Below are 115,343 nucleotides of genomic sequence, written 5' to 3'. Positions count from 1 at the left end.
CGGGATCACAGGCCTGCTGCGCGCGCGCCTGCTGTCCTTCGGGCTCATCCTCGGCGTGGCGTTCCTGCTGATGGTGTCACTGGTGGTCAGCGCCACGCTGGCGGCCTTCGGCAGCTGGGCCAGCGGCCTGCTGCCGGGCTGGGAGGTGCTGCTGCAGGTGCTGAACCTGGTGGTGTCGCTCGGCATCCTCACCGTGCTGTTCGCGCTGATCTTCAAGTTCATGCCGTCCACCCAGGTCGCCTGGCGCGACGTCTGGGTGGGCGCGATCGCCACCGCCGTGCTGTTCGAGATCGGCAAGCTGGGCATCGGCCTGTACATCGGCAAGAGCGGCATGGACGAGACGTTCCAGGCCGCCGGCGCGCTGGTGGTGCTGCTGGTCTGGGTGTACTACGCCGCGCAGATCTTCCTGCTCGGGGCCGAGTTCACCAAGAGCTATGCCGACGAGCACGGCTCGCTGTCCGCAGGCGCGCGCCGCGCGCCGGAGAACCCGACCAAGCGCTGAGGCGGCGCCCTCCCCGGTCGGCGTCTGCCACCGGGGCGGCTGGTTCACCAGCGCCGCCGCGGCTGGTGCTGCTGGTCGCGTTCCCGCGTCAGAAGCCCGCGGCCAGGCCGTCGCGCCGCGAATCGGAGGCGGCGACGTAGCCCTCCACCTTCGGGTCGCCCGCGCGCCAGATGAACTGGCCGGCGCCGAAGTCCTGGTAGTTGTCGTTGATGACCTCCATCCGGTGCCCGCGGTGGGCCAGCTCCTGCACGGTGGCCGGGTCCATCTGCTGCTCGACGTTGATCTCCAGGCCGGCGTTGAAGCGCCAGCGGGGTGCATCGCAGGCGGCCTGCGGGCTCTGCTTGTAGTCGAGCATGCGCACCAGGGTCTGCATGTGGCCCTGCGGCTGCATGTTGGCGCCCATCACGCCGTACGACATCACCGGCTGCCCGTCCTTGGTGAGGAAGGCGGGAATGATGGTGTGGAACGGCCGCTTGCCGGGCGCCACCTGGTTGACGCCGGGACGCAGGCTGAATGCATGCCCGCGGTTCTGCAGGCTGATGCCGAAGGTCGGCTCCACGCAACCGGAGCCGAAGCCCATGTAGTTGCTCTGGATGAAGCTGACCATCATGCCGTTCTCGTCGGCCGCGGTCAGGTAGATGGTGCCGCCCTTGGCCAGGTTGCCGGCGCCGAAATCCTGGGCCTTCTTCATGTCGATCAGCCTGGCGCGGCTGGCCAGGTACGCGTCGTCGAGCATCTGCTCGGGCGTGACCTCCATGTGCGAGAGCTCCGCGCAATGCTTGTAGACGTCGGCGAAGGCCAGCTTCATCGCCTCGATCTGCAGGTGCTGCGAGTCGGGCCCGTCCACCGGCAGGCTGGCGAGGTCGAACTTGTCCAGGATGCCCACCGCCATCAGTGCCGCGATGCCCTGGCCGTTCGGCGGGATCTCGTGCAGCGTGTAGCCGCGGTAGTCCTTGGCGATCGGCTTGACCCACTCGGGCTTGTAGGCCGCGAAGTCGGCCGCCGTGAGCGAGCCGCCGTTCTCGCGCGCGAAGCGCTCGATGGCCTGGGCGATCTCGCCGCCGTAGTACGCCGCTCCCTTGGTCTCGGCGATGCGGCGCAGGCCGCGGCCGGCCGCCTTGAACTGGAACAGCTCGCCCACCTGCGGGGCCCGTCCCCAGGGCAGGAAGCTCTGCGCGAAGCCCGGCAGCTGGCCCAGTTCGGGCGTGGCGGCGGCCCATTTCTGCTGCACCACCACCGGCAGCAGGTAGCCCCGCTCGGCGATCTCGATGGCCGGCTCCATCAGGTCGGCGAACGGCAGCTTGCCGAAGCGCTCGGACATCGCCACCCACGCCGCCACCGCGCCCGGCACCGACACCGAGTCGAAGCCGCGCTTGGGCGGGTTGGCCGCCTCGCCGTACTTCCTGCTGAAGTACTCGGGCGTCCAGCTGGCGGGGGCCCGGCCGGAACCGTTCAACCCGTGCAGTTCCTTGCCGTCCCACAGGATGGCGAAGGCGTCGCTGCCCAGCCCGTTGCTGACCGGCTCGACGATGGTCATGGCGGCCGCCGCGGCGATGGCCGCATCGACCGCGTTGCCGCCCTTCCACAGCATGCGCAGCCCGGCCTGTGCCGCCAGCGGGTGCGAGGTCGAGACGACATTGCGGGCGAAGACCGGAATGCGCGTGGTGGGGTACGGGTTGTGGAAATCGAAATGCATGGTGGTGGTCTCGGATCAGGCCGCGCGCCCGCCGTGGCGGGAAGCGGGCCAGGTGTCACTCGGCGGTCAGCTTGCGCTCCAGGATGATCTTGCGCCACTTGGCGCGATCGGCAGTGGCCATGGCGGCAAACTGCTGCGGCGTCCCGCCCACCGGCTCGATGCCCAGGCGGGCCAGCCGGTCCTTGACGTCGGCGTCGTGCAGCGCCTGGTTCAGTGCCGTGTTCAGGCGCGTGACGAGGTCCGCCGGCAGGTTCTTCGGTCCGTACAGGCCGAACCAGGTCATGGTCTCGTACCCCGGCACGGCCTCGGCGATGGCCGGTAGCTCGGGGAACAGCGGCGAGCGCTTGCGGCTGCTGATGCCCAGCGCCTTCACCCGGCCGTCCTTGATGTGCGGCAGCGCGCTGGCCACCGAATCGAACAGCACGTCGACCTTGCCGCTCACCAGGTCGGGCATGGCCAGTGCGGTGCCCCGATAGGGGATGTGCACCAGGTACGTGCCGGTCTGCGCCTTGAAGTACTCGGCGCTCAGGTGGACGATGGTGCCGTTGCCGCTGCTGGCGTAGTTGAGCTTGCCCGGGTTGCGGCGGGCGTACTCGATCCAGTCCTTGACCGTCTTCGCTGGTGAGGTGTTCGGCACGACCATGATGTTGGGCGCATCGCCCACGTGGGCCACCGGCGTGAAGTCGGCCACCGCGTCGTAGGGCAGCTTGCCGCCGAAGCTCGGGCCGATGCTGTGGGTGCTGCTCGTGGCCAGCAGCAGGGTGTAGCCGTCGGGCGCGGCCTTGGCCACGATGTCCGACCCGATCGAGCCGCCGGCGCCCGGCTTGTTGTCGACGACGACCGACGCGCCCAGCCGCTCGCCCAGCTTCTGCGACACGGCGCGAGCGAAGATGTCGGTGGCGCCGCCGGCCGGGAACGGCACGACGAGGCGGATCGGCTTGGTCGGGTAGGCCTGGGCCCAGGCCGGCGCGGCGGCGGCGGCGGCCCCGGCCAGCAACAGGTGGCGGCGGGTGGTCATCGGCCGATTATCGGCACGGCCATCCTCAAGCCAAAGCCAATTCGTCTTTAGTCTCCCGAAAGTTCTGCTTTAGCATCGGCCCGTGTCCAGCCTCCGCCTCCTGCGCACCTTCCTGGCCGTGGCCAGCGAAGGATCGTTCGCCGCGGCCGCGCCGCGCGTGGCGCTCACCCAGGCCGCCGTCGGCCAGCAGATGCGCACGCTCGAGGCCGAGCTGCGCCGGCCGCTGTTCGAGCGCCAGGGCAAGTCGGTGGTGCTGTCCGAGGCCGGGCGCGCGGTGCTGCCGCAAGTGCACCAGCTGGTGGCGCTCTACGACCAGCTGCTGGCGGCACCGTCGGCGCAGCCCATGGCGGGCACGGTGCACCTGGGCGCCATCGTCTCGGCGGTGCGGCCGCTGATCGAGTCCACGCTGGCGCTGAAGGCACGGCATCCGGCGCTGGACCTGCATGTCAGCGCGGCCAAGTCCGGCGACCTGATCGCGCGCGTGGCGGCCGGCGAGCTCGACGCGGCAGTCGTGGTGCGCGATGGCCGCGACACCGCGCCGCTGCTGGCCTGGACCGCGCTGTACGACGAGCCCATGGTGCTGCTGGTGCCGGGCACGCTGCCCGACGCGCCGGTGCGCACCCTGCTGCAGCGCCACCCGTTCATCCGGTTCGACCGTGGCGAGCACACCGGCGGGCTGGTCGACCGCGCCCTGAAGCAGCTGCGGGTGCGGCCCGAGGAGTTCCTGGAGCTGAACGCGCTGGAGGGCATCGTGGACCTGGTGCGCTCGGGCCTGGGCACGGCCATCGTGCCGCTGCTGCGGGAGGCGCGCTGGCAGCACGATGCGCGGCTGCGCGTGGTCGAACTCGACCGGGCCGAGGCGCGGCACGTCGCGCTGGTGCGCCGCCGCGACGGCGGCAATGCCGAAGCCATCGGCGCCGTGGTGCGCGAGTTCAAGGCCGGGTGGCCGGCTGAGCCGGCCGTCCTTCACTCGGCCTTGATCGAGGCCTGGGCCACCAGCTGGGCCCAGCGCTGGCGCTCCTGCGCAAAGAAGCGGTCCTGCTCGGCCGGCGTCATGGTGACCACCTCGGCGCCCTGCCCGGCCAGGCGCGCGCGCACTTCCGGATCGCGGATGGCACGCACCAGCTCGGCGTTCAGCCGTTGCACGATCGCCTCCGGCGTGCCCTTGGGCACCAGCACGCCCTGCCAGGTGCCCGATTCGAAGCCGGGCACCCCCTGCTCGGCGATCGTGGGGACGTCGCCGATCAGCGGCATGCGGGTCTTCTTCGACACGCCCAGCAGCTTGAGCTTGCCGCTCTGCACGTGCGGCAGCGTGGCCAGCATGCCATTCATCAGCACCTGGGTCTGGCCGCCCACCGTGTCCTGGATCGCCTGGATGCCACCCTTGTAGGGCACGTACTGCCAGCGCGCGCCGCTGGCGCGTTCCACCGCGACACCGGCCAGGTGCGGCGCGCTACCGGTGGCCGTGACGGCGAAGTTCAGGTCCTTCTGCTTCGACAGCGCCACCAGTTCCTGCAGGTTGCTGGCGGGGACCGAGGGATGGACCACCAGCAGGTGCGGCGAATAGGCCAGCATCGTCACGCCACGCAGGTCCCTGGACGGGTCGAACGGCAGCCGGGTGTAGACCGACGGCGTGATCGCCAGCGCCCCGACGTCGCACAGCAGCAGCGTGTGGCCGTCCGGCGCCGACTTGGCGACGAAGTCCGAGCCGAGGTTGCCATTCGCCCCGGCCTTGTTCTCCACCACCACCGAGGTCTTGAGCGCCTCGGCCAGCAGGTTGCCGATCGAGCGCGCGATGATGTCCGAGGAGCCGCCCGGCGGGTACGGCACCACCAGCCGGATCGGCTTGCTGGGAAAGGCGGGCGTCTGGGCGAAGCCCGCGGGGGCCGCGAGCGCGGCGGCGCCGGCCGCGAGGGCCTGGCGGCGGTTGAAGGTCATGCTTGTCTCCTTGTCGTGTCGGGGTCTGGGTCGGATCGTGGCGGGTGCCGGCGTCGGCCCGGCGACCCGGCTGCGCGACGGCCGCCCCAGCCGCGCGAGCCGCTCACTTGAGCAGGTTCGGCAGCCACAGCGAGAACGCCGGGACGTACGTCACTGCCAGCAGCGTGGCCCCCAGCGCAGCATAGAACGGCGCGATGGTGCGCATCACCTGTCCCACCGAGATGCCGCCGATGGCGCAGCCGACGAACTGGACCGTGCCGACCGGCGGCGTGTTCAGCCCCAGCGCGCAATTGATCAGCATGAGGATGCCGAACTGCAGCGGGTCCATGCCGTACTGCATGGCGATGGGCATGAAGATGGGCGTGCACACCAGGATGGTGGCGGCCATGTCCAGGAAGGTGCCCAGCACGAACAGCAGCAGGTTGATCATGAGGAAGATCACCCACGGGCTGTCGCTGACCAGCTTCATCAGCTCGCCGGTCTTCTGCGGCACCTCGTACAGCGCCAGGAAGTAGCCGAACGCGTTGGAGATGCCGATCAGCAGCAGCACCACCCCGGTGGTCTTGCAGGCCTTGGCGCAGGCGCGCAGGAAGTTCTCGCGCGACAGCGACCGGTAGACCAGCGTGGTGATCAGCAGCGCCCAGGCCACCGCGATGGAGGCCGACTCGGTCGCCGTGAACGCGCCCGAGAGGATGCCGCCCAGGATGATCGCCACCACCAGCAGCCCCGGCAGGGCCGCCAGGAACGACGACAGCACGATGCCCCAGCCCGGGAACGCGCCGTGCACCGGATAGCCGCGCCGCACCGCGACCCAGTACGCCGCCGCCAGGTTGCACAGCGTCAGGATCACCGCGGGCACCAGCCCGGCCAGGATCAGGCCCAGCACGCTGACCGACGCGATCCCCGCGGTGGCCAGGGTGAAGATGATCATGTTGTGCGAGGTGGGCATCAGCGCGCCCACCAGCGCTGCGTGGGTGGTGACGTTGACCGCGTAGTCGGTGTCGTACCCCTGCTTCTTCATCAGGGGGATCATCACCGAGCCGATCGCCGAGACGTCGGCCATCGGCGAGCCGGCGACGCCGCCGAAAATCGTGCAGCCCAGCACGTTGCTCATGCCCAGGCCGCCGCGCACATGGCCCACCAGGCTGTTGGCGAAGCGGATGATGCGCTCGGCGATGCCGCCGTACAGCATCAGCTCGCCGGCGAACACGAAGAACGGGATGGCCAGGAACGAGAACACCTGCATCCCGCCCACCATCTTCTGGAACACCACCGGCACCGGCAGGCCGGCGGCCACGATGGTGGCCACCGACGCCAGGCCGATGGCGAAGGCCACCGGCATGCCCAGCAGCAACAGCACGGTGAAGCTCACCGCCAGCACGGTCAGTTCCATGCCGCCTCCACCTCGATGCCGCGCAGCAGGGCGACGATGTGCTCGATCGAGAACAGCACGATCAGCGCGCCGGCCAGGATGATCGGCACGTAGTCGATGCCGTCGGGCACCGGCAGCATGGGCTTCTTCTCGCCCCACTTGGCCGCCGCCCAGACCCAGCCGCCGTAGACCATGAGCCCGCCGAACACGGCCACCAGCGCATGCACCAGCAGCGCGATGCGGCGTTGCCAGGCCACGGGCAGCAGCACGACGAGCGACTCCAGGCCCAGGTGGCCGGCATCGCGCACGCCGACGGCCAGGCCGAAGGCCGTGACGAACAGCACCAGCAGCATCGCCAGGTTCTCCGCCCAGGTGGGCGTGTCGTTCAGGAGGTAGCGCCCCACCACCTGCCATTGGACGCAGAGCACGACCGCGATGAGCAGCAGCACGGCTGCGAACAGGCTCGCGCGCGCCAGCCCCGCGCACAGGCGGGTGAACGGGCCCACCGCGCCTGCGCGTGGCGGCGCCGGCTGCTGCACCGGCACCGCGGCCGGCTGCTCCACCGGCGCGGCCGCCGGCACGGTCGTGCCCGCAGCCATCACTTGGTGTCCTGGATGGCCTTGACCAGGCGCTTCATGTCGGCGGTGGTCATGAACTTGTCGTACACCGGCCCCATGACGGCCTGGAACGAGGCCTTGTCGACGTCGACGATCTGCGCGCCGGCGGCCTTGACGTTGGCCAGCGACTTGGCCTCCTGGGCGTCCCACGCGGCGCGCTCGACCTTGACCGAGTCCTTGGCCGCGGCGCGGATCAGGTCCTGGTCGGCCTTGGGCAGCTTGTCCCACGCCACCTTGGAGAACAGCAGGATCTCGGGCGCCATCGAGTGCTCGGTGCGGCTGTAGTACTTGACGGCCTCGACGTGCTTGGCGGTGTCGAACGAGGGGGTGTTGTTCTCGGCCGCGTCGATCAGGCCGGTCTTGAGGCCGGTGTAGACCTCGCCGAACGGCATCGGCGTGGCGTTGGCCCCCATCGCCGACACCAGGGCGACCCACAGGTCGGACTGCTGCACGCGGATCTTCATGCCCTTGACGTCGGCCACGGTCTTGATCGGCTTCTTGGCGTAGATCGAGCGGGCGCCGCTGTCGTAGAACGCCAGGCCGACCATGCCGGCCGACTCGCAGGACTTGAGGATCTCGTCGCCCACCGGACCGTCCAGCGACTTGCGCATGTGCTCGACCGAGCGGAACAGGAAGGGCATGGTCGGCACCATCGTCATGGGGCAGACGCTGTTCATCGCGCCGACGTTCACGCGCGTCATCTCCAGCGCGCCCAGGCGCACCTGGTCGATGGTTTCCTTCTCGGTCCCCAGCGCACCCTTGTTGAACACCTTGATCTTCAGCCGGCCCTGGGTGGCCTTGTCCAGCTGCGCGCCCATCGCCTTGACGGCGACCACGGTGGGGTAGTCGTCGGCATTGTGGATGTCGGCCGAGCGCAGGTCGGCGCGGGCCGGCGTGGCCAGCAGGGCCAGTGCCGCCGCGGACGCGGCGGCCAGCAGGGTGAGGTGTTTCATGGCGTCTCCTTGGTGTTGGTGTTGGTGTTGGTGTCGGTGTCTGTGAGCGTGGATTCAGTCGAGGCAGGGCGTTTCCGGCAGGCCGGTCACCCCCGGGCGCAGGGCCAGCAGCGCCCCGTCGAGCGCGGCGTCGAAGCCGTCGACGGGCCGCGCGGGGCGGATGCTGGTGACGAACAGCCAGTCCAGGCCGGGGCCGCCGAAGGCGCACATGGCGGGCTTGGACACCGGCAGCCGGATGCTGCGGTCCAGCCGGCCGTCCGGGGTGAAGCGGTGCAGCACGCCGGCATCGTTGGCGCAGGTCCAGTAGCAGCCTTCGGCATCGATGGCGGCGCCGTCGGGCCGGCCGGGGTGCTGCCGCATGTCGACGAATTCGCGGCGGTCGAGCGGGGTGCCGTCGTCGTCCAGCGTCCAGCGCCAGATGCGGCGCACGTCGGGGTGCGAATCCGAGAGGTACAGGATGCGGTTGTCGGGGCTGAACGCCAGCCCGTTGCCGGTGACCAGGCCGGTGACCAGGGGCGCGGACAGGCCCCGCGCGTCGTAGCGGTAGAGGCTCCCCAGCGGCGAGCCCAGGCCCATGTCGCGCACCATGGTGCTGGCCCAGAAGCGGCCCGCGCGGTCGCAGCGGCCATCGTTGAAGCGCATGTCGGGCCGCGGATGCGCCACTGCGGCGCGCAGCGTGGGGGCCGCGTCGGCCTCCTGCGGCGGCAGCGCCAGCGCGTACACCCCGTCTTCCAGCCCGGCGACCAGCCCCCCGGCCGCACGCGGCGCGATGCAGCCCACCCGCTGGGGCAGCTGCCAGCTGCTCACCGCGCGGCTCGCCCAGTCGAGCCGGCGCACGCAGCGGCCCTCGATGTCCACCCAGTGCAGCGCGCCCGCGCCAGGCGACCAGACCGGGCTCTCGCCGACCTGGTCGCGCGTGGCGGCCGCGACCTCGATGCCGGGAAAGGCGCTCATTCGATGGGCCCGGTGCGCACGAAGGCGCCACCCTGGTAGATGGTCGCCGGATCGTTCGGGTCCAGCACCGGCTGCCGCGCCTCGATGCGGTCGCGGAACACGTCGGCGCTGTCGCGGGGCCGGTAGCCCAGGTGCCGCGCCAGCCGGTTGTCGTAGAAGGCGGCGCTGTTGTCCGAGATGCCGTAGACGACGCTCCAGCCGACCACGGGGGCGGACAGGCTGGCGACGACCAGCCGCTCGAGGTCGTCGTAGCTCAGCCAGGTCTTGAGCATGCGCCGGTCGCGCGGTTCGGGGAACGACGAGCCGATGCGCAGCGCCACCGTTTCGATGCCGTGCTTGTCCCAGTACAGCCGCGCGAGGTCTTCGCCGAAGGCCTTGCTCAGGCCGTACAGGCCGTCGGGTCGGGGCAGCGACTGCGCGTCGACCACCTCGTCCTGCCGCCAGAAGCCCATCACGTGGTTGGAGCTCGCGAACACGATGCGCCGCACGCCCTGGCGCCGCGCCGCCTCGTACAGGTTGTAGGCGCCCACGATGTTGGCGCCGAGGATGGCGGCCCAGGGCTGCTCGGTGGAGACGCCGCCCAGGTGCACCACGGCATCGACGCCGGTCAGCAGGCTGCGCACGCCATCGGCATCGGCCAGGTCGAGCTGCACCACCTCTTCACCCTCGCCGGCCGGCTCGAGCACGGCGATGTCGGACAGGCGCAGCACGTCGCAGTAGCGACGCAGGCGTGGGCGCAGTTCGCGCCCGAGGCCGCCGGCCGCACCGGTCAACAGCAGGCGCGGCCAGCGCAAGGCGGTGGCGGGTTGAGCAAGCATGCTTTGTTGTCAGTTGTCGTACAACAAATGTCGCTGCACAGGCCGGCCGCTGTCAACGCCGCCGCGTCGGGGTTTGCCCGGAGACGACCGCCCTGCGAGACACGGCCATCCTCGGCGACACTGACCTGGCGGCTTCCGGGCGACGGCATCCCGGCCTGCCCGGCCGGCCGGCCGCCGGGCGGACGCGCCTCGTGCGCCCGGACCGACGAACTCGACTTGTACGATGACGCACCCTGCCCCACTCGATCCCGCGGCCTTCGCCGGCCCCGGGCAGGGCCGGCCGATCCGGCTGCTGATGCTGCAAAGCCCCGGCGGGCTGCGCGCGGCGGTCTGCACGCACGGCGCACGGCTGCTGCAACTGGTGGTGCCCGGGCGCGGTGGCGACTGGCACGACGTCGTGCTGGGCCATGACAGCCTGGCGCAGCTGCGCGCCGGCCTGCCCAGCATGGGCGCGATCGTCGGCCGCTACGCCAACCGCATCGCCCACGCGCGTTTCGTGCTCGACGGGCGGACCTGGACGCTGCCGCCCAACGACGGGCCGCACTGCCTGCACGGGGGCCCGGCCGGCAGCCGGCACCAGGTGTTCGAGGTGCTGTCGCAGTCGGCCGAGCACGCGCTGCTGCGCTGGACCTTCCATCCCGAGGAGGACGGTTTTCCCGGGACGCTGCGGCTCGACGTCTCGTACCGCCTGCGCGACCCCGGCGAGCTGGCGATCGGCTGGCGCGCCCAGGCGCTGGACGCGCCGACCGTCCTGAACGTCACCGCGCACCCGTACTTCAACCTGGAGGGCCAGTCCTCCCCGCACGCGCGCGGGCACTGCATCGCGATCGCCTGCGACCACGTGCTGCCCGTCGACCCGGGCCGCATTCCCACCGGCGAGCTGCTGCCGGTCGACGGCACCCCGTGGGACCTGCGCGAGGGTCCGGACCTGGCCTCGGCGCTGGCGCGGCTGGCGAGGGGGGCGCCGGACACCCGCGGCTTCGACCATTGCTGGGTGGCGACATTGCAGCCCCGGCCAGGCGTGCTGCGGCGGCTGGCGCGGGCGGTGGCGCCTGCCACCGGAATCGTGCTGGAGGCCTGGAGCGATGCGCCAGGGCTGCAGTTCTTCACGGCCAGCGGCCTGGACGGCAGCGCCCCGCGCCACTGCGGCAAGGGCGGCCGGCGCTACGGGCCGGAGGCGGGCTTCTGCCTGGAGCCGCAGCAGTTGCCCGACGCGCCCAACCAGCCGGCCTTCCCGCCCACCCGGCTGGAAGCGGGCGAGCAGCGCCAGGGCGAGATCGCGTACCGCTTTTCGGTCGAGGGGCCGGCGGCGGCCTGAGCGCGGACGCCGGATGTGCGGCGACGCTGCTGCCGGCCGCCGCGTTCAGCGCACCAGACAGGGCCGCTTGGGATCGAACTTCCAGCCGGGGACCAGGAACTGCATCGCGACCGCGTCGTCCCGCGCGCCCAGGCCGTGCTGCCGGTACAGCGCGTGGGCCTTTTCGACCTCGGCCATGTCCAGCTCGATGCCCAGGCCGGGCTTCTTGGGCACCTGGACGTAGCCGCCCTCGATGCGCAGCGGCTCCTTGGTGAGGCGCTGGCCGTCCTGCCAGATCCAGTGCGTGTCGATCGCCGTCACCTTGCCGGGCGCGGCCGCGCCGACGTGGGTGAACATCGCCAGCGACACGTCGAAGTGGTTGTTGGAATGCGAGCCCCAGGTCAGGCCCCAGTCGCGGCAGGTCTGCGCCACCCGCACCGAGCCGGCCATGGTCCAGAAGTGCGGATCGGCCAGCGGGATGTCGACCGCCTGCAGCGAGAGCGCATGCGCAAGCTGGCGCCAGTCGGTGGCCACCATGTTGGTGGCGGTGGGCAGGCCGGTGGCGCGGCGGAATTCCGCCATCACCTCGCGGCCCGAGAAGCCCTCCTCCGCCCCGCAGGGATCCTCGGCGTAGGCGACGATGCCCTGCATCCTGCGGCCGAGGCGGATCGCGTCCTTGAGCAGCCAGCCGCCATTGGGGTCGAGCGTGACGCGGGCCTGCGGGAAGCGTTCGTGGAGCGCCGTGACCGCATCGACTTCGGCATCGCCGCTCAGCACGCCCCCCTTGAGCTTGAAATCCTGGAAGCCGTAGCGCTGGTGCGCCGCTTCGGCCAGTCGCACGATGGCTTCCGGCGTGAGGGCTTCCTCGTGGCGCAGGCGCGCCCAGTCGTCGGCCGCATCGGGCTCGCTGGCGTACGGCAGGTCGGTCTTGCGGCGGTCGCCGACGAAGAACAGGTAGCCCAGCATCTGCACGGCATCACGCTGCTGGCCTTCGCCGAGCAGCGCCGCGACCGGCACGCCCAGGTGCTGGCCCTGCAGGTCGAGCAGCGCGGACTCCACCGCCGTCACGGCATGGATGGTGGTGCGCAGGTCGAAGGTCTGCAGCCCGCGGCCGCCAGCGTCGCGGTCGGCGAACATGGTGCGGATGCGGTTCAGGATCGACTGCAGCTCGCCGAGCGGGCGCCCTTCCACCAGCGGCCGCGCGTCCTCCAGCGTCTGGCGGATCTTCTCGCCGCCGGGCACCTCGCCCACGCCGGTCTGGCCGGCGCTGTCGGTGACGATGACGAGGTTGCGGGTGAAGAAGGGCGCGTGCGCGCCCGAGAGGTTCAGCAGCATGCCGTCGCGTCCCGCCACGGGGACGACGCGCATGGTCTTGACGACGGGAGAGGACATGGGGTGCGAAGGAAAGGTCAGGTCACGGGGGCGGGGTTGAACAGCACGAGCTGGTTGCGCAGCTTCCACTGCTCGGCCCAGGTCTTCTTGCGGCCGCTGGCGACGTCGAGCATCAGGCGGAACAGCTCCCAGCCGACGTCCTCGACGCTGGCCTCGCCGTCGGCGATGCGGCCGGCGTTCACGTCCATCAGGTCGTGCCACCGGCGCGCCAGGTCGGTGCGGGTGGCCACCTTGATGACCGGCACTTCGGCCAGGCCGTAGGGCGTGCCGCGGCCGGTGGTGAACACGTGCAGGTTCATGCCGGCGGCCAGCTGCAGGGTGCCGCAGATGAAGTCGCTGGCCGGCGTGGCGGCGTAGAACAGGCCCTTGTGCGGCAGCTTCTCGCCGGGCGACAGCACGCCGGAGATGGCCGAGGTGCCGGACTTGATGATCGAGCCCATCGCCTTCTCGACGATGTTCGACAGGCCGCCGGCCTTGTTGCCCGGCGTGGTGTTGGCGCTGCGGTCGACGCTGCCGCGCTGCAGGTAGTCGTCGTACCAGGCCATCTCGCGCACGATCGCCTGCGCCACCTCGGGCGTGGCGGCGCGCGAGGTGAGCTGGGCGACGCCGTCGCGCACCTCGGTGGTCTCCGAGAACATCACGGTGGCGCCGGCCCGCACCAGCAGGTCGGTGCAGAAGCCCACCGCGGGGTTGGCCGTGACGCCCGAGAAGGCGTCGCTGCCGCCGCACTGCACGCCCACCACCAGCTCGCTGGCCGGCACCGTCTCGCGGCGCCGCGCGTCCAGGCGCCGCAGGTGCACCTCGGCCTGCCGCACGATCGAATCGACCATCGACATGAAACCGACGTGGGCGTTGTCCTGCAGGCAGACCACGTCGAGGGCGGCCTGCGCCTGCCCGTCGCGCTGGTCGACCAGGGGGATGCTGCCGGGCGGCAGCAGGCGCTCGGGCTGCAGCTTCTCGCAGCCCAGGCTCACCACCATCACCTCGCCGCCGAAGTTCGGGTTCAGGCTGATGTTGCGCAGGGTGCGGATCGGGATCTTCGCATCGGGCGCGTCGATGGCGACGCCGCAGCCGTAGCCGTGCTCGAGCGCCACCACGTCGTCGACGTTGGGGTAGCGCGGCAGCAGCTCCTTCTTGATCCGGTCCACCGCGAACTCGGTGACGCCGGCCACGCACTGCACGGTCTGGGTGATCGCCAACACGTTGCGCGTGCCGACGGTGCCGTCGGCGTTGCGGTAGCCCTCGAAGGTGTAGCCCTCCAGCGGCGCCGACGGCGCGCGGGCACGGGTGGCCATGGGCAGGTCGTCCAGCCCGCGGGCCTCGGGCATGTGCAGCAGGCGCTCGTGCACCCAGCTGCCGGCGGGGATGTCCTTCAACGCACGGCCGATCACCACGTCGTAGCGGCGCACCGCGCCGCCGGCCGGGATGTCCACCAGCGCCACCTTGTGGCCCTGGGGCACCCGCTCGCGCAGCACCAGGCCGTCGTCGAAGGCCGCGCCGGACGCCAGCCCGCCGTCGTTGGCGACGATGGCCACGTTGTCGGCGGGATGCATCCGGATGCGGCGGGGAGTCGATGTCATGGAGAAGGCATTCCTTGCGTGTTCACGGCCGTCGATCAGGCCCGGCCCGGGCCCGCCACGGCGGCCGCCGGCCGCGCCGGCGCCGGTGGCGCCTCCGGGCGCAGCCGGGCACGCCGGGACTGCTTAGTCTGCCGTGATCTTGCGCGTTTCGATCAGCTGCTTCCAGCGACCGTACTCGACGGCCTGGAATTTGCCGAACTGTTCCGGCGTGTTGGCCACGATCTCGAAGCCCTGCGCCAGCAGCTTGGGCTTGACGTCCGGATCGTTCAGCGCCGCGACGATGGCGCCGTGCAGCCTGGCGCGGACGTCCGCCGGCAGCCCCTTGGGCGCGGCGACCGCCTGCCACGACTGCACCTCGGCACCCTTGACGCCCTGTTCGTCGAGCGTGGCGACCTCGGGCAGCAGCGGCGAGCGCTGCTGCGACGAGATGCCCAGCGCGCGCACCTTGCCAGCCTTGATGTGCTGGATGATGCTGTTGATGTTGACGAAGGCCGCATCCACCTGGCCGCCCAGCAGGTCGTTGATGGCGGGGCCGCCGCCCTTGTACGGCACGTGCAGGCCTTCGGTGCCGGTCTGCTGCCAGAACAGCTCGGCCGAGAGGTGGTCGGACGAGCCGTTGCCGGAGGAGGCGAAGCTGACCTTGCGCGGGTCGCGCTTGAGGCTGGCCAGCAGCTCGGCCACCGTCTTGTTGGGCGAGTTCACGGGCACCACCAGCACGTTGGGCGCCTGCACCGCCACCGTGATCGGGTCGAAATCCTTCAGCGCCTCGTATTGCACGCCCTTGATCAGGTGCGGCGCGATCACGAACGGACCGAGCGACGACACCAGCAGCGTGTAGCCGTCGGCCGGGGCGCGCTTGACGAACGCCGCGCCGATGGTGCCGGTCGCACCGGGCTTGTTGTCGATGATGAAGCTGCCGCCCAGCTTCTCCTGCAGCTTCTGCGAGAGCACCCGGGCGATGGCGTCGGTGGAGCCGCCCGGGGGGAACGGCACCACCAGCGTGACGGGCTTGTCGGGGTAGGCGGCGAACGCGGGGGCGGCGGCGGCCAGCGCCAGCACGGCGCCGAGCAGGATCTTCTTCATGCTTGTCTCCTTGGTTGGACGGAACGTCGCGCCGGGTCTATTGGCTGCCCAGCTTGCGGATCAGGGTGGTCAGCTGCTCGACCTCGGCCGGCTTCAGGTCCGACAGCGGCGGGCGGACCGGGCCGGCGCTGTGGCCGGCGACAGTGGCGCCCGCCTTGACGATGCTGACCGCATAGCCCTCGCCCTTGTTGCGGATCTCGAGGTAGGGCAGGAAGAACTCGTTGAGCAGGCGGCTCGTGGTGGCGGTGTCGCCGCTGGCGTAGGCGTTGTAGAACTCGATCGCCGTGCGCGGGATGAAGTTGAACACCGCCGACGAATAGGTCGGCACGCCCAGCGCCTTGTAGGCGTTGGCATAGACCTCGTGGGTCGGCATGCCGCCGATGTAGACGAAGCGGTCGCCCAGCTTCTGGCGGATGGAGACGATGCGTTCGATGTCGCCCAGGCCGTCCTTGAAGCCGATCAGGTTGGGGCAGCGCTCGGCCAGGCGGGCCAGCGAGTCGGCAGTCAGCCGCGTGGCACCGCGGTTGTAGACGATGACGCCGATCTTCACGCTGCGGCACACCGCCTCGACGTGCGCGACCAGGCCGTCCTGGCTGGCCTCGGTCAGGTAATGCGGCAGCAGCAGCACGCCCTGGGCGCCGTTGCGCTCGGCTTCCTGCGCGTAGCGGATGGCCAGCGTGGTGCCGCCGCCGGCGCCGGCGACGATCGGCACCCGGCCGCGGCAGGTGTCGGCGGCCGTGCGGACCACCTGCGAGAACTCCGACGGCTCGAGCGAGAAGAACTCGCCGGTGCCGCCCGCGGCGAACAGCACGGTGGCGCCATAGGGCATGAGCCACTCCAGCCGGGCCGCGTAGCCGCGCGGTTCGAAGCGCAGCTGCGCGTCGAAGTCCGTCAGGGGAAAGGACAGCAGGCCGCTGGACAGCGCCAGCTTCAGTTCGTTCGGCGTCATGGTCGCTCCGGGTTGAGGTAAGACATCGTACAACTGATGTCGCGGTCCGACATCAGGGGAAGCACGGACGCTGTCAGCGGATGTTGCCGGGGCTGGCCGCGGCGGCGCGTTGCCGCCGCTCCCGGCTGTTGGCCAGGTGGGTGCGCATGGCGGCGCGCGCCGCCTCGGGGTCCTGGCGCTCGATCGCGGCCAGGATGCTCTCGTGCTCGACGTTCACCCGCCGCAGGTAGTCCTCGCGCTCGGGCGTGAGCGGCTCGGCCTTCTCCAGGCGCGCGCGGGGGATCATCGAGCCGCCCAGCGTGGCCATCAGGTCGGCGTAGTGGGCGTTCTGGGTGGCGCGGGCGATCTCGAGGTGGAACTGGTAGTCGGGCCCGACGGCGTCGCGGCCCTGCGCCACCGCGGCCAGGAAAGCCTCGAGTGCTGAGCGCAGCGACGCCACGTTCTCGGGCGTGCGCCGCGCCGCAGCGAGCGCGGCACTCTCGGTCTCCACGCCGATGCGCAGCTCCAGCACGCCGATCACGTCCTGCAGGGTCGCGAGCTGGGTGGGCGCGATGCGGAAGCTGCTGGCATCGCCGTGGCCGAGCACGAAGGTGCCGATGCCGTGCCGGGTCTCGACCATGCCGGCCGCCTGCAGCCGGGAGATGGCCTCGCGCACGACGGTCCGGCTCACGCCGAATTCCTCCATGATCGCGCCCTCGGGCGGCAGCTTGGTGCCGGCCTGCAGGCGGCCATCGCGGACCCGGTCGCCCAGTGCCTGGACCAGGTCGCTGGTCAGGGAGCGGGATCTGCGGAGGGTCGCCGGTTGCACGGTCGTATTATGTCGGACGACCTTCGGGCACACCAGCACACGGCGCAGGACCAGGCGTGGGCTGCCGCCGTCGCACCACAGTGGCTGCGGCTGCCGCGCCGTCCAGCGTCAGTCGGCGTAGACGCCGGCCTTGCGGATCACCGGGCCCCACTTGTTGATCTCCGCTTCCAGGTGGCTGCGCAGCGCTGCCGGCGTGACCTTGTCCATCGGCACGATGTCGGAGCTCAGCTCGGCCAGGCGCTTGTTGACCTCGGGATCCTGCAGGGCGACGCGCAACGCGGCGTTGAGCTTGTCGATCACCGGCTGCGGCGTGCCCTTGGGGGCGTACATCCCATGCCAGACCTTGACTTCGAAGCCCTTGAGGCCCTGTTCGTCGAGCGTGGGCACATTGGGCAGCGCATCCAGGCGCTTGGCCGTGGTGACGCCGAACACCTTGATCCGGCCGTCCTTGATCAGCGGCACCGTCTGGGTGGTCTGGTCGCACAGCAGGTCGACCTGGCTGCCCAGCAGCGCGTTCATCGCCGGCCCGGTGCCGCTGAACGGCACCGTCGTCAGCTCCACCCCCATCTGGCTCTGGAACAGCAGCCCGCACAGGTGCGACACCGCACCGAGGCCGGCGTTGGCGAGCGACACCTTGTTCCCCTCGCGCTTGAGGTGAGCCTGCAGTTCCTGGAAGGTGTTCGCCGGGAAGTCCTTGCGCGCCAGCAGGGTCATCGGCACGTCGACCACCTGGCCGATGTACTCGAAGTCCTTCATCGGATCGAACTGCAGCTTCTTGTACAGGGCCGGCGCCGTCGAAATGCCCATGTGGTGCAGGAAGATGGTGTAGCCGTTGGGCTGGGCGCGGGCCACCTTGGTCGCGGCGATGGTCCCGCCCGCCCCCACCGCGTTCTCGACCGTCACGGTCTGTCCGAGCTGGCGGGTCATCGGGATGGCGATCATGCGCGCCACCACGTCGGTGGGCCCGCCGGCCGCGAACGGCACCACCAGGGCGATCGGCCGGTCGGGGAAGCCGGCCTGGGCAGCGGCTGCAAACGAGAGGACGGCGAGCGAAGCGGCCAGCAGCGGCCGGAAGTTGCGGATCACAGGCATTCCCCCGAAAGGACAAGGACGCATGACCTTACCCCCGGCATCCGGGCGCCGCACTCCGCACTTTCCTTGAGGTCGACCCCGGCGGATGAGCTAGGGGCTGGCGAGCAGCGCGCCCACCCGCGGCTGCTGCGCGATGGTCCAGAGCCGGTCGAGCACCTGCTGCATCCCGGCCTCGCCGGGTGCGCCGTACTGCGCCAGCCGCAGCGCCTTGTCCGAGATCTCGGGGCGGCTGAGCGTGTTGCCGGGATCGCCCTTGGGCTCGTCGACCCGTCCATGCAGCACCCGGCCGTCGGTGGTGTGCACCGTCACCTTGCCGATCCAGCGGCGCGGATACGCGCTGTCGACCTCCGGATCGAGCTCCATCCGCACGCGATCGCGCAGGCCGGTGATGGCGGCGTCGCGGTAGTGCGCGTCGAACTCGCCGAGCCCGGCGTGCGCATGGTGGGCCACCAGCGCGAGCACCGTGCCCATCGAGAACTTGCTCTGGTGCACGGTGCGCGGATCGACCACCGGCCCGAGCACGTCGATCGCGCCCTGGTGCACGTGCGCGACCACCTGGCCGATGTCGTGCGGCGCCAGCCGGTGCTGCCGCACCACCTGCAGCAGCGCGTCGGCGGCCGGATGCGTGTGGCGGCAGGACGCGTGGTACTTGAACGAGGTCTCCTCGGTGGCCCAGCGGCTGCCCAGCCCGTCGACCAGCCGGGCCGGGTCGGCATCGCGGGACATGCCCGCCGCCAGGCCCTGCGGCCCGTCGAAGATGCGCTCGGCACCGGTGAAGCCGTCGCGGGCCAGCCACGCGGCCATCCAGCCGGCCCCGGCGGCGTGCGCGGTGTGCAGCTGCTTGGAATCGGCCGCCGTGCGCAGGAACTCCCACAGGCCGGCGGCCTGGGTCCCGGCCGAGCCGAAGGCGTGACGCATCTGGCCCGCATCCAGGCCGAGCAGGTTGCCCGCCGCGGCCGCAGCCGCCACCGTGCCGGCGGTGCCGGTGGTGTGGAACACCTTGTAGTGCGAGCGGCCCAGGAACTCGCCCACCCGGATGCCGACCTCGTAGCCGGCCACGGCAGCCGCCAGCAACTGGCGCCCGCTGGCACCCAGCGCCTGCGCGCCGGCCAGGGCCACCGGGAACACCACGGTGGCCGGATGGAACACCGAGCCGTTGTGCACGTCGTCCTGCTCGGCCACGTGCGAGGCGGCGGCGTTCGCCATCGCCGCCAGGTACGGGCTGTTGCGGGTGCGGTCGGCCAGCACTTCGCTCGGACCGGCCGGGTTGCCCATGGCGGCGGTGAAGCGCAGGATCGCCTGCACCGGCCGCGCGCCGCGCCCGGCCAGCGCCGAGCCGACCCAGTCGACGAACAGGTCTTCGATCTTGCGCACGGTGCTGGCAGGCAATGCCTCGAAGCGCAGGCCGGCGGCAAAGGCGGCCAGTTCGCCGCGGTCTTGCGACATGGCGGTCTCCTTCAGAACGAACGCGGCAGGCCCAGCAGGTGCTCCGCCACGTACGAATAGATCAGGTTGGTGGAAATCGGCGCCACCTGGTACAGGCGCGTCTCGCGGAACTTGCGTTCGACGTCGTATTCGTGCGCGAAGCCGAAGCCGCCGTGCGTCTGCAGGCAGACGTTCGCCGCCTCCCAGGAGGCCTTGGCCGCCAGGTACTTGGCCATGTTGGCCTCGGCGCCGCAGGGCTTGCCGGCGTCGAACAGCCCGCAGGCCCGCCAGCGCATCAGGTTCGCCGCCTCGGTCTCGATGTAGGCATCGGCGATCGGGAACTGCACGCCCTGGTTCTGCCCGATCGGGCGGTTGAACACCACCCGCTCGCTGGCGTACCGACGGGCCTTGTCGACGAACCAGTACGCATCGCCGATGCATTCGGCCGCGATCAGGGTGCGCTCGGCGTTCAGCCCGTCGAGGATGTAGCGGAAGCCCTGTCCTTCCTCGCCGATCAGGTTCTCGGCCGGGATCTCCAGGTTGTCGAAGAACACCTCGTTGGTCTCGTGGTTCACCATGTTCGGGATCGGCCGCACCGCCATGCCCTGTCCGATCGCCTGGTGCAGGTCGACGATGAAGATGCTCATGCCCTCGCTCTTGCGCCGGACCTCGGCCAGCGGCGTGGTGCGCGCCAGCAGGACCATCAGGTCGGAGTGCTGGATGCGCGAGATCCAGACCTTCTGGCCGTTGACCACGTAGCGGTCGCCCTTGCGCACGGCGGTGGTCTTGAGCTGCGTGGTGTCGGTGCCGGTGGTCGGCTCGGTCACCGCCATCGACTGCAGCCGCAGCCGGCCGCTGGCAATGCCGGGCAGGTACTGCCGCTTCTGCTCGGGCGAGCCGTGCCGCAGCAGCGTGCCCATGTTGTACATCTGGCCGTGGCAGGCGCCCGCGTTGCCGCCGGAGAAGTTGATCTCCTCCATGATCACCGAAGCCTCGGCCAGGCCCAGGCCCGAGCCGCCGTACTCCTGCGGGATCAGCGCGGCCAGCCAGCCGGCCTCGGTCAGCGCGTTCACGAAGGCCTCGGGGTAGCCGCGCTCGGTGTCGACCTTCTGCCAGTAGACGGCGTCGAAGCCGCGGCACAGGCTGCGCAGCGCCTCGCGCAGGTCCTGGTGCGCGTCGGGGGTGGGGATCTGGGTCTTCATCGGGTTGCTCGCATCGGGAACGTTGTCGTCGGGACGTGGATGGGAGAGTGGCACGGGCGACGGACGCTGCCTGGCACCCGCACCGGAATCAGGCCAACTCGGCCTCGCCTTCCATCGTCAGCCAGCCGTCGTGGTCGCTGGCCCACAGCGCCACCGTGCGGCCATCCGCCGAGGGCCGCCCCTGGACGCGGAACGGATGCAGGTCGAACGTCGGCCGCACGGCCTTGAAGCGGAACGCCGCGATGCGCGCGCCCGGCTGCTGCCGGCGCACCAGGTCGACCAGCAGCGTGGCGATCAGCGGGCCGTGCACGACCAGGCCCGGATAGCCCTCGACCTCGGTCACGTAGCGGCGGTCGTAGTGGATGCGGTGGCCGTTGAAGGTGAGCGCCGAGTAGCGGAACAGCAGCACGTCGTCGGGCACGATCTCGCGCAGCCACGGCGCCTCGCGCTGTGCCGCCTGCGGCGCCGGCGCGGCGTCGCCCGCGCGTGGCGCGCCGCGGTAGACGATGTCGTGCTCCTCCGTCAGCGCCAGCCCGCGCGGGCCGTGCACCTCGTGCTTCACCAGCACGAACAGCAGGTCGCCGCTGCGACCTGCCTTGTGCGTCACCGACGCGATCGTGGAGACCCGGCGCACGGCGTCGCCCACCCGCAGCGGCTCGTGCCACCGCAGCCGACCGCCCGCCCACATCCGGCGCGGCAGCGGCACCGGCGGCAGGAAGCCGCCGCGCCGGGCATGGCCGTCCGGGCCGATCTCGCGCTGCCGGTGCTGGGGCAGGAAGTACAGCCAGTGCGCGAGCGGCGGCACCTCGTCCCCCGCGGCAGGCGGCGGATCGTCACGGTCGAGCGTGGCCGACAAGCCACGCACCGGCGCCGCGGTGACCTCGTCGTGCAGGGTCTCGCTGCGGCCCTGCCAGGCCTGCAGCTGCGCCAGCGTGTCGGGCGAGAGGCTGTCGGCGGCCATGGTCAGCGGTCCATCTCCTGGAACACTTCCTTCGCGACCCGGAAGCTGTCGATCGCCGCCGGCACGCCGCAGTAGATCGCGGCCTGCAGGAAGACCTCCTTGATCTCGTCCTTGCTGACGCCGTTGTGGAGCGCGCCGCGCACGTGCAGCTTGAGCTCGTGCGGCCGGTTCAGCGCCGTGATCATCGCCAGGTTGAGCAGGCTGCGGGTGCGGCGCTCGAGCCCCGGGCGGTTCCAGATCTCGTGCCAGCAGTACTGGGTCACCAGCTCCTGCATCTCGCGGTTGAAGTCGTCGGCGTTGCGGATCGCGTTGTCCACGTATTCCGCACCGAGCACCTCGCGCCGGGTGGCGAGGCCTTTGTCGAAGAGGTCCTTGTCCATGTCGTCTCCTGGTGGCAGTGCCCGGCCGGCGAGCCGGTGCCTGGCACGATTGTGAGGGACCGTGCGGTGGCTGCGTTGCCGCGGCCGGCGGATGGACCTTGTCCTGCCACGCCGAGATAGCTCAAGCAGCTTGCCGCAGAGGCTGGCCAGCGTCCTTGAGGTCCCAGCAGTGGAGAACCCAGCCGGCCCGCCAGCCAGCCAGCAGTTCTCCACCGAACGTCAATGCCAATTGGCTGCAAGCACGGATTGCAGCCCGGACCGGTCGTCCGTCAGCGCGGTCATTGCGCTCGCAGGCGGCGGAGCGAAACTAGCCATCGCCTGGACGAGGCTCTGGACATCGGCTTCGGTCAATGACTTTCCGTCGCCGGCAGAGAACACCTCGATGCGGTGCTGGGCACCAAGGTACCACCCCGCCACAGTCAGCACATCGCCATCATTGCCAACGACCGTAATGGCAAGATCATCTCCGGAGCGCTGAAACCACAACTGGTCACTGCCGACGTCCGCGCCGAACTGCACAAGGTCGAGGGCCCCAGGGGCAAGATCGTCCTCTTCGATACGATCTTGCCCGCTCCAATGACCGAAGAAGTAGACGTCCGAGCCGCGCCCGCCGGCAAGCTGGTCATTGCCAGCCTCTCCGGCAAGGATGTCAGCTCCAACTCCGCCGATCAGCTGGTTGTCCAAGCCGTTCCCCGTGAGACTCACGCCCGCGATCGTGTTCCAAACGCGGCCGTTCTCGATCTCCGCGCCAAGCACGAGGTCTGCGCTGGTGTTCACAGTGTCAAGGCCCTCCCCGCCCCATTCCACGATCACGTCACCATCGCCGGACACGAAATAGGTGTCATCACCGGTCCCGCCGTACAGGGTGTCGAGACCACTGCCTCCATCCAGATGGTCGTTCCCGGCCCCCCCCAGCAAGAGATCGTCGCCCCCACCGCCCTCCAGTGCGTCGTCACCCGCCCTTCCATGAAGAACGTCCGCGAGTTCGCCTCCGGAGATCGAGTCAGGCCCATCGGTCCCAAGCTGCGCCGTTGGCAGTACTGGTTGCGGAGCAGACCCGAAATCAGGCGATGCCAGCACCGACTGGATCTCCGCCGCTGTCAGCGCTCCAGTGGTTCCGCTGCGAGCGTATTCGTATGCCAGAGCGCCTCCGAAGGCTAAACCCGGAGCCACAGCAATCTGGTGAGTCAGAAGGCTGGCCGATGGGTTCCACTGGCCAAGGCTCGGGTCCGCTTGCTTGGCCTGCAGATACTCCCTTGTTGCGGCCAACAGGTCAAAGACCTGAGCCGACTCATCGCCAACCACTTGCAGCGTCCAGATCCGCGCCTCTTCTGAGGCTGCAAGAGAGAGCAAACCTTCAAACACGAGCGAGTCGCCACCGCCCAATTCGATCGTCAGACTTCCCATTTCCAGATCGGCAGAAAGCCTCAGGTCGTTCATCGACAGACCGCCGCCCAGCGACAGCACACCGACTTCACCGGTTGTTCGAACCACGTCCCGTCCATCGCCCCGGTTGAAGGCGATGACATTGCCCCCGCCTTGCTGCCCTCGCCACCAAGCTTGGTCGACGACATCCTCGCCTTCTCCGCCGACAAGAAACTGGTGCCCAATCCCCGCAATGAGGATGTCCGTCCCCGACTGACCGTCGGCAAGGCTCATCCCGCCGCTAAGGTCGATGTAATCACCGCCCGAGCCACCTTTGAGGATGTTCAATCCGCCCCCGCCGTAGATCTCGTCGTCTCCCCCTCCTGCATCAACGACGTCGTTACCCCCATTGGCCGCAATGCGATCGCTCCCCGCGAGTGACGAGATGATGTCGTCATCACCGGTGCCCCAAACCATGTCGTTTCCGGTCGACACCTCGGCAAGCTTGACATTCGCCTGGAGTTCCTCCGTGCTCCAGCGCTCGCCGGTTCCAAACGTCACAGCGAGTTCGGGTAACGGCGCGTCGAACCAGTCGACCACCTCGAGACGGTTCGTGGTCCCGATTTCGGTGATGTACAGGCTGGAGAAAAACCGGGTGAACGCAAGCTGCGAAGACGACAGAGTCTGGAAGGAGAGAACGTTGCTCCCTTCCAAATCGGAGATGAACACTTGACCGATGTCCTGGCCGATGACGAAGGTATCGTCACCCTCGCCGCCGTAGAGCTCCGCCCCGCCGGTGCCCGCCACCAGCACGTCGTTCCCAGTGCCCCCCTCGAGCATCGAATACCCGGTCCCTGCAATCAGATGATCGTTGCCGTCCTCCCCTGAAAGACGATCGTTTCCAGCGCCTCCCTCCAGCGTGTCATCGCCCGCTCCACCCCACAGGATGTCGTCTCCATCTCCGCCAGAGAGATAGTCGTTTCCTGCTTCTCCCCACGCCTGGTCGTTTCCGCCCAACGTGAGGATGGTGTCGTCACTCGCACTTCCCCACACGATGTCATCCGTAGCCGAGATTGCCACTTCAAGATGTGCGCTCACTTCGCCGGAACCCCACCGCTCGTCGTCGCTGAACACCATGGTGAACCCTGGTGCCACAGCCTCGAACCAACCCACTATTTCGACGCGGTGCCCTGTTTCCGCTTCCGTGACATATAGGCTGGAGAAAAAGCGGGTGAAAGCAAGCTGCGAAGACGTGAAGTGCTCAAACGAGAGGACGTTTCGTCCTTCTCCATCAAAGATGGACACATCGCCGAACCCGTGACCGATGATGAAGGTATCGTCGCCGTCGCCTCCGTAGAGCTCCCCACCGCCATCTCCTACTTCCAGGAGGTCGTTTCCGCTACCCCCGTCAAGCACGGAGTAGCCATCCCCGGCAACCAGATGATCGTCACCTTCCTCTCCTGACAAGTGGTCGTTTCCGGCACCTCCTTCCAGAAGGTCGTTCCCCGCACCGCCCATGAGCGTGTCATCGCCGTCTTCACCGACGAGTTGGTCATTGCCGGCATCGCCCTGTAGTTGATCGTTTCCCGCGCCGCCGTTCAGCAGATCATGCCCATCTCCCCCGGTCAGGACGTCTATGCCATCCCCGCCGGCGAGCCGATCGTTTCCTGCGTCACCCCACAACCAATCATTCCCGCCGCGGCCGTCCAGGTCATCGTCGCCCAGCCAGCCGAACTTCCCCTCGTCAGCGTCCGTCCCACGCCAAACCACCGAGGGTGCTTGGGTGACGCGCAACTCGACTTGGATCGGGAGGCTCACGGCGCCCACCTGATCAATGGCCGTTACGAGCAACTGCAATGGGGCCCAGTCCCCGGAAGGCGCATTGGCAGTCAGTGTCCCCGAGGCCGTGTCGAAGTCCAGCCAGTCGGGCAAGGCATTGCCCGTCGCTGAAGAAACGGAATAGCGCAACGTATCACCTGGATCATCATCAGTCCAAGTGCCAGCCGGCACTTGCCAGACGACTTCCTGGTTCGTGAACGAGCTGATGGCGAACGTGGCGGGCTGCGTCAGGACAGGTGCGCTGTTACTCCGCGTCACCGTGAGATCGAGAACCGAGTCCGCAGACATCCCATCGGCATCCGTCGCCACCACGCGGATCACGTAAGTACCGACGTCCGCGTGAGCTGTCTGTCCCGAGATCAACCCGGTCATGGGATCGGCGACGAGGAACGATGGGAGTTCAGAGCCGTCCAGCAGCATCGCGGTGAACGTTAGCGTAGTCCCGTCGGGGTCGGAGAAGCTAGATCCGGCTGCGATGGAGAAGCTTGAGCCGCTGCTAATCGACTGACTTACCAGCGGCGCCACGACCTCCGGCGGAGATGGCGGCGAGAAGGGGCTGATGGTACTCAGGAGTCCGTCCAGCCCCGTCGTCAGCCCGTCACTAAACCGAAACTCCTCGATCCCCGAAAGGCCATGCTGATCGACATAGGAATCGAGATAGTCGATGTCAAGGAAGTGCTGACCTCCCGAGAACAATTGGAGGGTACGCACCGAGCCCGCAGGCGCATCCGCCGCCTCCAGTGCCGACCTCGTCCAGCGGTACGTCAAGGAGGAGACGTCGACCGTGTCATCGAACTCGACGACGTCGCGGTTGGGTTCGCCAAATGCCGCGTCGTCGCCTATCCAGAAGCCTTGGTAAGCCAGATCCGAGATACGGTCGAGATCTCCTGGCGCGAACCCGACGTAGTACGTATCCGCCCCGGCCTGTCCGTCCATGTAGTCGCTGCCGGTGCCACCGATGATGAAATCGTCTCCGTCGGTGCCGGTGGCGATGTCATCGCCGGCGCCAAGATCCAGCCAGGCGCCGAGCCCTCGATCGTAGTCAGACGGCGCACCTTCTTGCCCTCGGGACTCACTGGCACGCCAGTCCTGGAAGCGGCTCCAAGACCACCCGGCAGCCCCGCTCTGAAGGAGAACCTGATCGTTCCCGTTTCCAGTGCTGATCGTGCCGCGGAACAGCACCGGCTGAGCACCGTTGCCAGTCCCGGGAACGATCAAGTCATCGCCACTGGTGCCCAGGACGGAGCTCTGTCTCGCTGAGTCGTCGGCAACGGTTACGGTCTTTTGATAGGGATACGACTGGTAGCCAACCAGCTGAGTGACCTCGACGAATCTTTCCGGCGCCGGGTACTGGTACCCGACGACCCGGCCGTAGTAACGGATGGTTCCGTTCTCCCAGAACATGCTGCCACCCTCCACCTCCCCGGGCTCCATAGGCCCGTCTGCAACACGGTATTCGTAGACAGGTGTTGCCCCCGGCGGCACAGAACCGTTGGAGGGGATCACGGGTCCCAGCCCCGCTGGAATATGTTGGGTGAACGTCGTGTAGATCGGCAGCGTGACATAGCCGGTCTTCCGTTCGACATGGTCCTTCTGCTCGAGATAGGTTCCGTGAACGAAGACGTTGCCGTCCATCTGGTACTCGATCTGTTGGAACGAAGTCGGCACTGCGACAGCTGTCCAGCCAAGAGCGGCACCCGCAACCCGTTGCGGCATGGTCATCAGCTGGGACTGCTGTCTCGCGACAAACTGCGACCGGCGATCAGCCAGTAACAGGGGTTCTTCCGGCTGCTCCGGACTCGGCAATGACAACAACGACGTTTCCTGCCCTTCTTTGTCGCGGACGATCCACTCCCCCTGCGAGTCCCAGATCTTGTTGCCGGCATCCCTGATTCGCACGAACGAGCCCGACTGCTGCCGCACCACGATGTCGTTCCGGTCGAGAAACCACTCGAGCTCCGAGAGCAGTGCGCCGGTAAAGACAAGAGTGTCGTGCTCGGCGCCGTCTTGCTGCTCACCTTGGATCACATCCGCGCCGTCGTTGGCGCCGAACACGTATGTGTTCTGCCCCCAATTCCCGTCGAGCACATCGTTCCCTGCCCCCCCGACGAGAACGTCTTCTCCAGAGGAGCCGATCAGGATGTCGGCGCCGCTGCCACCGACGATGAGCCCTGAGGCTTCGTCTTCCTCTATCAAGATCCGGCGGCCGCTGGGCGCATCCGGCGTGGACGCATGGAGGATGCGGGCAAACACCTCGTCCCGCCCCATCGTCGTGCCATCGGAGAACTGCAGCTTCTCGATCAAAGCAAACGCGCCGGGCGACAGAGTGACAGAGTCGCCATTTCCATACGCGATCGTGAACTCACCGAAGCTGCTGCTAGCGTCGCTGCCACCCCGGATGAACTGCATCGAATCGGCCGTGATCCCTGCGCCAAACTGGATCACATCCCGGGGGTCGCCCGCGTCGGCGTCGACTGGTGCAGTGATGATGTCGTGCCCGTCTCCCACATTGAACAGGTAGACGTCAGTGCCTTCCTCGTCGGTCACGCTCGACATGTCGCCGGAGAGCACGTCATCGCCCGCACCACCCACGATCAGGTCGTTCCCTCCGCCGCCAAAGATCACATCGTTACCGGCCCCCCCATCGAGGATGTCGTCGCCGCCGGCTCCATCGAGGCTGTCTGCCGCACTCCCACCGTCAAGAGCATCAGCCATGCCGCTCCCCAGAAGGACTTGGCTCGTGCTGATCCCGGCAGTGCTGACCAGCCTGCCGCCGACCATCTCCTTGCTGTGAACACGGCCCGAGGCATCCTCCGCTTCGGCCATTTGCTGCAATGAAACCCCGCCACCGAAGCCATCTGAGACGGACAAGCCCTCCAGGCCGGTTCCAGCAGTCAATGTCACAAGCGGCTTGCCGTTTGCACCGACAAAAACAGTCCCGTTCCGCACGAAAAGCGTGACATCCGCGGCCCCCTCGCCCTCAAAGACCAAGCGGTTGTGGCCGTCTTGATCGTCAATCACGGACGGAGCAGTGCCCTCGTCTCGGATTGACAGGACGTACGTGTCGTCACCTTCGCCACCCGCCAGGGTGTCGCCTCCGTCGGAGATCAGGATGTCGTCGCCGCCCCCGCCGATCAGGATCTCAGTCCCGGCGCCACCGTCCAGCGTGTCGTTGCCTGCACCGCCTACCAGGTAATCGTTGCCATCACCCCCATGAAGCTCGTCGTCGCCGCCACTTCCGAAGAGCTGGTCGTCCCCTGCGCCGCCGTCCAGGTAGTCGGCACCTTCTGCCTCCGCGTCGATGGCACCAGCGACGTCGTCGCCGATCAGGATGTCGTTTCCAACGCCGCCCAGCAGGTGGTCGTCACCGCCGCCGCCGGCCAGAAGATCATCTCCCGCTCCACCGTCGAGCTGATCGTCCCCGTGGAAGGTTGATTGCAGCCGGGTTTGACTATCGTCACCCAGCAGCACATCATCACCTTCACCGCCCACGAGAATGTCGGAACGACCGCCGCCCACCAGCTGGTCATTGCCGACACCGCCGTCGAGCATGTCATCGCCGTGGAATGCGCCAGACAGGACGGATTCGCGGTCGTCGCCCCACAGAACGTCGTTCCCATCACCGCCGCGGAGAGCGTCATTCCGCCCGCCGCCGTAGAGACGATCATTCCCTGTGCCGCCGTCCAGCCAGTCACTGCCGCTGACGGCTCCAGCAAATGTGGCCTCACTTTGGTCACCCATCAGAACGTCATCCCCCGCCCCACCTGACAGCCTGTCATCGCCTCCGCCGCCGACGAGAGCATCGTTGCCTGTCCCGCCATCCAAGGTGTCGGCACCCCACGCTGCCGACTCGGAAATCAGGGTGGGAGAAAGCTTCAGGACATCGGTGTCCCCCCACAACGTGTCGTCACCTGTACCGCCGTATAGAGCGTCATCGCCTCCATTGCCTTCGACGTAGTCATTGCCGTTGCCAGCGTCGATGAAGTCCCCACCGTGGTGTCCAAAGGAGAGAAACTCGGCATCGTCGCTCCTGGCGGCGGCGGTGTCGCCCCAGATGCTGTCGTCGCCGTCCCCACCAAACAGCCGGTCTCCTTGACCGCCCCCACGGATGCGGTCAGCGCCCGCGCCTCCATCGATGAAGTCCGATCCGTGAGAGTTTCCTGGAGTACTGTCCAACAATCCTGCGGCCAACTTCCCGTCGCCCCAAAGATCGTCGTCTCCGTCTCCGCCGTTGATGGTGTCGTCACCCGCAAGCCCGGCAACCGTGTCCTTCCCGAGACCACCGACGACTCGATCGTTGCCCCAGCTCGCGATGATGTGGTCGTCCCCCGCACCGCCATCGATGAAGTCGCTCTGGGCCAATGTGGAAGTGGAACTCATGCCACTCCAATGCGTTGCTCCACCTTGGTTGAAGACCCCCCATCCACTTCCATGGGCAAGCACGGTCGATCCCACCGGTAGCCCCCAGGACAGCCAGTCGTCGAACGGCCCGAACTGCTGCACAGCGTCGTACACGACGGCTGAGCTGCTGATGTAGTCGTCACCATCGCCCCCGTCGATGATGTCGTCGCCGGAGCCGCCGGCGATCATGTCATCGTCGGCCCCGCCGAGGATGCGGTCGTTCCCGGCGCCGCCGGAGAGCGCGTCGTTGCCGATCCCACCTTCGATCCGGTCGTTCTCGGCCGTGCCGAATATGGTGTTGCTGGTGACCAGGATGTCGCCACCGGCGACCAGGTTCCCATACGAATCGCGCATGAAGATCGATTCGCCCTGCCGGACCACAGCGAGGCGCCGACCTTCGGTGTCAAAGCGGAACACGTCATTGCTGGCCAGGGTGGTCCTGGCCAAGATGTCCCCTTTCAGCACAGCAGAATTGCCACCGGAGTCCCGAAGCGTCAGGTCCCACGTATTCGATTCGGCCGTCCCTGCCGCACCGTTGAACACCACCTTCAGCGAGCCGGCAGCGTCAGCGTCAAGCTGGCCGTCGTGGATCAGAGAAAAACCCAACAGAACCTGGCCTTCCATAAGCGCGAGGGTGACCGTTTCCCCTTTCCTTTCTTCACCGTTGACGAGAATGCTCACGCCCTTATCACTGAGCCCTTGCAACTGCAGGGAGACGGTATCGCCTGCCTTCGCTGCCTGGCTCAAGCTGACAGTGAAAGGCGCGGATCCGTTCTCCTGAATGGTTCGACTCTTCCCGGCAAGCGAAGTAAGTTGTGCTCCAGGATTGCCCCAGAAGTTCTCGTTCTGCGTCAGAAGCGCGACTTTGTTCGTGGCCTCCAGCTTCAGGCCAAGATAGCCGGTAACGCCCTGCGCTTTCGCCAGATCGAAATTCTTGATAGTGACACTGCCGCCGCCCTGCGGTGCGATGGTCAGGGCATAGCCCGCTCCGCCCGCCAGCTCGGACAGTGTGAGCTGCGCATAGTTGCCGGCACCCACCATCGCCCGCCAGCTGTTCCAACGTCCAGTACCCTCCGCCTCGCCAATCGAATCACCGTTGATTTGGATGAGGCCTAGGCCGTCGGCGTCGAACACGACATCGTTCCCGAAGCTGTCAGCAAACAGGTACGTGTCCGCGCCAACCCCGCCTTCAAGGTAGTCATCGCCGCCCATGCCTTGGAGGATGTCGGCGCCGGAGCCGCCGTACAGCTTGTCGTTCTCGCCCTCTCCAGCGATGGAATCGACTTCCTCGGTGCCGAAAACGACCAAGCGCGTCGGAAGGGTTGTCGGCGTGGGTCGGTTCGCGAAGATCTCAATCCTCGACTTAGAAAGTTCGTCCTCATAGCGGATGTTGAACGATTCCCGCCCTTGGCGGCTGAACGATCCGTTCGAGTTCAGTGGCAGATCGTCGGTGCGAAATCCCGCCAGCTCTGTCATGAAATAGGAGCGGTCGCGCAGCCATTCTTCCGTCAGCGCTCCTTGCCCCGTCGCCGAATTGAACAGCGTGGTCGCCTCCGGCGCGAGTGGGCGCGCCAACGCACCGATGATGTAGAACGGCGCACCAAGGACCATGGCCGTTCGCACATCCGCGCTGTCCTTCGCCATCTCGTAAAGTGTGTTCGCCTGCGTTGGCCAAGCCTGGATGGTGTATTGCCCGAGCTTGTTCTGCGTTTGAAGGGCGTCGTAGGTATCGACCAGGGCCGACATGTACGCCTCGGCGGTCAGCGTCGTGACTACGTACTCATTCGTGATCAGGCGCCGAATGGCATTCAGGGCCGTGAACGCCTCGCGCAAATCGACCCGTGTGTCGCTGCTGTCCAGGATTCTTACGGCGTCGGCGACGCTCAACGTCGGCGCGAGGAAGTGCAGCATCTCCACCATCGGGTAGAGCAAGGGCTGCTCCTCCTTCAAGAGCTCGCTTGCCCGCTTGTCGTCCGCGACCCATCGAAACTGAGAGAACTTGTTCAGCTGCTCCAGTGCACCGGCGGCCGCCGAGACAATGTCGGCCTCTAGCGCCTTGCTGGCCACGCCCTGGGTCGTAGCCAGCACGCCGCTATAGATGCTAGCGCCGGCGAGGAGTACGCCGACTGCTACGAAAGCGGGCGCCGCGAAAGGCGCCACGGCACCTGCGGCGACGAAGCCGAGTCCGGACGCCAGGCTGAAGAGCGCCCCCGTCGCCTGCTCACGCGTGGCCGCCGTGACGTAGCCGTGGGATTTGCGTTCTTGCGTCACCTTGGCCGCAATCACGGCGAACTCCCCCACAACCACGGTGGTGCCTATGACCGGAATCTTCAGCAGAACTTCCTGCAGCGCGTTTAACGACTTGACCATGGCGACCGATGCGTCGGCGATGTCGAGAAAGCTCGTCCCGGTCTGAAAGCCCTGCACGGCCGCGTGCATGTCCGCGGGGCTGGCCGCCAGTGCCATGATCTGTTTCGCCTTTTCGGCAGCGACATTACCGGTAGCAGCAGTCATGAGCTTCTCCTCTTTCGATTGACGTTGGATTCGGACCTAATATCAGGTCATCGGGACCTTGGGCAAACCGGCGAGGGAAATGGGCCCGCCGGCTTGCGCCGCTCGATCCCCCTGAAGGCAATAGCAATCAATAACAGATAGGCCGACAGCAGTGCGGCGAACCCGGCCGCGGCGCGACGATGCTTTCGCAGGTAACTGACGCGGCGGTTCTGCACGAATCCGTGCTCGCTGCCATCGTCCTGGTGTGCGTATCGGAGGGGATGCTTGACGTAGTCGATTCCCCAGTACCAATGGAATCCGATCTCGTAGACCTCATCCGGCTCGGGTGCAACGCCCAGCATGTTTGTGAACCAGCACTCCCACGGCGCAGGCAGGAACCCGCAGTGCACCTGGACATCCCCAGTATTCGTCCGCACGAAGTACGCAGGCGGTAGGGAGCCGTTGGACCCGCGTCGGTACTGACCCTCGTAACGGATAGGACCGGTGTAGCGCGGCGCCGTGCCGGGCAGCGGCGGTTTGAAGATGTACACCATCACGTACGGACTCGCATTCCACCCGTGGTACCCCAGGAGCAACCACAGCGCGACCACGTGAAACCAGCGGAGCTTCCACAGGCCTTGCAGCAAGAGCGCGCGTCCGAGCTGGTGCACGAGCATCTTCACCTCATCGCTCCCGCAAGCTCTCGCTGCCCGCCTTCTGGATCGGCGACAGCAGATACTCGATAACCCGCCGCTGACCCGTCTTGATTTCGGCCGTCAGGTTCATTCCCGGCGCCAGCCGGATCGGCTTGCCGTCCACGTCGATGACGTTCTTGCCCAGAGAGAGCGTCACCGGGAAGATCGCCCCGCGCTTCTCGTCGTTCACTGCATCGGCCGTAACCAACGCCACTTTGGCGGGCACAGTGCCGTAGCGAATGAACAGGAAGGTCTCCAGCTTGATCTCGGCGGTCTGGCCCACTTCGACGAAGCCGATGTCCTTGTTCTCGAGCGTGACTTCGGCCGTCACTTGCGCGCCCTCGGGCACCACGATCATCAGCACCTGGGCCTCGGTGACCACTCCACCTTCGGTGTGCACGGCCAGCTGCTGCACCACGCCATCGACCGGCGCCGTCAGTGTCGTGAGCCGTTCGCGGTGGGCGGCCTTGGCCTCCTCCTGGGTGGCGCCCTGGCGCTTCAGGTCGGCCTGGGCTTCCCGGTCGTACAGCGTGCGGCGCGTTTCAGCCAGGTAGGCGGCTCGGGCGTTCTCGCTTTCACGGAGGCCAGCCAGGGTCTCGGCCAGTCTGGCGCGCTGAGTGGCTAGGTCGCGCTCCAGCTCGATGCGCTCGCGCATGCGGTCCTGACCGGCGTGCTCGGCCATGAAACCCTGGGCGGCTAACGCCTTGAAGTCTTCCTCGCGTTTGCGCGCGAGCGGCACCATGGTTTCGAGCTTGACGACCATCTCGCGCACGGTGGCCACCTCGGCGTGGCGGCGCTGCAGTTCGGCACTCAGCTTGGCGACCTTGGCGGCGATGTCGCTCCACTCGGCGGCGAGCTGGGTCTGCGCCGAATTGCGTTCGGCTTCGGACCACTGGGCGGGCAGCTGCATTGCCGGGCGCCGCTGCAAATCCCCGCCGACCGCGCCGGTCGCTGTCAGCACCTGCAGCAGGGCGCGCGAACGCAACACCTCCGACTGGCTCGCCTTGAGCTGCTCGGAGATATTGGCTCGGTCGGCACTGGCGGTGGTCGGGTCAAGTTCTACCAGCGGCTCTCCCGCCTTGACATGCTGCCCGTCCTTCACCAGCACGCGCCGCACCACGCTGCGCTCCAGCGGCTGAATGAGCTTCGTTCGCTCACTGACGACGATGCGGCCGGGTGCCACCGCCACGATGTCCACCTCACCGAAGGTGGCCCACACCAGCGCCAAAGTGAACAGAGCCATCAGCGCATAGGCCAGGCGGCGTGGCGCCGGGTGAACTGGTGTGTCGGCGAGGCTCAAAGCCGCCGGCAAGAAGGCAGCCTCGTCGGCGAGGCGTCTGGGGCCGGCCAACTCGTGCCGAACCGCCCAGGCAGCCCGGAATACTGCGCGGTACCGAGCCAGTAGCTCCACTGCCGGATGGCGCGCCGCTTCGGCCGTCATGCCGGAGCTCCTTCCGCCGGCTGGCGTCCGTCCTGCATCTTCCACAGATGCGCATAGAGGCCACCTTCCTTCTGGATCAGAGCGCCGTGCGGCCCAGCCTCGACGATGCGCCCCTTGTCCATCACGATGATCCGGTTGGCGTTGCGCACGGCCGAGAGCCGGTGCGCAATGATCAACACCGTACGCCCACGGCAGATCGCCGTCATGTTGCGCTGGATGATGGCCTCGCTCTCGTAGTCCAAAGCGCTGGTGGCTTCGTCCAGGATCAGGATGCGCGGGTTCGTGAACAGGGCGCGGGCAATGGCGATGCGCTGGCGCTGTCCGCCCGATAGGGACGATCCCTGCTCGCCCACCACGGTGTCATAGCCTTCGGGCAAGTCGCTGATGAACTCGTGCGCGCCGGCGAGTTGCGCAACGCGTACGACCGCCTCGATTGGCGCGGCCGGATCAGCAATGGCGATGTTCTCGCGCACGCTGCGGTTGAATAGCAGGTTTTCCTGCAGCACCACGCCCACTTGCCGGCGTAGCTGTGCGGCGTCCACCAGGCTGATGTCGATGCCGTCCACCAGCACGCGGCCCTGTTCCGGTGAGTACAGGCGCTGCACCAGCTTGGTGAGCGTGCTCTTGCCCGAGCCAGAGCGGCCGACGATGCCGATCACTTCACCAGGACGGATGTCCAGGCTGACACCTTGGAGCACGGGCGCCGCCTCCGGCCGGTAGCGGAACACGATGTTATCGAGCGTCACGCGCCCGCGCAGGGGCGGCAGTTGCGCGGCGCTGCTTGGTGGCACCTCGGTGCGCGTGTTCAGGATGTCACCCAGCCGCGCCATGGAAATGCCGGTCTGCTGGAAGTCAGTCCACAGTTGTGCCATCCGCATGATCGGCTGCGCCACGCGTTGGGCGAACATGTTGAACGCGACGAACTGGCCCACCGTGAGTTCGTTATTCATCACCAGGTGCGCGCCGTACCAGAGCGTCGCGGCGTTCACCAGCTTCCCGATCAGGTTGATGCCCTCGTGCGCCCATGAGGCCAGGTTCTGCGTGCGGAAACTTGCGGACACATAGGCGGCCAGCTGGTTGTCCCAGCGGCGGCCGAAGCTCGGCTCCAGCGCGCTAGCCTTGACCGTCTGGATCCCGGTCACCGTCTCGACCAACATGGCCTGGTTCTCTGCACCACGGGCGAACTTGACGTCCAGCCGCTTGCGCAGGACGGGCACAACCGCCAGCGTGAGGCCGGCGTACAGGGGCAGGCTCACCAGCACGATGAGTGTCAACGGCACGCTATAGAACAGCATGACGGCAATGAACACGATGGAGAACACCAGGTCCAGCACCACCGTCATCGCATTGCCAGTCAGGAAGCTGCGGATGTTCTCCAGCTCTCGGACGCGCGCGACGGAGTCTCCAACGCGCCGGGCCTGGAAGTAGGCCAGCGGCAGTTGCACCAGATGCCGGAAGAGCCTGGCGCCCAGCTCCACGTCGATGCGGCTCGTGGTGTGGCTGAAGACGTAGGAGCGCAGGCCATTCAGAACGCTCTCGAACAGCACGACCACGACCAGGCCGATCACCAGCACGTCCAGCGTCGTGACGCCGCGGTGGACCAGGACCTTGTCCATCACGACCTGAAAGAACAAGGGGCTGACCAGCGCGAACAACTGCAGAAAGAAGGAGATCAGCAGCACCTCGCCCAGCAGACGTCGGTACTTGACGAGGCTTGGGACGAACCAGGAGAAGTCGAACTTCGCAAGCTCACCCGCAAGGGTGGCCCGGCTGGTGGCCAGCAGGAGCTCGCCCGTCCACGTGGCGGCGAATTCCGCGAGCGGCGAGATGACCGGACGGGGTTGCGGAGCGCCGGGGTCCTGCACCAGGACGCGGGTGCCGTCGCATTGGGCAAGCACCACGTGTCGCAGTCCGCCTTCCGGGTCGCGGACCACCGCGATTGCCGGTAGCGGTGCGAACTGCAGCCGATCGCTGCTACTGCGGGAGATCTTGGCTTGCAGACCCAGGTGCCGCGCAGCGCGCACGAGTTCGTCATTCGGCAGGGCTTCGGTTCCCGACAAACCCAGGGAGTGGGCAAGCGTTGCAGGATCCGCCGACACCTGGTGCAGCCTGGCAACCATGCTGATGGCGCGAAGACTGGCGTTCCGCCGCGTCAGTGGTTGATCACCAAGCCTTTGCTCGATCGCTGGAGGTTGTTGGGCCTGCCCAGAGGAGACGGATGACGGTAGCGGACTGCTTGCGGGCTCCTCGGCGGAAGCCGCACCCAGCATGTTGTGTGACATGGTTATGGCTGAGTTGGAGAGCAGGTTCTAACAGCGGTCGGCGCCGCCTTGAATGACAACCCCTGGCAAGATTGACAGGGGGTAGCCCCGCGTCCAGCGCCAACGTCCCCAGACCGATCTGTCGTTCGAACCCACGTGCGACGGATGCAGCAGGTGTTCGCTGGCCTCGTAGACTCCACCCGCCATGCAAGACCAGGACGTCGAACCCTTCTTCGCCACCCTGAAGGCGGCCAACCCGTCGCCCGAGACCGAGCTGGAATACACCAGCGTGTTCGAGCTGCTGGCAGCGGTGCTGCTGTCGGCGCAGGCCACCGACGCCGGCGTGAACAAGGCGACGCGCCGGTTGTTCCCGGTGGCCGGCACGCCGCAGGCGATCCTCGAGCTGGGCCTGCCGCGGCTGGAGGACTACATCCGCACGGTCGGCCTGTACCGCACCAAGGCGCGCAACCTGATGGAGACCTGCCGCATCCTGGTGGAGCGGCACGGCGGCCAGGTGCCGCGCACGCGCGAGGCGCTGGAAGCCCTGCCGGGCGTGGGCCGCAAGACGGCCAACGTGGTCCTGAACGTGGCGTTCGGCGAACCCACCATGGCAGTCGACACCCACATCTTCCGCGTGAGCAACCGCACCGGGCTGGCACCGGGCAAGGACCCGCTGCAGGTCGAGATGAAGCTGCTGCAGCGGGTGCCGCCGGCCTACCTGCCGGACGCCCACCACTGGCTGATCCTGCACGGCCGCTACGTCTGCGTCGCCCGGCTGCCCCAGTGCTGGCGCTGCGCGGTGCGCGCTTACTGCGACTTCGAGCCAAAAACCACACCACCTGTCGCCGGCGGCGCCTCCCGGGCCTGACACGCTGGGCAAGAAGCGAGCCAGGTGGTATGGTCCGGCCCCATGCCGGGACCGATGAGCCTGTACGACATTCTCCAGCTGGGCCGTGACGCGTCCGGAGAGGAGGTGCGCCGGGCCTACCACCGCCTGGCGCGCGCCCACCACCCCGACCAGGGCGGCAGCAGCGAGCAGATGGCGCTGGTCAACCAGGCCTACGAGATCCTGTCCGATTCGCACCGCCGCACCCAGTACGACCTCTCGCTGCGTCCGGCCACCGCGCCGCGCCGCATCCGCCGCGGCAACCCGGTGCTGGCCGTGTTGCGCGATCCCCGCTCCTGGATGCTGCTGCTGGCCGTGTGCGCCACGGCGGCAGCCGCCGGCTGGGCAGTCGTGCGCAAGCCCTGGAGCGAGCGCACTGGCCCGGCCGCGGCCCCCTCGACGCTGCTGCCCTCGGGCGGGCTGGTCGACGATCCGCTGCACCTGGTGCCCTCGCGCCGCCTCGACTCCTGGAGCCAGCGGCCCGCCGGCTCCGCCCCCCAGGCGCCGGTGCAGGCCGGCCCCGCCAGGCCCCCGGCCCCGGGCGAGATCGCCTCGGCGCGCTGAGCGCCAGCCGGCTGCTACATTGGCCGGATGGACGACAAGGACGTGCAGGAACAACTGGCCGAGCACAGCCAGAACATCAACGCGCTGAAGGACAACCAGTTCTCGCTGGTCGCCCAGGTGCAGGTGCTGCAGGCGGCGCTGGCCAGCGCCCTGCTCCACCAGCCCGACCGTCAGGCGGTGCTCAACACCTTCGAGCAGTACATGCGGGTGGCCAAGGAATCGGCCCCCGGCATGGCCGCGCGCATGGAGGCGCTGCAGGTCGGCATCGCCTCGCTGCTGGGGAAGCACCAGGCCTGATGCTGCCGGTGGCCCTGCTCTGCGTCGGCGCGTCCTGCGGCGCCGTGGCGCGCTGGCAGCTGTCGCTCTGGTTGAACAACGGTTCGCACTGGCTGCCGGCCGGCACGCTGGGCGCCAACCTCCTGGGGGGCTGGCTGATCGGGCTGCTGGTGGCCGTGTTCCAGGCGCACCCGCAGATCGATCCGGTCTGGCGCCTGGCCCTGGTCACCGGCTTCCTCGGCGCCCTCACCACCTTCTCGACCTTCTCGATGGAAACCGTGCAGCTGCTGCAGGGCGGCCGCTTCGGCCAGGCGCTGGCGCTGGCCGCGCTGCACCTGGCCGGCTCGCTGTCGCTGACCTGGGTTGGACTGCGCTGCGGGGAGCTGCTGGTGGCGCGCTAGCGCGCCGCGGCGGCCGTGCCCGCATCCAGCCCGGGCCAGCCGCCGCCCAGCGCCTGGATCAGCGACACCGCCGCCACCTGGCGGTCGGCCTGCAGCTGCACCAGGGCCCGGCGCGCGTTCTGCGCAGTCTGCTGCGCCGTGATGACCTCGGTGAACGCCACCTGGCCGGCCTGGTACCGGTTCAGCACCTGCTGTTCCACCAGGTCGGCGGAACGGCTGGCTTCCTCGCGCAGGGCGAGCTGCTCGGCCAGGATGCGGGTGGCGGCCAGCTGGTCCTCCACCGACTGGAACGCGGCGAGCACGGCCTGTCGGTAGCGGGCCGCCGCTTGTTCGAAGGCGGCCCGGGCGCCCTCGACCTGCGCCCCCGTCGCACCGGCGTTGAACACCGTCTGCGCCGCCGACAGGCCGAGCGACCAGACCAGCGCGGAGGCGCTGAACAGGTCGCCGACCGTCGCCGCGCTGGAGCCGGCCGAGCCGGTCAGCCGCAGGCTCGGGAAGTAGGCGGCGCGCGCCACCCCGATCTCCTCGTTGGCCTGCGCGACCCGGCGCTCGGCGGCCGCGATGTCGGGGCGCCGCTGCAGCAGCGTCGACGGCAGCGCCGCCGGGACAGCGGGCACCTGCAGGCGCCAGGTCGGTTCGGCCTTCAGGCTGAAGCTGGCCGGCGCCTGACCCACCAGCACCGCGATCGCGTGTTCGAGCTGGGCGCGCTGCTGCTCCAGCCCGAGCAGGTCGGCGCGGGCATTGGCCAGCTGGGTCTGGGCCTGCAGCAGGTCGGTGCGCGCCGCGATGCCGGCGGTGTAGCGGTTGTTGGTGATGGTGACGTTGCGCTCGTAGCCGGTCACGGTGCGCGCCAGCAGGTCGCGCTGCAGGTCCAGGCTGCGCAGGTTGAAGTAGTTCACCGCCAGCTCGCCCTGCGCTGACAGGCGCGCCGACGCCAGATCGGCGAAGCTGGCCTGCTCGCTGGCGCGGGCGCCCGCGAGGGCGCCCGAGAGGCGGCCCCAGACGTCCGGCTCCCAGCTGCCGCCGATGTTGAACTGGAAGGTGTTGCGCTCGCTGCCGCCGGCCGAGACCACCGTGCCGGTGGTGCTGTTGACCGTGGTGCCGCCGCCGCCCCCGCCACGGCTGCCGCTGCGGTTGCCGCTGCCGTTCAGGGTGACCGTGGGGAATAGCGCGGCGCGCTGCTGCGCGACCAGCGCACGGGCCTGGGCATAGGCGGCCACCGAGGCGGCGACGTTCTGGTTGGACACCTCCACCCGCACCGCCAGGTCGTTCAGCACGGGGTCGTCGAAGGCCTGCCACCACGGCCCGCGCTCGGCGGCGTCGGCCGGAGTGGCCCGCACCCATTCCCCCTGCCCTTCCTTGAAGGCCACCGGCGTCTCGATGGCGGGCGGGGCGTCGTAGCGCGGCGCGAGGGCGCAGCCGCCGAGGGCGAGCGCCAGGGCCAGGCACAGCAGGCGGAGGGCAGGCTTGTTCTCTCGTGTGGTCATCTCTTGCACGGTGGGGTGGTCACGCGGGCTCGGGCTGCTGCACGCGGCTGAACTCGGCCTCGTGCGGGCTGCGCCGGCGCAGCTTGTCCAGCAGCAGGTAGACCACCGGCGTCGTCAGCAGCGTGAGCACCTGGCTGGCGATCAGGCCGCCGATGATGGTGATGCCCAGCGGCCGGCGCAGCTCGGCGCCTTCGCCGAAGCCGATCGCGAGTGGCAGCGCGCCGAGGGCGGCCGCCAGCGTGGTCATCAGGATCGGGCGGAAGCGCAGCAGGCAGGCCTCGCGCACGGCTTCCACCGGCGACAACCCGCGCGAGCGCTCGGCATCCAGCGCGAAGTCGATGATCAGGATGGCGTTCTTCTTCACGATCCCGATCAGCAGGAACACGCCGATCAGGGCCATGATGGAAAAGTCGAGCTTGAAGATCAGCAGGGCCAGCACGGCGCCGACGCCGGCCGAGGGCAGCGTCGACAGCACGGTGATGGGGTGCACCAGGCTCTCGTACAGGATGCCCAGCACGATGTAGATCACCACCAGGGCCGCCAGGATCAGCAGCGGCTGCTGGCCCTGCGATTCCTGGGCGGCGCGTGCCGTGCCCTGGAAGCTGCCGCGCACGTTGGCCGGCAGCGCGATCTCGGCTTCGGCGGCCCGCACCGCCGCCTGGCCGTCGGCCAGCGTGCGCCCCTCGGCCAGGTTGTACGAGATCGTGGTGGCCAGCTCGGCGTCCTGGTGGCTGACCGAGGCCGCCGCCGGCCGCTCGGAGAACCGCGCCAGGGCCGCCAGTGGCACCATGGTCTGCACCGTGCTGCTCAGCGCCTGCCCGCTGGAGGCGTCGCGCAGCGCCGGGTTGACCGAGGTGGACGCCGTCGCCGTGCCGGTGGCCGTGCTGCCGGTCGCCGACGCGGTGCCGGTGGCGGCCGTCGTCGCGCCCGGCACCGCCGCCGCCGCTGCATTGCGGGCCGGCACGTAGATGTCGCGCAGCGACTCGGGGCTGCGGGCGAAGCTGGGCGCCACGCCCAGGATCACCTTGTACTGGTTCAGCTCGCCGTAGATGGTCGACACCTGTCGCTGGCCGAAGGCGTTGTACAGCGCGTTGTCGATGTCGCGCGCCGACACGCCCAGGCGGGCGGCGGTGTCGCGGTCGACTTCGACATAGCTCTCGACGCCGTTCTCCTGCTGGTCGGTGTCGACGTCGACCAGCGCTTCCTGGTGCTTCATCGCCTCGGCCAGCCGCAGCGCCCAGCGCTTGAGGTCGGCCACGTTGTCGCTCTTGAGCGTGTACTGGTAGGTCGAGTTGCTCGAGCGCGCGCCCATGCGCAGGTCCTGCACCGGGCTGAGAAACAGCGTGATGCCGGCGATGCGCGCCAGCTGCGGCCGCAGGCGCGCAATGACGGCCTGGCCGCGCTCGCCCGGCGGCCGCTCGGAGGCCGGCTTCAGGTTCACGAACACGAAGCCGCCGCCGGCCCGGCCGCCGCCGGTGAAGCCCACCACCGTGTCGACCGCCGGATCGGCCCGGATGATGTTCACCAGCTCACGCAGCTTCTCCTGCATGGCCTGGAACGAGATGCTCTGGTCGGCCCGCAGGCCGCCGTTGATCTGGCCGGTGTCCTGCTGCGGGAAGAAGCCCTTGGGGATCTTCACCAGCAGCCAGGCGTTGATGCCCACCACCGCCACCAGGATCAGCAGGACCAGCCAGCGGGCCTGCAGCGCCCAGTCGAGGCTGAGCGCATAGGCCCGGTGCACGAACGAGAACGCCCCCTCCAGCGCGCGGCCCACGCGGCCGGCGGGCCGGCGCAGCGTGCCCGGCCGCAGCAGCCAGGCGCACAGCATCGGCGTGGTGGTCAGCGAGATGACCAGCGAGATCATCACGGCGGCCGACAGCGTGACGGCGAACTCGCGGAACAGCCGGCCGACCTGGCCGCCCATGAACAGCAGCGGGATGAACACGGCCACCAGCGACACGCTGATCGACAGCACGGTGAAGCCGACCTCGCGTGCGCCCAGCAGCGCGGCACGGAAGCGGTCCATGCCCTGCTCCATGTGGCGCGCGGTGTTCTCCAGCACCACGATCGCGTCGTCGACCACGAAGCCGGTGGCCACCGTCAGCGCCATCAGCGACAGGTTGTTCAGCGAGAAGCCGAGCAGGTACATCACCGCGAAGGTGCCCAGCAGCGACACCACGGTCGCGATCGCCGGGATGACCGTCGCCCGCACGCTGCGCAGGAAGCCGCTCACGACGACCACGACCAGCAGCACGGCGATGACCAGCGTCAGCTCGACCTCGTGCAGCGCCGAGCGGATCGAGGTGGTGCGGTCCGAAGCCACCGCCACCCTGACGTCGCTGGGCAGCTGCGCCTGCAGCTCGGGCAGCAGCGCCCGCACGCCGTCGACCGTGGTGATGACGTTGGCGCCGGGCTGCAGGGTCACCAGCACGATCACCGCCGGCTCGCCGTTGAACAGGCCCAGCGTGTAGATGTTCTCCACGCCATCAGTGACCTGGCCGACGTCGCCCAGTCGCACGGCCGCGCCGTTGCGCCAGGCGACCACCAGCCCGCGGTAGTCGGCCGCCGTGCGGCCGCCGCCGGCGCTGTTGCGCGTGTAGATCTGCAGCCGCCGGCCCTCGACCTGGACCTCGCCCTTGGGCCGGTTGGCACTGCTGGCCTGGATGGCGGCACGCACGTCCTCGGTGGAGATGCCCCACTGGTTGAGCGCATGCGGCGACAGCTCCACGCGCACGGCCGGCTGCGAACCGCCGCCGATCTCGACGTCGCCGACGCCCTGCACCTGGGCGATCTTCTGCTGGACGACGTTGGACACCTCGTCGTAGATCTGCCCCGGGCTGCGGGTCGGCGAGGTCAGCGCCAGGATGATGACCGGCGCCGCCGAGGGGTTGGCCTTGCGGTAGGTCGGGTTGCTGCGCAGCGTCGCCGGCAGGTCGGCGCGCGAGGCGTTGATCGCGGCCTGCACCTCGCGCGCCGCGGCGTCGATGTTGCGGTTCAGGTCGAACTGCAGGCTGATGCGCGTCGAGCCGGTGCCGCTGCTCGAGGTCATCTCGTTGACGCCGGCGATCGTGCCCAGTCGCCGCTCCAGCGGCGTGGCCACGCTGCTGGCCATGGTGTCCGGGCTGGCACCGGGCAGGCTGGCGCTGACGCTGATGACGGGATAGTCGACCTGTGGCAGCGGCGCGACCGGCAGCACGAAGAACGCCGCGATGCCGGCCAGCGCGATCCACAGCGTCAGCAGCACCGTGGCGACAGGCCGCCGCACGAAGGGTGCCGAGAGGTTCATGCGCCCTCCCCGGCCGCTACCGGCGCCGGCGAGCGCCAGCGCTGGCCGAGCCGGTCGAACGCCAGGTAGATCACCGGCGTGGTGAACAGGGTGAGGACCTGGCTGACGATCAGGCCGCCGAAGATGGCCAGGCCGAGCGGGCGGCGCAATTCGGCGCCCTCGCCCCAGCCCAGCATCAGCGGCACGGCCGCGAACAGCGCCGCCAGGGTGGTCATCAGGATCGGCCGGAAGCGCAGCAGCGCCGCCTGGTGGATCGCCTCGCGCGGCGACCGGCCCTGCTCGCGCTGCGCGTCGAGCGCGAAGTCGATCATCATGATCGCGTTCTTCTTGACGATGCCGATCAGCAGGATGATGCCGATGATCCCGATCACGCCCAGGTCGTTGCCGGTGAGCATGAGCATCAGCAGCGCGCCGACCCCGGCCGAGGGCAGCGTCGACAGGATCGTGACGGGATGCACGTAGCTCTCGTACAGCACGCCCAGCACGATGTACACGCACACCACCGCCGCCAGGATCAGCCACAGCTGGTTGGTCAGCGAGGCCTCGTAGGCGCCCGAGGCGCCCAGGAAGGTGAGCGTCACGCCGCCCGGCAGGCCGATCTCCCGGGCCGCCGCACGGATCGCATCCACCGCACGGCCCAGCGAGACGTCCTGCGCGGTGTCGAAGCCGATGGTGGTGGCCGGGTACTGCGCCACGTGCGTGATCTGCAGCGGCGCGCGCTGCTCGACCAGCCGCGCGACGGCCGACAACGGCACCGGCTGGCCCGAGCCGCTGCGTAGCAGCACGTTGCCCAGCGCCTGCGGGCTGGGCTGGGCGTCGGGCCGCGCCTCCAGGATGACGCGGTACTGGTTGGTCTCGGTGAAGATGGTCGAGACGATGCGCTGGCCGAAGGCGTTGTAGAGCGCATCGTCGATCGTGGCGGCCGAGATGTTCAGCCGCGCGGCGCTGTCGCGGTCGATGTCCACCAGCATGGCCGCGCCGGTCACGCCGGCATCGGAGACCACGTTGCGCACCTGCGGCACCGCCTGCAGCTTCTGCGTGAGGCGGTCGGCCCAGGTGGTGACCGTCGCCGTGTCGGCCGCTTCCAGCGAGAAGCGGTACTGGGTGGGCCCGGATTCGGCGTCGATGGTCAGGTCCTGCACCGGCTGCACCCGCACGGTGGTGCCGGGCACCTGCTCGCCCACCCGGCGCAACCGGTCGATCACCGGCTGCAGGTCGCCGCGCGAGCTGCGCAGGTTCACCAGCAGGCGACCCTGGTTCAGCATGGTGTTGTTGGCGGCGTCCACCCCCACCACGCTGCTCAGCGTCGCGACCGCGGGATCCTGCAGGATGGCCTGCGCCACCTGCTGCTGCAGCTGCGCCATCCGCTGGAACGACACCGACTGCGCCGCCTCCACCCGCACCTGCAGCTGGCCGGTGTTCTGGGTCGGGAACAGCCCCTTGGGGATCCACAGGTACAGCAGCACCGTGAGCGCGAGGGTCAGCAGCGCCACCACCAGCGTCGCCCCCTGGCGGGCCAGCACCCAGACCAGCGCCCGGTCGTAGTGGCCGACCAGGCGGTCGAAGCCGCGCCCGAAGCGCGCGCCCCAGCCCGCGCCGGCCTTCTCGCCGCCCGGGTGCGCGCGCAGCCAGCGCGCCGACATCATCGGCACCAGCGTGAGCGACACCACGGCCGAGATCAGGATGGTGATGGCCAGCGTGACCGCGAACTCGCGGAACAGCCGGCCGACCACGTCGCCCATGAACAGCAGCGGGATCAGCACGGCCACCAGCGAGACCGTCAGCGAGATGATCGTGAAGCCGATCTCGCCGGCGCCGCGCAGCGCAGCCTGCATCGGCGGCTCGCCCTCCTCGATGTGGCGCGAGATGTTCTCGATCATGACGATGGCGTCGTCGACCACGAAGCCGGTGGCGATGGTCAGCGCCATCAGCGAGAGGTTGTTCAGGCTGTAGCCCAGCAGCAGCATCACACCGCAGGTGCCGATCAGCGAGACCGGCACGGCCAGGCTGGCGATGATGGTGGCCCGCGGGCTGTGCAGGAAGGCGAAGATCACCAGCACGACCAGCACCACCGCCAGCACCAGCTCCAGCTGCACGTGGTGCACCGACGCCCGGATGCCGCTGGTGCGGTCCGACAGCACCTGCAGCTGCAGCCCCGCCGGCAGGCTGGCGGTCAGTTCCGGCAGGCGCTGCTTGATCCCGTCGACGGTGGCGATGACGTTGGCGCCGGGCTGGCGCTGCACGTCCAGCACGATGGCCTGCGTGAGGCGGCCGCCGTCCTGGCCCGCCTCGGCCCCGCCGACGCCCGCCCAGGCGCCCAGCCGCACGTTCTCGGCGCTGCTGACCACCTGGGCCACGTCGGACAGGCGCACCGGCGCGCTGTTGCGGTAGGCGATCACGAGGTTGGCGTAGTCCTCGGTGCGCAGCAGCTGGTCGTTCGCATTGATGCTCCACATGCGCGTGGGCCCGTCGATGCTGCCCTTGGCGGCGTTGGCGTTGGCGGCCGTGATCGCCGTGCGGATGCTGTCCAGCCCGAGGCCGAACGAGGCCAGCGCGCGGGTGTCGGCCTGGATCCGCACGGCCGGCCGCTGGCCCCCCGACAGCGTGACCAGGCCCACGCCGGACACCTGGCTGATCTTGAGCGCCAGCCGGGTGTTGACGATGTTCTGCACCTCCGTCAGCGGCAGCGTGTCGGAGGTGATCGCCAGCGTGAGCACCGGCGCGTCGGCCGGATTCACCTTGGCATAGACAGGCGGCGCCGGCAGGTCGGCCGGCAGCAGCGAGGCGCCGGCATTGATCGCCGCCTGCACCTGCTGCTCGGCCACGTCCAGCGCGAGCCCGAGGCCGAACTGCAGCGTGACGATCGACACGCCGGCAGCGCTAGTGGAGCTCATGCGCGAGAGGCCCGGCATCTGGCCGAACTGCCGCTCCATCGGCGCGGTGACGGTCTGCGCCATCACCTCCGGGCTGGCGCCCGGGTAGAGCGTCTGCACCTGGATGGTCGGGTAGTCGACCTGCGGCAGGGCCGACAGCGGCAGCAGCCGCAGGCCCACCAGGCCAGCCAGCACGATGGCCAGCATCAGCAGCGAGGTGGCGACCGGCCGCAGGATGAAGGGACGGGACGGGCTCATCGCGCGCGCGGCCCTACTGCCCGCCGCCGGCCAGGCCGACCTCGCGGCGCCGCTGCTGCATCTGCTGCCAGCGGGCCAGCGCCTCGGGCTCGCGGCGGTCCAGGGCTTCCAGGAACTGCCTGCGGCGCGCGACCTGGTCGGCGTCGCCCTGCACGGCCTGCAGCAGGCGTTCGCGCTGCTCGGGTGTCGGGCCCGCGACGGCGGGGGGCGGCGGTGCCGCGCGCGGCGGGGCAACCGTGCCCGCCGTGCCCGCCGTACCCGCCGTGCCCGCCTGCGCCCGCGCCTCGCCGCTGGCGGCGGCCGTGCCGTCGGGCAACGTCCGGCGGGCCGCCGGTGCGCTGCCGGGGCCGGCCTGCGCCGGGCTTTCGGGTCCGGCGCCGGCCCCGGAGGCACCGCCGCGGGGTGCCGAGGCACCCGGCCGGCGCGCCCCGGCGGCTCCGGGGGCCTCGCCGGGCAGGGTGACGCGCGCACCGTCGCGCAGCCGGTCGGCGCCTTCGGTGATGACGCGCTCGCCCGGCTGCAGCCCCTTGACGATCTGCACCCGGTCGGCAGTCGACTGGCCGCGCTGCACCGGCCGGACGGACACGGTGCGGTCGGCGTTGAGCACGAACACCTGGTCGCCGTTGGGGCCGTTGCGCACCGCGGCGATCGGCACCACCGTCGCGCCTTCCAGGGTGCGCAGCTGCAGCTGCACGTTGACGAACTGGCTGGGGAACAGCGTGCCCTTCGCGTTGGCGAAGCGGGCCTTGGCCTTGACGGTGCCCGTCTGGGGATCGACCTGGTTGTCCAGCGACGAGAACGCGCCGGTGTCCAGCACCTGGGTGCGGGTGCGGTCGAGCGCCTTGGTGGGCATCGGCGCCGCCCCGCCCTGCTGCACGGCACCCACCTGGTCCTGCGGCACCGCGAACTGCACGTCGATGGGCGACAGCTGCGTGATGACCGCGACGCCGTTGGTGTCGCTGGTGCTCACCATGTTGCCCACGTCCACCGTGCGCAGGCCCACCCGGCCGGCGATCGGCGCCACGATCCGCGTGTACGACAGGTTCAGGCGCGCGGTGCCTTCGTTGGCCTGGTCGACGACGACCGCTGCCTCCAGCTGCTTGACCAGCGCGGCCTGCGTGTCGACTTCCTGGCGCGCGATGGAATCCTGCTGCAGCAGCGTCTGGTAGCGCTTGAGCGTGACGCGCGCGGCATCCAGCTGCGCCTCGTCGCGCAGGCGCTGGCCGGTGGCCTGCTGCAGCGCCATCTCGAACGGACGCGGATCGATGGTCGCCAGCAGGTCCCCCTTGCGGACCATCTGGCCTTCCTGGTAGCGCACCTCCTGCAGCACGCCGGCGACCTGCGGACGGACACGGACGGTGGCCAGCGGCACGACCGTGCCGAGCGCCTCCAGCGTCACGCTGACGTCGCTGCGCTCGGCCACCGCCACGCCGACCGTCGTGGGCGGCCCGCCGCGCGCCGCACCCGGCCCGCCCGGTCCGCCGCCACCACCGCCCGGACCGCCCGCGCCCGCCATCGCGGCGCCGGCCGGCCTGGCATCGGTGCGGGTGTAGTGCCACGCCGCCCAGCCGAGCACGCCGACCAGCAGCAGTGCGACCAGTGATCCGATCCACACCCCGCGGCGGCCGAGGCGTTGCGTGGGCGTCTGGGGGGCGGCGGAACGGGTGGGGTCGGCAGGCGGCATGTGGGTCGGCATTCTTGTCCTTGTTCGGGCGCCCGCGGCGCACGCCGGGCGCGCCTGCCGAGCTTAGCAAGGCGCCCCCGGCGGGGGCATCAGTGCGGCGCGCCAGGACCTGTAGGCGCTTTGCCCTGACCGCGCGGCGCGGCGGTCAGCGCCCGAGGCGAAGCATGCACGGTTGGCATGTCGCCCCGGTCGCCGCCATGTTGCTGCTTCGCAAAGATGCCCGCCCTGGGCGGGCTGCGCCCGTTCAGGGCAGCGGGAGCGGGCGGCCTTCCGCGGCCGGCGGCGGCGGCAGGCCGAGCCAGCCGGCCACCGTCGGCGCGATGTCGACCACCTCCACCCGGCTGTCCACCTGCCCCGGCCGGACCCAGCGCGGGCCATACAGCAGGATCGGCACCTGGGTGTCGTAGGGGTACGGCGAGCCATGCGTCGCGACCGAGGTCGACGAGCCGACCATCCAGTACGGCTTGAGCACGTACTGCACGTCGCCTGACACCTTGGGGTGCCAGGTCTTGCGCACCTGCCGGAAGAACGGTGCGTCCGGCAGGCTGCCGGCCTCCAGTTCGCGGCGGGTGTAGGCCGCCGCGATCGCCGGCTCGCGCAGGAGGGCACGGCGTGCCACCTCGGCCACGCGGTCGAGGTCGAGCCCGCGCTCGGCCAGCCGGCGGCGGTCGACCACCAGCGCCGAGCCCGGGCTGCCCTGCACCAGCGGCGCGACGCCGAACGCCTGCTCGAGCTCGGCATTGACGCGGCCGACCACCTGCGCGATCGGCAGCCGGCCGGCGTCCAGGCCTTGCGCGCGGCTGGTCTCGGGCGCCGGCATGAAGCCATGGTCGGCGGTGAGCACCGCGAGGTACCGGTCGCGCCCGACCAGGGCATCCAGGTCCTGGAAGAACGACTGCAGCAGCCGGTCGAGCTGCAGCAGGTGGTCGTGCGACAGGCGCGACTCGGCGCTGTACGCATGGTTCACGTAGTCGTGGCCCGACAGGCTCACCACCAGGATGTCGGGCACGTCGTCCTGGCCCAGCTGCTCGCCGCGGATCGCGGCGCGGGCGAACTCCAGCGAGAGCTGGTCGGCGAACGGGCTGCGCAGCAGCGCTCCGTAGTACGCCGGTCCGGGCGCCTCGTCGGCTGCCACGCCCATCATCATCGGCAGCTTGCCGCCGCGCGGCCCGAACCAGGGCTGGCTGTCGGGCAGCGAGCGGGCATAGGCGGCCTCGGGTAGCAGCGGCTTCCATTCCTGCTTGAACCAGCGGTCGGCCGGCCGGCCTGCATTGAACGCCTCCACCCACTGGGGATGCTGCTGCATGTAGTAGGTACTGGACGCGAACCGGCCGCTCGACGCCATGTACATGTAGGCAGTGCCCCGGTGCCCCGCCGGCAGGATGGCGCCGCGGTCCTTGCCGGAGATGCCGATCACCTTGGCGCGCGCGTCGGACTGCCGCAGCACGTCGCCGACCGTGTCGATCTGCAGGTTGCGCGGGCTGGTGCCATCGAGCCGGTTGGTCGCATGGCCGATGTAGCGGTGGGCGGTGTCGCCGGTGTTGTAGACCTCGGCGCCCGTGGCCAGGTCGCGCCACTCATTGGCGATGATGCCGGTGCGGTGCGGCGCCGCGCCGGTGAGCACGGTGGCATGGCCGGCCGCGGTGACGGTGAAGGCGTGGCCGTAGTGCGCCTGCGAGTACCAGGCACCACGGTCCAGGAACCGCGCGAAGCCGTCGGGCGCGAGCTGCTCGCGGTAGGCGGTGACCTGCCGCTGGGGCAGGCCGTCCACCACCAGCAGCACCAGCAGCCGGGGCTTGTCCGCCGCCGGGGCGGGCGCGACCGCGGCGCAGGCTGCCAGCAGCAGCGGCAGCAGCAGCGCGCCCAGGCGCGCCGGCACCCCCACCCTCATGGCGTGATGACGCACAGCACGCTGCAGGGCGAGTGCTCGATCAGGGCGCCGGAGATCGAGCCGCGCCACCAGCGCGCGGCCCAGCTGTCGAGGTGCTTGTGGCCGACGACGATCAGGTTGGCGCCGACCTTGCGGGCGCACTTGGTGATCTCGTCGACGGCCTCGCCGGTCACGACCTCGCCATGGGCGGCATAGCCGGCCTGCTCGAGCCGCCGCAGGCCATCGCGCAGGATCGACTGGTACTTGGCGCGCTCGCGCTCCTCGAGCTCGACGTCGTAGACGCCGCCCTCCAGGCCCACAAAGCTCATCGCGGACGGCATCACGGCGATCAGGAACAGTTCGGACTGGCTCCACTGGGCCAGCTCCTGGCAGTCCAGCAGCGCCTTCTGGCCGGCATCGCTGCCGTCGTAGGCCAACAGGATTCGCTTGTACATGCGCTTCTCGCAGGTGGATGGGACGCCGCAGAGCATAGCCCGGCGGGGCGTGGCCACACTCCGGATTCACCCGGCCTGCGAGACCCCCGCCGAGGCGAAGCTGGCCATCTCGCGCAGCAGCGCGCAGGCGGACACCAGCAGCGGCCAGGCCAGTGCCGCGCCCGAGCCCTCGCCCAGGCGCATCCCGAGGTCCAGCAGCGCGCGCGCCGGCGTGGCGGCATCGGGCCCGAGATGCCGCAGCAGCAGGCCATGGCCGCATTCCCCGGACCGGTGCGAGAACACGCAGCGCTGCAGCACGCGCGGTGCGAGGAGCCGGGCGACCAGCACCGCCGCGCCGGTGATGAACCCATCCACGACAACCACCCGCCGCTGCGCCGCGGCCTCCAGCACCGCGCCCACCATCGCGGCGATCTCGAAGCCACCGAACGCGGCCAGCGCTTGCATCGGCGCGTGCGCGTCGGGGTGCCGCTGCAGCACTTGCCGCAGCACCGCGAGCTTGCGCGCGACGCCGGCGGTGTCGAGCCCGGTGCCGGCACCGACGCAGTCCGCGATGTCGCTGCCCGTCAGGCGCGCCAGCAACAGCGACGCCGCCGAGGTGTTGCCGATGCCCATCTCCCCGAGCAGGAGCGCATTGCCCGGCAGCGAGCGGACCACGGCGCGGCCCATCTCGACGGCCTGCAGGCATTGCGCGGACGTCATGGCCGGGCCGTCCAGCGCATCGGCCGTGCCCGGCGCGATCTTGCGCTGCTGCAACCCGGGGCGGGGCGCGAAGTCGTGCCGCACGCCGCAATCGACCACGGTGAGCGCCAGCCCGTGCTGGCGCGCCAGCACGCTCACCGCCGCGCCCCCGGCCAGGAAGTTCTCGACCATCTGCCAGGTCACGTCGCTCGGATAGGCCGAGACGCCCCGCGCGGCCAGCCCGTGGTCGCCGGCGAACACCACGAGTTGCGGTTGCTCGAGGTGCGGCTCGGCCGTGCCGAGCACCAGGCCGATCTGCACGGCCAGCGGCTCCAGCCGGCCGAGCGAGCCCAGCGGCTTGGTCTTGTGGTCCAGCAGATGCTGCAGGCGTGCGGCCAGCACGGGATCTTGGAGGTCTGGCAGGTCGGGAGGGGTCATCGGATGAGAGCCGGCAGCACGCCGGGCGCGAAATGGCGGTCGACGAAGTCGGCGAGGCCGTCGAACACGGCCTCGAGGTCGGGCGCGGCGGCGCCGAACAGGGCGCGCAGCGCAGCGGGGTCCTCGAACAGGCCGTGCAGGTACACGCCCAGCACGTTGCCGGCCGCGTTGCGCCAGCCCAGGCCGCCGTCCATGGCGACGGGGCCGGCTGGCATGGCGGGGTGCTGGGCGGTGCGCCCGTGGTGGATCTCGTAGCCGCGCACCCGCACGCCCGAGAGCGCCGCCCAGGGGCCGGCGAGCTCGCTGAAGGCGGCCTCGGTGCGGCGCACGGTCTTGTCCTGCTCGAACACCGTCACCAGCGGCAGCAGACCCAGCCCCGGCGCGTTGCCGTCGATGCCGTGCGGATCCACCAGGGCTTCGCCCAGCATCTGCAGGCCGCCGCACAGGCCGAGCACAGCGCCCCCGCGTTGCGCATGCGCCGCCACCGCGCGGTCCAGCCCCTGCGCCCGCAGCCAGGCCAGATCGCCGCTGGTGTGCTTGGAGCCGGGCAGGACCACCCAGTCGGCGCCGTCCAGTTCCTGCGGCGTGCGCGCCCAGCGCAGCCGCACGCCGGGCGTGCGCGCGAGCGGCTGGAATTCGTCGAGGTTGCTGATGCGCGGATAGGCCACGACAGCGATCGTCCTGCCGCCCTCCACACCCGGCCCGCCGGTCGTCGGGGCGCCGTACCAGCCGTCCTCCTCCGGCAATCCGTGCCCGCGCCACATCGGCAGCGTCGCCACCGTCGGCACGCCCGTCAGGCCTTCCAGCTGTTGCGGCCCGGGCGCCAGCAGGGCGGCATCGCCGCGGAAACGGTTCAGGACGAAGCCGTCGAGGAGCGCCCGCTCCTGTGGCGCCAGCAAGGCCCAGGTGCCGTACAGGTGGGCGAACGCGCCCCCCCGGTCGATGTCGGTCACCAGCAGGCAGCGTGCGGCGGCGTGCAGCGCGACGCGCATGTTCACCACGTCGGCGTCGCGCAGGTTGATCTCGGCCGGCGAACCGGCACCCTCGATCACGACCACGTCGTTCTCGGCGCGCAGTTCGTCGAGCGCGGCCGCCAGGCGCGGCCAGACCGCGGCACTGCGGCCGCGCCAGCCCTGGCGCGAGAGCGCCTCGTCCACCCGGCCGAACAGCACGACCTGGCTGTGGGTGTCGCGCTCGGGCTTGAGCAGCAGCGGGTTCATGCGCACGTCGGGCTCGGCGCGGGCCGCCAGCGCCTGGAAGTACTGCGCGCTGCCGATCTCGCCGCCGGCCACGACGCGCGCGTTGTTGCTCATGTTCTGGGCCTTGTACGGCGCGACCTTCAGGCCCTGCCGCGCATACCAGCGGCACAGCGCGGTGGCCAGCCAGCTCTTGCCCGCGCCGCTGGTGGTCCCCAGCACCATCACGCAGCGCGCGGTCATGCCACCGCCTCCCAGGCGCGGCGCAGCGCCTGCTGCGCGTCGGGCGGCCGCACGCCGAGGCGCACGTGGCCCGGCAGGCCGAACGACGCGCAGTCGCGCAGCTGCACCCCATGCGCCCGCAGCTGCCCATGCTGCGCCGCCGAGACGGTGGCGCGCGCCACGAAGAAATTGGCGTCGCCCGGCAGCACGGTCCAGCCGAACGACTCGCACAGGGCGACCTGCTCACGCTTCCAGGCGCGCAGCGTGGCCAGGCTGGCGGCCAGCCACTCCTGCGTGGCGGGCTCGCACCAGTCGGCCAGCATGGCCACGCCGTGGGCGCCCAGCAGCCACGAGGGCGCCAGCGCCTCCAGCGCCGCCGCCAGCGCCTGCGCGCCGGCCGGGGCCACGGCATAGGCGCCCCGCACGCCGGTCAGGCCGAGGGCCTTGTTCGGGCTCCACAGCTGCCACCAGCCGTCCGGCGCGGCGCGCGCGGCGCCCGCCAGGCGCAGCGGCTCGTAGGCGCGGTCGAGCACCACCGGGCCCTGGTGGGCGGCGAGCGCGTCCCAGCGCGCTTCACGGCCGCCGCAGGGGCTGGACGGCTCGCAGGCCCACGCGAGGCCAGGCGCCGTGCCGGCTTCGGCTGCCAGTGCCCAGGCGTGCGCGGCCGCCGCATAGTCGCCGTAGCCATGCGGCGGCAGGGCCACCACGCCGAGCCCGGCCCGGGCCGCCCAGCCCGTGCAGCGGAAGATGAACTCGCTGGCGCTGGCGGCCATCACGATGCGCTCGGGCGTCACCCCATGGCGCCGGGCCAGCGCCTCGCGCAGCGCCGAGTGGCTGCCATCGGGATAACGGCCGGCATCGGCCGCCTGCACCGCCGCCAGGGTGCGCGGGCACGGTCCGCAGGCATTCGCGTTGGTGGAGAAATCGTGGGCCACGGCGCCGCGCGCGTCGGGCCCGCCATGCACGCGGGTCGCATGGCTCATGCGGCTCATGCGCCCTGCCCCAGCCAGGCAGCCCCCAGCAGCAGCGCGGCCGAGGCCCCGAGCAGCGCGCCGACGCTCGCGCCGGCCAGCCGCAGCGCGCGGCGCGTGTCCTGCGCCTCGGGCCCGGACGCCTCGCCGTTGAGGGCGTACACGCCCGGCTTGCGCAGGCGCACGCCCAGCGCCAGGGCCATCGCGGCCATCGGCCAGCCGCCGTTGGGCGACGGCGTGCAGCGGGCCTGCAGGCGCAGCTCGCGCAGCGGCAGGCCGCCGGCGAGCAGGCCGAGCAGCAGCGCCGTGAGGCGGGCCGGCAGCCAGGACAGCACGTCGTCGGTGCGCGCGGCCCACTTGCCGGCCCAGGTCCAGTCCAGGCCGGCGCGCAGGCCGCGGTAGCCCCACATCGCGTCGGCCGTGTTCGCGAACCGGTACAGCATGGCGCCGGGCAGTCCGGCCACCAGGAACCAGAAGACGGGTGCCACCACCGAGTCGTTCAGGTTCTCCGCCAGCGACTCGATCGCGCTCTCGCGCACCAGGGACTCGTCCAGCCGCATCACCTCGCGGCTGACCAGGCGGCCGAGCCGCCGGCGGCCGGCGTCGAGCGACTCGGCCAGGGCGTCCTCGACCCCCGCGACCTCGTCGCGCAGCATGCGCCAGGCCAGCATCGTCTTGAGCACGGCACCGGCGAGCAGCGCACCCAGCCAGGGACCCAGCGCGTCGGCTGCGAGCTGCAGGCCGAGCGCCGCGGCGAGCACCAGCAGCGCACCGCCCCACCAGGCGAAGGCGCCGGCGCAGAAGAGGCGCCGTTCGCCCCCCTGCTGCAGCCCGCGTGGCGCGACCCGGTGGCCGATCCAGCCGAGGTAGCGGCCCATCCAGGCCACCGGATGCCAGCGGCTGGGCGGCTCGCCGAACGCGCGGTCGAGCGCAAGGGCGAACACCAGGGCCACGGCGGCGCTCCAGGCAGGCATGCGGCGGTCAGTCCTCGATGCCGCGCTGCGCCGGCACGCCGGCGTTGAAGGCGTGCTTGACCTTGACCATCTCGGTCACGGTGTCGGCCAGCGCCACCAGCTCCGGCGGGCAGCGGCGGCCGGTCAGCACCACGTGCACCTCGCGCGGGCGTTCCCGCAAGGTCTGCAGCACGTCGTCCAGCGGCAGCCAACCGTAGATCAGCGGGTAGGTGATCTCGTCCAGCACCACCAGGAAGAAGGCGCCGCCCAGGATGGCCGCGCGGGCGCGCTGCCACCCGTCCCGGGCCAGTTGCGCGGACCGCTCCAGGTCCTGGCTTTTCCAGGAAAAGCCGTCGCCGAGCCCCTCGATCGGGATGCCGATCTGCTCGAACATGCGGTGCTCGCCGAACCGGGCGGTCGGCACCTTCATGAACTGGAAGATCTTCACGGCCTTGCCCCGGCCGTGGGCGCGCAGGGCCAGGCCGAACGCCGCGGTGCTCTTGCCCTTGCCGTCGCCGGTGTTCACCAGCACCAGGCCGCGGCGCTCGCCGTCGGGCTTCTCGTAGGGCTTGGCGGCGGGCGGGGTTTCGATCTGCATGCGGCGTTCCTCGGGAATTCAGGGGTCGATCGACTCGGGCAGCGCCACCCAGCGGCCGGCCAGCGGATGCACGCGGATGCGGCGCCCGAACACGGCAGCGAGCGCCTCGTGGGTGGCGGGCTCGCCGCAGGCGCCGTGGTGCACCACGCGGCCCCGGTCCATCACCACCAGGTCGTCGGCCTGCAGCGCCATCGTGAGCTCGTGCAGGACGCTCACCGCCGTGCCGCCGCCGGCCACGTGCCGCCGCACGATCGCCATCCAGTCGGCCTGGTGCGGCGGGTCGAGGTTGGCCAGCGGCTCGTCCATCAGCAGCAACGGCGCGCCGACGACGAGGGCCCGCGCGAGCAGCACGCGCTGCCGTTCCCCGCCCGAGAGCTCGCCCAGCGGGCGCTCGCGCCAGTCCCAGCACTGGGTCTCGCGCATGGCGGCCTCGGCCCGCGCCAGGTCGTCGGCGGTGGCGCCGCCCAGCCACGGCTGGTGCGGCAATCGGCCCAGCAGCACGACGTCGCGGGCCCGCAGGTCCTCGGCGCCGGTCTCGTTCTGTCCCAGCCACGCCAGGGCCCTGGCGCGCTCGCGGTGCTTCCACTGCGCGGCCGGTCGGCCCAGCAGGTGCAGCCCGCCCTCGGCCGGCACCAGGTGGGCCAGGGCCTTCAGCAGCGTGGTCTTGCCGGCGCCATTGGGGCCGGCGATCGCGGTCCAGCGGCCGGTCGCGATGCGCAGGTCGATGCCCTGCAGCACCGGCCGGGGGCCCAGCCGTACCTGCAGGCCGATGGCCTCCAGCGCCGGCGTCACAGCGGCCTCCGGTGCATCAGCCACAGCAGGTAGCCGCCCCCCAGCAACGCCGTGAGCACGCCCACGGGCAGCTCCTGCGGGGCCAGCAGCCAGCGCGCCAGCACGTCGGCGGCCAGCAGCAGCACGCCGCCGGCCAGGGCGGCCAGGGGCAGCAGCCAGCGGTGGGTGGGCCTGACCGCGGCGCGCACCAGGTGCGGCGCGACCAGGCCGATGAAGCCGATCAGGCCGACCTGCGCCACCGCCGCACCGGTGGCCAGCGCCATCACCGCGACCAGCCCCACCCGCACGCCGCCCAGCGGAATGCCCAGGCTGCGCGCCGTGGCCTCGCCGAGCGCCAGCGCATCCAGCGCCGGGCTGAGGGCGATGGCCGCGACCAGCCCCAGCACGAACAGCGCCGCCAGCAGGCCGGCCCCGCTCCAGCCGAGGAAGCCGGTGGTGCCGAGCAGGAAGGCCTGCATGGACCGCATGATGTCCGGCACCCAGAACATGACCAGCGCCGACAGTGCCCCGAACACCATGCCCACGATCACGCCGGCCAGCAGCAGCCGCAAGGTCTGCTGCACGCCGCGCGCCAGGGCCAGCGTGAGCAGCACCGCGGCCACGGCACCCGCGAACCCGGCGCCGGTGAGGCCGAGCCGCGCGGCCCACCCGGCCGCAGCGGCGGGCGAGACGCCGATCAGCACCAGCAGCAGGGCCACGCCGAAGGCGGCGCCGGTGGCGCTGCCCAGCAGGTAGGGGTCGGCCAGCGGGTTGCGGAACAGGCCCTGTGCCACCGCCCCGGCCAGGCCGAGCAGCGCCCCGGCCAGCCAGGCCCCGACCGAGCGCGGCAGGCGGATGTCCCAGAGGATGGTGGCGGCGCCGGCCCCGCCCTGCCACAGGGGCTCCCAGCCCAGCGACCCGACCGCGGTGCCCAGCATCACCAGGCCCAGCGACGCCAGCACCAGCAGCCCCGCCAGCCCCGCCGGCGAGCGCCGCGCCGCCGGCACAGCGGCGGACGGCAGCGGCAGCGCGCTGCCGCTCACCGGGGGCGTCCCTTCAGCTCGCCGCGCAGGCAATGCACCATCAGCTGGGCCGCCTCGGCCATGCGCGGCCCGGGCCGCACCAGCACGTCGCCTTGCTGCGCCGTGAACATGCAGACGCGGCCGTCCCGCAGCGCGCGGATGCCGGCCCAGCCGGGACGGTCGCGCATCGCCTGCGCATGGCGGTCCGACACCATGATCACCTGCGGGTCGGCGCGGACCACGAATTCCGGATTGAGCTTGGGGAACGGACCGAGCCGGCCCGGCACGACGTTGGCGGCGCCGACCCGGGCGAGCAGCTCGCCGATGAACGACACCTCGCTGGCCGCGTACGGGGCGCTGTTCACCTCGAAGTACACCGTGGTGCCGCGCAGGGCGGGCGGCAGCTCGCGCGCCGCAGCATCGACGCCCGCCTCGATGCCGGCCATCACGCGTGCGGCCTCGCCGCTGCCCAGCAGCTGTCCGACCTTGCCCATCACGCGCCGGACGTCCGCCAGGGTGCGTGGCTCGAGCGCTGCCACCCGCACGCCCAGGCCTTCCAGTCGTCCGAGCGCCCGCGAGGACGTCGACAGCAGCACCAGGTCGGGCTGCAGGGCCACGATGCGCTCGATGCTGGCGTCTTCCAGCCCGCCGACATGGGGCAGCGGCTGCACCGCGGCCGGCCAGTTCGAGTAGTTGTCCACGCCGACCAGCCGCTCGCAGGCGCCGAGCGCGCACACGGTCTCGGTCAGCGAGGGCAGCAGGCTGACGATGCGCCGCGGGGGCTGGGGCAGGGTCACCAGCGCGCCGCGGTCGTCGTGGATCTCGACCGCGGCCTGGGCACCGCCCAGCGCCAGCAGGAGCGCCAGCAGCCAGGCCTTCTTCATGCGGATTCCTTCAGTGTCAGCGGCAGCCCCGCCGACATCAGCGTGACCCGCTCGCAGGCAGCGGCGGCCTGCTGGTTCAGGGTGCCGAGCGCATCGACGAAGTGCCTGGCATCGCGCCCCATCGGCACCACGCCGAGCCCGATCTCGTTGCTGATCAGCACCAGTGGGCCGGCGCACGCCGCCACCGCGCGCGCCAGCGAGGCCGGCTCGGGTGCCCGCCCCTGGACGGGCACCGCGGGCATGAGCAGCGCGGTCAGCCAGAGGGTGAGGCAGTCGACCACCACCAGCGTGCCGGGCCGGCTGTTCTGGCCGATGGCCTGCGCCAGCGCGAGCGGCTCCTCCACGGTGCGCATGCGCGGCACGCGTTCGGCGCGATCGCGCCGGTGGCGGTCGATGCGCGCGCGCATCTCCTCGTCCCAGGCCTGGGCGGTGGCGATGTAGACCGCCTCGTGCGAGGCCGAGGCTGCCAGCCACGCGGCGGCGAGCGACTCGGCGCGGGCGGTCTTGCCGCTCTTCTGCCCTCCCAGAATGAGCTCGCTGCGGGCGACGGTCAGTTCACGCATGGGCCTGGCTCCATCGGCGCACGATGGCGTGCAGCTGCTCGACGCCGTCGGTCAGGGCCGCCGGGCCGGGCTGCAGGATGTCGGCCGACTTGATCTCGAACAGCTGGCCGTCGCGCACCGCGTTCACCGCCGCCCAGCCCGGGCGCGCGGCCACGCGCTCGGGCCGGAACTTCTTGCCGCACCAGGACCCGATGACGATGTCCGGATTGCGCCGGACGATCTCGGCGGGGTCGGCCACGATGCGGTCCTTGCCCAGCGGCTGGCGCGCCAGCTCCGGGAAGCAGTCGTCGCCGCCGGCAATCCCCACCAGCTCGCTGACCCAGCGGATGGCGCTGATGGGCGGCTCGTCCCACTCCTCGAAGTACACGCGTGGGCGCCGCGGCAGCGCCCGGCCCGCGGACTCGATGGCGAGCAGCCGGTCGCGCATGGACTCCAGCAAGGCCAGGCCGCGGCCGGCCTGGCCGACGATGGCGGCGACCTGGTGGAGCATCGCCAGGATCTCCTCGACGCTGCGCTGGTTGAACACCGTCACCTGCACGCCGCGCCGAACCAGTTCGGCGGCGATGTCGGCCTGCAGGTCGGAGAAGCCGAACACGCAGTCCGGCGCGAGCGCCAGGATGCGGTCGATCTTCGCGGTGAGGAAGGCGCTGACCCGCGGCTTCTCCTCGCGCGCGCGGCGTGGCCGCACCGTGTAGCCTGAAATGCCGACGATGCGGTCCTGCTCGCCCAGCAGGTACAGCCACTCCGTGGTCTCCTCGGTGAGGCAGACGATGCGGGACGGGCCGGAACGGATCTGGAGCATGGGCGAGCCGTGCAGCTTACTTCGGCTGCCAGCGCAGGGTGACGAACGCGCCGCGTCCCGGCTGGTTGTAGCCGTACGCCGTCTCGTAGCGCTTGTCGGCCAGGTTCACCAGCTTGGCCTGGAGCGCGAAGTCGCGCGCGAACTGCCAGTCGGCGTACAGGTCGGCCGTCGTGTAGCCGCCCAGCCGCCGCGCGTTGGCCGCGTCGTCGAAGCGGCTGCCCACCGCCAGCAGCGAGGCGCCCAGGCGCCAGGCCCCCAGCTGGTGGTCGGCGCCCAGCGAGAGCTGCTCGCGCGCGCGGCGCGGCAGCCGCCGGTCGTTCAGCTGGTTGCGCGGGTCCAGCGCCTCCAGGTCGGCGCGCCAGCTGGTGCGGCCCGCCTGGCCGGCGTAGCCGAGCGTCCAGCCTTCGATGCGGGCGCGCGGGATGTTCACCGGCAGCGTGGTGTTGGTCATGAACCCGCGGATGCGGTTGTCGAAGCGCCCCAGCCGCACCTCGTGGCCTTGCTCGCTCCAGGTCACGCCCAGGTCGGTGTTGCGGCCGCGCTCGGGCTGCAGCGCCGGATTGCCGAAGCCGGGGAAGTACAGCTGGTTGAAGGACGGCGCCACGAACGACGTGCCGTACGACCCGTGCACCCGCCAGGCCGGCGCGAGGCGGTAGCCGTAGCCCGCGAAGCCGGTGTCGGCGCTGCCGAACTGGGAGTTGCGGTCCCGGCGCAGGTTGCCCTGCCAGCTGTGCGCGCCCCGGCTGCCGGACAGTCCGGTGAAGAACGAGTCGATGGTGCGCCGGGTGACCGTGTAGGCCGTGCTGGCGCTCACCTGCTGCTCGCGCTGCTCCAGCCCGGCCAGCAGCACCCCGACGGGGGTCTCGACGTCGTTCTGCCAGGTCCACTGCATCTGCTCGGTCTGGAACGCACCGGGTGTGGTGGCCACCAGGCTGTTGGCCGTGTCCTGGCTGCCCGAGAGGCGCAGTTCGGTGCGCCAGCCCGCGGCAACGCGACCCTTCACGCCCGCGTGCAGGGTCGAGGTGCGGATGGCGTTGCGGGCGTCCACCCGCGGGCCGTCGTCGAAGTTGCTGACGCCCTCGGAGTGCAGGAAGCCGCCGCTGAGCGCCCAGTCCGGCGCGATCTGCCAGCCGATGCTGCCGACCGCGGAGTCCTGGCGGAACGGGTCGAGGTCGGGGTTGTAGTTGCCTGCCGAGACGGAGGGACGGGTCGAGTTGATGCCGTCCTCGCGCTCGCGCTGCAGCGACAGCGAATAGGTCAGCGCCCCCGCGCCGCCGGCCACGCCGGCGCCCGCCTGCGCGTAGCCGCGCGAGCCCGCGCCGACCGACGCGTTGGGGTGGAAACCCTCGCGTCCCTTGCGGGTGAAGACCTGCACCACGCCGCCGACGGCATCGCTGCCGTACAGCGCCGAGGCCGGCCCCTGGAGCACCTCGATGCGCTCGATCATCTCGACCGGGATGCTTTCCCAGGTCGGGGTGCCGGCGGTGGCCGAACCCACCCGCACGCCGTCGACCAGCAGCAGCGTGTGGCGGCTCTCGGTGCCGCGGATGAAGACGCTGCTGGTCTTGCCGCGGCCGCCGTTGGCGGACATCTGCACGCCGGCGCGCCGGGCGAGCAGCTCCGGCAGCGTGCGGGCCGCGGAGGCCTCGATGGCGGCGCGGTCGATCACCCGCACGTCGCTGACGAGCTCGTCGGCGCGGGTGGCCAGCCGGGTGGCGGTCACCACCGTCTCCGGCAGCGGCGACTGGGCGTGGATGGAAGAACAGAAGGCGAGCGCCAGCGGAGCCGCAAGGGCCCGGGACGCCGCCGGGAGGCGAAACGCGAGAACGGTCATGGAACGAAAGGCATGCGCACCCGTGCCGGCTTCCCCGCCGGCGTGGGCGAAATCGGCCGCGCGAGCGCGACCACCTTGTTGGCCGGTATCCGGGCTGGCGGGTTCGATTCCATCGCCTTCCCAGCGCGCCGTTGCGGGCGGTGCCAGTGGCTTTCGAGGATGGAACGGGGCACCCTGTCGGGGTGTCCACCGCTGACCGTTGCGGGGGCAGCGCAGGTCGGGCGTTGCGCTGGCGCGCGTGGCCTTCCTGCTTCCCGTTGAACTGCGGCATGCGAACCACACCGCGAGCACCAACGCCGCGATTCTAGGTGCAATCGCAGGCCGCAACCCTACAATCCGTCACCTATGGCCAGTGCCTCGCAGGTCGATCAGATTGCCGAACGCGTCGAGCGCCTGCTCGTGCGGTACGAGGAACTGCAGCGCACCAACGCACTGCTCGTGCAGCAGGTGGAGGCGCTCACGCAGGAGCGCGACTCGCTCAGGTCACGCCTGTCCGCCGCCCGCACCCGCGTCGACGCGCTGCTGGAGCGGCTGCCCGACATCAGCTCCGCGGCCTGACATCGCATGAGCGGCACCAAGCAGATCGAAGTCCAGATCATGGGCCAGAGCTACCTGCTCGGCTGCCCGGAAGGCGGCGAGGGACGGCTGCTCGAAGCCGTCGAGAAGGTCGACACGGCCATGTGCCGCATCCGGGACGCCGGCAAGGTCAAGGCACGCGACCGGATCGCGGTGCTCGCGGCGCTGAACCTCGCATTCGACATCGCCGATCGCCCGGTGCCGGCGACGCGCACGCCGACCTCCGGCGCGGCGCCGGCCGAGGAGGCCCCCGACGCGCGCCTGGACACCCTGATTGCGCGCCTCGACCGCGCGCTGGGCGACGACGGTCGTCTGATCTGATCCCACCCGGACGCCGCCCGCGGCGGGCGGTGGGCGCTTGCATCCGCGGTGCCGGCGCCCGGCGCCACGCAGCGGCTGCAACGTGCCCTGCGCACCGGTGACGGCCCATCCTGTCAAGCTCGTCCGCAGAAGCCGCCAAGGTCCATGTGTTTTTACGCTTTCGGGCGCCCCATGCCGGCAACCGAGCACCTACAATGACCCGTGTCTGCAGTGCGTGCCGGGCTTTATATGTCCTTGAACCAATGCTCTCTGAGCAAGGGCTTGGAACAAACCTGGCGAGCGTGATCGTCTCGCGTCAGATGAACCCAACGCCAGGTTGACCTCGCCCACCTGAACCCCTGGTTCAGGCTGCCGGTCCGGTGGCACTTGCAGACGCCTTTTTCCACGGGCTGCCCACGGGCAGCCCGTTTCCTTTGCAGCGTCGTCACGCGAGGCACGGCCCCGCGGCGCCAGGGTCCTTGCTGCGACAATGCCGAGCTTCGCCCCCGCGCTGCCCTAGCCCTCCACGATGTCCCTGCTGGACCCGCAACTCGTCCTCGAACTGGCCCTGATCGGCACCTGCACCGGTTTCCTGGCGGGCCTTCTGGGCATCGGTGGCGGCATGCTGATGGTGCCCTTCGTCACCTTCATCCTGACCACCAAGGGCTACCCCGCCGAGTACACGGTGAAGATGGCCGTGGCCACGTCGCTGGCCACGATCTGCTTCACGTCGCTGTCGTCCGTGCGCGCGCACCACCTGCGCGGCGCGGTCCTGTGGCCCGTCGTGCGCGTGCTGGCGCCGGGCATCCTGGTCGGCTCGGCCCTGGGTGCGCAGCTGGCGGTGGCCCTGCCCGGCAAGCTGCTGGGCATCCTGTTCGCGATCTTCGTGGCGTTCTCGGCCACCCAGATGTTCCTCAATCGCAAGCCCAAGCCGAGTCGCACCCTGCCCGGGCCGGCCGGCACCATCTCGATGGGCGTCGTCATCGGCTCGCTCTCGGCGCTGGTCGGTGCCGGCGGTGCTTTCGTGTCGGTGCCGTTCATGACCTGGTGCAACATCAGGATCCACGATGCGGTGGGCACCTCGTCCGCGCTCGGCTTCCCGATCGCGCTGGCCGGCACCGCCGGCTACATCTGGGCGGGCCAGGGCCTGCCCCAGATGCCGCCGGGATCGTTCGGCTTCCTCTACCTGCCCGGCCTGGTCATCATCTCGATGGCCAGCATGCTGATGGCCCCGCTGGGCGCGCGCACCGCGCACCGCATGGACATCCAGCCCCTCAAGAAGGTGTTCGCCATCGTGCTGTACTGCCTGGCGGCCTATTTCCTCTTCCGCTGACACAGGAGACCCCATGGCGCGCATCGCCTTCATCGGCCAACAGGATTTCGGAAAGGCCGTGATGGAAGCCTTCATCGCCCGCGGCGACGTGATCGCCGGCGTGTTCTGCGCGCCCGACAAGCCCGGCGCCAAACCGGATGCGCTGCGCGCCGGCGCCGAACGCCTGGGCCTGCAGGTCTTCAGCTTTCCGAGCCTGCGCAGCGAGGAGGCAGCGCGCACCATGCGCGCGCTGGATGCCGACTTGGGCATCATGGCCTACGTCCTGCAGTTCGCGCCGCAATCGTTCGTGAACCTGCCGCGCCACGGCACGATCCAGTTCCACCCGTCCCTGCTGCCGCGGCACCGCGGCCCGTCCTCCATCAGCTGGCCCGTCGCCCTTGGCGCGGCCGAGACCGGCGTGACGGTCTTCCGCCCCACCGACGGCCTGGACGAAGGCCCGGTGGTGCTGCAGAAGGCGTGCCCGATCGGCGCCGACGAGACCGTCGGCGAGCTGTACTTCAACAAGCTGTTCCCGATGGGCGTGCAGGCGCTGCTGGAGGCCGCCGACCTGGTGCTCGCCGGCCGCCACCAGGAGCGCGTGCAGGACGAGAGCCAGGCCACCTACGAAGGCTGGATGCACGACGAGGAGGCCCGCATCCACTGGGGCGCACCGGTCGACCACGTCTACAACCTGATCCGCGCCTGCAACCCCGCGCCGGGCGCCTGGACGATGCTGGGCGACACGCGGCTGCGCCTGTACGACGCCCGCAAGCATGTGGTCGGGCGGTTCGCGCCGGGCGGCCACAAGCCCGGCGACATCGCTGGCGTCACCCCGCACTCGATCGTGTTCTGGTCGCAGGGCGGGCTGGTCGAAGTGCTGAAGGTCCGGCCTGAGGGCGGCGGCAAGATGGATGCGGGCGAGTTCGCGCGGCAGCGCGGGCTCGCTATCTCGGACGCCTGGCGCGCGTGGGTGCGGCCGGCGGCATCCCCAGCGCCTGGTCGACCAGACGAGCGCCGTCCTTCAGCAGGAAGGCCTTGAACGCCTGCGCCACCGGCGGCAGGCGCTTGGACCGGCGGTGCACCACGTACCAGTGGAGCATCAGCGGGAAGTTCTGCACGTCGAGCACCGCAAGGCTGCCGGCGCGCCGCTCGCGGCTGATCGTGTGCGCTGACAGGAAGCTCACGCCCATGCCGGCCATCACGGCCTGCTTGATGGTCTCGGTGCTGCGGATCTCCATCGCGATGTTGACGTTGGGCAGCTGGTCGCCGAAGCCATCCTCCATCGAGTTCCAGGTGTCCGAGCCCTGCTCGCGCACCACGAAGGGCTCGCGCGCGACGCGCGCCACCGGAATGCGGCGCGCACCGGCCAGCGGGTGCCCCGGCGGCGCCACGATCACGTAGGGGTGCGGCGCGAACGGCTCGGCGAGCGTGTCGGGGTCGGTCGGGGGGCGCACCATCACCGCCAGGTCGGTCAGGTTGTCTTTCAGCTGCGCCAGCAGTTCCTCGCGGTTGCAGACCCCGAAGTTGAGGGTCACGCCCGCGTGGCGCTGCGCGAACGCCACCAGCAGGCTCGGGAAGAAGTAGTCGCCCGCGCTGATCACCGACACGTTCAGGCGTCCGCCGGAGACGCCCTTGAACTGGGCCATCGCCTCCTCGGCTTCCTGGAACTTCTGGATGATCTCGCGGCAGGACTGCAGCATCTGCGCGCCGGCGGGCGTGAGGTGCACCTTCTTGCCCAGCTGCTCCAGCAGCGGCACGCCGGCGTGCTCCTGCAGCTTGCGCACCTGGGTCGAGACCGCCGGCTGCGTGAGGTGCAGCTCGTCCGCGGCGCGCGAGAAGCTGCGGTGCCGCGCCACCGCCTCGAAGACCTTGAGCTGCCGCAGGGTCGCGTTCTTCATGCCGCCCCATCATAACGTCGAGGTGATGCAAACCATCAAATACTTTCACTATCCATGATCGTTCCCGGCGCCTAGAGTGACCTTCGACAACGCACTTCAGGAGACACACGATGGCCCAGCAGAGCAATGACACGATGCAAGCCGACATCCACGCCTACAGCGCCGTGATCGACGCACTCGACCTCGGCTGGGACTGGGATCCGGCCACCCACGGTGCCGGCCCGCAGGGCCTGCGGGCCTGGCTCGAGAAGGAGCGGCCGCACCTGCTGCGCGCCTACGACTGCGACTTCCTCATCAGTGCGATGGAGAGCACACGCGCCCGCATGCTGCCCGGCCGCTGACGACCCGCGCCCGGGCACCGGGCCGCCGGGCCACAGGTGCCGCGGGCGCAGGCGCCAGGAGCTGACCGCCAACTGCCTCGCCGAGCGGGGCCGACGGTCTTGCACCGGTGCGGCACGTCCGCGTCGACGTCGGCTCGCCGTTCACCACCAACAACGCCACTCGCCACTCGCCACTCGCCACTCGCCACTCGCCGCTCTGACAGCGCGGGCACCGTCGCATGCCAGCCGGCCGCGCAGCGCAGGGCCCGGGCCGGTGCCTTTGGACGCCCTCCACCGGTCCGCGCCCTGCGGTCCGCCACACGACAGATGCGCATGCGACGCACCGCGCATCGGCCGGCGCCAGCAATGCGCGCTCGCCCGCGCCGGACTCTCCTTCTTCCCACGTTGCCAGGGCTGCATGCGCCTGCATTTCCACGGTCCGGTTCACTCGCGGCGAGCGCTCCGGATAAACCCTAGAGGGCCTTCCTGAATCTCGCAATCTTGACCGCCGTCAAGAGTTTCCGGCGCGCGTTGGAGGGACCATGAACGGCGCCTTGCACTGGCGACGTCGTGAAGCGATGGGCCGGCCGCGAGGATCGAAGACCAACGTAGGAGACAACGCGATGACGAGACCAGCAACTGCCCGGACCTGGGTGTCCGCGGCGACTGCGACCTTTCTGGCGGCCGCCGCCTGCCTGGCGGCCCCCCTGGCCCACGCGGCCTGGGAGCCGACCAAGCCGGTGGAATTCGTGGTGCCCGCGGGCACCGGTGGCGGAGCCGACCAGATGGCGCGTCTGATTCAGGGGGTGGTGGTCAAGCACAACCTCATGAAGCAACCCCTGGTGGTGGTGAACAAGTCCGGCGGCGCCGGCGCCGAGGGGTTCCTCGACGTCAAGAACGCCAAGGGCGAGCCTCACAAGATCGTGGTGACGCTGTCCAACCTGTTCACCACGCCGCTGGCCACCGGCGTCCCGTTCAACTGGCGCGACATGACGCCGGTGTCGATGATGGCGCTCGACAACTTCGTGCTGTGGGTCAACGCCGAGTCGCCGCACAAGACCGCCAAGGACTACCTGGCCGCGGTCAAGTCCGCCGGCCCGAGCAAGATGAAGATGGGCGGCACCGGCTCCAAGCAGGAGGACCAGATCCTCACGGTCGGCATCGAGCAGGCCACCGGCACCAAGTTCATCTACGTTCCGTTCAAGGGCGGCGGCGAAGTGGCGGTGCAGCTGGTGGGCAAGCACATCGACTCGTCGGTCAACAACCCGATCGAGGCCGTGGCCCAGTGGCGCGCCGGCCAGCTGCGCGCGCTGTGCGTCTTCGACGAGAAGCGCATGCCGTACAACACCAAGATCACCGAGAGCCAGTCGTGGGGCGACGTGCCCACCTGCAAGGAAGCGGGCGTGCCCACCTCCTACACCATGCTGCGCGGCATCTTCATGGCGCCCGGCGTCACGAAGGAGCAGACCGAGTTCTACGTGAACCTGCTCAAGAAGGTCCGCGAGACGCCCGAGTGGAAGGACTACATGGAAAAGGGCGCCTTCAACCAGACCGCCATGGAAGGCGAGAACTTCGTCAAGTGGCTCGGGGCCGCCGAACAGCGGCACCGCGAGCTGATGAAGGAAGCCGGCTTCCTCGCCAAGTGAACCCCGCGCCCCCGCCCCGAGCGGGGGCGCGCGCTTTCGACCCTCCACTGTTCGCGTCACCCCAGGAGAACCCGGCATGAACACCGGAACGGACAACGCCGCCCACGATCGCCGCGGCGCCCCCACCTTCGCCGTCGAGGCAGTCGTCGCGCTGCTCGTGCTGGCGCTCGGCCTCACGGTCATCTTCGGCAGCCGCAAGCTCGGCTCGGGCTGGACCACCGACGGTCCTGGGGCGGGCTACTTCCCCTTCTACATCGGCCTGATCCTGTGCATCTCGGCGCTCGGCACGCTGTACCAGTCGCTGCTCGGCAAGAAGCGCGACAGCGGCATCTTCGTCGACAGCGAGCAGCTGCGGCGCGTTCTGATGGTGCTGGTGCCGGCCCTGGTCTACGTGGCGGCCATCCAGCTGATCGGCCTGTACGTGGCGTCGGCGGTCTACATCGCGGGCTTCATGATCATCCTGGGCAAGTTCTCCAAGGCCAAGAGCATCGCCACCGCGGTGGTCGTCAGCGCCCTGTTCTTCGCCCTGTTCGAGGTCTGGTTCAAGGTGCCGCTGCACAAGGGCATGTTCAACCCGCTCGAATTCCTCGGCTACTGATCCGCCGACGGCCCTTCCTCCACCCGAGCCATCCGAACCGCGTCATGAACGAACTAGCTGCCCTGTTCCACGGCTTCAGCGTGATCCTCACGCCAACCAACCTGCTCCTGATGGTCGTGGGCATCGTGCTCGGCGTCCTCATCGGGGTGCTGCCCGGCCTGGGCGGCGCCAACGGCGTCGCCATCCTGCTGCCGCTGACCTTCTCGATGTCGCCGACCTCGGCCATCATCATGCTGTCGTGCATCTACTGGGGCGCCCTGTTCGGGGGCGCGATCACGTCGGTGCTGTTCAACATCCCGGGCGAGCCATGGTCAGTGGCCACCACCTTCGACGGCTACCCGATGGCGCAGAACGGCCAGGCGGGGCAGGCGCTGACGGCGGCCTTCACCTCCTCGTTCGTCGGCGCCTTCATCGCGGTGCTGATGATCACGTTCCTGGCACCGCTGGTGGCCAAGTTCGCGCTGCGCTTCGGCCCGCCGGAATTCTTCGCCGTCTACCTGCTCACCTTCTGCAGCTTCGTCGGCATGGGCAAGGGGTCGCCGTTCAAGATCCTGTCGTCCATGGGCATCGGCTTCGCGCTCGCCGCGGTCGGCATGGACACCGTCACCGGCCAGCTGCGCCTGACCTTCGGCATCGAGGAGCTGATGCGCGGCTTCGACTTCCTGATCGCCGTCATCGGCCTGTTCGGCATCGGCGAGATCCTGCTGTCGATGGAGGAAGGGCTGGCCTTCTCGGGCAAGAGCGCCAAGATCAGCCCGCGCGTGGTGCTGGACACCTGGAAGCAGCTGCCGCGCTACTGGATGACCTCGCTGCGCAGCTCGCTCGTGGGCATCTGGATGGGCATCACGCCCGGCGGCGCCACGCCCGCCTCCTTCATGAGCTACGGGCTGGCCAAGAAGATGTCGCGCGACGGGGCCAAGTTCGGCACCGGCCAGATGGAAGGCGTGGTCGCGCCCGAGACCGCGGCGCACGCCGCCGGCACCAGCGCCCTGCTGCCGATGCTGGCCCTGGGCATCCCCGGCTCCCCGACGGCCGCCGTGCTGCTGGGCGGCCTGCTGATCTGGGGCCTGCAGCCCGGACCGCTGCTGTTCGTCGAGCAGAAGGACTTCGTCTGGGGCCTGATCGCCAGCATGTACCTCGGCAACCTGGCCGGCCTGATCGTGGTGCTGACCACCGTGCCGCTGTTCGCCTCGATCCTGCGCATCCCGTTCTCGATCATCGCCCCGATCATCGTGGTGGTCTGCGCGATCGGCGCCTACACCGTGCACAACGCGATGCTGGACGTGTGGCTGATGCTGCTGTTCGGCGTGATCGGCTACGTCTTCAAGAAGCTCGACTATCCGCTGGCGCCGCTGGTGCTCGCCCTGGTCCTGGGCGACAAGGCCGAGGACTCGTTCCGCCAGGCCATGCTGGTGTCGCAGGGCGACCTGCGCATCCTGGTGTCCAACCCGCTGGTCGGCTCGATCACCGGGCTGGCCCTGCTGCTGCTGCTGTGGCCGCTGATCTCCCGCGTGGTGGCCGTGGTGCGCAAGCCCAAGGCCAGCAGCTTCGCCGCCGAACAGCCGGTCGACTGAAAGGAATCCGCCATGCCCGTCATCGCACTCACCCAGGAGATGGGATCGCTGGCCAGGGACGTGGCCACGCGCCTCGCGGAGGCCGCGGGCTTGTCCGTGATGCGCAACGAGGTGGTCGAGAACGTCGCCGGCCGCATGCAGGTGGCGCCCAGCCTGATCCGGCGGCTGCGCGAAGGCAAGGCCGGCCTGGTGGAGCGCCTGTCCACCGACAAGGAGCAGCTGGCGCTCTACACCGCCGAGGAAGTGTTCGCGCAGGCGGAGCGGGGCAACGTGGTGCTGCGCGGCTGGGGCGCCACCTGCCTGCTGCGGCCGGTGCGGCACGTGGTGCGCGTGCGCGTCACCCGCCCTTTCGCCCAGCGCGTCGACTGGGTCATGCAGCACCTGGGCACAGAGGACCGCGAGACCGCGGAGAGCGAAGTGCGCCGCAGCGACGCCGCCCACGCCGCCCGCATGAACGCGCAGTTCGGCGTCACCTGGGGCGACCCGCTGCTCTACGACCTGGTGCTCAACACCGAGCGGGTGACCGTGGACAGCTGCGTGGAGCAGATCCGCCAGCTCGCCTCGTGCGCGGAGTTCCAGGAGACCGCCGACTCGCGCGCCGTGCTCGCGGGCCTGGCGCTCAGCGCCCGGGTGCGTGCCGCGCTCAAGGCGAATCCGTCGACGGCCGACGTCGACGTCCACGTCGAGGGCCGCGACGGGCGCGTGCTGCTGTCCGGGATCGTGGTCAACGACGCCGAGAAGGCCGAAGCCGAACGCGTCGCGTCCGCCGTGGCCGGCGTCGGCAAGGTGGACAGCGCGCTGCGCCTGATGGCGATCACGCGCAAGTTCACCTACGCCAAGACCTAGGCCCGCCCGCCGTCCCCCTCAGATCTTGCCGCGCTGCTTCAACCGGCTGAGCGTCTCGGCCGACAGGTTCAGGTAGGCGGCCAGTTCCTTCTTCGGAATCCGATCGAACAGCTCGTTGTGCTTGCGAAGGAAACGCTTCACCCGCCCCGGAGCATCGAGCAGATGCAGGGTGATCGTGTGCGCCATGACGTCGCTCATCAGGTGCATCACCTCGTACTCGAACACCTGCTTGACGCCGGCGTGCCGCTCGATGAAGGCGACCCAGTCGCGCAGCGCCAGCTTGGCCACCCGGGCGCGGGTGACGCAGACGATGCTGTAAGGCGCCGGCGTGCCCAGGCGCCAGGCGGCGTAGCTGGTCTCCATCTGCCCTTCGTCGGCGAAGCGCAGGATCATCTCCTTGGCCTCCTGGTTGCTCACCACGCGCTTGAGGATGCCTTCGAGGATGAAGTACTGCTCCATCTCGTGGACCCCCTGCTGCAGCAGGGCCTCGCCCTTCTGGCAGTCCACCACCACCAGGTGCGATTCCAGTTCCTCCATCTGCGCCGCCGTGATGCCCTTGAGCACGAGGTTGTGCGCCAGCTGCACGCGGATCACGTTGCGCTCGGGATGGTTCTGGATCGACGACATGGGTGGGGGCAGCTCTCCGCTCGGGACGCACCGCAAATTTCCGAAAATTGACCGGAGTCAAGAGGGAAATGAGACGTCGATTCCTATCATAGCTTGCACATCCAACAGGACCTTCCCCACCCTATGAGCACCGAAACGCAGGGTCGCGACACGACCGACGGCTTCCACCTCGTCATCGACGCGCTGAAGCTGAACGACATCCAGACGATCTATGCACTGCCCGGCATCCCCATCACCGACTTCCTGCGCATGGCGCAGGCCGACGGCATGAAGGTGATCTCGTTCCGCCACGAGCAGCACGCCGGCAATGCCGCCGCCGCCGCGGGGTTCCTCACGCAGAAGCCGGGGGTGTGCTTCACGGTGTCGGCACCGGGCTTCCTCAATGGCCTCACCGCGCTGGCCAACGCCACCACCAACTGCTTCCCGATGATCCTGATCTCCGGCTCCAGCGAGCGCGAGATCGTCGACCTGCAGCAGGGCGACTACGAGGAGATGGACCAGCTCGCCATCGCCAAACCCCTGTGCAAGGCCGCCTTCCGCGTGCTGCATGCCGAGGACATCGGCGTGGGCATCGCGCGCGCCATCCGCGCCGCGGTGTCCGGGCGCCCCGGTGGCGTCTACCTCGACCTGCCGGCCAAGCTGTTCGCCCAGGAGATCGCGGCCGACGTCGGGCGCAAGTCGCTGATCAAGGTGGTCGACCCGGCCCCCCGGCAGCTCCCCGCGCCCGAGTCCGTGCAGCGCGCGATCGACATGCTCAAGGGCGCGAAGAAGCCGCTGGTCATCCTGGGCAAGGGCGCCGCCTACGCGCAGGCCGACGCGGCCATCCGCAGCTTCGTCGAGAAGTCGGGCATCCCCTACCTTCCGATGTCGATGGCCAAGGGCCTGCTGCCCGACAACCATGCCCAGTCGGCCGCCGCCGCGCGCTCGTACGTGCTGGCCGAAGCCGACGTGGTCATGCTGGTGGGCGCGCGCCTGAACTGGCTCCTGTCGCACGGCAAGGGCAAGACCTGGGGCGGCAGCGGCTCCAAGGACCCGGGCCGGCAGCAGTTCATCCAGGTCGACATCTCCCCGACCGAGGCCGACAGCAACGTGGCGATCGCCGCGCCGGTGATCGGTGACATCGGCTCGTGCATCGCCGCCATGAACGACGCCATGGGCGCGGGCTGGCAGAAGCCGCCCGCCGAGTGGACGGGCGCGATTGCCGAGCGGAAGGACAAGAACCTCACCAAGATGGCCGAGACGCTGGCGAAGAACCCGTCTCCCATGAACTTCCACAGCGCTCTGAACGTGATCCGCAACGCGATCAAGGAGCGGCCCGACGCGATGCTGGTCAACGAAGGCGCGAACACGCTGGACTTCGCCCGCTCGATCGTCGACATGTACGAGCCGCGCAAGCGCCTGGACGTGGGCACCTGGGGCATCATGGGCATCGGCATGGGCTTCGCGGTGGCTGCCGCGGTCGAGACCGGCAAGCCGGTCATCGCGGTGTGCGGCGACAGCGCCTTCGGCTTCTCCGGCATGGAGGTCGAGACCATCTGCCGCTACAACCTGCCGGTCTGCGTGGTCGTCTTCAACAACAACGGCATCTACAAGGGCACCGACGTCAACCCGCGTGGCGGCGAGGCGGCCCCCACGGTGTTCGTCAAGGACGCCAAGTACGAGATGCTGATGCAGGCCTTCGGCGGCGCCGGCGTGCGGGCCGACACCCCCGAGCAGCTGAAGAAGGCGCTCGACGAGGCCGTCAGCACGGGCCGGCCCACGCTGATCAACGCCATCATCGACGAGACGGCCGGTACCGAGAGCGGGCGCATCACCAGCCTCAACCCGGCGGCCGCCAAGAAGAAGGCTTGAGACCGCCGGCCGGGTGCGCCCCGGCCGCCGGGCGACGAATTTTGAAACTCTGACAGGAACAAGACATGGGAAAAGCACTCGACGGCGTCAAGATCCTCGACTTCACGCACGTGCAGTCGGGACCCACCTGCACGCAGCTGCTGGCGTGGTTCGGCGCCGACGTGATCAAGGTGGAGAAGGCCGGTGAAGGCGATGCCACGCGCGGCCAGCTGCGCGACATCGAAGGCGTCGACAGCCTCTACTTCACGATGCTCAACCACAACAAGCGCTCGATCACGCTGGACACCAAGAACCCCAAGGGCAAGGAAGTCCTGGTCACGCTGATCAAGCAGTGCGACGTGCTGGTCGAGAACTTCGCGCCCGGCGCGCTCGACCGGATGGGCTTCTCATGGGAGAAGATCCAGCAGATCAACCCGCGCATGATCGTCGCCTCGGTCAAGGGCTTCGGGCCCGGCCCGTACGAGGACTGCAAGGTCTACGAGAACGTGGCGCAGTGCGCCGGCGGCGCGGCCTCCACCACCGGCTTCGACGACGGCCCCCCGCTGGTCACCGGCGCCCAGATCGGCGACTCGGGCACCGGCCTGCACCTGGCGCTGGGCATCGTCGCGGCGCTCTACCAGCGCAACACCACCGGCCGTGGCCAGCGCGTGCTGGCTGCCATGCAGGACGCGGTGCTCAACCTGTGCCGGGTCAAGCTGCGCGACCAGCAGCGCCTGGACCGCACGGGCGTGCTGCAGGAGTACCCCCAGTTCCCCGACACCGAGTTCGGCGACGCGGTGCCGCGCGCTGGCAACGCGTCGGGCGGCGGCCAGCCCGGCTGGATCCTGAAGTGCAAGGGCTGGCAGCACGACCCCAACGCCTACATCTACTTCATCACCCAGGCGCCGGTGTGGGGCGCCATCTGCAAGGTGATCGGCGAGGAGAGCTGGATCACCGATCCCAACTACGCCACGCCCAAGGCGCGGCTGCCGCACCTGAAGACCATCTTCTCGCGTATCGAGGAATGGACCATGACCAAGACCAAGTTCGAGGCCATGGACATCCTGAACAAGTACGACATCCCCTGCGGGCCGATCCTGTCGATGAAGGAGATCGCCGAGGAGAAGTCGCTGCGCGAGACCGGCACGGTGGTCGAGGTCGACCATCCCAAGCGCGGCAAGTACCTGAGCGTGGGCAATCCGATCAAGCTCTCGGACAGCCCGACCGAGGTCACGCGCTCGCCCCTGCTGGGCGAGCACACCGACGAGATCCTGGCGCAACTGGGCTACACGAAGGACCAGATCGCCGAGCTGCGCGAGGCCAAGGTCGTCTGACCTGCCAAGGGTTCCCGGGGGCGGGACGGGCGTCCCGCCATCCCCAGCAACATTCATCAAGGAGACAACCATGGGCAATTTCCAGGGCGACAAGGCCAAGGTCCGCCAGATCCTCGACGCCGTGCGCAAGGACGGACGAGATGCGCTGACCGCACCCGAGGGCAAGCTGGTCTGCGATGCCTACGGCATCAACGTGCCGAAGGAAGGCGTGGCCGGCAGTGCCGCCGAGGCCTCGAAGATGGCCGCGTCCATGGGCTTTCCCGTGGTGATGAAGATCGTCTCGCCGGACATCCTGCACAAGACCGAGGCCGGCGGCGTCATCGTCGGCGTCAAGAGCGCCGACGAGGCCGCCACGGCCTACGAGCAGATCATCGCCAACGCCAAGAAGTACAAGGCCGACGCGAAGATCGTCGGCATCCAGGTGCAGCAGATGATCAAGGGCGGCCAGGAGGTGATCGTCGGTGCCACCACCGACGACAGCTTCGGCAAGCTGGTCGCCTTCGGCATGGGCGGCGTGCTGGTGGAGGTGCTCAAGGACGTCACCTTCCGCCTGGCACCCGCCACGCGCGAGGACGCGGCGTCGATGCTCGACGGCATCCAGGCGGCCGAGATGCTGCGCGGCGTGCGGGGCGGCAAGCCCGTCAGCCGCGAGGCCCTGCAGGACGTGATCGTGCGCGTGTCGCAGCTGGTCTCGGACTTCCCCGAGATCTCCGAGATGGACCTGAACCCGATCTTCGCCAGCGAAGACGGCGCCATCGCGGCCGACGTGCGCATCGTGGTGAACTTCGAGCAGAAGGAAGCCCGCTACCGTCCGGACGAGAAGGCCGTGGTGACGGCGATGAACCGCATCATGAAGCCCAAGGCCGTGGCCGTGATCGGGGCCTCGAACGAGGCCGGCAAGATCGGCAACTCGGTGATGAAGAACCTGATCAACGGGGGCTACCAGGGCAAGATCTACCCGATCCACCCGAAGGAAACCGAGATCATGGGGATCCAGGCCTTCAAGAGCGTCAAGGACATCCCGGGCGAGGTCGACACCGCGGTGTTCGCCATCCCTGCCAAGCTGGTGGCCGGCGCGCTCAAGGAATGTGGCGAGAAGAAGATCGCCGGCGCCATCCTGATTCCCTCCGGCTTCGGCGAGACCGGCAACATCGAGGGCCAGGAAGAGCTGCAGCGCATCGGACGCGAGTACAACATCCGCCTGATGGGGCCGAACATCTACGGCTTCTACTACACCCCGGCCAACCTCTGCGCGACCTTCTGCACGGCCTACGACGTCAAGGGTTCCACCGCCCTCAGCTCGCAGTCCGGCGGCATCGGCATGGCCATCATCGGCTTCTCGCGCAGCACCAAGATGGGCGTGTCCGCCATCGTCGGCCTGGGCAACAAGTCCGACATCGACGAGGACGACCTGCTGCTGTTCTTCGAGCAGGACGACAACACCAAGGTGATCGCCCAGCACTGCGAGGACCTGAAGGATGGCCGCGCGTTCGCCGAGGTCGCCAAGCGCGTCTCGAAGAAGAAGCCGGTGATCATGCTCAAGGCGGGCCGCACCGCGATGGGCGCCGCGGCCGCCGCCTCGCACACCGGCGCCGTGGCCGGCACCGACAAGATCTACGAGGACGTCCTGAAGCAGTCCGGCGTGATCCGGGCCCGCAGCCTGCGCCAGATGCTCGAGCTGTCGCGCGGCGTGCCCATCCTGCCGACGCCCAAGGGCGAGAACGTGGTCATCATCACGGGCGCCGGCGGCTCCGGCGTGCTGCTGTCCGACGCCTGCGTCGACAACGGCCTGAAGCTGCTCAAGCCGATGCCCGACGACCTGGATGCCGCCTTCCGCAAGTTCATCCCGCCGTTCGGCGCGGCCGGCAACCCGGTCGACATCACGGGGGGCGAGCCGCCGATCACGTACGTCAACACGGTCAAGCTGGGCCTCGAAGACGACCGCGTCCACGCGCTCATCCTGGGCTACTGGCACACCATCGTGACGCCGCCCATGGTGTTCGCCAGGAACATGGTGCAGGTCGTCAACGAGATGAAGGCCAAGGGCAAGGTCAAGCCCGTGGTCGCCTCCCTCGCCGGCGACGTCGAGGTCGAGGAAGCCGCGCAGTACCTCTACGAGAACGGCATCCCGGCCTATGCCTACTCCACCGAACTGCCGGTCGAGGTGCTGGGCGCGAAGTACCAGTGGGCGCGGGCCGCCGGCCTGCTGTGAGCTGAATGCGGCGACGTGGGCACCCGCGCCCGTCCGGTCGCCGCGCCTGACCTCCCGTCCGCGCAGCGCAAGCGGTCCCTTCCCCGGGACCGCTTGCCCGCACGGCAGGCCGCGGCGCAGGTCCGCGCGCTGCTGGCCGACGCGCCGCGCCGGCGCGACCTGTTGATCGAGCACCTGCACGCGCTGCAGGACCGCTTCGGCCACCTCACCCCCGAGCACCTGGCCGCCCTGGCCGACGAGATGCAACTCGCGACCGACGAGGTCGTCGCGATCGCGTCGTCCTGGCCGCACTTCGAGCAGTTGGCCACTGGCGTCGCCGGGCCGTCGGCCCTGGCCGTGCGCGTGTGCCGGGGCCTGTCGTGCGAGCTCGCCGGCGGCCTGCGCCTGCGGCAGGACCTGGCCAGGCGGCTCGGCCCTGACGCGCGGGTCACGTCGGCCCCCTGCATGGGCCGCTGCGAGCAGGCACCGGCCGTCCTGGTCGGGCGCCACCCCGTGCCCTGCGCCACGGCAGCCCGCGTCGCCGACGCCGTCGCCGAGGGCGCGGTGGACCACGAACCCGAAGGCTATGTCGGCTTCTCGCAGTACCGCGCCGCCGGGGGCTACCGCCTCCTGGCCGCCTGCATGCAGGGCGAACGTGCCGTCGGCGCGGTGGTGGACGCGCTCGACAGCTGCGGCCCGGGCAGCGACGGGTCCCGGGCCGCCCGCCGCTGGCGCAGCGTGCGGGAAGCGCCGGCGCCACGGCTCGTGGCGGTGGACGCCGGCGGCGGCGAGGCCGGCGATTTCCGCGACCGGCTGTATCTCGAGCGCGATCCGCACCGCCTGCTCGAGGGCATGCTGGTTGCGGCCTGGGCGGTCGGCGCGCAGGCGGCCTACCTCCACCTGCGCGCCGACTGGCATGGCTGCCGCAAGCTGCTGGAGCAGGAGCTCGCACGGTTGCGGGCCGATCCGCCCGCGGCCGGACTGCCGCACATCGAGCTGCGCCGCAGCGCCGGACGCCCCGGCGCCGGCGCTGCCGACGCGATGATCGCCGCCCTCCAGGGGGGCGCCCGCGGCAGCGGCGGGTCGGACCTGTTCGGCCGGCCGACCCTTGCCCACGACGTCGAAACCCTGTACTGGCTGCGGCAGCTGCTGGAAGACGGCACCGACTGGTTCCGGCACAAGGGCGTCAACGGCCGGCAGGGGCTGCGCTCCCATGCGGTCTCGGGCCGGGTGCAGCTGCCCGGCCTCAAGCTGGCGCCGGTGGCCAGCACCGCCCAGGAACTGGTCGACGAGCATTGCGGCGGCATGGCCGACGGTCACGCGCTCTATGCGGTCGTGCGGCCAGGCGCCGCAGCCCCCCTCCTGCCCGCCGACCTGGTGGACACCCCGCTGGCCGAAGGCCGCCTCCCGCACGCCCCGGCGCTGGTCGTGCTGTCGGGCCACGACCGTGCCGCGGTTGCGGCACGGCACCTCCTGCAACAGCGGGCGGATGGCCAGGAGCTGTGCCCGGCCTGTCGCGCAGGCGCCGCCGAGGCGGTCCTGCTGCTGCAGGGAACCCGACCGCCGCGGGCCCGCCTGGCGGCGCTCGCCGAACAGATCGGGGCCGACTGCCGCTGCGGGGAGGGGCCTGCCCTGGCCGAACCGCTGGCGTCCCTGCTCCGGCACTTCCCGCACGAGCTGCGCTAGCGCAGCGACCGCCCGCCAAGCTCGGCCGCAGCGGGCGGCGCCAGCATGGCCGCGGTCGCCTCGAACTGGGCTCAGCTCGCGGCGATCCTGCTGCGCCGGGTCGGGCACGCGCCGCGCGCAGGGGGCTCGCGAGGCCGTGCAGCAGGCCTTCGGTGCAGGTGAGCGGTGGTTCACGGGGCCAGTGCGCTGCTGGCGCTGCTCGGTGCAGGCAGCGCCGCCCTGTGCAGCCGCGGCGAGCGGCCGACGGTGCGACCCGCACGGCGCCGACCTGAGGCGCACGAGGGGTCCCGGCGGATTCCGACGTCCGCACGCGCCCGGCGCGCCCCGACGGCGGCGGCGGTCCCGCTAGAGTGACGCATCGATCCGACGGGAGCCCCGCGTGAACCCTTCCCTGCTCTGGGTGCTGAGCACCCTCCTCATCGTGGCCGGCCTGGCCGGCATCGTGCTGCCCGCCCTGCCCGGCACGATCCTGGTGCTGGCCGGCATCGTGCTGGGCGCCTGGATCGACGGGTTCGCGCGGGTGGGCTGGTTCGCCCTGTCGGCGGTGGCGGTGCTGGCGGTGCTGGCCTGGCTGATGGACTACGTGGCAGCGGCGCTCGGCGCCAAACGCGCGGGTGCCAGCCGTCAAGCCATCGTCGGCGCGGCCCTGGGCACCGTCGCGGGCATCTTCATGGGATTGGTGGGCGTGCTGTTCATGCCACTGGTGGGCGCCGCGATCGGCGAATTCATGGCCCGGCGCAACCACCAGCAGGCGCTGCGGGTGGGCATCGCCACCTGGCTCGGCCTGCTCGCCGGGATGCTGGCCAAGTTCGTGCTCGCCTTCATGATGATCGGCATCTACGTGGTGGCGCTGCTGGTCTGAGCGCGCGCCCGTCGCCGCGCCGGTGTCAGGCCTCCGTGGTGGCCTGCGCGCGGGCCCGCGCTGCCAGCTCGCGCAGCACGTCCAGCACCAGCTCGGGCTGGGTGAGCTGGGGGAAGTGCCCGCTGCGCCGGGCCACCACATGCCGGCCCCGCGGCGACAGCCGCGCCAGCTCCTGCTGGTGGACGCGCCGCAGCCGCAGCACCTCGGGCGCCACCAGCCAGGTCGGCGGGTCGTTGCCGCCACTGACGACCGTCAGGGGGACGTCGGGGAACGGGCCCGCCGCCTCGACCTCGCGGCACAGGGCGTCGATCCAGTCCAGCTCCGAATGCAGGTTCGCGCGGAACAGCTTCTGCGGGGCCTGCAGCAGCTTGCCCAGCACCGACGCCAGCCGCCCCTCGTGGCCCTTGAGCTGCTCGCGGTCGCGCGGGTGCGTCGCCTCGACCAGCAGCACGCCCGCCACCTCCTGCGGGTGCCGACGCGCGAACAGGTTGGCATGCAGCCCGCCCAGCGAGTGCCCCACCAGCAGGTAGGGTGGCGGCAGCTGCAGTTGGGCGAGCAGCGCGCGCAGTGCGTCGACCACCACGGTGCCGGTCTGGGGCAGCAGGGGCGCACTGCTGGCGCCGACACCGAAGCGGTTCCAGGCCAGCACGCGGCCGATGCGTTCGATGGCCGGATAGAGCCGGTTCCAGCCCTCCAGCGTGACGCCGGCGCCATTGAGCAGCACCAGCACGGGTTCGCCCTCGCCGGACAGCACGTACTCGATGCTGCCCGCGTGCGTGTGCAGCCGTTGCCGGCGCGGCAGCTTGCCCAGGATCACGGAGGGTTCAGGCGCCCCCGATGCCGACGTTCACCTTGCCCGTGCCCTCGCATTCCGGGCAGGCACCGCCATTGAGCATGCCGCTGCCACCGCAGGCGCGGCAGACGTCCTCGCCGGTGCCCGGCGTGCCCACCGGGGCCTCGTCACCGGGGGCCATCGGCGGCGTGGGCGCACCGGGCCGGGCACCCTCGCTGCCGGCCGGCTGGTCGGAGGCGCCGGGCGACCGGGCGGCCGCCACCGCGAGGTCGACCGACGCACCGGGGTCTTCCTCGCCGGCCACGGATTCGCTCAGGTCCAGGGGATCGTCAAAGGTGGTGCGGTCGTCGGCCATGGCTGTCTCGCGATGCGTTCAGGCCATCGTAGGCAGCAGCCCGGCGGCCGCTCGTAGGACAGGGCCGCCGGTGGCCGGCTCAGCGGCCCGACCAGGCCGGCGGACGCTTGCCGACGAACGCCGCCACGCCTTCGCGGAAGTCGGCGCTGCCGTAGCAGGCGCGGATCAGGTCCTCGCCCTCGGGCAGCCCGGCATGCAGCAGCCGGTTGAGCGCCTGCTTGCTCACCCGCTGCGTCACCGGCGCCAGGCCCGCCAGCCGGCCGCACAGCTTGTCGCTGGCGGCAGCGATCGCGTCCGGCGGGGCGATCTCTAGCAGGTAACCCGCCGCGAGCGCCTCCTCGGCGGTGATCAGCTCGGCCAGCAGCAGCACGCGTTCGGCGCGCGGGCGGCCGAGCGCCGCCACCAGCCGCGCCATATTGGCCATCGACAGGCAGTTGCCCAGCGTGCGCGCGATCGGCACGCCCAGCCGGGTGCCGGGCGTGGCCAGGCGGAAATCACAGGCCGTGGCAATGGCCAGCCCGCCGCCGATGGCCCAGCCCTCCAGCACCGCGACCGTGGGCATCGGGAGCGATTCCAGCAGCGCCATGCAGCCGTCGATGCGCCGCTCGTAGGCCACGCCGTCCTCGCCGCTGCGGAAATCCTGGAACTGCGCGATGTCGGTGCCGGCCACGAAGGCCTGGCCGCCGGCACCGCGGAACCGGACGACCCGCACCGAGGCGTCGTCGCGCAGCTGCTCGCAGATGCGCACCAGCGATTCGTACATCGCCCAGGTCATCGCGTTGCGCGCTTCCGGGCGGTCGAACACCACCGAGGCGATGCCGTCCTCGATGCGCAGGTGGACCTGGCCGTCGGGGGTGCTCATGCGCCGAACGCGCCTTCACGGCGCAGCCGTTCGCGTTCGGCCTCGTCGAGGCCGAGCTCGGCCAGCACTTCCTCGGTGTGCTCGCCCAGCAGCGGCGGATGGCGCCGCACCTGCTGCGGCGTGCCCGAGAGCTTGACCGCGAAGCCGATGTTGGGCACCTTGCCCTCGACCGGGTGGTCGATCTCCATGCGCATGTTGCGCACCTTCGCGTGCTCGCTGCCGAACGCCTCGGGGTAGCTCAGGATCGGGCCGGCGGGGATGCCGTTGGCCAGCAGGGTCTCGACCCAGTAGTCCTTGCCCTGCGTGCGGAACGTCTTCTCCAGCTCCTCCTGCAGCGCGGGCCGGTTCGCCAGCCGCTGCGAGATGGTGGTGAAGCGCGGATCCTCGATCAGCTCCTCGCGCTGCATCAGCCGGCACAGCTGCACCCAGAGCTTCTGGTTGTTCGCGCCCATCACGAAGTGCCCGTCGGCGCAAGCCATCGCCTGGTAGGGCGCCGTCATCTTGTTGGAGGTGCCCAGGGGCTGCGGCGGCTTGCCCGTGCCCCACCAGTCGCAGGTGTCCCAGACCGAGAACGCCATCGCCGTGTCGAACAGCGCGGCGTCGATGTACTGGCCCTGCCCGGAGTTGCGGGCCCCGATGTAGGCCGCCAGGGTCGCGTAGATCGCGAAGAGGGCGCAGCCGATGTCGGCCACCGGCACGCCGGCCTTGACCGGGGGACTGTCGGGATAGCCGGTCACGCTCATCACGCCCGACATGGCCTGGGCCATCAGGTCGAAGCCCGGCCGGTCGGCCCAGGGGCCGGTCTGGCCGAATCCCGAGATGCTGGTGTAGACCAGCCGGGGGTTGATCTCCTTGAGCACGTCGTACCCGAGGCCCAGGCGCCGCATGGCACCGGGCCGGTAGTTCTCGATCAGGATGTCGGCGTCCCGGGCCAGCTGCAGCAGCACCGACTTGCCGGCCTCGCTCTTGAGGTCGAGCGCGATGCTGCGCTTGTTGCGGTTCATGTTGAGGAAGCCGAGGCTGTCGGCGCCCTTCATCTTGAATCCCATCGAGCCGCGCGTCTGGTCGCCGGTGCCGGGCGGCTCGATCTTGATGACGTCGGCGCCCAGGTCGCCCAGCAGCATGCAGGCGTACGGGCCCGCCATCACCTGGCTGATGTCGAGCACCCGCACCCCCTGCAGGGGCAGCGGGCGCTGGTTCTCCTGCGCCGCCTGGGTCACGCGTCCGCCTTCACGCCGCCGTCCTTGATGATCTTGGCCCACTTCTTGATCTCGACCTGGGTGAACTCGGCGAACTTCTCGGTGGAACCGCCGCCGTCCTCGGCGCCCGAGGCCTGCAGCTTCTCGACCACGTCGGGCATCAACATGACCTTGTTGATGTCCTCGTTCATCCGCTTGGCCATGGCCGTCGGCATCTTGGCCGGGCCCACCAGGCCGTACCAGGTGGTCGCCTCGAAGCCGGGGAAACCCGACTCGGCCATCGTCGGCACGTTCGGGTAGGCGCCGGCGCGCTTGAGCCGCGTCTGGGCGATCGCGATGGCCTTGCCGCTCTTCACGTGCGGCGTGGCCGCCGTCATCGTGTCGAAGCTGTAGTTGATCTGTCCGCCGATCAGGTCGGTCAGCATCGGGCCCGATCCCTTGTACGGCACGTGGATCGCCTTGACCTTGGCCGCGAGCATGAACATCTCGAGCGCCAGGTGCTGGGCCGAGCCGGTGCCGGCCGAGCCGAAGCTGACCGAGCCGGGCTTCTTGCGGCACAGCTCGACCAGGTCCTTCACCGTCTTGGCCGGCTGCTGCTCGTTGCAGATCAGCAGGTTGGGCGTCACGCCCACCAGCACGATCGGCTGGAAGTCGGTCTCGGAGTTGTAGCCCAGCTTCTGCAGCGCCGGGGTGATGGCCTGGCTGTTGATGTGCGCCATCAGCAGCGTGTTGCCGTCGCCCGGCTGCTTGGAGACGTAGTCGGCGGCGATGGTGCCCGAGGCGCCCGCCTTGTTCTCGACGATCACCTGGGTCTTCCACAGGTCGCCCAGCTTCTGGCCGATCACGCGGGCCAGGATGTCGGTGCCGCCACCCGGGGCGAAGCCGACGATGATGCGCACCGGGCCGGCCGGCAGGTTGCTGCCCTGCGCGCGCAGCGTGGGAACGGCGAGGGACGCGGCGGCGCCGGCGACGAAGGTTCTGCGTTGCATGTGCTTGTCTCCTGGAAATGCAATGAGTGTGACGTTCCAGGTCGGCACGGGCGGGGCCCGGCCCCGCCGCCGCGGGCCGGGCCCGCGTCGCAGGAGCGATGACGACCTGGCGGGCTGTGGTTACGCGGCCTTCTGCAGGGCCACCGGCGCCGGGTGTCCGGCGAAGTACTCCATCGCGGGGTGCACGCCGGAGCCGGCGAGCTTGACGCCGGCGAGCTTCAGGCCCATCTCGCACCCGGACAGGGCGGCCATGAGGGTCAGGTCGTTGCAGTCGCCCAGGTGGCCGATGCGGAACATGCGGCCCTTGACCTTGCCCAGGCCGGTGCCCAGCGACAGGTCGAAGCGCTCGTAGATGATCTTGCGCACGGTGTCGGCGTCGATGCCCTCCGGCGTCATCACGCCGGTCAGGACGGGCGAATAGACCGCCGGATCGGCGCACTGGATCTCCAGGCCCCAGGCCCGGACCGCGGCGCGCACGCCTTCGGCCCAGCGCAGGTGGCGGGCGAACACCGCGTCCAGCCCGCCCTGCTGCGGGTCGAGCAGCATGTCGCAGGCCTCGGCCAGCCCGTACAGCAGGTTGGTGTTCGGCGTGTACGGGAAGTAGCCGGTCTTGTTCATCTCGACCATCTCGTCCCAGGCCCAGAAGGCCTTGGGCAGCCGGGCAGTCTTGCTGGCCTCCAGCGCCTTGGGCGACAGCGCGTTGAAGCTGATGCCGGGCGGAAGCATCAGGCCCTTCTGCGAACCGGAGACGGTGACGTCCACGCCCCAGGCGTCGTGCTTGTACTCGGCCGAGGCCAGGCCGGAGATGCTGTCGACCAGCAGCAGCGCCGGGTGCTTGGCCGCGTCGATCGCCTTGCGCACGGCCTTGATGTCGCTGGTGACGCCGGTGGACGTCTCGTTGTGCACCACGCACACCGCCTTGATCTGGTGCTGGGTGTCGGCCTTCAGGCGCTTTTCGATCTGGTCGGCCTGGACACCGCGGCGCCAGCCCTCGATGCCCGGCAGCCCGAGGAACTCGGTCTTCAGGCCCAGGCGCGTTGCCATCTTCTGCCACAGCGAGGCGAAGTGGCCGGTCTCGTACATCACCACGGTGTCGCCGGGCGACAGCACGTTGCACAGCGCAGCTTCCCAGGCGCCGGTGCCGGACGCCGGATAGATCACCACCGGATGCCGGGTCTGGAAGATCTGCTGGATGCCGGACAGCACCCGCTTGCCGAGCACCGCGAACTCGGGGCCGCGGTGGTCGATGGTCGGCAGGCTCATCGCGCGCAGGATCCGGTCGGGCACCGGCGACGGACCGGGGATCTGCAGGAAGTGGCGGCCGGTGGGATGGAAGTCGAGCGTCAGCATGCAAGGTCGGCTGGTGGAGGGATGGGCGATTTTTTGCATACAAAATTCTCTTGTCAATCCTCCGCCACCCGCGGATTTACGTTTGCATACAAAGAAAAGTGCATACAAAATAGCGCCCCATGAGTGCCGAAGTGATCTCCATCCCCCGCGCCGCCCTGCACCAGCAGGTTGCCCACCGGTTGCGGCAGATGCTGGTCGAGGGTGCCATTCCGCCCGGCGCCAAGCTCAACGAGCGGGAGCTGTCGGAACTGCTGAACGTCTCGCGCACGCCGCTGCGCGAGGCGATCAAGATGCTGGCGGCCGAGGGCCTGGTCGAGCTGCTGCCGCACCGTGGCGCGATCGCGGTGGCCCTGGACGAGGAAGCGGTGCGCAACACCTTCGAGGTGATGGGCGGGCTGGAGGCGCTGTCGGGCGAGCTCGCGGCCCAGCGCGTGACCGACGAGGAACTGGCCGAGATCCGCGCCATGCAGTACGAGATGCTCGCGGCGTACACGCGCCGCGACCTCTCGGGCTACTACCGCCTGAACGCGCAGATCCACCGCGCGATCAACGCCGCCGCCAAGAACCCGGTGCTCAGCGCCACCTACGACCGCATCAACGCACGTCTGCAGGCGCTGCGCTTCCGCTCCAACCAGGACGAGCAGAAGTGGAAGGTCGCCGTGCGCGAGCACGAGCAGATGGTCGAGGCGCTGGCCGCGCGCGACCCGGCCGCCATGCGCCAGGTGCTGGCCACGCACCTGAAGAACAAGCTCGATGTCGTGCTGGAGCAGCTGCAGGCAGCGGCCTCCGGCCAGAAGAAAGTCACCCGATGAACGCTCCCCTGCCCATGTCGGTCGCCCGCGACGCCGCCGGCGCCTACGACCGCGTGGCCTTCGCCACCAACGAGGTGGCCGGCCGCCTCGCCCAGCACCTGGCCACGCAGACCCAGGGCGAGGTCCTGTTCTCGCCGGCGGACCGCGGCCGCTACGCGACCGACGCCTCGATCTACCAGGAGATGCCGGTCGGCGTGTTCGTCCCCCGGCGCGCGGAGGACGTGCAGCTGGCCATCGACATCTGCCGCGACCTGGGCGTGCCGGTCGTGTCGCGCGGCGGCGGCACCAGCCAGTGCGGCCAGACCGTCGGCGCCGGCCTCGTGATCGACAACACCAAGCACGTGCGCAACGTGCTGGAGCTCGACGTGGCCGGCCGCACCGCCGTGGTCGAGCCCGGCATCGTGCTGGACCACCTGAACGCGCAGCTGAAGAAGCACGGCCTCTGGTACCCGGTCGACGTGTCGACCAGCGCCCAGGCCACGCTGGGCGGCATGGCGGGCAACAACTCGTGCGGCAGCCGCAGCATCGCCTGGGGCAACATGGTCCACAACGTGCGCGGCATCGACGCCTGGACGGCGGACGGCCAGCTTCACCGCTTCGGCCGTTTCGACGACAGCACCGGCTGGGTGCGCGCCATGGGCGAGCAGGTGCGCGCCATGGCCGCCGAACTGGCGCCCGAGATCGACGCCCGCTGGCCCAAGGTGCTGCGCCGCGTCGCCGGCTACAACCTGGACGTGTTCCGCAACCAGAACCCGCGGCCCTACACCGCTGACGGCTCGGTCAACCTGGCGCACCTGCTGGTGGGCAGCGAAGGCACCCTGGCCGTCACGCGCAGCCTCACGCTGCAGCTGTCGGAGCTGCCGAAGGCCAAGGTGCTGGGCGTGGTGAACTTCCCGACCTTCTACAAGGCGATGGACACGGCCCAGCACATCGTCAAGCTGGGTGGCGGCACGCTCACCGCCGTGGAACTGGTGGACCGCACGATGATCGAGCTGTCGCTGCAGAACCCGGCCTTCGCGCCGGTGGTGCGCAGCGCGGTGATCGGCCAGCCGGACGCCGTGCTGCTGGTGGAGTTCTCGGGCGCGGACAAGGCCTCGCTGGTGCGGCACCTCGACGACCTGGTGGCGCTGATGGGCGACCTGGGCCTGCCCGGTTCGGTGGTGCGCCTGGAGGACGACACGGCGCAGAAGAACCTCTGGGAGGTGCGCAAGGCCGGCCTCAACATCATGATGAGCCTCAAGGGCGACGGCAAGCCGGTCAGCTTCATCGAGGACTGCGCCGTGCCGCTGGAGCACCTGGCCGAATACACCGATGCCCTCACCCAGGTGTTCCGCCGGCACGGCTCGCGCGGGACCTGGTACGCGCACGCCTCGGTGGGCACGCTGCACGTGCGCCCCATCCTCGACATGCGCCGGGACGGCGCGCCCAAGATGCGCGAGATTGCCGAGGAAGCCGCGGCGCTGGTGCGCCAGTACCGCGGCGCCTACAGCGGCGAGCACGGCGACGGCCTGTGCCGGGGCGAGTGGATCCAGTGGCAGTTCGGCCCGCGCATCACCGAGGCGTTCGGCCGCATCAAGCAGCTGTTCGACCCGCAGCAGCTGCTGTGCCCGCGCCGCATGGTCGATCCGCCGCGGATGGACGACACCCGGCTGATGCGCTTTCCGCCCTCGTACAAGGTCATCCCGCTGCAGCCCGCGCTGGACTGGAAACCCTGGGACGTGCAGAACGACCCGGCCACCGAGAAGACCACCGCACCGGGCACCGGCGGCGACCCCGCGCAGGGCTACGCCAAGGCGGTCGAGATGTGCAACAACAACGGGCACTGCCGCAAGTTCGACGCCGGCACCATGTGCCCGAGCTACCGGGTGACGCGCGACGAGCAGCACCTCACCCGCGGCCGCGCCAACACGCTGCGGCTGGCGCTGTCGGGCCAGCTCGGCCCGGACGGCATCGCCAGCCAGGCGGTGCGCGACGCGCTCGACCTGTGCGTGTCCTGCAAGGGTTGCAAGCGCGACTGCCCGACCGGTGTCGACATGGCCAAGATGAAGGTGGAGTTCCTGCACCACTGGCACCGGCGCCATGGGCGCAGCCTGAAGGACCGCCTGATCGCCGCCCTGCCCGACTACGCGCGCACCGCCGCGCGCCTGGCGCCGCTGCTCAACCTGCGCAACCGCAGCCCGCTGCTGGCGCGGCTGGGCGAGAAGGTCCTGGGCTTCTCGGCCCGGCGCAGCCTGCCGGAGTGGAAGTCCCGCCACTTCTTCAACACGCCGCACGGCACCGCCTCGGCCGCCGAGACGCTCGCGGCCGCCAAGCCGGTCGTGCTGTTCGTCGACACCTTCAACGGCTACTTCGAATCCGACAACGCCGAGGCCGCCCTGCGGGTGCTGCAGGCGGCCGGCTACACCGTGCACGTCGCCTCGAAGGCCAGGCCGGACGGCGGGCACCTGTGCTGCGGCCGCACGCACCTGGCCAGCGGCCAGGTCGAGGAGGCCCGCGCCAAGGCGCGCGAGGTCGCGCAGGCGCTCGGCCCGTTCGCCGAACGCGGCATTGCCATCGTCGGTCTGGAGCCCTCGTGCCTGCTCACCCTGCGCGACGAGCACCTCTCGCTCGGGCTGGGCGAGGTGTCCCGGCAGATCGCGAGTCAGGCCCTGCTGCTGGAGGAGTTCCTGGCGCGCGAACTGTCGGCCGGACGCCTGGACGTGCTCAAGGAGAAGCTGCGGCCGGTCCAGCAGCGCATCCTGGTGCACGGCCACTGCCACCAGAAGGCGTTCGACGCCGTGTCCCCGGTGCTGCGGCTGCTGCAGCTGATCCCCGGCGCCCAGCCCGAGCTGGTGGAGAGCAGCTGCTGCGGCATGGCCGGTGCGTTCGGCTACGAGGCGTCGCACCACGAGGTCTCGATGCAGATGGCCGAACTGAGCCTGCTGCCGGCAGTGCGCAATGCGCCCGACGCCATCGTCGTGGCCGACGGCACCAGCTGCCGGCACCAGATCCACGACGGCGCCGGCCGCGAAGCCATCCACGCGGCGGTGCTGCTGGCCCGCCAGCTCTGACGCGCGAAGCACCGGCCCGCTTGCGGGCGGGCGCGGCCGCACGCGTGCCACGTTCACGCTCACGCTGACCGGGCGCCCGGCGGCACAATGCCCCGCATGACGTCCGCCGCCATCCGTCCGGTGCTCCCCGCCGACCAGCCCGTGTGGCGCCGCCTCTGGCGCGGCTACTGCGCGTTCTACGAGACAGCGCTGCCCGAAGAGGTGACCCGGCGCACCTGGGCCCGCATCCTCGATCCGGATTCGGCCGTCATGTGCCTGCTGGCAGAAGTGGACGGGGTGGTGGTCGGCTTCGCGCACTGCGTGCTGCACGAGAACACGTGGGAGACGCAACCCGTGTGCTACCTCGAGGACCTGTACGTCGATCCGGCGGCACGCGGCCGCGGTGTCGGCGGCGCGCTCGTCGAGTGGCTGCGCAACGCCATGCGCGCCGAGGGATGGGCGCGGCTGTACTGGATGACGCACCGCGACAACCAGGCCGCGCGCGCACTGTACGACCGTTTCGCGCAGGCCGACGCCTTCGTGCGCTACGTGGTGCGGCAAACCTAGCACGTGATCGCGCCGCGGCATCGCCTTCCGCTGCCGCGCGGGGCGCGCAGGGGCCACGCAGATCTGGCCGTCGATCGCACGGGGCGGCATGCGAACAAAATCAAACATTGTGGAACCCACGGCTGGGCTGGGCCGCCACTAGACTCCGCGCCCTTCAACACAGGAAAAGCTGCATGCGGCGAGTTGCCGCGACACGGGCCTTCGCGGCCTCGCAGACGTGCGGGCATGCCGCGCTGGTGCGATCCCGGGCCAGCAGCCGCAAGACGCTTGCGGCGCGGACACGGAGGCCGATGCGCTGAGCACACCTGCGGCACCTCGCGTGAGAACGCCGCCCACGCCCGGGCCGCGCGGGCGCCCTGCAGGTGCGCAGGCACCCACCGCAGGCGGTTCGCAGCCGGGCCCGATCCGGCGAGTGGCTCATCCATGCGGGGTACGCCTGCGGGCTGGGCATTTGATTCCGGGGTGTCGATGCGGCCAAATAGCGTGCCGCACGCGTGTTCCAGGAGCTTCTTCGCAACGCCATGAGCGACCCGATCCGCCTTCACGATGCACCCCGCAGCCAGCTGGCGGCGGGCACCGGAACCTCGCTGCTGGCCGGTCCCACGGCCAAGGCCGAGGCCATCGGCGCGAGCGAGATGGCCGCAGCCATCTCCGGCTTCGACTGGTCGACCACCCCGCTGGGGTCCGCCGACGGCTGGCCCCAGAGCCTCAAGAGCGCGGTGCGCCTGATGCTCGGCTCGCGGTATCCGATGTTCGTGTGGTGGGGACCGGAACTCACGGCCGTGTACAACGATGCCTACTGCGAAGTGCTCGGCCCGCGCCATCCGTGGGCGCTGGGGCGCAGCGCACGCGACATCTGGGCCGAGATCTGGCATGTGATCGGGCCCCAGACGCAGGCCGTGCTGCACCAGGGCACCTCGACCTGGAACGACCGCGTGCTGCTGGTGATGGAGCGCAAGGGCTGGCCCGAGGAGACCTACTTCACCTTCTCGTACAGCCCCTGCTTCAACGACCAGGGCGAGGTCGGCGGCGTGTTCTGCACCTGCACCGAGGACACCGCCCGGGTGCTCGGCGAACGCCGCCTGCAAAGCCTGCGGTCGCTGTCGTCGGGCGTGCTCGATTCGCAGAGCGCCATCGAGACCTGCGAGCGCGCCGCGCGGGCGCTGGCGACCAATCCGCACGACCTGCCCTTCGTGCTGCTGTACCTGCAGCAGGGCGGCAGGCGCGCGCGGCTGGTGGCGTGCGCGGGTGCCGACGCCGGATCGGCGCTGGCGCCGGCCGACGTCGCGCTCGACGGGCGGCTGCCGCTGTGGCCTTTCGGTGAAGCGGCGCGCACCCGGCAGCCGCGGCTGGTGCAGCGGATCGACGCGGTGGAGGCACTCGCCGCGGGCCCCTGGCCGGAGCCGGTGCGCGAGGCGCTCGTGCTGCCGCTGCCCGCCACCACGCCCGGCGAGCCGGCCGGCTTCCTGGTCGCGGGGCTGAACCCGCGCCGGCCGCTGGATGCGGAGTACCAGGACTACCTGTCGCTGCTGGCGCAGCAGATCGGCAGCGCGGTGGCCGACGCGCGCAGCTTCGAACACCAGCAGCAGCGGGCGATGACGCTGGCCGAACTGGATCGCGCCAAGACCACCTTCTTCTCCAACGTGAGCCACGAGCTGCGCACGCCGCTCGCGCTGATGCTCGGCCCGATTGCCGAGCTCCTGGAGGAGCCGTCGCTGGACGACGCCTGCCGCCTGCCGCTGCAGGTCGCCCTGCGCAATGGCCGCCGCCTGCAGCGGCTGGTGAACACGCTGCTGGATTTCTCGCGCATCGAGGCCGGCCGCATGCAGGCGCGCTTCGAGGCGGTCGACCTGGCCGCCTTCACCGCCGAACTGGCCAGCTTCTTCGATTCGTCGGCGCGCAAGGCCGGGCTGGTGCTCGAGGTGGACTGCCGGCCGCAGCCGCGACCGGTCTACGTCGACCGCTCGATGTGGGAGAAGATCGTCTTCAACCTGCTGTCCAACGCGATCAAGTACACGCCAGCGGGCAGCGTGCGGGTGCGGCTGCTGCCCACCGCCGCCGGCGCCCGCCTGGAAGTCAGCGACACCGGGCTGGGCATTCCACGTGCGGCGCTGCCCCATGTGTTCGAGCGGTTCTACCGCGTCGAAGGCGCCCCGGGACGCAGCATCGAGGGCACGGGCATCGGGCTGGCGCTGGTGGCCGAGCTCGCGCGCATCCACGGCGCGACCCCGCGGGTGGAAAGCTGGCTCGGCGCGGGCAGCACCTTCAGCCTGGAGCTGCCCTACGGACGGGAGCACCTGCCACCGGACCACGTGGACGACAACCCGCCCCTGCGGGCGACCGCGGCCAATGCCGGATGGCTCGACGAGATGGAAACCTGGTTCGCGGCCGAGTCCCCGGGGGACGAGGCGCAGGCGGGCCCGGTCCACCATCTCGCGGAGCCGGACGCGCCGTACGCCGGCGCGGCGCAGGCACCGCGCGGCAACGTCCTGCTGGTCGACGACAACCCCGACATGCGCAGCTACCTGGCCCGCCTGATCAGCCGCGAGCACGAAGTCCGCACCGCCGCCGACGGCTGGCAGGCGCTGCAGTGCGTCGCGGAGCGCCTGCCCGACCTGGTGCTCACGGACGTGATGATGCCGCGCATGGACGGCTTCGCCCTGCTCGAGCGCCTGCGCGCGCAGCCCGCGACCGCGACGCTGCCGGTGATCATGCTGTCGGCCCAGGCCGGCGAAGACACCCGGCTGCGGGCACTGGGCGCCGGCGCCGACGATTTCCTGCTCAAGCCGTTCCACGCGCGCGAACTGCTGGCGCGGGTCGCCGGCACCCTGCGGCTGGCGCAGGTGCGGCACGAGGCCATGCACCGCGAGCAGGCCCTGCGCGGGGAGGTCGAGCAGGTGCTCGAGAGCATCGGCGAGGGCTTCATCGCCGTCGACGCCGCCTGGCGCTTCACCTACGTCAACGGCGCCGCCGAGAAGATCTACGGCCGCTCGCGCGAGAGCCTCCTCGGGCGCGACTACTGGGAGATCTTCCCCGACCTGGCCGGCTCCGTGTTCGAGGAGCCGTTCCGGCGCGCGATGCGCGAGCGCACCGCCCTGACCGTCGAGGGCCCCTACGACCCGCTCGCCGGCTGGTTCGAGGTCAGCGTCTGCCCGGTGGCCAGCGGTGGCCTCTCGCTGTACTTCCGGGACGTGCTGCAAAGCCGCCTGATGGAGCGCGCGGTGCGCAACAGCGAGCAACGCTTCCGGGAGATGGCCGAGGCCATGCCGCAGATCGTCTACGTCCTGGACGCGCTCGGCAGGCTGGAGTACGTGAACGGCCAGTGGGCGGCCTACACCGGGCACGACGGGGCGAACACCGCCGACCTGATGGCGGTCGTGCATCCGGACGACGTTCCGATGCTGTCCGAGCGCTGGCAGCACGGGACGCGCGCGGGCCAGCCGGTCACGGCGGAATTCCGCCTCCTGGGCGCCGACGGGCTGTGGCGCTGGTTCCTCACCCGGGCCGTGCCGGTGCGCGATGACGGCGGCCAGGTGCTGCGCTGGTATGGCACCTCGACCGACGTCGACGCTTCGCGCCGCAACGCCGAAGCCCTGGCGCAGGCGCACGCCGCGCTGCAGCAAGTCGAGCGGCGCAAGGACCAGTTCATCGCCACGCTGGCGCACGAGCTGCGCAATCCGCTCGCGCCGCTTCGCAACGGGGTGCAACTGCTCTCGCTGGGCGGCGGGCCGGACGGCGGCGCGCGCGTGCAGGCCATGATGCGACGCCAGATCGACCACCTGGTGCGGCTGGTCGACGACCTGCTGGAGGTCTCGCGCATCACCTCGGGCAAGGTGGTGCTCCAGCGCAGCCGGCTCGAACTGGCTGACGTTCTCTACGGCGCGGCCGAGAGCAGCCGCCCGGTCATCGAGACGGCGCGGCACTCGCTGCACGTCGACGTCGACGGCCTGCTCGGGCGAGCGGTCGATGGCGACGGCATGCGGCTCGGCCAGGTGTTCGCCAACCTGCTGCACAACGCGGCCAAGTACACCGAGCCGGGCGGGCACATCACCCTGCGCGGCTGGTGCGAAGGCGACGACGCCGTGGTGCACGTGCAGGACAACGGGCTCGGCCTGGCCGCCGACATGCTCGAAGAGGTGTTCCAGCCCTTCGTGCAGGTCGACCGCTCCGCTTCGCGCGCGCAGGGTGGGCTGGGCATCGGGCTGTCGATCGTGCGCAGCCTGGTGGACCTGCATGGCGGCCGGGTGCGCGCGCACAGCGACGGGCCGGGCCGCGGCAGCACGTTCGAGGTGCGGCTGCCGCTGGCCGGCATCACCGACGGCCACGCCCCCGAGGCGGGCGGCACGGTGCGGGCGCAGTCACCGGGCGCGCCGTCGGTGCTGGTGGTCGACGACAACCACGATGCCGCCGACAGCCTGGCCTACATGCTGGAGATGATGGGCGCGCGCACCCGCGTCGTGTATGGCGGCCCCGACGCGGTGGCGGCGGTCGAAGCCGAGCCGCCGGCGCTCGTGCTGCTGGACATCGGGATGCCCGGCATGGACGGCTACCAGGTGGCCCGGCGCCTGGCTTCCCATCCGCAGCGCCCGCGCATGCTGCTGGTGGCGCTGACCGGCTGGGGCCAGACCGAGGACCGGCAGCGCACCCGCGAGGCCGGGTTCGACGAGCACCTGGTCAAACCGGCCGAGATCGACGTGCTCGAGGCCCTGCTGGCGCGCGCCGCCGGCGGCGCCTAGGACCGCTCTGGGCTGCGGCTGCCGCCGGGGCGGCCCCGGCCAGCCGCAAAAGCCGACCACTGCCGCCGGCTCGTGACGATCAGCCGGTGACGATCAGCATGTTCTCCACCGACTTGACGCCCTCGATCTTGCGGGCCGCCTCCTCGGCCTTGCGGCGCAGGGCGACCGACTTCACCTCGCCGCGCAGCCGCACCACGCCCTGGGTGGTGTCGACGTTGATTTTCAGCGCGCTCAGCTCCGGATCGGCGGCATAGGCGGCCTTCAGGCGGGTGCCGATGGTCGCGTCGTCCACCGCCTGGCCGGCCGTGCGGGTCGGGCCGCCCTGGCCGCCGGGCATTCCGGCGCAACCGGCCAGGACGGCGGCGGTCATGAGGGCAACGAGCAGCTTGGACATGGTGTTCTCCTGGGATTGATGCGCCGACTGTAGGCAGTGGCGCGGCTGTTGGGCTGTAGGAGCACATCTCATGCGTGACGCAGGGCGGTGGGGGCCGGCGCGCGCCGTGAACCCGACAGGGCGAGCCGTTAGGATCGCGCACCGACCACACGAGGAGCTTCCATGACCACCCCGGTGCCAACCGTCGCCGCCGCCCTGCTGCAAGCCCACCGCACCGGCCGCCCCGCCGATGCCGCGCCCCTTGCCGGGCAACTGCAGACTCCCGCCGACGCCTATGCGGTGCAGGACGAGGTGGCCCGCGGGCTGGGGTGGTTCGGCGACGCAGGACCGCGGCACTGGAAATCCGGCGGCCCCTCGCGGCAGGCGGCCCTGACGCATGCGCCGCTGCCGCCCGGCAACGTGCGCAGCAGCCCGGCCGGAATGCGCGACGTGCCGTTCCAGCTGCGGCTGATCGAGGCCGAGATCGCGTTGCGCCTGGGGCGCGACGTCACCGCGGCGCAGGCTGCGGCGCTGACCCACGACGGGGCGCCCAGCTGGCTCGACGGGATGGCGGTGTCGATCGAGATCGTCGACTCGCGCTGGCAGCAGGCCCGCGACGCCGAAACGCTGCTCAAGCTGGCCGATCTGCAGTCGCATGGGGCCCTGGCGCTGGGCGACTGGCGCCCGTTCGAGGCGCGCGACTGGAGCGCGCAGGAGTGCCGCGTCCGCATCGGGGCCGGCCCGTGGCAGACGTTCCGCGGAACCCACTCGCTGGGCGATCCGGCCTGGCTGCTGCCCTTGTGGCTGCGCCACGCGACCCGCCATGGCGCCACCGTGGGCGCCGGCACCGTGGTCACCACCGGCACCTGGTGCGGCCTGCTGTCCGCCCAGGCGGGCGACCGGGTCGAGGTGGAGTTCCCTGGCGTCGGCACCGCCGCCGTGCAACTGTGAGCCGTGCGGTCCCCTGCCCGCCCGACCTGAGCCCCATGCCCAAAGTCCTGCCCACCGCCGTGGCCGCCGCGGTCCTCGCCGCCGCGGCCTTCCTGCTCAACCCGACACCCGAGCAGCACCGGGCCAAGATCCGCTCGACCATTGCCCAGCGCAGTCCGCTGGCCGGCGCGATGGGCCTGGGCGCCCTGGCCGCCTTCACCTCCAGTTACCACTCGCTCGGGATCGCCTCGTACACCACCGTGAACGGGCGCATCAGCTCGATCGGCGTGCTGGGGTGGGTGTACGTGCCGTCGCGCGGCACGGCGGGGTAGCGCCACTGGCGATCGGGTGCTCGCCGGTCTACCATGGCCCCGCAGCACCCCGCACGCATCCGGAGGTCACATGCTTGCCTGGTTCTGGTTCTGGGCCCCGCCGTTGCACCTCCCCCGGAGCGGCGACGCCGCGCCGCGCATCCAGCCTGCGGCGCGCTGGTTCTTCGAAGGCATCCCGATCAAGGCCGACGGGCTTGAGGAGCGCGGCGCGGCCATCGACGCGGGCCTGGCCGAACTGCAGCGCAGCGGCGGCCCGGCCCACGCCCGGCTGGCGCGGCGCCTGCTCCCGCCGTTGCAGGCACCGAGCGCCTGAGGAGGCCGCCATGTCCCTCACGATCGACGAGATGATCCGCGCCGTGCAGCGAAAGCTCGGCACCGAAGTGGACGGCCGACCCGGCAACGAAACCTGGGGCGCCATCTACGCAGCCCTGGTCAAGCCGAGGATCGACAAGGGCGAGCCGCAGGACGGCATCGAACCGGTCGACCCGCGCAGCGAGAGCCACATCGCCACCCTGCTGCCGGAGGTGCGGCCGATCGCGCGGGCGCTGGTGCAGAAGGCCGCGCAGAACGGCATCCGCACCAAGGTCATCAGCGCATTGCGGACGTTCGAGGAGCAGGATGCGCTGTTCGCGCAGGGCCGCAGCGCGCCCGGCCCCAGGGTCACCAACGCCCGCGGCGGCTTCTCCAACCACAACTTCGGCATCGCGTTCGACATCGGCGTCTTCGAGGGCTCGAAGTACCTCACCAAGTCGCCCAAGTACAAGGCGGTGGGCGCCCTGGGCATGGACCTCGGCCTGGAATGGGGCGGCAACTGGAAGAGCCTGGTGGACGAGCCGCACTTCCAGCTGCGGCCGGCCTGGGCACGCGAGCTGACCGAGCGGGAGATGCTGGCGGGGCTGCGCGAGCGGCACGCCAGCGGCGGCGCGGTGTTCGCCTGAGGCAGGCGAGGCCGCTGCGCCGCCCACCCCGGATGGGCCCTGGCGGGCCGGGCGCACTGCGGTGCCTCTACCATGCGCGCATGCAGATCGCCTCCGGGACCTTCCACCACGCCTGGCCCATCCTGACCCGCTTCGGCGACTCCGCCATCCTGCTGCCCTGCGCCGTGCTGCTGGCCGGCTGGGTGGGGCTGCGCAGCCGGATGCAGGCGCTGGCCTGGCTCCTTCCGCTCGCCGTCGCGGTGCTGCTGACCACCGCGTCCAAGATCGCGTTCATCGGCTTCGGGATCGGCAGCGCCGCGCTCGACTTCACGGGTTTCTCGGGGCATGCGATGTTCGCGGCCGCGGTGCATCCCATGCTGGCGTTCTCCACCGCGGCGAACGCGCCGCGGCCGTGGCGCGGCGTGGCGGTGGCCGTGGGCTACGCGGTGGCCGTGCTGGTGGCGGTGTCCCGCTTCCAGCTCGGCCACCACTCCGCATCCGAATGCGTGGCGGGCTTCGCGCTCGGCGCGGCGGCCAGCGCCATCACCCTGCGGCGGGTCAGCGACCCCGGGCGGCCGGCGTTCGCGTCGGTCGCGGTGGCGCTGGTGGTGTTGTGGGCGGCGCTGTCGCTCGCGCCCCGTGCTCCGGTGCTGCCCTCGCACGCGATGGTGACCTGGGTGGCGCTGCAGCTGGGCGGGCGCGACGCGCCCTTCACACGCGAGGACCTGCACCGGCGTGCAGCCGCGCCGTCCTGAGAGGCAGAAAAAACCCCGCGGCGCGGGCCGCGGGGCTCAAGTTCGGCGCGTGTTCAGGCCAAGCACTTCTTCCCACCTGAAGGGGAGCCACCCGCCGACACCGCGATTCTGCCGGCCGGCGGCCGCCGCGATGCGATGCCGGGGCGCGCTCCCCGGATACTCGCCGGCAGTCAGGCCTGGCTCAGGTCGCCTGCAGTTGAGACGGCGGAAAGGCACCTGTCGCGCAGGGACAGGCGCCGGCCACTAGGATGCCGCCATGACCGCGACCACCCTCAAGATCGACTTCGTCTCCGACGTGGCCTGCCCCTGGTGCGCCGTCGGCCTGGCCTCCCTGCAGCAGGCGTTGGGCCGCCTCGACGGCGAGGTGGCCGCCGAGTTGCGCTTCCAGCCGTTCGAGCTGAACCCGCAGATGGGCCCGGAGGGCCAGGACATCGGCGAACACCTGGCGCAGAAGTACGGCTCGACCGCCGAGCAGCAGCAGGCCAACTGGGAGGCGCTGCGGCAGCGCGGTGCCGCCGTCGGCTTCGAGTTCCGCAGGGAGGGCCGTGGCCGGGTGTGGAACACGTTCGACGCCCACCGGCTGCTGCACTGGGCGGGTGAACAACCCGGCGACGCCCAGCTGCGGCTCAAGCAGGCGTTGCTGCGCGCGTATTTCACCGAAGCCCGCAGCGTGGCCGACCACGAAGTGCTGCTCGCCGCGGCGGCTTCGGCCGGCCTGGACACCCAGCGCGCCCGGGCCATCCTCGGCAGCGACGAGTTCGCCGCCGACGTGCGCCGCCAGCAGCAGTTCTACGCGGAGCATGGGATCCGCGCGGTGCCCTCGGTGATCGTGAACGACCGCCATCTGATCCAGGGCGGCCAGCCTCCCGAGGTGTTCGAGCAGGCCTTGCGGCAGATCGCGCAGGAGGCCTAGGCGCAGCGCCCCCCGATGGTGCACGTCCCGGTCTGTGGGAGGCGACCGACAACGGGACAGCCGGGGTGCTGGCAGCAACCGCGACGGCACCAGCTACCTTGCCTGCATGGACTCTCGCTGGCAACCCCCCTTGGACCATCCGCAGAGCGCTGAGGCGCCCACGCGGGAGGCACGCGGCCTGTTCGCTGCCGGCTGGTATGCCACCCGCGACGAGTGCCGGCTGGTGCACCCCGCCGAGCAGATCGAGCAGATGGTCGCACCCGAGACCTGGCGTGCGTTGCGCGAGCTGGGCGCTTCGGTGCCGACGCAGCTGCGTGTGCAGCAGCCGGTCTGACTCAGGCGAACAGGTCCTTGTAGCGGTCGCGCAGCAGGTTCTTCTGCACCTTGCCCATGGTGTTGCGGGGCAGTTCGTCGACCACGAAGCAGCGCTTGGGAATCTTGAAGTTGGCCAGGCGGGCCTTCAGCGCCGCCACGATCGCCTCGGGCTCCAGCGTGCTCCCCGGCTTGGCGATCACGACGGCCACGCCGACCTCCCCGAAGTCTGGATGCGGCACCCCGACCAGCGCGCTCTCGGCCACGCCGGGCATCTCGTTGATGAAGCCTTCGATCTCGGCCGGATAGACGTTGTAGCCGCCGCTGATGATCAGGTCCTTGCTGCGGCCGACGATGCTGACGTAGCCACGCTCGTCGATCCGGCCCACGTCGCCGGTCTTGAACCAGCCGTCGGCGGTGAATTCCTCGGCGGTCTTCTCGGGCATGCGCCAGTAGCCCTTGAAGACATTCGGCCCCTTGACCTGGATGCCGCCGATCTCGCCGCGCGGCAGTTCACGGCCGGCGTCGCCGACGATGCGCAGGCCCACCCCGGGCAGCGGGAAGCCGACGGTGCCGCCACGCCGCTCGCCGTCCTTCGGGTCGTAGGGATTGGAGGTCAGCATGACGGTCTCGCTCATGCCGTACCGCTCCAGGATCGCCTGCCCCGTGCGATCGCGCCACTCGTTGAACGTCTCCAGCAGCAGCGGCGCGGAACCGGCCACGAACAGCCGCATGCCGATGGTCGCGGTCCTGGTGAGCGTCGGCTCGGTCAGCATGCGCACGTAGAGCGTGGGCACGCCCATGAAGACCGTGGCGCGGGACATCGCGGCAATCGCCTTCTTCGGGTCGAAGCGGGCCATCCAGATCATGCGGCTGCCGTTCAGGAGCGCCCCGTGGATGGCGACGAAGAGGCCGTGCACGTGGAAGATCGGCAGTGCGTGGATCAGCACGTCGCCCGGCGTCCAGCCCCAGTAGTCCTTCAGCACCTGCGCGTTGGACAGCAGGTTGCCGTGCGTGAGCATCGCGCCCTTGCTGCGGCCGGTGGTGCCGCTGGTGTAGAGGATGGCCGCCAGGTCGTCGCTGCGCCGGACGGCGATCTCGTGCCGGTCGGGGTGCTGGGCGGCCCGCTCCAGCAGCGAGCCGGTGCGGTCGTCGCCCAGCGTGAACACGTTCCGCGTGCCGGCCTGGAACGCGATCTTGCTCACCCAGCCGAAATTCCGGGGGCTGCACACCACGACCGCGGGCTCGGCGTTGCCGATGAAGTACTCGATCTCGGCACTCTGGTACGCGGTGTTCAGCGGCAGGAACACGTAGCCGGCGCGCAGCGTCGCCAGGTACAGCATCATGGCTTCGACCGACTTCTCCACCTGCACCGCGATGCGCGAGCCTTCCGGCAGCTCCAGCGATGCGAACAGGTTGGCGATCATGGCGGTGGCGCGATCGAGGTCGCGCCAGCTGTAGACCAGTTCGTCGTCGGTCTCGACGGCGATGCTGTCCAGGTCGGCCGGGAACGCCGCGCGCAGCGCGGCAAAGAGGTTCTGGTTGTCGTTCTTCATGGTCAGGGAATGCGTCGCCGCGCCATCGCGCCGACCCGGCGGGGCGGCAGGCGCTCGCGGCGCGCCAGGGTCGGGTCAGTCAGTTCGGGTCAGAACACCGGCTTTCGCTTCTCCAGGAACGCCGCCACGCCTTCCCGGTGTTCGGCGCTGGCGGCATAGCGGTAGGAACCGGCGAACGCAGGCGCTTCGCCCCGCGTGCCGTCGCGCAGCGCCCGCAGCGTGCGCTTGTTGAGGCGGGCCGCCTGCGGCGCGAGCCCCGTGATGCAGCTGGCCAGCGCTCCCACATGGTCCTGCAGCGCTGCGTCGGGCACCAGATGCTGCAGAAAACCACGTGCCTTCATCTCGGTGGCATCGAGCACCGCGGCCTCCAGCAGCCATTGCCGGGCGGTTGCCTCGCCGGCAGCGGCCACGACGACCTGCGCCTCGCGCGGGGCCATCGGGAACCCCAGCCGGGCGATCGGCGCGCCGAAGGTCGCCGACGTGCCGGCCACGCGGATGTCGCAGCAGCTGGCGATCTCGACGCCCGCGCCCATGCAGGCACCGCGGATGGCGGCGACCACCGGCACGTCGCAGGCGAGGATGGCCTGCAGGCCGCCCCAGACGTCTCGTTCGTGGAAGTCGCGCAGGCTGGCTTCCTCGAAGCGGAAGTCCCGGTATTCGGAAATGTCGCCGCCGGCGCAGAACGCGTCGCCGGCACCCTGCACCACGATGCAGCGGCACGCCGGATCGTCCTGCAGCGCGAGGAACACCTCGCGCAGCCGGCCCCACATCGCGCGCGACATGGCGTTCAGCTTGCCGGGGTGGGACAGCAGGACCCGCGCGATGCCGCCTTCGCTCTCGAGCAGGACCCCCGCTGCCACCGCGGCCTCAGTCGAGCTTGGCGCCCGAGGACTTGACCACGCTCGACCAGCGCTTGATCTCGCTGCCGACGAACGCGCCGAACTGCTGCTGGCTGAGGTTGGGGAACTCGGCGCCCTGCCCGGCCCAGATCTGCTTGAGCTCGTCGGTCTGCACGGCCTTGTTCACTTCCTCGATGATGCGCGCCTGCACGTCGGCCGGCGTCCCTTTGGGGGCCCACAGGCCGTACCAGGTGGTCACCGTGTAGTCGGGCAGCCCGACCTCGCTGGCACTGGGCACGTCGGGGAAGGCACTCACCCGCTTGTTGCCCGACACCATCAGGGCCTTGATGCGGCCGCCCTTGATGTGGTTGGCCGAGGACCCGAGGCCGTCGAACATCATGTCGATGCTGCCGCCGATCAGGTCTTGCAGCGCGGGACCCGCGCCCCGGTACGGGATGTGGGTGATGAAGGTCTTGGTCTGCAGCTTGAACAGCTCGCCTGCCAGGTGGTGCGAGGTGCCGCTGCCGGCCGAACCGTAGTTGAACCTGCCGGGATTGCGGCGCAGCAGCTCCAGCATCGCCTTCATGTCGTTGGCCTCGACGCGGCGCGGGTTGACCACCAGCACCTGCGGGACGCGCGCCACGAGCGACAGCGGGACGAAGTCCTTCTCCAGGTCGTAGTCCAGCCGCGGATACATCGACGGGGCGATGGTGTGGTGCACCGCGCCCATGAACACGTTGTAGCCGTCCGGCGCCGCCTTGGCCGCGATGCTGGCGCCCACCGTGCCGCCGGCCCCGCCGCGGTTGTCGATGATCAGCTGGCGACCGGTCTGCTTGGCGAACTGTGCCGCCAGCGGACGCGCGAAGGCATCGGTCCCGCCGCCGGCCGGAAACGGCACGACCATCATCACGGGCTTGGCAGGCCAGCCGCCCTGGGCGAAAGCCATCGGACTGACGGCCGCCACCGCGGCGGCGCGCAACACGTCGCGCCGTTGGAGTCCCCGGTTCCTCATCGATCTCTCCTTGCTTCTGTATGTCTGTGACAGCCCTCAACCGTACAGGTCTTCGATGGCCCGCGAAATCGGGATTTCCCCCTTCGAGAGCATCGTGCGGTGCTTGTCCAGCCGCTTGAGGTCGTACAGGTAGTTCACCATGAGGCCGAACGACTGCTTCAGCCCCTTGGGCGACGGGTCGGCCGCCCAGTTCAGGCGCTCGACCCGCGCGCCGTTGCCAAGATGGAAGCGCGCGACCGGATCACACGGCTTGCCGTTGTCGGTCTCCTGGCCCAGATAGCGCGCCGCCAGCGCCATCAGCCGCGCCCGCTGCGGCGACTTGGGCGCGAGCGCGAGCGGCTGCTCCAGCGCGGCCAGCAGCTCCGCAGGCGCGTTCTTGGCCACCCACTGGCGCAGGCCGGGGATCGGCGAGAGCGTCGCGAACGTCTTGAGACGCGGGAACTCCGCCTTCAGCGTCTCGACCACGCGCTTGATCAGCGAGTCGCCGAAGCTCACGCCGCGCAGGCCGGTCTGGGTGTTGCTGATCGAATAGAAGATGGCGGTGGTGGCCTTGGCGAGGTCGGCCGGCGCGGCTCCCTCGTCCAGCAGGGGCGTGATGCTGTCGCTGATCTCGTCGACCAGCGCGACCTCGACGAAGATCAGCGGCTCGCCGTCCAGGCGCGAGTGGAAGAAGCCGTAGCAGCGCCGGTCGCTGTCCAGGCGGTTCTTGACGTCGCCCCAGCTGCGGATGTCGTGCACCGCCTCGTACTTGATCAGCTTCTCGATCAGCGATGCCGGCGAATCCCAGCTGATGCGCCGCAACTCCAGGAACGCGACGTCGAACCAGGTGGAAAACAGGCCTTCGAGCTCGGCGTCCAGCGGCAGCAGGCGCTTGTCGGACTTCAGGTGCGGCAGCAACTCGGCCCGCAGGTCGACCAGGAACCGCATGCCCTCGGGATACCCCGAGAACCGCTGCAGCAGCCGTGCGCGCGGCGAGACGAAGGCGCGGCGCAGGCCGATCTCCGCCTGGGCCTCCTCCGGCGTGCCCAGGGCCGCCTCGTAGCGCTCGCGCGCGACCTTGATCTGGCGCGGGTCCGGTGAGAACTGCTCGCTCATCAGCAGCCAGCAGTCGCGGCGCTCGTCGGCCGATGCCCGTGCGTACCAGCGCGCGAACTCGCACGCCAGCCGCGAGCCCTCCACCTCGCTCACCCGGGGGTCGACGATCGCCTGCAGCTCCGACAGCGTGCGGCGCAGCACCCGGGGCGACAGCGCCTCCTGGTTGCGGCGCAACGTGGCCTGCAGCCGTTCGCGCGTGGTGCGCGGCGAGGCGCTGGCCACGGCGGTCCCGGCCGCCACGGCCTTGGGCTCGAGCGAGGGGCGCAGCAGCGAGGCGCTGCGCGTGATCCATTCGCCGGCCCTCATGGCGCCACTTTCGTGCGCTGGGCGCGTGAGAGGTCGCGCAGCGCGACGCGCTGGCGGGTCAGGTGGGTTCGCATGGCAGCCTCCGCTCCCTCCGCGTCGCGCGCCTTCAGGGCGGCGAACACGGCCAGGTGTTCCGACAAACTCTGGTCCAGCCGGCCCGGCGCGTGCAGCTGCTGCAGGCGGGCCAGCTTGACGATCTTGCGCAGGTCGGTGATCACTTGCGCCAGCCAGCGGTTGCCGGCCAGCCCGATGATCGCCTCGTGGATGGCGAAGTTCGCCTGGTAGTAGTCGCCGATGCGCCGGGCCTTGGCATGGCGCGCCAGCCTGGCATGCAGCGCTTCGAGGGCCTCGAGGTCGGCGTCGGTGGCGTTGAGCGCCGCCTCGTGGGCGCAGCGGCCTTCCAGCAGCGCGATGACGGGGAAGATCTCGTCCAGGTCCTGCTCGGTCACCTCGGCCACGAAGCAGCCGCGGCGCGGTTCGTGCCGCACCAGGCCCTCGGCCGTGAGCACCTTCAGGGCCTCGCGCAGCGGCGTGCGCGAGATGCTCATCTCCTGCGCGAGCTGCACCTCGTCGAGGAACATGCCGGGTGCCAGTTCGCCATCGAAGATGCGGCGGCGCAGGACGTCGGCGACCTCTTCGTGCAGCGAGTTGTGGACGATGCGCATCGGCAGTTCCGGTGGCGACGATTGGAGCAGGATCCCGGCGGGCCGGCTCGTGGACCGTCTGTAATTACGCGTAATTATGATGCTCTGCCATTCCGCGCGGTGGCCTTGTCGTGGAAAACCCCGAGCTCAGCCGCCCGGTCGCGTTGGATCCGTGCCGAAGGCCAAGGGCTCACTGCCGCACGTCGTGCCGGAGCCGCCGCGCGTCGCCCTGCGCCGTGGCGCGTCGCGGCGTGGATGCGGATGGCGGGCGCCGACCGGACTTGCGCTGGTCGTCACCAGGCGACGCGGCGCCGTCCTGAGCCTCTGGGGCCGGCGTGCCAGGCGCCAGGCGCCAGGCGCCAGGCGTCCGCGTCAGGCGTCAGGCCGTCGCGGTGGCCGGATGGCGCCGCCGCGCCCACAGCCAGAGCAGGATGCCGGCGACCACCATCGGCACGCACAGCCACTGTCCCATGCTCATGCCCAGCGACAGCAGTCCGAGGTGGGCGTCGGGCTCGCGGAAGAATTCGGCGATGAAGCGGAACACCCCATAGCCCACCAGGAAGGCGGCCGAGACCTGGGCTTCACGCCGCTCGCGCCGCGCATACAGCCAGAGCAGCACGAACAGCAGCACGCCTTCCAGCAGGAACTGGTAGACCTGCGAGGGATGGCGCGGAACGAAGCTGCCGCTCTGGGGGAACACCATCGCCCAGGGCAGCGAAGGATCGGCCGCCCGGCCCCACAGCTCGCCGTTGATGAAGTTGCCCACGCGTCCGGCGGCCAGCCCGAGCGGCACGCAGGGCGCGACGAAGTCCAACACCTGCCAGAACGGCTTGCCGCGGCTGCGCGCATACCACCACTGCGAGACGATGACGCCCAGCATGCCGCCGTGGAAGCTCATGCCGCCCTGCCAGATGAAGAAGATCTCCATCGGGTGCGTCGCGTAGTAGGCGGGCTTGTAGAAGAGGCAATACCCCAGTCGGCCGCCGGCGATCACGCCAAGCACGCCCAGGAACAGCATGTCCTCGACGTCGCGCCGGCTCCACGCGCCAGGACCCTCGATGCGGGCGAACGGCTGGTGGCGCAGGCGCCGGTTGGCCAGCAGCAGGAACAGGCCGAAGGCCGCCAGGTAGGTGATGCCGTACCAGTGCACGGCCAGCGGGCCCACCTGGATGGCGATCGGATCGATGCGCGGATACATCAGCATGGCGCGATTGTGCCTGCTGGCTCAGGCGGCCACGCCGGGCTGGCGGCGGGCGAACTCGATGAAACGGGCCAGCGCACCGCTGCCCGACTCCCGCCGCCAGGCCAGGCTGGTCTCGCAGTGCGGCACCCGGGCGGGCGCGGGGGCGCGGTAGACCACGCCCTGCCGCTGGAACTCGCGCACGCTCTGCGGCACCCACGCGAGGCCGAGGCCGGCCGACACCAGGTTGACGATGGTCTGCATCTGGATCGCCTCCTGCGCCACCGACGGCTCGCGGCCGGCCGCGTGGTACAGGCCGAAGACGGCATCGTGCAGCGACGGCAGGATGCGCCGCGGGAAGATCACCAGCGGCTCCGCCATCACGCGCTCCAGCGGGAGTGCGCGCGCCGAGGCGAGCGGATGCGGCTCGGGCACGGCCAGCACCAGGGGCTCGCGTGCCACGCGCAGATGGTCCAGCGATGCCGGGGCGAACCCCGGCGAGTGCAGCAGGAAGCCGGCGTCGATGTCCCCGCGCTCCAGCGCCGGCAGCTGGACGTCGCCGGTCGCCTCCACCAGCTCCAGCTGCACGCCCGGATGCATCGCGCGGAACGCCCGCACCCACTGGGGCAGCAGGTGGTAGCCGACGGTGGACACGAAGGCCAGCCGCAGCCGGCCGGCCTCGCCCGCGGCGGCGGCCTGCGCCTGCGCCGGCATCGCGCGGGCCCGCGCGAGCAGCTCGCGCGCCTGCGGCAGCAAGGCGGCGCCGGCCTCCGTGAGCTGCACGCTGCGCTTGGTGCGGTCGAACAGGCGCACCTGGAGCGCGCGCTCGAGCTGGGCGATGGCCTGCGTCAGTGGAGGCTGCGTCATGTGCAGGCGGGTGGCGGCGCGGCCGAAGTGGAGCGTCTCGGCCACCGCCACGAACTGGCGCCAGAGCCGCAGCTCGATGAGGGGCTGTTCCATATGCGGCACATATTAGTCGAGGGTCGACAATGGATTGGAAGCAATCACCGAGGCGTCGCATACTCGCGCCTTTGCGCCAACCTGCGAGACCCCCCATGGCTGAACAACCGATCCGGCTGCACCTGCGCAGCGACAACATCACCCAGGGCAAGTCGCGCGCTCCGAACCGCTCGATGTACTACGGCATGGGCTACAAGGAGACCGACTTCGGCAAGCCCATGGTGGGCGTGGCCAACGGCCACAGCACCATCACGCCCTGCAACAGCGGCCTGCAGAAGCTGGCCGACGCCGCCGTGCGCGGCATCGAGGAAGCCGGCGGCAATCCGCAGATCTTCGGCACCCCCACCATCTCGGACGGCATGGCCATGGGGACCGAGGGCATGAAGTACTCGCTGGTCAGCCGCGAGGTGATCGCCGACTGCATCGAGACCTGCGTCCAGGGCCAGTGGATGGACGGCGTCGTGGTGGTCGGCGGCTGCGACAAGAACATGCCGGGCGGGATGATGGGCATGCTGCGCGCCAACGTGCCGGCCATCTACGTGTACGGCGGCACCATCCTGCCGGGCAAGTGGAAGGGCCAGGACCTGAACATCGTCAGCGTGTTCGAGGCGGTGGGCCAGAACGCCGCCGGCAAGATCAGCGACCAGGAGCTCAAGGACATCGAGCAGCACGCGATCCCGGGCACCGGCTCGTGCGGCGGCATGTACACCGCCAACACCATGAGCTCGGCGTTCGAGGCGCTCGGCATGTCCCTTCCCTACTCGTCCACCATGGCCAACCCGCATGACGAGAAGCAGAACTCGGCCAAGGAATCGGCCCGGGTGCTGATGGAGGCGATCCGCAAGGACCTCAAGCCGCGCGACATCGTGACCAAGAAGGCGCTGGAGAACGCGGTGGCGGTGATCATGGCCACCGGCGGCTCGACCAACGCCGTGCTGCACTTCCTGGCGATCGCCCACGCCGCCGGCGTCGAGTGGACGATCGACGACTTCGAGCGCATCCGCAAGCGCACGCCCGTGATCTGCGACCTCAAGCCCTCGGGCAGGTACCTGGCGGTCGACCTGCACGAGGCGGGCGGCATCCCGCAGGTGATGAAGGTGCTGCTGAACGCCGGCCTGCTGCACGGCGACTGCATGACCATCACCGGCAAGACCATCGCCGAGACGCTCAAGGATGTTCCCGACCAGCCGCGCGCGGACCAGGACGTGATCCGCACCATCGACAAGGCGATGTACAAGGAAGGCCACCTGGCCATCCTGAAGGGCAATCTCTCGCCCGAGGGATCGGTGGCCAAGATCACCGGCCTGAAGAACCCGGTGATCACCGGGCCCGCCCGCGTGTTCGATGACGAGCAGTCAGCGCTGCAGGCCATCCTGGACGGCCGCATCCAGGCCGGCGACGTGATGGTGCTGCGCTACCTCGGCCCCAAGGGCGGCCCCGGCATGCCGGAGATGCTGGCGCCCACCGGCGCGCTGATCGGCGCCGGCCTGGGCGAGAGCGTGGGCCTCATCACCGACGGGCGCTTCTCCGGCGGCACCTGGGGCATGGTGGTCGGCCACGTCGCACCCGAAGCGGCGGCGGGCGGCAACATCGCGCTCGTGCACGAGGGCGACACGATCACCATCGACGCGCACCAGCTGCTGCTGCAGCTGAACGTGCCCGATGCCGAGCTGGCCAGGCGCCGGGCGGCCTGGCAGGCGCCGGCGCCGCGGTACACGCGCGGCGTGCAGGCCAAGTTCGCCTTCAACGCCTCCAGCGCCAGCAAGGGCGCGGTCCTCGACCTGTTCTGAGCCGGGCAGCGCAGGCAGGGGCGGATCGTCCCGCCCCGTCCTGCCTGCCGCGCCCCTGCCGCGCCCCCCCCACGCCCTGCGCGGTCCACGACGCGCACCGTGCGCCGGGGCCCTCGCTGCGCACCTCCACGCAGCAGCATGGGCGTCGGCGGCGGGCAGCCCACCGTGTCCAGCTCGACCTCGGGTCGCTCGCCCTGCCGGCGCGGCGACCCGCTGGCTGGCAGTTTTCCTACACGGCGGCCGTCCGCACGCCGCCTAGCATGGGGCATTCCCGACAGGAGACCCATGATGGACACCACTTCCGTCTGGCGCGCCACCGCGCCCGGCCCCGGCTTTGCCATGCTGCAGGACGACCTGCAGTGCGACGTGCTGGTGGTTGGCGGCGGCATCACCGGCGTGACGACGGCGCTGCTGCTGGCCGAGCAGGGACGCAAGGTGGTGCTGCTGGAGGCCGGCGACATTGGCGGCGGCACCACCGGGCACTCCACGGGCAACCTGTACGTCACCACCAGCCAGGGCCTCTCGGAGATCGCGTCGCAGTGGGGCGCCGACGTCGCGCGCGAGGTCGTCACCCAGCGCAAGGCGGCGATGGATTTCGTCGAGGTCCAGTCGCGGCGCAACCCGCAGGCGGCGTTCACCCGCTGCAACCTGTTCCTCTGGGCCCGCGATGCCGCCGACCAGGATGGCATCGAGCAGGAGCGCCAGGCGCTGCTGGAGGCCGGCTGCCTGGTGCGCATGGACGATGCGGTGCCAGCAGGGCTGCCGGCGCCGGTCGGCCGGGTGCTGGTGCTGCAGGACCAGGCGCAGTTCCAGCCGCAGGCCTACGTGAGCGATCTCGCGCAACGCGCCGTCCGCGCCGGCGCATCGCTGCACGAGCACTCCCGCGTGGTCGAGCTGGACCTGAAGACCCGCACCGCTCTGACCGCGACCGGCAGCGTCAAGGCCGGCGAGATCGTGCTGGCGACGCATTCGCCCAAGGGCGTGCACCTGGTGCACGCCGAGATGCCGGTGCATCGCGAGTACGTGGTCGCCTTCGAGGCCGGCGCGCAGGACCCCGGTCCCGGCATCTTCTGGTGGCAGGGCGAGGAAGGCCTGTCGATCCGCATGCTGGGCCATGAAGGGCGCCGCTACCTGATCGTGGCCGGTCCGGAACAGACCACCGGGACCCACAACGCCAAGGCCGCCCTGATGGCCGTGGAGCAGCTGGCCGGCAAGTTCCTGCAGCCAGGCCAGCCGCTGTACCGGTGGTCCGCGCAGAACTACCGGTCGCACGACGGCCTGCCCTACATCGGGCGCGACCATTCGGGCTGCTTCATCGCCACCGGCTTCTCCACCGACGGTCTGACCTGGGGCACGCTGGCGGCCCGCAGCATCGCCGCGCAGCTGGCCGGCCAGGCCGATCCGTTCGCCGAGCGCTGCGCGCCCGGGCGGTTCACCCCGGTCAAGGGCGCCAGGACGCTGGTCGAGGAGAACGTCACCACGCTCAAGACGCTGGTGCAGGACTACCTGACGCGCAGCCAGCACGAACACCTGTCCAGCCTGGCGGCCGGTGACAGCGCGATCGTGGAAGCGGAAGGGGAAACCTTTGCGGCCTACCGCGCGCCGGACGGTGAACTGTTCGCGGTGTCGCCGGTGTGCACGCACATGGGCTGCAAGGTGCGCTGGAACAGCGTGGAGACGAGCTGGGACTGCCCTTGCCACGGCAGCCGGTTCCGGCCCGACGGGACCGTGGTGGAAGGCCCGGCGGTGACGCCCCTGCGGCGCAAGCAGGTGCAGCTGGGCTAGACGCGCGGCGGGCTCAGCGGCGCCGCGTCTTCAGGCCGAGCGCTTCACGGCTCTTGTTGATGCGCGCCTGCTTGCGGGCGTTCTCGCGCTCCATCGCCTTGCGCTTGGTGTAGCCCGACCAGTCGGCCCAGGTCCACCAGGCGACGGCCAGCGCGAACGGCGACAGGACGACCCACCAGTCCCAGGCCGCGACAGCGCCGATCTCCAGGTACTTCAACAGCAGCAGCACGATTCCAAGGCCGAGGAACAGCATCCAGTCTCTCCGCTTGCGCCCCTCCCGGGGCTTTACCGGAGCGTGACAGCACGGTCAACGCCCCTCACTACAATCACGTTCAAGGATCGTAACCCAACCACAGAGGATTCCCGATGAAACGTGCCCTGTTCGCCCTGGCCTTTGCCGTCGTCGCGGCGGGCCCGGCCCTCGCCGACCAGGCCCTGGCCACCGCGAAGAACTGCATGGCCTGCCACGCCGTCGACAAGAAGCTGGTCGGCCCCGCCTACAAGGACGTCGCTGCCAAGTACGCGGGCCAGAAGGACGCCGTCGACAAGCTCGCCGTCAAGATCCAGAAGGGCGGCGCCGGGGTCTGGGGCCCCGTGCCCATGCCTGCCAACACGCAGGTGAACGACGCCGAAGCCAAGAAGCTCGCCTCGTGGGTGCTGAGCCTCAAGTGAGCTGAAACGTCAGAAGGGCCGACCGGCGGCCCGTTTCCCCGGGAAGGCCCGCTTCGGCGGGCCTTCGTCATTGCGGCGCCGGTCGGTGTTGCGTTGCTCAGGCCGCCTCGCGCAACGCAGGCCGCGAGGCCAGGCGCCCGTCGCTCGCGCTCGCGGCCGAGCGGTCCGGGCCGGGCCCAGGCATCCAGCGCAGCAGGATCGCCTGCAGTTGCGCCGGGTCGATCGGCTTGGCCAGGAAGTCGTCCATGCCGGCCTTCAGACACTGCTGGCGGTCGTGCTCCATCGCGTTGGCCGTCAGGGCCACGACCGGCAGGTCGCGCAGGCCCGGCCGGGTGCGCAGCAGGCGGGTGGCCTGCAGCCCGTCCATGACGGGCATCTGCATGTCCATCAGCACCAGTTCGTGGCGGCCGGCCTGCAGCAGCGCCAGCGCCGCCTGGCCGTCGCCGGCCACGTCCACCAGCACGCCGGACTGCTCGAGCATGGCCTGCGCCACCAGCTGGTTCACCTCGTCGTCCTCGACCAGCAGCACGCGCCGGCCCTCGAGCCTTGCCGGACCGTCCACCACGGCCGCCGCCGGCGTGCAGCCCAGCGCCTCGGCCTGGCGGTGATCCACCGTGAGCGGCACCAGCAGCCGGAAGGTGCTGCCCTGCCCGCTCACGCTGTCCACGCTGACGTCGCCGCCCATCAGGTCGGCAAGGCGCTTGCAGATCGCCAGTCCCAGCCCGGTGCCGCCGAAACGCCGGGTCGTCGAGCTGTCGGCCTGGCTGAAGCTCTGGAAAAGCCGCCCGAGCTGCTCCGGCGTGAGCCCGATGCCGGTGTCGCGCACGGACAGCTCCAGCAGCACGGCGCCCTGCGCTTGGTCGCGGATGTGCGCCGCCACGACGATCTCGCCGCGGTCGGTGAACTTCGCCGCGTTGTTCAGGAAGTTGAGCAGCACTTGCCCGATGCGCAGCGGATCGCCCACCAGCCGCGTCGGCACGTCTGCCGCCACCGACACGCGCAGCGCCAGGCCCTTCTCGGCGCAGCGCTGGGTGACCAGCTCCACGGCGTCGCCCACCACCTGCAGCAGGTCGAACGACGTCCGTTCGACCTCCAGCTTGCCCGCCTCGATCTTGGACAGGTCGAGCACGTCGTTGATGATGGCCAGCAGGTGCTGGCCGGCCGACTGCACCTTCCGCAGGTAATCGCGCTGGTCAGGCTGCAGCTCGGTGCCGAGCACCAGGTGCGACAGGCCGAGGATGGCGTTCATCGGCGTGCGGATCTCGTGGCTCATGTTGGCCAGGAACTCCGACTTGAGCCGGGTGGCCGCCTCGGCCGCGTCCTTGGCCTGCGCGAGCTCGCGCGTGCGCCCGGCCACCGCCTCCTCCAGGCTGGCGTTGTGCCGTTGCAGCTCGCCGTTCATGCGCCGGATCAAGGCATGCGTGCGCAGCAAACCGGCGCCCGCGTAGAGCAGGAGCGTGCCGAGCAGCGCCGCCAGCACGAACAGCCAGACGCCGTACTGGTGTGCCGTCTGCTCGTCGCGGCTGCGGTCGGCGGCCAGCAGGACGTCCATGCGGTCGATCAGCGCCGCCGTCCCGCTGCCCGCGATCTGCCGCAGCAGGACATCGACCACCGCCTGCTCGCGCACCACGGTGCGCACGTGCTGCACGAAGACCTCCACCCGTTCGCCGACCGGCCTGGGCAGCCCCGGGGCGGCCCCCGTGAGCCGGTCGAGCGTGGCCTGGATCGGCCCCACCCCGTCGTCCGACGGACCATGGCTGTAGACCAGCACCGCCCGCAGCACGTCGTCGACGTCCCGCAGGACCGCCGCCACCGCCCCCCCGCGCGGCCCCGCCGCCGCCACGTCGGCCGCCGCGGTGGGCAGGAAGGTCAGCGAGTTGCGCAGCACGGAGTTGTGCGACTTGAACTGCTCGATGTGCTGCGCCTTGTCCTGCATGGCCAGGTCGAAGTCGTCGTGCGCCTGGGCCAGCTGCGGCAGCTCGGGGTGTGCCTGCAGCACGCCATCGAGCTGCGCGGCCAGCCCGTCGACCGAGCCCAGCGGATCGTTCAGGGCATCGTAATGCCCGTCCAGGCCCAGGCGCGCGCGCAGGACCCCGAGCTCCCAGCGCGCGTCGGCCTGCTTGAGCTGCCGCAGCACGGCGATGTCCTGGCCATAGCGCACCGCATCCACGTTGGGCATGCGCGCATACAGGAAGGCCAGCACCGCCGACAGGGTCAGGCCCAGGGTGGCCAGGATCGCGGCGCCGACCCTGCGGCGCGTGGTCACGGCAAGGGCTCCAGCGGCGGGGCCGACAGCGTGTGCAGGAACTTCACGATCGCGGCCTTGTCGGCCGCCGACGCGGTGCGCCCCAGCTGGTAGCGGAACATCGCGTCGACCGCTTCGTCCAGCGTGCGTGCCGAACCGTCGTGGAAGTAGGGCCCGGTCTGGGCGACATTGCGCAGACTGGGCACCTTGAAGACGTGGCGATCCGCCGGATTGCCGGTCACGGCCGAACGGCCTTGACCCGCGCGTCCCGTGTCCGTGGCCGACGGCGGCTCGCCCATCACCCCGAACTTCTGGTACATGTTGCCGCCGACGTTCACGCCCTGGTGGCAGGACACGCAGCCGTACTGCTTGAAGCGCGCATAGCCTGCCTTCTCCTGCGGCGTCAGCGCGTCGGCCCTGCCCCGCAGGTACTGGTCGAAGCGCCCGCCGGGGGTGATGAGCGCGCGCTCGTAGCTGGCCAGCGCGTTCACCACGTTGGCCCGCGTCACGCCGTCCTGGTACGTCGCCGAGAAGGCCGCCCGGTAGCCGGCATCGGCGGCCAGCTTGGCCACCACGTCCTCCCAGCGCGAGGCCATCTCGTGCGGGTTCTGCAGCACTGCGTCGACCTGCGCCTCGAGCGAGCCGGCGCGCCCGTCCCAGAACTGGCGGAAGTTGAGCGCGGCGTTCAGCACGGTGGGCGTGTTGAACGGCGAGCCCGAGCCGCGCGTGGCGACCGGACGCTCCCGGCCGTCCGTGCCGGCGTGCCGGCCGCTGTGGCAGGTGGCGCAGGACGTCAGCCCGTTGCCGGACAGGCGGGTGTCCTGGAACAACCGCCGCCCGAGCGCCACGCGGGCCGGGTCCTGCCCGTGGGCCAGCGGAACCGGCTGGATCGGTTCGTTGGACGAGATGGCCCAGGCGACGGACGCGCAGGACAGCACGGCCGCCCAGGACAAGTGGCGCAGCCGTCGAAGCAGGAGGGCGGGCAGGGTTGTCACGTTTAGTTACGTGATCAGACCACCGCCAGCGCAGCCCTCCTTAAGAAATCCGAGTAGTGCGACTAGGGAAGTGCGCCCTCACAGGCGGCGCCCACGCCCGCCGCCGGGGCGTGGCGTGGCGCGCTGCGCCGCTCACAGTCGCTCGGCCAGCTGCTCGAGGATGGCCGGGTTCTCCAGGGTGGAGGTGTCCTGGGTGATCGCTTCGCCCTTGGCGATGCTGCGCAGCAGCCGCCGCATGATCTTGCCGCTGCGGGTCTTGGGCAGGTTGTCGCCGAAGCGGATGTCCCTGGGCTTGGCGATCGGGCCGATTTCCTTGGCCACCCAGTTGCGCAGCTCGGTGGCGATGGCCTTGGCTTCCTCGCCCGTGGGGCGCGGCCGCTTGAGCACCACGAACGCGCAGATCGCCTCGCCGGTCAGGTCGTCCGGGCGGCCCACCACGGCGGCCTCGGCCACCAGGTCGGTCTTGGAGACCAGGGCGGACTCGATCTCCATCGTGCCCAGCCGGTGGCCCGAGACGTTCAGCACGTCGTCGATGCGGCCCGTGATGCGGAAGTAGCCCCGGTCGGCCGAACGCACCGCACCGTCGCCGGCCAGGTACAGGCGGCCGCCCATCTCCTCGGGGAAGTAGCTCTTCTTGAAGCGCTCGGGATCGCCCCAGATGGTGCGGATCATCGAGGGCCACGGCCGCTTGACGACCAGCATGCCGCCCGAGCCGTTGGGGATGTCCTTGCCGGTCTCGTCGACGATGGCGGCCATGATGCCGGGCAGCGGCAGCGTGCACGAGCCCGGCACCAGTGGCGTGGCACCCGGCAGCGGCGTGATCATGTGCCCGCCCGTCTCGGTCTGCCAGAAGGTGTCGACGATCGGGCAGCGCTCGCCGCCGACGTTCCGGTGGTACCACATCCAGGCTTCCGGGTTGATCGGCTCGCCCACGCTGCCCAGGATGCGCAGCGTCGACAGGTTCCAGTTCTTCGGGTGCACCTTCTCGTCGGTCTCCGCCGCCTTGATCAGGGAGCGGATCGCGGTCGGGGCGGTGTAGAACACGGTGACCTGGTGCTTCTCGATCATCTGCCAGAAGCGGCCGGCATCGGGATACGTGGGAATGCCTTCGAAGATCACCTGCGTCGCCCCAGCGGCGAGCGGGCCATAGGCCACGTAGGTGTGCCCGGTGATCCAGCCGATGTCGGCCGTGCACCAGAAGACGTCCTGCGGGCGCAGGTCGAAGGTCCAGTCCATGGTGAGCTTGGCCCACAGCAGGTAGCCGCCGGTGGCGTGCTGGACGCCCTTGGGCTTGCCGGTCGAGCCCGAGGTGTACAGGATGAACAGCGGATGCTCGGCATTGACGCTCACCGGCGCGCATTCGGACGGCTGTCCCTGGAGCACCTCGTCGAACGTGCGGTCGCGGCCGGCCACCATGTTGCAGGCGGTCGCCGTGCGCTGGAACACCAGCACGGTGCGCAGCGTGTCGCAGCCGCCCATCGCGATCCCCTCGTCCACGATGGCCTTGAGCGGCAGCTCCTTGCCGCCGCGCATCTGGAAGTTGGCCGTGATCACCGCCACCGCGCCGGCATCGATGATGCGCTCGTTCAGCGCCTTGGCCGAGAAGCCCCCGAACACGACGCTGTGGGTGGCGCCGATGCGGGCGCAGGCCTGCATCGCGATCACGCCCTCGATCGTCATCGGCATGTAGACGATCACGCGGTCGCCCTGCCGGATGCCCTGTGCCTTCAGCGCATTGGCGAACTGCCCGACCCGGGCGAGCAACTCCTTGTAGGTCACCCGCGTCACCGAGCCGTCGTCGGCCTCGAAGACGATCGCGGTCTTGTTCTCCACCGGCGTGCCGATGTGGCGGTCGAGGCAGTTGGCCGAGGCATTGAGCTCGCCGTCCTGGAACCACTTGTAGAACGGCGCGTTCGATTCGTCCAGCGTCCGGGTG

Annotated in this window: 93 protein-coding genes, 1 other RNA gene, 1 pseudogene and 1 riboswitch (2 of these 96 cut by a window edge); of the genes and pseudogenes, 36 read left to right on the top strand and 59 right to left on the bottom strand. The window is 70.3% G+C overall.

Going from position 1 to position 115,343, the window contains the following annotated elements:
• Positions 1-502, top strand: the 3' portion of a protein-coding gene (locus VFE82_RS06490; RefSeq protein WP_324999437.1) for a YihY/virulence factor BrkB family protein. Its footprint begins 389 nt before the window's first position; 502 of the gene's 891 nt are visible here — the last part of the coding sequence; its start codon lies beyond the left edge, outside the window; the stop codon is at positions 500-502.
• Positions 503-590: 88 nt separating this feature from the next.
• Here the strand turns inward: VFE82_RS06490 and VFE82_RS06485 are convergent, their stop codons facing one another.
• Positions 591-2,198 carry a gamma-glutamyltransferase family protein gene (locus tag VFE82_RS06485; protein ID WP_324999436.1) on the bottom strand — a complete coding sequence of 536 codons (1,608 nt, stop codon included), beginning with the start codon at positions 2,196-2,198 and terminating at the stop codon, positions 591-593.
• A gap of 55 nt (positions 2,199-2,253) precedes the next feature.
• Positions 2,254-3,216, bottom strand: coding sequence for a tripartite tricarboxylate transporter substrate binding protein (locus VFE82_RS06480; protein ID WP_324999435.1), 963 nt, complete (start codon positions 3,214-3,216; stop codon positions 2,254-2,256).
• A gap of 82 nt (positions 3,217-3,298) precedes the next feature.
• Between VFE82_RS06480 and VFE82_RS06475 the strand changes: the two are divergent.
• Positions 3,299-4,096, top strand: a pseudogene (locus VFE82_RS06475) (LysR family transcriptional regulator); the annotation flags it as partial.
• 86 nt (positions 4,097-4,182) lie between these two features.
• Here VFE82_RS06475 and VFE82_RS06470 read toward each other — a convergent pair.
• The 6 genes from VFE82_RS06470 to VFE82_RS06445 all read right to left on the bottom strand — a co-directional run bounded on the left by VFE82_RS06470 (position 4,183) and on the right by VFE82_RS06445 (position 9,868).
• A complete protein-coding gene (locus VFE82_RS06470) occupies positions 4,183-5,154 on the bottom strand; it encodes a tripartite tricarboxylate transporter substrate binding protein (protein ID WP_324999434.1) in 972 nt (323 codons plus the stop codon).
• Between the two features lie 103 nt (positions 5,155-5,257).
• Positions 5,258-6,547: a TRAP transporter large permease gene (locus VFE82_RS06465; RefSeq protein ID WP_324999433.1), complete on the bottom strand. Its 1,290-nt coding sequence runs from the start codon at positions 6,545-6,547 to the stop codon at positions 5,258-5,260.
• Positions 6,538-7,125, bottom strand: a complete 588-nt coding sequence (locus tag VFE82_RS06460; RefSeq protein ID WP_324999432.1) for a TRAP transporter small permease — start codon at positions 7,123-7,125, stop codon at positions 6,538-6,540. The genes VFE82_RS06465 and VFE82_RS06460 overlap by 10 nt, the downstream gene beginning before the upstream one ends.
• Entirely contained in the window at positions 7,125-8,096 is a 972-nt protein-coding gene (locus VFE82_RS06455; protein ID WP_324999431.1) for a TRAP transporter substrate-binding protein, read from the bottom strand. Before VFE82_RS06455 ends, VFE82_RS06460 begins: the two co-directional genes overlap by 1 nt.
• 54 nt (positions 8,097-8,150) lie before the next feature.
• Positions 8,151-9,050 (bottom strand): SMP-30/gluconolactonase/LRE family protein, encoded by a 900-nt coding sequence (locus VFE82_RS06450; RefSeq protein WP_324999430.1) that lies wholly within the window; start codon positions 9,048-9,050, stop codon positions 8,151-8,153.
• Entirely contained in the window at positions 9,047-9,868 is an 822-nt protein-coding gene (locus VFE82_RS06445) for an NAD(P)-dependent oxidoreductase (RefSeq protein WP_324999429.1), read from the bottom strand. Before VFE82_RS06445 ends, VFE82_RS06450 begins: the two co-directional genes overlap by 4 nt.
• Before the next feature lie 223 nt (positions 9,869-10,091).
• Between VFE82_RS06445 and VFE82_RS06440 the strand changes: the two genes are divergently transcribed.
• Positions 10,092-11,186, top strand: a complete 1,095-nt coding sequence (locus VFE82_RS06440; protein WP_324999428.1) for an aldose epimerase family protein — start codon at positions 10,092-10,094, stop codon at positions 11,184-11,186.
• Positions 11,187-11,231: 45 nt separating this feature from the next.
• Here the strand turns inward: VFE82_RS06440 and gudD are convergent, their stop codons facing one another.
• From gudD to VFE82_RS06370, 14 genes are all read right to left on the bottom strand, one after another.
• The gene (gene gudD, locus VFE82_RS06435; protein ID WP_324999427.1) at positions 11,232-12,557 is read right to left on the bottom strand and encodes a glucarate dehydratase; all 1,326 of its coding nucleotides are present in this window, start codon (positions 12,555-12,557) and stop codon (positions 11,232-11,234) included.
• Positions 12,558-12,574: 17 nt separating this feature from the next.
• Positions 12,575-14,137, bottom strand: coding sequence for a galactarate dehydratase (gene garD, locus VFE82_RS06430; protein ID WP_324999426.1), 1,563 nt, complete (start codon positions 14,135-14,137; stop codon positions 12,575-12,577).
• 123 nt (positions 14,138-14,260) lie between these two features.
• Complete coding sequence (locus VFE82_RS06425; RefSeq protein ID WP_324999425.1) at positions 14,261-15,220, bottom strand: tripartite tricarboxylate transporter substrate binding protein; 960 nt, start codon at positions 15,218-15,220, stop codon at positions 14,261-14,263.
• Between the two features lie 37 nt (positions 15,221-15,257).
• Positions 15,258-16,169: a 5-dehydro-4-deoxyglucarate dehydratase gene (gene kdgD / locus VFE82_RS06420; protein WP_324999424.1), complete on the bottom strand. Its 912-nt coding sequence runs from the start codon at positions 16,167-16,169 to the stop codon at positions 15,258-15,260.
• A 73-nt stretch (positions 16,170-16,242) separates the two neighbouring features.
• A complete protein-coding gene (locus VFE82_RS06415) occupies positions 16,243-16,977 on the bottom strand; it encodes a FadR/GntR family transcriptional regulator (protein WP_324999423.1) in 735 nt (244 codons plus the stop codon).
• Positions 16,978-17,085: 108 nt separating this feature from the next.
• Positions 17,086-18,063 (bottom strand): tripartite tricarboxylate transporter substrate binding protein BugD, encoded by a 978-nt coding sequence (locus VFE82_RS06410; RefSeq protein WP_414708728.1) that lies wholly within the window; start codon positions 18,061-18,063, stop codon positions 17,086-17,088.
• 96 nt (positions 18,064-18,159) lie between these two features.
• Complete coding sequence (locus VFE82_RS06405; RefSeq protein ID WP_324999421.1) at positions 18,160-19,515, bottom strand: MmgE/PrpD family protein; 1,356 nt, start codon at positions 19,513-19,515, stop codon at positions 18,160-18,162.
• 11 nt (positions 19,516-19,526) lie between these two features.
• Positions 19,527-20,696, bottom strand: a complete 1,170-nt coding sequence (locus tag VFE82_RS06400; protein ID WP_324999920.1) for an acyl-CoA dehydrogenase family protein — start codon at positions 20,694-20,696, stop codon at positions 19,527-19,529.
• 88 nt (positions 20,697-20,784) lie between these two features.
• Complete coding sequence (locus VFE82_RS06395; RefSeq protein ID WP_324999420.1) at positions 20,785-21,657, bottom strand: FAS1-like dehydratase domain-containing protein; 873 nt, start codon at positions 21,655-21,657, stop codon at positions 20,785-20,787.
• A 2-nt stretch (positions 21,658-21,659) separates the two neighbouring features.
• The gene (pcaC, locus tag VFE82_RS06390) at positions 21,660-22,037 is read right to left on the bottom strand and encodes a 4-carboxymuconolactone decarboxylase (protein ID WP_324999419.1); all 378 of its coding nucleotides are present in this window, start codon (positions 22,035-22,037) and stop codon (positions 21,660-21,662) included.
• Positions 22,038-22,256: 219 nt separating this feature from the next.
• Positions 22,257-32,156, bottom strand: coding sequence for a putative Ig domain-containing protein (locus VFE82_RS06385; protein WP_324999417.1), 9,900 nt, complete (start codon positions 32,154-32,156; stop codon positions 22,257-22,259).
• Positions 32,157-32,203: 47 nt separating this feature from the next.
• Entirely contained in the window at positions 32,204-32,818 is a 615-nt protein-coding gene (locus VFE82_RS06380; RefSeq protein WP_324999416.1) for a hypothetical protein, read from the bottom strand.
• Position 32,819: 1 nt separating this feature from the next.
• On the bottom strand, positions 32,820-34,271 hold the full coding sequence (locus VFE82_RS06375; RefSeq protein ID WP_324999415.1) for an HlyD family type I secretion periplasmic adaptor subunit: 1,452 nt from the start codon (positions 34,269-34,271) through the stop codon (positions 32,820-32,822).
• A complete protein-coding gene (locus tag VFE82_RS06370) occupies positions 34,268-36,553 on the bottom strand; it encodes a type I secretion system permease/ATPase (protein WP_324999414.1) in 2,286 nt (761 codons plus the stop codon). Before VFE82_RS06370 ends, VFE82_RS06375 begins: the two co-directional genes overlap by 4 nt.
• A gap of 184 nt (positions 36,554-36,737) precedes the next feature.
• Here VFE82_RS06370 and nth point away from each other — a divergent pair, with 184 nt between their 5' ends.
• From nth to crcB, 4 genes are read left to right on the top strand one after another with little or no spacing between them, the layout of a single operon-like run.
• Positions 36,738-37,400 (top strand): endonuclease III, encoded by a 663-nt coding sequence (gene nth / locus VFE82_RS06365; RefSeq protein ID WP_324999412.1) that lies wholly within the window; start codon positions 36,738-36,740, stop codon positions 37,398-37,400.
• Positions 37,401-37,454: 54 nt separating this feature from the next.
• Positions 37,455-37,982, top strand: a complete 528-nt coding sequence (locus VFE82_RS06360; protein ID WP_324999411.1) for a J domain-containing protein — start codon at positions 37,455-37,457, stop codon at positions 37,980-37,982.
• 27 nt (positions 37,983-38,009) lie between these two features.
• Positions 38,010-38,279 carry a hypothetical protein gene (locus tag VFE82_RS06355; protein ID WP_324999410.1) on the top strand — a complete coding sequence of 90 codons (270 nt, stop codon included), beginning with the start codon at positions 38,010-38,012 and terminating at the stop codon, positions 38,277-38,279.
• Positions 38,279-38,659 (top strand): fluoride efflux transporter CrcB, encoded by a 381-nt coding sequence (gene crcB, locus VFE82_RS06350; protein WP_324999409.1) that lies wholly within the window; start codon positions 38,279-38,281, stop codon positions 38,657-38,659. Before VFE82_RS06355 ends, crcB begins: the two co-directional genes overlap by 1 nt.
• Here the strand turns inward: crcB and VFE82_RS06345 are convergent.
• The 17 genes from VFE82_RS06345 to VFE82_RS06265 form a co-directional block, all read right to left on the bottom strand.
• Positions 38,656-40,146: an efflux transporter outer membrane subunit gene (locus tag VFE82_RS06345; RefSeq protein ID WP_324999408.1), complete on the bottom strand. Its 1,491-nt coding sequence runs from the start codon at positions 40,144-40,146 to the stop codon at positions 38,656-38,658. The two genes, crcB and VFE82_RS06345, sit on opposite strands and share 4 nt — an antisense overlap.
• A gap of 19 nt (positions 40,147-40,165) precedes the next feature.
• Positions 40,166-43,432, bottom strand: coding sequence for an efflux RND transporter permease subunit (locus VFE82_RS06340; RefSeq protein WP_324999407.1), 3,267 nt, complete (start codon positions 43,430-43,432; stop codon positions 40,166-40,168).
• The gene (locus tag VFE82_RS06335; protein ID WP_324999406.1) at positions 43,429-46,563 is read right to left on the bottom strand and encodes an efflux RND transporter permease subunit; all 3,135 of its coding nucleotides are present in this window, start codon (positions 46,561-46,563) and stop codon (positions 43,429-43,431) included. The genes VFE82_RS06340 and VFE82_RS06335 overlap by 4 nt, the downstream gene beginning before the upstream one ends.
• Before the next feature lie 13 nt (positions 46,564-46,576).
• The gene (locus tag VFE82_RS06330) at positions 46,577-48,247 is read right to left on the bottom strand and encodes an efflux RND transporter periplasmic adaptor subunit (RefSeq protein ID WP_324999405.1); all 1,671 of its coding nucleotides are present in this window, start codon (positions 48,245-48,247) and stop codon (positions 46,577-46,579) included.
• 244 nt (positions 48,248-48,491) lie between these two features.
• The gene (locus VFE82_RS06325; protein WP_324999404.1) at positions 48,492-50,138 is read right to left on the bottom strand and encodes an alkaline phosphatase family protein; all 1,647 of its coding nucleotides are present in this window, start codon (positions 50,136-50,138) and stop codon (positions 48,492-48,494) included.
• The gene (locus VFE82_RS06320; RefSeq protein WP_324999403.1) at positions 50,135-50,572 is read right to left on the bottom strand and encodes a universal stress protein; all 438 of its coding nucleotides are present in this window, start codon (positions 50,570-50,572) and stop codon (positions 50,135-50,137) included. The genes VFE82_RS06325 and VFE82_RS06320 overlap by 4 nt, the downstream gene beginning before the upstream one ends.
• Before the next feature lie 66 nt (positions 50,573-50,638).
• Positions 50,639-51,688 carry a nicotinate-nucleotide--dimethylbenzimidazole phosphoribosyltransferase gene (gene cobT, locus VFE82_RS06315; RefSeq protein ID WP_324999401.1) on the bottom strand — a complete coding sequence of 350 codons (1,050 nt, stop codon included), beginning with the start codon at positions 51,686-51,688 and terminating at the stop codon, positions 50,639-50,641.
• Complete coding sequence (locus VFE82_RS06310) at positions 51,685-53,127, bottom strand: cobyric acid synthase (protein ID WP_324999400.1); 1,443 nt, start codon at positions 53,125-53,127, stop codon at positions 51,685-51,687. The genes cobT and VFE82_RS06310 overlap by 4 nt, the downstream gene beginning before the upstream one ends.
• Positions 53,124-54,089, bottom strand: a complete 966-nt coding sequence (locus tag VFE82_RS06305) for an aminotransferase class I/II-fold pyridoxal phosphate-dependent enzyme (RefSeq protein ID WP_324999399.1) — start codon at positions 54,087-54,089, stop codon at positions 53,124-53,126. The genes VFE82_RS06310 and VFE82_RS06305 overlap by 4 nt, the downstream gene beginning before the upstream one ends.
• A 5-nt stretch (positions 54,090-54,094) precedes the next feature.
• On the bottom strand, positions 54,095-55,051 hold the full coding sequence (cbiB, locus tag VFE82_RS06300) for an adenosylcobinamide-phosphate synthase CbiB (protein ID WP_324999398.1): 957 nt from the start codon (positions 55,049-55,051) through the stop codon (positions 54,095-54,097).
• 7 nt (positions 55,052-55,058) lie between these two features.
• Positions 55,059-55,628: a cob(I)yrinic acid a,c-diamide adenosyltransferase gene (gene cobO / locus VFE82_RS06295; RefSeq protein WP_324999397.1), complete on the bottom strand. Its 570-nt coding sequence runs from the start codon at positions 55,626-55,628 to the stop codon at positions 55,059-55,061.
• Positions 55,629-55,646: 18 nt separating this feature from the next.
• On the bottom strand, positions 55,647-56,420 hold the full coding sequence (locus VFE82_RS06290) for an ABC transporter ATP-binding protein (RefSeq protein WP_324999396.1): 774 nt from the start codon (positions 56,418-56,420) through the stop codon (positions 55,647-55,649).
• Positions 56,417-57,442 (bottom strand): FecCD family ABC transporter permease, encoded by a 1,026-nt coding sequence (locus VFE82_RS06285; protein ID WP_414708727.1) that lies wholly within the window; start codon positions 57,440-57,442, stop codon positions 56,417-56,419. Before VFE82_RS06285 ends, VFE82_RS06290 begins: the two co-directional genes overlap by 4 nt.
• Complete coding sequence (locus tag VFE82_RS06280; RefSeq protein ID WP_324999395.1) at positions 57,439-58,305, bottom strand: helical backbone metal receptor; 867 nt, start codon at positions 58,303-58,305, stop codon at positions 57,439-57,441. Before VFE82_RS06280 ends, VFE82_RS06285 begins: the two co-directional genes overlap by 4 nt.
• Positions 58,302-58,868, bottom strand: coding sequence for a bifunctional adenosylcobinamide kinase/adenosylcobinamide-phosphate guanylyltransferase (locus tag VFE82_RS06275; RefSeq protein ID WP_324999394.1), 567 nt, complete (start codon positions 58,866-58,868; stop codon positions 58,302-58,304). Before VFE82_RS06275 ends, VFE82_RS06280 begins: the two co-directional genes overlap by 4 nt.
• Positions 58,861-59,670 (bottom strand): cobalamin-binding protein, encoded by an 810-nt coding sequence (locus tag VFE82_RS06270; protein ID WP_324999393.1) that lies wholly within the window; start codon positions 59,668-59,670, stop codon positions 58,861-58,863. Before VFE82_RS06270 ends, VFE82_RS06275 begins: the two co-directional genes overlap by 8 nt.
• 16 nt (positions 59,671-59,686) lie before the next feature.
• Complete coding sequence (locus VFE82_RS06265) at positions 59,687-61,504, bottom strand: TonB-dependent receptor domain-containing protein (protein WP_324999392.1); 1,818 nt, start codon at positions 61,502-61,504, stop codon at positions 59,687-59,689.
• 63 nt (positions 61,505-61,567) lie between these two features.
• A riboswitch (cobalamin riboswitch) is annotated at positions 61,568-61,814 on the bottom strand.
• A gap of 35 nt (positions 61,815-61,849) precedes the next feature.
• Here VFE82_RS06265 and VFE82_RS06260 point away from each other — a divergent pair.
• The 5 genes from VFE82_RS06260 (at position 61,850) to VFE82_RS06245 (ending at position 64,731) form a co-directional block, all read left to right on the top strand.
• The gene (locus tag VFE82_RS06260; RefSeq protein WP_324999391.1) at positions 61,850-62,062 is read left to right on the top strand and encodes a DUF904 domain-containing protein; all 213 of its coding nucleotides are present in this window, start codon (positions 61,850-61,852) and stop codon (positions 62,060-62,062) included.
• 6 nt (positions 62,063-62,068) lie between these two features.
• Positions 62,069-62,401 carry a cell division protein ZapA gene (locus VFE82_RS06255; protein WP_324999390.1) on the top strand — a complete coding sequence of 111 codons (333 nt, stop codon included), beginning with the start codon at positions 62,069-62,071 and terminating at the stop codon, positions 62,399-62,401.
• 199 nt (positions 62,402-62,600) lie between these two features.
• Positions 62,601-62,780: non-coding RNA, 6S RNA (gene ssrS / locus VFE82_RS20045), on the top strand.
• A gap of 129 nt (positions 62,781-62,909) precedes the next feature.
• Entirely contained in the window at positions 62,910-63,713 is an 804-nt protein-coding gene (locus VFE82_RS06250) for a sulfite exporter TauE/SafE family protein (RefSeq protein ID WP_324999389.1), read from the top strand.
• Between the two features lie 13 nt (positions 63,714-63,726).
• Positions 63,727-64,731 carry a methionyl-tRNA formyltransferase gene (locus VFE82_RS06245; RefSeq protein ID WP_324999388.1) on the top strand — a complete coding sequence of 335 codons (1,005 nt, stop codon included), beginning with the start codon at positions 63,727-63,729 and terminating at the stop codon, positions 64,729-64,731.
• Here the strand turns inward: VFE82_RS06245 and VFE82_RS06240 are convergent.
• Positions 64,637-65,590 carry a LysR family transcriptional regulator gene (locus tag VFE82_RS06240; protein WP_324999387.1) on the bottom strand — a complete coding sequence of 318 codons (954 nt, stop codon included), beginning with the start codon at positions 65,588-65,590 and terminating at the stop codon, positions 64,637-64,639. The two genes, VFE82_RS06245 and VFE82_RS06240, sit on opposite strands and share 95 nt — an antisense overlap.
• A gap of 110 nt (positions 65,591-65,700) precedes the next feature.
• Here VFE82_RS06240 and VFE82_RS06235 point away from each other — a divergent pair, with 110 nt between their 5' ends.
• From VFE82_RS06235 to VFE82_RS06215, 5 genes are all read left to right on the top strand, one after another.
• Complete coding sequence (locus VFE82_RS06235) at positions 65,701-65,931, top strand: hypothetical protein (RefSeq protein ID WP_324999385.1); 231 nt, start codon at positions 65,701-65,703, stop codon at positions 65,929-65,931.
• A gap of 602 nt (positions 65,932-66,533) precedes the next feature.
• Positions 66,534-67,556, top strand: a complete 1,023-nt coding sequence (locus VFE82_RS06230; protein WP_324999384.1) for a Bug family tripartite tricarboxylate transporter substrate binding protein — start codon at positions 66,534-66,536, stop codon at positions 67,554-67,556.
• A gap of 76 nt (positions 67,557-67,632) precedes the next feature.
• Positions 67,633-68,154 (top strand): tripartite tricarboxylate transporter TctB family protein, encoded by a 522-nt coding sequence (locus VFE82_RS06225; protein WP_324999383.1) that lies wholly within the window; start codon positions 67,633-67,635, stop codon positions 68,152-68,154.
• A 44-nt stretch (positions 68,155-68,198) separates the two neighbouring features.
• Positions 68,199-69,728 carry a tripartite tricarboxylate transporter permease gene (locus tag VFE82_RS06220; RefSeq protein ID WP_324999382.1) on the top strand — a complete coding sequence of 510 codons (1,530 nt, stop codon included), beginning with the start codon at positions 68,199-68,201 and terminating at the stop codon, positions 69,726-69,728.
• A 12-nt stretch (positions 69,729-69,740) separates the two neighbouring features.
• The gene (locus tag VFE82_RS06215) at positions 69,741-70,574 is read left to right on the top strand and encodes a cytidylate kinase family protein (protein ID WP_324999381.1); all 834 of its coding nucleotides are present in this window, start codon (positions 69,741-69,743) and stop codon (positions 70,572-70,574) included.
• A gap of 18 nt (positions 70,575-70,592) precedes the next feature.
• Here the strand turns inward: VFE82_RS06215 and VFE82_RS06210 are convergent, their stop codons facing one another.
• Complete coding sequence (locus VFE82_RS06210) at positions 70,593-71,201, bottom strand: Crp/Fnr family transcriptional regulator (protein ID WP_324999380.1); 609 nt, start codon at positions 71,199-71,201, stop codon at positions 70,593-70,595.
• Positions 71,202-71,324: 123 nt separating this feature from the next.
• Between VFE82_RS06210 and oxc the strand changes: the two genes are divergently transcribed.
• The 5 genes from oxc to VFE82_RS06185 all read left to right on the top strand — a co-directional run bounded on the left by oxc (position 71,325) and on the right by VFE82_RS06185 (position 79,104).
• Complete coding sequence (oxc, locus tag VFE82_RS06205; RefSeq protein WP_324999379.1) at positions 71,325-73,052, top strand: oxalyl-CoA decarboxylase; 1,728 nt, start codon at positions 71,325-71,327, stop codon at positions 73,050-73,052.
• 65 nt (positions 73,053-73,117) lie between these two features.
• Complete coding sequence (frc, locus tag VFE82_RS06200; RefSeq protein WP_324999378.1) at positions 73,118-74,365, top strand: formyl-CoA transferase; 1,248 nt, start codon at positions 73,118-73,120, stop codon at positions 74,363-74,365.
• Positions 74,366-74,435: 70 nt separating this feature from the next.
• Positions 74,436-76,577: an acetate--CoA ligase family protein gene (locus VFE82_RS06195; RefSeq protein ID WP_324999377.1), complete on the top strand. Its 2,142-nt coding sequence runs from the start codon at positions 74,436-74,438 to the stop codon at positions 76,575-76,577.
• Between the two features lie 93 nt (positions 76,578-76,670).
• A complete protein-coding gene (locus VFE82_RS06190; protein ID WP_324999376.1) occupies positions 76,671-78,242 on the top strand; it encodes an NAD(P)H-dependent oxidoreductase subunit E in 1,572 nt (523 codons plus the stop codon).
• Positions 78,243-78,621: 379 nt separating this feature from the next.
• Positions 78,622-79,104 (top strand): DUF456 domain-containing protein, encoded by a 483-nt coding sequence (locus tag VFE82_RS06185; protein WP_324999375.1) that lies wholly within the window; start codon positions 78,622-78,624, stop codon positions 79,102-79,104.
• 25 nt (positions 79,105-79,129) lie between these two features.
• Here VFE82_RS06185 and VFE82_RS06180 read toward each other — a convergent pair whose 3' ends face one another.
• The 6 genes from VFE82_RS06180 to VFE82_RS06155 all read right to left on the bottom strand — a co-directional run bounded on the left by VFE82_RS06180 (position 79,130) and on the right by VFE82_RS06155 (position 84,652).
• Entirely contained in the window at positions 79,130-79,921 is a 792-nt protein-coding gene (locus VFE82_RS06180) for an alpha/beta fold hydrolase (protein WP_324999374.1), read from the bottom strand.
• A 7-nt stretch (positions 79,922-79,928) separates the two neighbouring features.
• Positions 79,929-80,252, bottom strand: coding sequence for a hypothetical protein (locus VFE82_RS06175; RefSeq protein WP_324999373.1), 324 nt, complete (start codon positions 80,250-80,252; stop codon positions 79,929-79,931).
• A 79-nt stretch (positions 80,253-80,331) separates the two neighbouring features.
• Positions 80,332-81,114 (bottom strand): enoyl-CoA hydratase/isomerase family protein, encoded by a 783-nt coding sequence (locus VFE82_RS06170; RefSeq protein ID WP_324999372.1) that lies wholly within the window; start codon positions 81,112-81,114, stop codon positions 80,332-80,334.
• The gene (locus tag VFE82_RS06165; RefSeq protein WP_324999371.1) at positions 81,111-82,334 is read right to left on the bottom strand and encodes a CoA transferase; all 1,224 of its coding nucleotides are present in this window, start codon (positions 82,332-82,334) and stop codon (positions 81,111-81,113) included. Before VFE82_RS06165 ends, VFE82_RS06170 begins: the two co-directional genes overlap by 4 nt.
• Positions 82,331-83,302, bottom strand: a complete 972-nt coding sequence (locus VFE82_RS06160) for a tripartite tricarboxylate transporter substrate binding protein (RefSeq protein ID WP_324999370.1) — start codon at positions 83,300-83,302, stop codon at positions 82,331-82,333. The genes VFE82_RS06165 and VFE82_RS06160 overlap by 4 nt, the downstream gene beginning before the upstream one ends.
• A 120-nt stretch (positions 83,303-83,422) precedes the next feature.
• Positions 83,423-84,652 (bottom strand): pyridoxal-phosphate-dependent aminotransferase family protein, encoded by a 1,230-nt coding sequence (locus VFE82_RS06155; RefSeq protein ID WP_324999918.1) that lies wholly within the window; start codon positions 84,650-84,652, stop codon positions 83,423-83,425.
• 119 nt (positions 84,653-84,771) lie between these two features.
• On the opposite strand from VFE82_RS06155, the gene VFE82_RS06150 reads away from it, so the two are divergent.
• The 4 genes from VFE82_RS06150 (at position 84,772) to VFE82_RS06135 (ending at position 93,796) form a co-directional block, all read left to right on the top strand.
• A complete protein-coding gene (locus tag VFE82_RS06150; protein WP_324999369.1) occupies positions 84,772-85,464 on the top strand; it encodes a GntR family transcriptional regulator in 693 nt (230 codons plus the stop codon).
• Complete coding sequence (locus VFE82_RS06145; RefSeq protein ID WP_324999368.1) at positions 85,461-88,514, top strand: FAD-binding and (Fe-S)-binding domain-containing protein; 3,054 nt, start codon at positions 85,461-85,463, stop codon at positions 88,512-88,514. The genes VFE82_RS06150 and VFE82_RS06145 overlap by 4 nt, the downstream gene beginning before the upstream one ends.
• A 96-nt stretch (positions 88,515-88,610) precedes the next feature.
• Positions 88,611-89,060 (top strand): GNAT family N-acetyltransferase, encoded by a 450-nt coding sequence (locus VFE82_RS06140; protein ID WP_324999367.1) that lies wholly within the window; start codon positions 88,611-88,613, stop codon positions 89,058-89,060.
• A gap of 521 nt (positions 89,061-89,581) precedes the next feature.
• The gene (locus VFE82_RS06135) at positions 89,582-93,796 is read left to right on the top strand and encodes a response regulator (RefSeq protein ID WP_324999366.1); all 4,215 of its coding nucleotides are present in this window, start codon (positions 89,582-89,584) and stop codon (positions 93,794-93,796) included.
• Between the two features lie 79 nt (positions 93,797-93,875).
• Here the strand turns inward: VFE82_RS06135 and VFE82_RS06130 are convergent, their stop codons facing one another.
• Positions 93,876-94,190, bottom strand: coding sequence for a BON domain-containing protein (locus VFE82_RS06130; RefSeq protein WP_324999365.1), 315 nt, complete (start codon positions 94,188-94,190; stop codon positions 93,876-93,878).
• Positions 94,191-94,352: 162 nt separating this feature from the next.
• Between VFE82_RS06130 and VFE82_RS06125 the strand changes: the two genes are divergently transcribed.
• The 7 genes from VFE82_RS06125 (at position 94,353) to VFE82_RS06095 (ending at position 98,350) form a co-directional block, all read left to right on the top strand.
• Positions 94,353-95,120 carry a fumarylacetoacetate hydrolase family protein gene (locus tag VFE82_RS06125; RefSeq protein WP_324999364.1) on the top strand — a complete coding sequence of 256 codons (768 nt, stop codon included), beginning with the start codon at positions 94,353-94,355 and terminating at the stop codon, positions 95,118-95,120.
• A gap of 35 nt (positions 95,121-95,155) precedes the next feature.
• Positions 95,156-95,431, top strand: coding sequence for a hypothetical protein (locus VFE82_RS06120; protein ID WP_324999363.1), 276 nt, complete (start codon positions 95,156-95,158; stop codon positions 95,429-95,431).
• A 70-nt stretch (positions 95,432-95,501) separates the two neighbouring features.
• Entirely contained in the window at positions 95,502-95,744 is a 243-nt protein-coding gene (locus VFE82_RS06115) for a hypothetical protein (protein ID WP_324999362.1), read from the top strand.
• A gap of 10 nt (positions 95,745-95,754) precedes the next feature.
• A complete protein-coding gene (locus VFE82_RS06110; RefSeq protein ID WP_324999361.1) occupies positions 95,755-96,369 on the top strand; it encodes a M15 family metallopeptidase in 615 nt (204 codons plus the stop codon).
• Positions 96,370-96,449: 80 nt separating this feature from the next.
• Positions 96,450-97,103: a phosphatase PAP2 family protein gene (locus VFE82_RS06105; RefSeq protein ID WP_324999360.1), complete on the top strand. Its 654-nt coding sequence runs from the start codon at positions 96,450-96,452 to the stop codon at positions 97,101-97,103.
• Positions 97,104-97,359: 256 nt separating this feature from the next.
• Positions 97,360-98,016, top strand: a complete 657-nt coding sequence (locus tag VFE82_RS06100) for a DsbA family oxidoreductase (RefSeq protein ID WP_324999359.1) — start codon at positions 97,360-97,362, stop codon at positions 98,014-98,016.
• A 106-nt stretch (positions 98,017-98,122) separates the two neighbouring features.
• Positions 98,123-98,350, top strand: a complete 228-nt coding sequence (locus tag VFE82_RS06095) for a hypothetical protein (protein WP_324999358.1) — start codon at positions 98,123-98,125, stop codon at positions 98,348-98,350.
• A 1-nt stretch (position 98,351) separates the two neighbouring features.
• Here the strand turns inward: VFE82_RS06095 and VFE82_RS06090 are convergent, their stop codons facing one another.
• The 7 genes from VFE82_RS06090 to VFE82_RS06060 all read right to left on the bottom strand — a co-directional run bounded on the left by VFE82_RS06090 (position 98,352) and on the right by VFE82_RS06060 (position 105,920).
• Entirely contained in the window at positions 98,352-99,884 is a 1,533-nt protein-coding gene (locus VFE82_RS06090) for a malonyl-CoA synthase (RefSeq protein WP_324999357.1), read from the bottom strand.
• Between the two features lie 89 nt (positions 99,885-99,973).
• Positions 99,974-100,744, bottom strand: coding sequence for an enoyl-CoA hydratase/isomerase family protein (locus VFE82_RS06085; protein ID WP_324999356.1), 771 nt, complete (start codon positions 100,742-100,744; stop codon positions 99,974-99,976).
• A 7-nt stretch (positions 100,745-100,751) separates the two neighbouring features.
• The gene (locus VFE82_RS06080) at positions 100,752-101,735 is read right to left on the bottom strand and encodes a tripartite tricarboxylate transporter substrate binding protein (protein ID WP_324999355.1); all 984 of its coding nucleotides are present in this window, start codon (positions 101,733-101,735) and stop codon (positions 100,752-100,754) included.
• Between the two features lie 36 nt (positions 101,736-101,771).
• Positions 101,772-103,136 (bottom strand): malonyl-CoA decarboxylase, encoded by a 1,365-nt coding sequence (locus VFE82_RS06075; RefSeq protein WP_324999354.1) that lies wholly within the window; start codon positions 103,134-103,136, stop codon positions 101,772-101,774.
• Complete coding sequence (locus VFE82_RS06070) at positions 103,133-103,801, bottom strand: GntR family transcriptional regulator (RefSeq protein ID WP_324999353.1); 669 nt, start codon at positions 103,799-103,801, stop codon at positions 103,133-103,135. The genes VFE82_RS06075 and VFE82_RS06070 overlap by 4 nt, the downstream gene beginning before the upstream one ends.
• Before the next feature lie 358 nt (positions 103,802-104,159).
• Entirely contained in the window at positions 104,160-104,984 is an 825-nt protein-coding gene (lgt, locus tag VFE82_RS06065) for a prolipoprotein diacylglyceryl transferase (protein ID WP_324999352.1), read from the bottom strand.
• A gap of 21 nt (positions 104,985-105,005) precedes the next feature.
• Complete coding sequence (locus VFE82_RS06060; RefSeq protein WP_324999351.1) at positions 105,006-105,920, bottom strand: LysR family transcriptional regulator; 915 nt, start codon at positions 105,918-105,920, stop codon at positions 105,006-105,008.
• 95 nt (positions 105,921-106,015) lie between these two features.
• Between VFE82_RS06060 and ilvD the strand changes: the two genes are divergently transcribed.
• Together ilvD and VFE82_RS06050 are read left to right on the top strand one after the other, a co-directional pair.
• The gene (gene ilvD, locus VFE82_RS06055; protein WP_324999350.1) at positions 106,016-107,710 is read left to right on the top strand and encodes a dihydroxy-acid dehydratase; all 1,695 of its coding nucleotides are present in this window, start codon (positions 106,016-106,018) and stop codon (positions 107,708-107,710) included.
• A 288-nt stretch (positions 107,711-107,998) separates the two neighbouring features.
• Entirely contained in the window at positions 107,999-109,495 is a 1,497-nt protein-coding gene (locus VFE82_RS06050) for an FAD-dependent oxidoreductase (protein ID WP_324999349.1), read from the top strand.
• 13 nt (positions 109,496-109,508) lie between these two features.
• Here VFE82_RS06050 and VFE82_RS06045 read toward each other — a convergent pair whose 3' ends face one another.
• Complete coding sequence (locus VFE82_RS06045) at positions 109,509-109,748, bottom strand: TIGR04438 family Trp-rich protein (RefSeq protein WP_324999348.1); 240 nt, start codon at positions 109,746-109,748, stop codon at positions 109,509-109,511.
• Between the two features lie 113 nt (positions 109,749-109,861).
• Here VFE82_RS06045 and VFE82_RS06040 point away from each other — a divergent pair, with 113 nt between their 5' ends.
• Positions 109,862-110,167, top strand: a complete 306-nt coding sequence (locus tag VFE82_RS06040) for a c-type cytochrome (RefSeq protein ID WP_324999347.1) — start codon at positions 109,862-109,864, stop codon at positions 110,165-110,167.
• Between the two features lie 97 nt (positions 110,168-110,264).
• Here VFE82_RS06040 and VFE82_RS06035 read toward each other — a convergent pair whose 3' ends face one another.
• The 3 genes from VFE82_RS06035 to acs all read right to left on the bottom strand — a co-directional run.
• Positions 110,265-112,433: a hybrid sensor histidine kinase/response regulator gene (locus tag VFE82_RS06035; RefSeq protein WP_324999346.1), complete on the bottom strand. Its 2,169-nt coding sequence runs from the start codon at positions 112,431-112,433 to the stop codon at positions 110,265-110,267.
• Entirely contained in the window at positions 112,430-113,407 is a 978-nt protein-coding gene (locus tag VFE82_RS06030; RefSeq protein WP_324999345.1) for a cytochrome-c peroxidase, read from the bottom strand. The genes VFE82_RS06035 and VFE82_RS06030 overlap by 4 nt, the downstream gene beginning before the upstream one ends.
• Before the next feature lie 132 nt (positions 113,408-113,539).
• Positions 113,540-115,343, bottom strand: the 3' portion of a protein-coding gene (acs, locus tag VFE82_RS06025) for an acetate--CoA ligase (RefSeq protein WP_324999344.1). It continues 182 nt past the right edge of the window; 1,804 of the gene's 1,986 nt are visible here — the last part of the coding sequence; its start codon lies off the right edge, out of view — the gene reads right to left on this strand; the stop codon is at positions 113,540-113,542.

This window comes from Ramlibacter sp. (genome assembly GCF_035655895.1).
GTDB lineage: Bacteria > Pseudomonadota > Gammaproteobacteria > Burkholderiales > Burkholderiaceae_C > Ramlibacter.
Note: the sequence above shows the minus strand (reverse complement) of the source record. Positions and strands in the feature narration are given on the sequence as shown.

Bases quoted from the DNA above. Each gene is read 5' to 3' on its own strand.
- VFE82_RS06485 (WP_324999436.1), bottom strand. From the start codon at position 2,198: ATGCATTTCGATTTCCACAACCCGTACCCCACCACGCGCATTCCGGTC.
- VFE82_RS06480 (WP_324999435.1), bottom strand. From the start codon at position 3,216: ATGACCACCCGCCGCCACCTGTTGCTGGCCGGGGCCGCCGCCGCCGCC.
- VFE82_RS06470 (WP_324999434.1), bottom strand. From the start codon at position 5,154: ATGACCTTCAACCGCCGCCAGGCCCTCGCGGCCGGCGCCGCCGCGCTC.
- VFE82_RS06465 (WP_324999433.1), bottom strand. From the start codon at position 6,547: ATGGAACTGACCGTGCTGGCGGTGAGCTTCACCGTGCTGTTGCTGCTG.
- VFE82_RS06460 (WP_324999432.1), bottom strand. From the start codon at position 7,125: ATGGCTGCGGGCACGACCGTGCCGGCGGCCGCGCCGGTGGAGCAGCCG.
- VFE82_RS06455 (WP_324999431.1), bottom strand. From the start codon at position 8,096: ATGAAACACCTCACCCTGCTGGCCGCCGCGTCCGCGGCGGCACTGGCC.
- VFE82_RS06450 (WP_324999430.1), bottom strand. From the start codon at position 9,050: ATGAGCGCCTTTCCCGGCATCGAGGTCGCGGCCGCCACGCGCGACCAG.
- VFE82_RS06445 (WP_324999429.1), bottom strand. From the start codon at position 9,868: ATGCTTGCTCAACCCGCCACCGCCTTGCGCTGGCCGCGCCTGCTGTTG.
- VFE82_RS06440 (WP_324999428.1), top strand. From the start codon at position 10,092: ATGACGCACCCTGCCCCACTCGATCCCGCGGCCTTCGCCGGCCCCGGG.
- gudD (WP_324999427.1), bottom strand. From the start codon at position 12,557: ATGTCCTCTCCCGTCGTCAAGACCATGCGCGTCGTCCCCGTGGCGGGA.
- garD (WP_324999426.1), bottom strand. From the start codon at position 14,137: ATGACATCGACTCCCCGCCGCATCCGGATGCATCCCGCCGACAACGTG.
- VFE82_RS06425 (WP_324999425.1), bottom strand. From the start codon at position 15,220: ATGAAGAAGATCCTGCTCGGCGCCGTGCTGGCGCTGGCCGCCGCCGCC.
- kdgD (WP_324999424.1), bottom strand. From the start codon at position 16,169: ATGACGCCGAACGAACTGAAGCTGGCGCTGTCCAGCGGCCTGCTGTCC.
- VFE82_RS06405 (WP_324999421.1), bottom strand. From the start codon at position 19,515: ATGTCGCAAGACCGCGGCGAACTGGCCGCCTTTGCCGCCGGCCTGCGC.
- VFE82_RS06400 (WP_324999920.1), bottom strand. From the start codon at position 20,696: ATGAAGACCCAGATCCCCACCCCCGACGCGCACCAGGACCTGCGCGAG.
- VFE82_RS06395 (WP_324999420.1), bottom strand. From the start codon at position 21,657: ATGGCCGCCGACAGCCTCTCGCCCGACACGCTGGCGCAGCTGCAGGCC.
- pcaC (WP_324999419.1), bottom strand. From the start codon at position 22,037: ATGGACAAGGACCTCTTCGACAAAGGCCTCGCCACCCGGCGCGAGGTG.
- VFE82_RS06385 (WP_324999417.1), bottom strand. From the start codon at position 32,156: ATGACTGCTGCTACCGGTAATGTCGCTGCCGAAAAGGCGAAACAGATC.
- VFE82_RS06375 (WP_324999415.1), bottom strand. From the start codon at position 34,271: ATGACGGCCGAAGCGGCGCGCCATCCGGCAGTGGAGCTACTGGCTCGG.
- VFE82_RS06370 (WP_324999414.1), bottom strand. From the start codon at position 36,553: ATGTCACACAACATGCTGGGTGCGGCTTCCGCCGAGGAGCCCGCAAGC.
- nth (WP_324999412.1), top strand. From the start codon at position 36,738: ATGCAAGACCAGGACGTCGAACCCTTCTTCGCCACCCTGAAGGCGGCC.
- VFE82_RS06360 (WP_324999411.1), top strand. From the start codon at position 37,455: ATGAGCCTGTACGACATTCTCCAGCTGGGCCGTGACGCGTCCGGAGAG.
- VFE82_RS06355 (WP_324999410.1), top strand. From the start codon at position 38,010: ATGGACGACAAGGACGTGCAGGAACAACTGGCCGAGCACAGCCAGAAC.
- crcB (WP_324999409.1), top strand. From the start codon at position 38,279: ATGCTGCCGGTGGCCCTGCTCTGCGTCGGCGCGTCCTGCGGCGCCGTG.
- VFE82_RS06345 (WP_324999408.1), bottom strand. From the start codon at position 40,146: ATGACCACACGAGAGAACAAGCCTGCCCTCCGCCTGCTGTGCCTGGCC.
- VFE82_RS06340 (WP_324999407.1), bottom strand. From the start codon at position 43,432: ATGAACCTCTCGGCACCCTTCGTGCGGCGGCCTGTCGCCACGGTGCTG.
- VFE82_RS06335 (WP_324999406.1), bottom strand. From the start codon at position 46,563: ATGAGCCCGTCCCGTCCCTTCATCCTGCGGCCGGTCGCCACCTCGCTG.
- VFE82_RS06330 (WP_324999405.1), bottom strand. From the start codon at position 48,247: ATGCCGCCTGCCGACCCCACCCGTTCCGCCGCCCCCCAGACGCCCACG.
- VFE82_RS06325 (WP_324999404.1), bottom strand. From the start codon at position 50,138: ATGAGGGTGGGGGTGCCGGCGCGCCTGGGCGCGCTGCTGCTGCCGCTG.
- VFE82_RS06320 (WP_324999403.1), bottom strand. From the start codon at position 50,572: ATGTACAAGCGAATCCTGTTGGCCTACGACGGCAGCGATGCCGGCCAG.
- cobT (WP_324999401.1), bottom strand. From the start codon at position 51,688: ATGACCCCTCCCGACCTGCCAGACCTCCAAGATCCCGTGCTGGCCGCA.
- VFE82_RS06310 (WP_324999400.1), bottom strand. From the start codon at position 53,127: ATGACCGCGCGCTGCGTGATGGTGCTGGGGACCACCAGCGGCGCGGGC.
- VFE82_RS06305 (WP_324999399.1), bottom strand. From the start codon at position 54,089: ATGAGCCATGCGACCCGCGTGCATGGCGGGCCCGACGCGCGCGGCGCC.
- cbiB (WP_324999398.1), bottom strand. From the start codon at position 55,051: ATGCCTGCCTGGAGCGCCGCCGTGGCCCTGGTGTTCGCCCTTGCGCTC.
- cobO (WP_324999397.1), bottom strand. From the start codon at position 55,628: ATGCAGATCGAAACCCCGCCCGCCGCCAAGCCCTACGAGAAGCCCGAC.
- VFE82_RS06280 (WP_324999395.1), bottom strand. From the start codon at position 58,305: ATGAAGAAGGCCTGGCTGCTGGCGCTCCTGCTGGCGCTGGGCGGTGCC.
- VFE82_RS06275 (WP_324999394.1), bottom strand. From the start codon at position 58,868: ATGCGTGAACTGACCGTCGCCCGCAGCGAGCTCATTCTGGGAGGGCAG.
- VFE82_RS06270 (WP_324999393.1), bottom strand. From the start codon at position 59,670: ATGCTCCAGATCCGTTCCGGCCCGTCCCGCATCGTCTGCCTCACCGAG.
- VFE82_RS06265 (WP_324999392.1), bottom strand. From the start codon at position 61,504: ATGACCGTTCTCGCGTTTCGCCTCCCGGCGGCGTCCCGGGCCCTTGCG.
- VFE82_RS06260 (WP_324999391.1), top strand. From the start codon at position 61,850: ATGGCCAGTGCCTCGCAGGTCGATCAGATTGCCGAACGCGTCGAGCGC.
- VFE82_RS06255 (WP_324999390.1), top strand. From the start codon at position 62,069: ATGAGCGGCACCAAGCAGATCGAAGTCCAGATCATGGGCCAGAGCTAC.
- VFE82_RS06250 (WP_324999389.1), top strand. From the start codon at position 62,910: ATGTCCCTGCTGGACCCGCAACTCGTCCTCGAACTGGCCCTGATCGGC.
- VFE82_RS06245 (WP_324999388.1), top strand. From the start codon at position 63,727: ATGGCGCGCATCGCCTTCATCGGCCAACAGGATTTCGGAAAGGCCGTG.
- VFE82_RS06240 (WP_324999387.1), bottom strand. From the start codon at position 65,590: ATGAAGAACGCGACCCTGCGGCAGCTCAAGGTCTTCGAGGCGGTGGCG.
- VFE82_RS06235 (WP_324999385.1), top strand. From the start codon at position 65,701: ATGGCCCAGCAGAGCAATGACACGATGCAAGCCGACATCCACGCCTAC.
- VFE82_RS06230 (WP_324999384.1), top strand. From the start codon at position 66,534: ATGACGAGACCAGCAACTGCCCGGACCTGGGTGTCCGCGGCGACTGCG.
- VFE82_RS06225 (WP_324999383.1), top strand. From the start codon at position 67,633: ATGAACACCGGAACGGACAACGCCGCCCACGATCGCCGCGGCGCCCCC.
- VFE82_RS06220 (WP_324999382.1), top strand. From the start codon at position 68,199: ATGAACGAACTAGCTGCCCTGTTCCACGGCTTCAGCGTGATCCTCACG.
- VFE82_RS06215 (WP_324999381.1), top strand. From the start codon at position 69,741: ATGCCCGTCATCGCACTCACCCAGGAGATGGGATCGCTGGCCAGGGAC.
- VFE82_RS06210 (WP_324999380.1), bottom strand. From the start codon at position 71,201: ATGTCGTCGATCCAGAACCATCCCGAGCGCAACGTGATCCGCGTGCAG.
- oxc (WP_324999379.1), top strand. From the start codon at position 71,325: ATGAGCACCGAAACGCAGGGTCGCGACACGACCGACGGCTTCCACCTC.
- frc (WP_324999378.1), top strand. From the start codon at position 73,118: ATGGGAAAAGCACTCGACGGCGTCAAGATCCTCGACTTCACGCACGTG.
- VFE82_RS06195 (WP_324999377.1), top strand. From the start codon at position 74,436: ATGGGCAATTTCCAGGGCGACAAGGCCAAGGTCCGCCAGATCCTCGAC.
- VFE82_RS06175 (WP_324999373.1), bottom strand. From the start codon at position 80,252: ATGGCCGACGACCGCACCACCTTTGACGATCCCCTGGACCTGAGCGAA.
- VFE82_RS06170 (WP_324999372.1), bottom strand. From the start codon at position 81,114: ATGAGCACCCCCGACGGCCAGGTCCACCTGCGCATCGAGGACGGCATC.
- VFE82_RS06160 (WP_324999370.1), bottom strand. From the start codon at position 83,302: ATGCAACGCAGAACCTTCGTCGCCGGCGCCGCCGCGTCCCTCGCCGTT.
- VFE82_RS06155 (WP_324999918.1), bottom strand. From the start codon at position 84,652: ATGCTGACGCTCGACTTCCATCCCACCGGCCGCCACTTCCTGCAGATC.
- VFE82_RS06150 (WP_324999369.1), top strand. From the start codon at position 84,772: ATGAGTGCCGAAGTGATCTCCATCCCCCGCGCCGCCCTGCACCAGCAG.
- VFE82_RS06145 (WP_324999368.1), top strand. From the start codon at position 85,461: ATGAACGCTCCCCTGCCCATGTCGGTCGCCCGCGACGCCGCCGGCGCC.
- VFE82_RS06140 (WP_324999367.1), top strand. From the start codon at position 88,611: ATGACGTCCGCCGCCATCCGTCCGGTGCTCCCCGCCGACCAGCCCGTG.
- VFE82_RS06135 (WP_324999366.1), top strand. From the start codon at position 89,582: ATGAGCGACCCGATCCGCCTTCACGATGCACCCCGCAGCCAGCTGGCG.
- VFE82_RS06130 (WP_324999365.1), bottom strand. From the start codon at position 94,190: ATGTCCAAGCTGCTCGTTGCCCTCATGACCGCCGCCGTCCTGGCCGGT.
- VFE82_RS06125 (WP_324999364.1), top strand. From the start codon at position 94,353: ATGACCACCCCGGTGCCAACCGTCGCCGCCGCCCTGCTGCAAGCCCAC.
- VFE82_RS06120 (WP_324999363.1), top strand. From the start codon at position 95,156: ATGCCCAAAGTCCTGCCCACCGCCGTGGCCGCCGCGGTCCTCGCCGCC.
- VFE82_RS06115 (WP_324999362.1), top strand. From the start codon at position 95,502: ATGCTTGCCTGGTTCTGGTTCTGGGCCCCGCCGTTGCACCTCCCCCGG.
- VFE82_RS06110 (WP_324999361.1), top strand. From the start codon at position 95,755: ATGTCCCTCACGATCGACGAGATGATCCGCGCCGTGCAGCGAAAGCTC.
- VFE82_RS06105 (WP_324999360.1), top strand. From the start codon at position 96,450: ATGCAGATCGCCTCCGGGACCTTCCACCACGCCTGGCCCATCCTGACC.
- VFE82_RS06100 (WP_324999359.1), top strand. From the start codon at position 97,360: ATGACCGCGACCACCCTCAAGATCGACTTCGTCTCCGACGTGGCCTGC.
- VFE82_RS06095 (WP_324999358.1), top strand. From the start codon at position 98,123: ATGGACTCTCGCTGGCAACCCCCCTTGGACCATCCGCAGAGCGCTGAG.
- VFE82_RS06090 (WP_324999357.1), bottom strand. From the start codon at position 99,884: ATGAAGAACGACAACCAGAACCTCTTTGCCGCGCTGCGCGCGGCGTTC.
- VFE82_RS06080 (WP_324999355.1), bottom strand. From the start codon at position 101,735: ATGAGGAACCGGGGACTCCAACGGCGCGACGTGTTGCGCGCCGCCGCG.
- VFE82_RS06075 (WP_324999354.1), bottom strand. From the start codon at position 103,136: ATGAGGGCCGGCGAATGGATCACGCGCAGCGCCTCGCTGCTGCGCCCC.
- VFE82_RS06070 (WP_324999353.1), bottom strand. From the start codon at position 103,801: ATGCGCATCGTCCACAACTCGCTGCACGAAGAGGTCGCCGACGTCCTG.
- lgt (WP_324999352.1), bottom strand. From the start codon at position 104,984: ATGCTGATGTATCCGCGCATCGATCCGATCGCCATCCAGGTGGGCCCG.
- VFE82_RS06060 (WP_324999351.1), bottom strand. From the start codon at position 105,920: ATGGAACAGCCCCTCATCGAGCTGCGGCTCTGGCGCCAGTTCGTGGCG.
- ilvD (WP_324999350.1), top strand. From the start codon at position 106,016: ATGGCTGAACAACCGATCCGGCTGCACCTGCGCAGCGACAACATCACC.
- VFE82_RS06050 (WP_324999349.1), top strand. From the start codon at position 107,999: ATGGACACCACTTCCGTCTGGCGCGCCACCGCGCCCGGCCCCGGCTTT.
- VFE82_RS06045 (WP_324999348.1), bottom strand. From the start codon at position 109,748: ATGCTGTTCCTCGGCCTTGGAATCGTGCTGCTGCTGTTGAAGTACCTG.
- VFE82_RS06040 (WP_324999347.1), top strand. From the start codon at position 109,862: ATGAAACGTGCCCTGTTCGCCCTGGCCTTTGCCGTCGTCGCGGCGGGC.